General features: G+C 71.7%; 86 protein-coding genes, 2 tRNA genes, 5 pseudogenes and 1 riboswitch (1 of these 94 only partly in view). Of the genes and pseudogenes, 52 read left to right on the top strand and 41 right to left on the bottom strand.

The window, feature by feature from the left end:
• From ACWCWD_RS18285 to ACWCWD_RS18275, 3 genes are all read left to right on the top strand, one after another.
• A partial coding sequence (locus ACWCWD_RS18285; protein ID WP_450773823.1) for a phosphoenolpyruvate carboxylase occupies window positions 1–258 on the top strand: 258 nt, incomplete at its 5' end.
• Between the two features lie 116 nt (window positions 259–374).
• Window positions 375–1,175, top strand: coding sequence for a MerR family transcriptional regulator (locus tag ACWCWD_RS18280; protein WP_450773822.1), 801 nt, complete (start codon window positions 375–377; stop codon window positions 1,173–1,175).
• Window positions 1,172–1,873, top strand: coding sequence for a hypothetical protein (locus ACWCWD_RS18275; RefSeq protein WP_450773821.1), 702 nt, complete (start codon window positions 1,172–1,174; stop codon window positions 1,871–1,873). Before ACWCWD_RS18280 ends, ACWCWD_RS18275 begins: the two co-directional genes overlap by 4 nt.
• Before the next feature lie 79 nt (window positions 1,874–1,952).
• Here ACWCWD_RS18275 and ACWCWD_RS18270 read toward each other — a convergent pair whose 3' ends face one another.
• On the bottom strand, window positions 1,953–2,423 hold the full coding sequence (locus ACWCWD_RS18270) for a hypothetical protein (protein ID WP_450773820.1): 471 nt from the start codon (window positions 2,421–2,423) through the stop codon (window positions 1,953–1,955).
• Between the two features lie 129 nt (window positions 2,424–2,552).
• Entirely contained in the window at window positions 2,553–3,740 is a 1,188-nt protein-coding gene (locus ACWCWD_RS18265) for an MFS transporter (protein ID WP_450773836.1), read from the bottom strand.
• A 215-nt stretch (window positions 3,741–3,955) separates the two neighbouring features.
• On the opposite strand from ACWCWD_RS18265, the gene ACWCWD_RS18260 reads away from it, so the two are divergent.
• A complete protein-coding gene (locus ACWCWD_RS18260; RefSeq protein WP_450773819.1) occupies window positions 3,956–4,420 on the top strand; it encodes a winged helix-turn-helix transcriptional regulator in 465 nt (154 codons plus the stop codon).
• 61 nt (window positions 4,421–4,481) lie between these two features.
• Here the strand turns inward: ACWCWD_RS18260 and ACWCWD_RS18255 are convergent, their stop codons facing one another.
• The gene (locus ACWCWD_RS18255; RefSeq protein WP_450773818.1) at window positions 4,482–5,000 is read right to left on the bottom strand and encodes a hypothetical protein; all 519 of its coding nucleotides are present in this window, start codon (window positions 4,998–5,000) and stop codon (window positions 4,482–4,484) included.
• Window positions 5,001–5,176: 176 nt separating this feature from the next.
• Between ACWCWD_RS18255 and ACWCWD_RS18250 the strand changes: the two genes are divergently transcribed.
• The 3 genes and pseudogenes from ACWCWD_RS18250 to ACWCWD_RS18240 form a co-directional block, all read left to right on the top strand.
• On the top strand, window positions 5,177–5,656 hold the full coding sequence (locus ACWCWD_RS18250) for a hypothetical protein (protein WP_450773817.1): 480 nt from the start codon (window positions 5,177–5,179) through the stop codon (window positions 5,654–5,656).
• 184 nt (window positions 5,657–5,840) lie between these two features.
• Window positions 5,841–5,914, top strand: a tRNA-Ala gene (locus tag ACWCWD_RS18245).
• Between the two features lie 34 nt (window positions 5,915–5,948).
• Window positions 5,949–6,047: pseudogene (locus tag ACWCWD_RS18240) on the top strand (ADP-ribosylation/crystallin J1); the annotation flags it as partial.
• 100 nt (window positions 6,048–6,147) lie between these two features.
• Here the strand turns inward: ACWCWD_RS18240 and ACWCWD_RS18235 are convergent.
• From ACWCWD_RS18235 to ACWCWD_RS18220, 4 genes are all read right to left on the bottom strand, one after another.
• Entirely contained in the window at window positions 6,148–8,121 is a 1,974-nt protein-coding gene (locus ACWCWD_RS18235) for an amylo-alpha-1,6-glucosidase (RefSeq protein WP_450773816.1), read from the bottom strand.
• Complete coding sequence (locus ACWCWD_RS18230) at window positions 8,118–9,521, bottom strand: MGH1-like glycoside hydrolase domain-containing protein (protein ID WP_450773815.1); 1,404 nt, start codon at window positions 9,519–9,521, stop codon at window positions 8,118–8,120. Before ACWCWD_RS18230 ends, ACWCWD_RS18235 begins: the two co-directional genes overlap by 4 nt.
• Window positions 9,518–10,330 carry a sugar phosphate isomerase/epimerase family protein gene (locus ACWCWD_RS18225; protein WP_450773814.1) on the bottom strand — a complete coding sequence of 271 codons (813 nt, stop codon included), beginning with the start codon at window positions 10,328–10,330 and terminating at the stop codon, window positions 9,518–9,520. The genes ACWCWD_RS18230 and ACWCWD_RS18225 overlap by 4 nt, the downstream gene beginning before the upstream one ends.
• Window positions 10,331–10,511: 181 nt before the next feature.
• Window positions 10,512–11,558 (bottom strand): zinc-dependent alcohol dehydrogenase, encoded by a 1,047-nt coding sequence (locus ACWCWD_RS18220; RefSeq protein WP_450773813.1) that lies wholly within the window; start codon window positions 11,556–11,558, stop codon window positions 10,512–10,514.
• A 135-nt stretch (window positions 11,559–11,693) separates the two neighbouring features.
• Here ACWCWD_RS18220 and ACWCWD_RS18215 point away from each other — a divergent pair, with 135 nt between their 5' ends.
• The 6 genes from ACWCWD_RS18215 (at window position 11,694) to ACWCWD_RS18190 (ending at window position 17,921) form a co-directional block, all read left to right on the top strand.
• On the top strand, window positions 11,694–13,097 hold the full coding sequence (locus ACWCWD_RS18215) for an ABC transporter substrate-binding protein (RefSeq protein ID WP_450773812.1): 1,404 nt from the start codon (window positions 11,694–11,696) through the stop codon (window positions 13,095–13,097).
• 35 nt (window positions 13,098–13,132) lie between these two features.
• Window positions 13,133–14,113, top strand: a complete 981-nt coding sequence (locus tag ACWCWD_RS18210; RefSeq protein WP_327177461.1) for a carbohydrate ABC transporter permease — start codon at window positions 13,133–13,135, stop codon at window positions 14,111–14,113.
• 77 nt (window positions 14,114–14,190) lie between these two features.
• Window positions 14,191–15,057, top strand: coding sequence for a carbohydrate ABC transporter permease (locus tag ACWCWD_RS18205; RefSeq protein ID WP_327180115.1), 867 nt, complete (start codon window positions 14,191–14,193; stop codon window positions 15,055–15,057).
• A 116-nt stretch (window positions 15,058–15,173) separates the two neighbouring features.
• Window positions 15,174–16,400 carry an ROK family protein gene (locus tag ACWCWD_RS18200; protein WP_450773811.1) on the top strand — a complete coding sequence of 409 codons (1,227 nt, stop codon included), beginning with the start codon at window positions 15,174–15,176 and terminating at the stop codon, window positions 16,398–16,400.
• Window positions 16,401–16,441: 41 nt separating this feature from the next.
• Window positions 16,442–17,359: a Gfo/Idh/MocA family protein gene (locus ACWCWD_RS18195; protein ID WP_450773810.1), complete on the top strand. Its 918-nt coding sequence runs from the start codon at window positions 16,442–16,444 to the stop codon at window positions 17,357–17,359.
• 172 nt (window positions 17,360–17,531) lie between these two features.
• Window positions 17,532–17,921: a hypothetical protein gene (locus tag ACWCWD_RS18190; protein WP_450773809.1), complete on the top strand. Its 390-nt coding sequence runs from the start codon at window positions 17,532–17,534 to the stop codon at window positions 17,919–17,921.
• A gap of 52 nt (window positions 17,922–17,973) precedes the next feature.
• Here the strand turns inward: ACWCWD_RS18190 and pth are convergent, their stop codons facing one another.
• From pth to ACWCWD_RS18165, 5 genes are all read right to left on the bottom strand, one after another.
• On the bottom strand, window positions 17,974–18,567 hold the full coding sequence (gene pth, locus ACWCWD_RS18185) for an aminoacyl-tRNA hydrolase (RefSeq protein WP_450773808.1): 594 nt from the start codon (window positions 18,565–18,567) through the stop codon (window positions 17,974–17,976).
• A gap of 166 nt (window positions 18,568–18,733) precedes the next feature.
• Window positions 18,734–19,321, bottom strand: coding sequence for a 50S ribosomal protein L25/general stress protein Ctc (locus tag ACWCWD_RS18180; RefSeq protein WP_450773807.1), 588 nt, complete (start codon window positions 19,319–19,321; stop codon window positions 18,734–18,736).
• Between the two features lie 265 nt (window positions 19,322–19,586).
• On the bottom strand, window positions 19,587–20,567 hold the full coding sequence (locus ACWCWD_RS18175) for a ribose-phosphate diphosphokinase (RefSeq protein ID WP_327177466.1): 981 nt from the start codon (window positions 20,565–20,567) through the stop codon (window positions 19,587–19,589).
• A 120-nt stretch (window positions 20,568–20,687) separates the two neighbouring features.
• Window positions 20,688–22,133 carry a bifunctional UDP-N-acetylglucosamine diphosphorylase/glucosamine-1-phosphate N-acetyltransferase GlmU gene (glmU, locus tag ACWCWD_RS18170; protein ID WP_450773806.1) on the bottom strand — a complete coding sequence of 482 codons (1,446 nt, stop codon included), beginning with the start codon at window positions 22,131–22,133 and terminating at the stop codon, window positions 20,688–20,690.
• Window positions 22,134–22,242: 109 nt separating this feature from the next.
• Window positions 22,243–22,315, bottom strand: a tRNA-Gln gene (locus tag ACWCWD_RS18165).
• A gap of 301 nt (window positions 22,316–22,616) precedes the next feature.
• Here ACWCWD_RS18165 and ACWCWD_RS18160 point away from each other — a divergent pair.
• The 3 genes from ACWCWD_RS18160 to ACWCWD_RS18150 all read left to right on the top strand — a co-directional run bounded on the left by ACWCWD_RS18160 (window position 22,617) and on the right by ACWCWD_RS18150 (window position 25,449).
• On the top strand, window positions 22,617–24,110 hold the full coding sequence (locus ACWCWD_RS18160) for a sensor histidine kinase (RefSeq protein WP_450773805.1): 1,494 nt from the start codon (window positions 22,617–22,619) through the stop codon (window positions 24,108–24,110).
• A 38-nt stretch (window positions 24,111–24,148) separates the two neighbouring features.
• The gene (locus ACWCWD_RS18155; RefSeq protein ID WP_450773804.1) at window positions 24,149–24,304 is read left to right on the top strand and encodes a hypothetical protein; all 156 of its coding nucleotides are present in this window, start codon (window positions 24,149–24,151) and stop codon (window positions 24,302–24,304) included.
• A 74-nt stretch (window positions 24,305–24,378) separates the two neighbouring features.
• Window positions 24,379–25,449 carry an SGNH/GDSL hydrolase family protein gene (locus ACWCWD_RS18150; RefSeq protein WP_450773803.1) on the top strand — a complete coding sequence of 357 codons (1,071 nt, stop codon included), beginning with the start codon at window positions 24,379–24,381 and terminating at the stop codon, window positions 25,447–25,449.
• A 36-nt stretch (window positions 25,450–25,485) separates the two neighbouring features.
• On the opposite strand, the gene ACWCWD_RS18145 is transcribed toward ACWCWD_RS18150, so the two are convergent.
• Together ACWCWD_RS18145 and ACWCWD_RS18140 are read right to left on the bottom strand one after the other, a co-directional pair.
• On the bottom strand, window positions 25,486–26,007 hold the full coding sequence (locus tag ACWCWD_RS18145) for an SUKH-3 domain-containing protein (RefSeq protein ID WP_450773835.1): 522 nt from the start codon (window positions 26,005–26,007) through the stop codon (window positions 25,486–25,488).
• Between the two features lie 91 nt (window positions 26,008–26,098).
• Window positions 26,099–26,623 (bottom strand): YwqJ-related putative deaminase, encoded by a 525-nt coding sequence (locus ACWCWD_RS18140; protein ID WP_450773802.1) that lies wholly within the window; start codon window positions 26,621–26,623, stop codon window positions 26,099–26,101.
• 236 nt (window positions 26,624–26,859) lie between these two features.
• Here ACWCWD_RS18140 and ACWCWD_RS18135 point away from each other — a divergent pair, with 236 nt between their 5' ends.
• From ACWCWD_RS18135 to ACWCWD_RS18110, 6 genes are all read left to right on the top strand, one after another.
• The gene (locus ACWCWD_RS18135) at window positions 26,860–27,837 is read left to right on the top strand and encodes an SMI1/KNR4 family protein (RefSeq protein WP_450773801.1); all 978 of its coding nucleotides are present in this window, start codon (window positions 26,860–26,862) and stop codon (window positions 27,835–27,837) included.
• A gap of 5 nt (window positions 27,838–27,842) precedes the next feature.
• Window positions 27,843–30,158: an SUKH-4 family immunity protein gene (locus ACWCWD_RS18130; RefSeq protein ID WP_450773800.1), complete on the top strand. Its 2,316-nt coding sequence runs from the start codon at window positions 27,843–27,845 to the stop codon at window positions 30,156–30,158.
• 300 nt (window positions 30,159–30,458) lie between these two features.
• Window positions 30,459–31,358, top strand: coding sequence for a cellulose-binding protein (locus ACWCWD_RS18125; protein ID WP_450773799.1), 900 nt, complete (start codon window positions 30,459–30,461; stop codon window positions 31,356–31,358).
• A gap of 72 nt (window positions 31,359–31,430) precedes the next feature.
• Window positions 31,431–34,061, top strand: a complete 2,631-nt coding sequence (locus tag ACWCWD_RS18120) for a valine--tRNA ligase (RefSeq protein WP_450773798.1) — start codon at window positions 31,431–31,433, stop codon at window positions 34,059–34,061.
• Between the two features lie 282 nt (window positions 34,062–34,343).
• Window positions 34,344–35,093, top strand: a complete 750-nt coding sequence (locus ACWCWD_RS18115) for a hypothetical protein (protein WP_450773797.1) — start codon at window positions 34,344–34,346, stop codon at window positions 35,091–35,093.
• A 125-nt stretch (window positions 35,094–35,218) separates the two neighbouring features.
• Window positions 35,219–35,941, top strand: coding sequence for a hypothetical protein (locus ACWCWD_RS18110; protein WP_450773796.1), 723 nt, complete (start codon window positions 35,219–35,221; stop codon window positions 35,939–35,941).
• Window positions 35,942–36,014: 73 nt separating this feature from the next.
• Here ACWCWD_RS18110 and ACWCWD_RS18105 read toward each other — a convergent pair whose 3' ends face one another.
• Both ACWCWD_RS18105 and ACWCWD_RS18100 read right to left on the bottom strand, forming a co-directional pair.
• A complete protein-coding gene (locus tag ACWCWD_RS18105) occupies window positions 36,015–36,389 on the bottom strand; it encodes a peptidase inhibitor family I36 protein (RefSeq protein ID WP_450773795.1) in 375 nt (124 codons plus the stop codon).
• A gap of 210 nt (window positions 36,390–36,599) precedes the next feature.
• Complete coding sequence (locus ACWCWD_RS18100) at window positions 36,600–37,277, bottom strand: TetR family transcriptional regulator (RefSeq protein ID WP_450773794.1); 678 nt, start codon at window positions 37,275–37,277, stop codon at window positions 36,600–36,602.
• 75 nt (window positions 37,278–37,352) lie between these two features.
• On the opposite strand from ACWCWD_RS18100, the gene ACWCWD_RS18095 reads away from it, so the two are divergent.
• Both ACWCWD_RS18095 and ACWCWD_RS18090 read left to right on the top strand, forming a co-directional pair.
• On the top strand, window positions 37,353–38,042 hold the full coding sequence (locus ACWCWD_RS18095) for an NAD(P)-dependent oxidoreductase (protein WP_450773793.1): 690 nt from the start codon (window positions 37,353–37,355) through the stop codon (window positions 38,040–38,042).
• A 230-nt stretch (window positions 38,043–38,272) separates the two neighbouring features.
• Window positions 38,273–38,911, top strand: a complete 639-nt coding sequence (locus ACWCWD_RS18090; protein WP_450773792.1) for a hypothetical protein — start codon at window positions 38,273–38,275, stop codon at window positions 38,909–38,911.
• Between the two features lie 41 nt (window positions 38,912–38,952).
• Here the strand turns inward: ACWCWD_RS18090 and ACWCWD_RS18085 are convergent, their stop codons facing one another.
• On the bottom strand, window positions 38,953–40,281 hold the full coding sequence (locus ACWCWD_RS18085) for a translation initiation factor IF-2 (RefSeq protein ID WP_450773791.1): 1,329 nt from the start codon (window positions 40,279–40,281) through the stop codon (window positions 38,953–38,955).
• 386 nt (window positions 40,282–40,667) lie between these two features.
• Between ACWCWD_RS18085 and ACWCWD_RS18080 the strand changes: the two are divergent.
• Window positions 40,668–40,757 (top strand): annotated as a pseudogene (locus ACWCWD_RS18080) (IS5/IS1182 family transposase); the annotation flags it as partial.
• 46 nt (window positions 40,758–40,803) lie between these two features.
• On the opposite strand, the pseudogene ACWCWD_RS18075 reads toward ACWCWD_RS18080, so the two are convergent.
• Window positions 40,804–40,979: pseudogene (locus ACWCWD_RS18075) on the bottom strand (IS5/IS1182 family transposase); the annotation flags it as partial.
• Between ACWCWD_RS18075 and ACWCWD_RS18070 the strand changes: the two are divergent.
• Window positions 40,936–41,106, top strand: a pseudogene (locus tag ACWCWD_RS18070) (DUF5959 family protein); the annotation flags it as partial. The pseudogenes ACWCWD_RS18075 and ACWCWD_RS18070 sit on opposite strands and share 44 nt — an antisense overlap.
• A gap of 73 nt (window positions 41,107–41,179) precedes the next feature.
• Here ACWCWD_RS18070 and ACWCWD_RS18065 read toward each other — a convergent pair.
• A pseudogene (locus tag ACWCWD_RS18065) lies at window positions 41,180–41,485 on the bottom strand (transposase); the annotation flags it as partial.
• A gap of 385 nt (window positions 41,486–41,870) precedes the next feature.
• Between ACWCWD_RS18065 and ACWCWD_RS18060 the strand changes: the two are divergent.
• Window positions 41,871–42,287, top strand: coding sequence for a hypothetical protein (locus ACWCWD_RS18060; protein ID WP_450773790.1), 417 nt, complete (start codon window positions 41,871–41,873; stop codon window positions 42,285–42,287).
• A 562-nt stretch (window positions 42,288–42,849) separates the two neighbouring features.
• On the opposite strand, the gene ACWCWD_RS18055 is transcribed toward ACWCWD_RS18060, so the two are convergent.
• The 5 genes from ACWCWD_RS18055 to ACWCWD_RS18035 all read right to left on the bottom strand — a co-directional run bounded on the left by ACWCWD_RS18055 (window position 42,850) and on the right by ACWCWD_RS18035 (window position 47,856).
• Entirely contained in the window at window positions 42,850–43,161 is a 312-nt protein-coding gene (locus tag ACWCWD_RS18055) for a GNAT family N-acetyltransferase (protein WP_450773789.1), read from the bottom strand.
• Between the two features lie 98 nt (window positions 43,162–43,259).
• Window positions 43,260–44,036 carry a hypothetical protein gene (locus ACWCWD_RS18050; protein ID WP_450773788.1) on the bottom strand — a complete coding sequence of 259 codons (777 nt, stop codon included), beginning with the start codon at window positions 44,034–44,036 and terminating at the stop codon, window positions 43,260–43,262.
• 81 nt (window positions 44,037–44,117) lie between these two features.
• On the bottom strand, window positions 44,118–45,377 hold the full coding sequence (locus ACWCWD_RS18045; RefSeq protein ID WP_450773787.1) for an MFS transporter: 1,260 nt from the start codon (window positions 45,375–45,377) through the stop codon (window positions 44,118–44,120).
• A 102-nt stretch (window positions 45,378–45,479) separates the two neighbouring features.
• Window positions 45,480–46,259, bottom strand: coding sequence for a class I SAM-dependent methyltransferase (locus ACWCWD_RS18040; protein ID WP_450773786.1), 780 nt, complete (start codon window positions 46,257–46,259; stop codon window positions 45,480–45,482).
• Between the two features lie 199 nt (window positions 46,260–46,458).
• Window positions 46,459–47,856, bottom strand: coding sequence for a sporulation protein (locus ACWCWD_RS18035; protein ID WP_450773785.1), 1,398 nt, complete (start codon window positions 47,854–47,856; stop codon window positions 46,459–46,461).
• A gap of 277 nt (window positions 47,857–48,133) precedes the next feature.
• On the opposite strand from ACWCWD_RS18035, the gene ACWCWD_RS18030 reads away from it, so the two are divergent.
• From ACWCWD_RS18030 to ACWCWD_RS18020, 3 genes are all read left to right on the top strand, one after another.
• Window positions 48,134–49,453, top strand: coding sequence for a UDP-glucose dehydrogenase family protein (locus ACWCWD_RS18030; RefSeq protein ID WP_450773784.1), 1,320 nt, complete (start codon window positions 48,134–48,136; stop codon window positions 49,451–49,453).
• Window positions 49,454–49,555: 102 nt separating this feature from the next.
• The gene (locus ACWCWD_RS18025; RefSeq protein WP_450773783.1) at window positions 49,556–50,422 is read left to right on the top strand and encodes an AraC family transcriptional regulator; all 867 of its coding nucleotides are present in this window, start codon (window positions 49,556–49,558) and stop codon (window positions 50,420–50,422) included.
• Window positions 50,423–50,558: 136 nt separating this feature from the next.
• A complete protein-coding gene (locus ACWCWD_RS18020) occupies window positions 50,559–51,278 on the top strand; it encodes a VanZ family protein (RefSeq protein WP_450773782.1) in 720 nt (239 codons plus the stop codon).
• A gap of 15 nt (window positions 51,279–51,293) precedes the next feature.
• Here the strand turns inward: ACWCWD_RS18020 and ACWCWD_RS18015 are convergent, their stop codons facing one another.
• Window positions 51,294–52,583 carry an MFS transporter gene (locus tag ACWCWD_RS18015; protein WP_450773781.1) on the bottom strand — a complete coding sequence of 430 codons (1,290 nt, stop codon included), beginning with the start codon at window positions 52,581–52,583 and terminating at the stop codon, window positions 51,294–51,296.
• 174 nt (window positions 52,584–52,757) lie between these two features.
• On the opposite strand from ACWCWD_RS18015, the gene ACWCWD_RS18010 reads away from it, so the two are divergent.
• The 3 genes from ACWCWD_RS18010 (at window position 52,758) to ACWCWD_RS18000 (ending at window position 55,138) form a co-directional block, all read left to right on the top strand.
• Complete coding sequence (locus ACWCWD_RS18010) at window positions 52,758–53,468, top strand: response regulator transcription factor (protein ID WP_450773780.1); 711 nt, start codon at window positions 52,758–52,760, stop codon at window positions 53,466–53,468.
• A 106-nt stretch (window positions 53,469–53,574) separates the two neighbouring features.
• Window positions 53,575–54,624, top strand: coding sequence for a sensor histidine kinase (locus ACWCWD_RS18005; protein WP_450773779.1), 1,050 nt, complete (start codon window positions 53,575–53,577; stop codon window positions 54,622–54,624).
• Window positions 54,625–54,703: 79 nt separating this feature from the next.
• Window positions 54,704–55,138 carry a VOC family protein gene (locus ACWCWD_RS18000; RefSeq protein ID WP_450773778.1) on the top strand — a complete coding sequence of 145 codons (435 nt, stop codon included), beginning with the start codon at window positions 54,704–54,706 and terminating at the stop codon, window positions 55,136–55,138.
• A gap of 42 nt (window positions 55,139–55,180) precedes the next feature.
• Here the strand turns inward: ACWCWD_RS18000 and ACWCWD_RS17995 are convergent, their stop codons facing one another.
• The 3 genes from ACWCWD_RS17995 to ACWCWD_RS17985 form a co-directional block, all read right to left on the bottom strand.
• Window positions 55,181–56,791: a sodium/solute symporter gene (locus ACWCWD_RS17995; RefSeq protein ID WP_450773777.1), complete on the bottom strand. Its 1,611-nt coding sequence runs from the start codon at window positions 56,789–56,791 to the stop codon at window positions 55,181–55,183.
• Window positions 56,788–57,270 (bottom strand): DUF485 domain-containing protein, encoded by a 483-nt coding sequence (locus tag ACWCWD_RS17990; protein WP_450773776.1) that lies wholly within the window; start codon window positions 57,268–57,270, stop codon window positions 56,788–56,790. The genes ACWCWD_RS17995 and ACWCWD_RS17990 overlap by 4 nt, the downstream gene beginning before the upstream one ends.
• Before the next feature lie 206 nt (window positions 57,271–57,476).
• Window positions 57,477–58,985, bottom strand: coding sequence for an MFS transporter (locus tag ACWCWD_RS17985; protein ID WP_450773834.1), 1,509 nt, complete (start codon window positions 58,983–58,985; stop codon window positions 57,477–57,479).
• Between the two features lie 657 nt (window positions 58,986–59,642).
• Between ACWCWD_RS17985 and ACWCWD_RS17980 the strand changes: the two genes are divergently transcribed.
• Both ACWCWD_RS17980 and ACWCWD_RS17975 read left to right on the top strand, forming a co-directional pair.
• Entirely contained in the window at window positions 59,643–60,431 is a 789-nt protein-coding gene (locus tag ACWCWD_RS17980; RefSeq protein WP_450773775.1) for an ABC transporter ATP-binding protein, read from the top strand.
• Window positions 60,428–63,010: an ABC transporter permease gene (locus ACWCWD_RS17975; RefSeq protein ID WP_450773774.1), complete on the top strand. Its 2,583-nt coding sequence runs from the start codon at window positions 60,428–60,430 to the stop codon at window positions 63,008–63,010. The genes ACWCWD_RS17980 and ACWCWD_RS17975 overlap by 4 nt, the downstream gene beginning before the upstream one ends.
• 118 nt (window positions 63,011–63,128) lie before the next feature.
• On the opposite strand, the gene ACWCWD_RS17970 is transcribed toward ACWCWD_RS17975, so the two are convergent.
• Window positions 63,129–63,722: a DinB family protein gene (locus ACWCWD_RS17970; protein WP_450773773.1), complete on the bottom strand. Its 594-nt coding sequence runs from the start codon at window positions 63,720–63,722 to the stop codon at window positions 63,129–63,131.
• A gap of 348 nt (window positions 63,723–64,070) precedes the next feature.
• On the opposite strand from ACWCWD_RS17970, the gene mfd reads away from it, so the two are divergent.
• Entirely contained in the window at window positions 64,071–67,601 is a 3,531-nt protein-coding gene (mfd, locus tag ACWCWD_RS17965; RefSeq protein WP_450773772.1) for a transcription-repair coupling factor, read from the top strand.
• Window positions 67,602–67,783: 182 nt separating this feature from the next.
• Here mfd and ACWCWD_RS17960 read toward each other — a convergent pair whose 3' ends face one another.
• The 6 genes from ACWCWD_RS17960 to ACWCWD_RS17935 form a co-directional block, all read right to left on the bottom strand.
• Window positions 67,784–68,167, bottom strand: coding sequence for a hypothetical protein (locus ACWCWD_RS17960; RefSeq protein ID WP_450773771.1), 384 nt, complete (start codon window positions 68,165–68,167; stop codon window positions 67,784–67,786).
• 412 nt (window positions 68,168–68,579) lie between these two features.
• Window positions 68,580–68,768, bottom strand: a complete 189-nt coding sequence (locus tag ACWCWD_RS17955; RefSeq protein WP_334557661.1) for a hypothetical protein — start codon at window positions 68,766–68,768, stop codon at window positions 68,580–68,582.
• A gap of 480 nt (window positions 68,769–69,248) precedes the next feature.
• Complete coding sequence (locus ACWCWD_RS17950) at window positions 69,249–69,446, bottom strand: hypothetical protein (protein ID WP_450773770.1); 198 nt, start codon at window positions 69,444–69,446, stop codon at window positions 69,249–69,251.
• Between the two features lie 401 nt (window positions 69,447–69,847).
• Window positions 69,848–70,081 carry a hypothetical protein gene (locus ACWCWD_RS17945; RefSeq protein ID WP_450773769.1) on the bottom strand — a complete coding sequence of 78 codons (234 nt, stop codon included), beginning with the start codon at window positions 70,079–70,081 and terminating at the stop codon, window positions 69,848–69,850.
• Between the two features lie 516 nt (window positions 70,082–70,597).
• Window positions 70,598–70,900 carry a hypothetical protein gene (locus ACWCWD_RS17940; RefSeq protein ID WP_450773768.1) on the bottom strand — a complete coding sequence of 101 codons (303 nt, stop codon included), beginning with the start codon at window positions 70,898–70,900 and terminating at the stop codon, window positions 70,598–70,600.
• 232 nt (window positions 70,901–71,132) lie between these two features.
• On the bottom strand, window positions 71,133–71,336 hold the full coding sequence (locus ACWCWD_RS17935) for a hypothetical protein (protein ID WP_450773767.1): 204 nt from the start codon (window positions 71,334–71,336) through the stop codon (window positions 71,133–71,135).
• Between the two features lie 170 nt (window positions 71,337–71,506).
• On the opposite strand from ACWCWD_RS17935, the gene ACWCWD_RS17930 reads away from it, so the two are divergent.
• Window positions 71,507–72,253: a DUF6879 family protein gene (locus ACWCWD_RS17930; protein WP_450773766.1), complete on the top strand. Its 747-nt coding sequence runs from the start codon at window positions 71,507–71,509 to the stop codon at window positions 72,251–72,253.
• 12 nt (window positions 72,254–72,265) lie between these two features.
• Window positions 72,266–73,117 (top strand): helix-turn-helix domain-containing protein, encoded by an 852-nt coding sequence (locus ACWCWD_RS17925; protein WP_450773765.1) that lies wholly within the window; start codon window positions 72,266–72,268, stop codon window positions 73,115–73,117.
• Window positions 73,118–73,139: 22 nt separating this feature from the next.
• On the opposite strand, the gene ACWCWD_RS17920 is transcribed toward ACWCWD_RS17925, so the two are convergent.
• Window positions 73,140–73,337 carry a hypothetical protein gene (locus ACWCWD_RS17920; protein WP_450773764.1) on the bottom strand — a complete coding sequence of 66 codons (198 nt, stop codon included), beginning with the start codon at window positions 73,335–73,337 and terminating at the stop codon, window positions 73,140–73,142.
• Between the two features lie 1,198 nt (window positions 73,338–74,535).
• On the opposite strand from ACWCWD_RS17920, the gene ACWCWD_RS17915 reads away from it, so the two are divergent.
• The 3 genes from ACWCWD_RS17915 to ACWCWD_RS17905 all read left to right on the top strand — a co-directional run bounded on the left by ACWCWD_RS17915 (window position 74,536) and on the right by ACWCWD_RS17905 (window position 77,848).
• Window positions 74,536–75,618 carry a Rieske 2Fe-2S domain-containing protein gene (locus ACWCWD_RS17915; RefSeq protein WP_450773763.1) on the top strand — a complete coding sequence of 361 codons (1,083 nt, stop codon included), beginning with the start codon at window positions 74,536–74,538 and terminating at the stop codon, window positions 75,616–75,618.
• 254 nt (window positions 75,619–75,872) lie between these two features.
• Window positions 75,873–77,669 (top strand): amidase, encoded by a 1,797-nt coding sequence (locus ACWCWD_RS17910; RefSeq protein ID WP_450773762.1) that lies wholly within the window; start codon window positions 75,873–75,875, stop codon window positions 77,667–77,669.
• The gene (locus ACWCWD_RS17905; RefSeq protein WP_450773761.1) at window positions 77,669–77,848 is read left to right on the top strand and encodes a hypothetical protein; all 180 of its coding nucleotides are present in this window, start codon (window positions 77,669–77,671) and stop codon (window positions 77,846–77,848) included. Before ACWCWD_RS17910 ends, ACWCWD_RS17905 begins: the two co-directional genes overlap by 1 nt.
• Window positions 77,849–77,988: 140 nt before the next feature.
• On the opposite strand, the gene ACWCWD_RS17900 is transcribed toward ACWCWD_RS17905, so the two are convergent.
• Entirely contained in the window at window positions 77,989–79,074 is a 1,086-nt protein-coding gene (locus ACWCWD_RS17900; RefSeq protein ID WP_450773760.1) for a carbon-nitrogen hydrolase family protein, read from the bottom strand.
• Window positions 79,075–79,270: 196 nt separating this feature from the next.
• Window positions 79,271–79,903 (bottom strand): TetR/AcrR family transcriptional regulator, encoded by a 633-nt coding sequence (locus ACWCWD_RS17895; RefSeq protein ID WP_450773759.1) that lies wholly within the window; start codon window positions 79,901–79,903, stop codon window positions 79,271–79,273.
• 122 nt (window positions 79,904–80,025) lie between these two features.
• On the opposite strand from ACWCWD_RS17895, the gene ACWCWD_RS17890 reads away from it, so the two are divergent.
• From ACWCWD_RS17890 to ACWCWD_RS17880, 3 genes are all read left to right on the top strand, one after another.
• Complete coding sequence (locus tag ACWCWD_RS17890) at window positions 80,026–80,997, top strand: SCO6745 family protein (protein ID WP_450773758.1); 972 nt, start codon at window positions 80,026–80,028, stop codon at window positions 80,995–80,997.
• 271 nt (window positions 80,998–81,268) lie between these two features.
• Window positions 81,269–81,613, top strand: a complete 345-nt coding sequence (locus ACWCWD_RS17885; RefSeq protein WP_450773833.1) for a TraR/DksA family transcriptional regulator — start codon at window positions 81,269–81,271, stop codon at window positions 81,611–81,613.
• Window positions 81,614–81,785: 172 nt separating this feature from the next.
• Window positions 81,786–82,568: an HNH endonuclease family protein gene (locus ACWCWD_RS17880; RefSeq protein ID WP_450773757.1), complete on the top strand. Its 783-nt coding sequence runs from the start codon at window positions 81,786–81,788 to the stop codon at window positions 82,566–82,568.
• Between the two features lie 61 nt (window positions 82,569–82,629).
• Here the strand turns inward: ACWCWD_RS17880 and ACWCWD_RS17875 are convergent, their stop codons facing one another.
• From ACWCWD_RS17875 to ACWCWD_RS17865, 3 genes are all read right to left on the bottom strand, one after another.
• Window positions 82,630–83,388 carry an MBL fold metallo-hydrolase gene (locus tag ACWCWD_RS17875; RefSeq protein WP_450773832.1) on the bottom strand — a complete coding sequence of 253 codons (759 nt, stop codon included), beginning with the start codon at window positions 83,386–83,388 and terminating at the stop codon, window positions 82,630–82,632.
• Window positions 83,389–83,622: 234 nt separating this feature from the next.
• Window positions 83,623–83,868: a hypothetical protein gene (locus ACWCWD_RS17870; RefSeq protein WP_450773756.1), complete on the bottom strand. Its 246-nt coding sequence runs from the start codon at window positions 83,866–83,868 to the stop codon at window positions 83,623–83,625.
• An 867-nt stretch (window positions 83,869–84,735) separates the two neighbouring features.
• Window positions 84,736–85,494: a hypothetical protein gene (locus ACWCWD_RS17865; protein WP_450773755.1), complete on the bottom strand. Its 759-nt coding sequence runs from the start codon at window positions 85,492–85,494 to the stop codon at window positions 84,736–84,738.
• 383 nt (window positions 85,495–85,877) lie between these two features.
• Here ACWCWD_RS17865 and ACWCWD_RS17860 point away from each other — a divergent pair, with 383 nt between their 5' ends.
• From ACWCWD_RS17860 to ACWCWD_RS17825, 8 genes are all read left to right on the top strand, one after another.
• Complete coding sequence (locus ACWCWD_RS17860; RefSeq protein WP_450773754.1) at window positions 85,878–88,262, top strand: N-6 DNA methylase; 2,385 nt, start codon at window positions 85,878–85,880, stop codon at window positions 88,260–88,262.
• Window positions 88,263–88,305: 43 nt separating this feature from the next.
• A complete protein-coding gene (locus ACWCWD_RS17855) occupies window positions 88,306–89,067 on the top strand; it encodes a hypothetical protein (protein WP_450773753.1) in 762 nt (253 codons plus the stop codon).
• A complete protein-coding gene (locus ACWCWD_RS17850) occupies window positions 89,064–90,626 on the top strand; it encodes a protein kinase domain-containing protein (protein ID WP_450773752.1) in 1,563 nt (520 codons plus the stop codon). Before ACWCWD_RS17855 ends, ACWCWD_RS17850 begins: the two co-directional genes overlap by 4 nt.
• 172 nt (window positions 90,627–90,798) lie before the next feature.
• The gene (locus ACWCWD_RS17845) at window positions 90,799–91,500 is read left to right on the top strand and encodes a SurA N-terminal domain-containing protein (protein ID WP_450773751.1); all 702 of its coding nucleotides are present in this window, start codon (window positions 90,799–90,801) and stop codon (window positions 91,498–91,500) included.
• A 25-nt stretch (window positions 91,501–91,525) separates the two neighbouring features.
• A complete protein-coding gene (locus tag ACWCWD_RS17840; RefSeq protein ID WP_450773750.1) occupies window positions 91,526–92,509 on the top strand; it encodes a nucleoside triphosphate pyrophosphohydrolase in 984 nt (327 codons plus the stop codon).
• Window positions 92,502–93,848: a cytochrome P450 family protein gene (locus tag ACWCWD_RS17835; RefSeq protein ID WP_450773749.1), complete on the top strand. Its 1,347-nt coding sequence runs from the start codon at window positions 92,502–92,504 to the stop codon at window positions 93,846–93,848. The genes ACWCWD_RS17840 and ACWCWD_RS17835 overlap by 8 nt, the downstream gene beginning before the upstream one ends.
• A 106-nt stretch (window positions 93,849–93,954) precedes the next feature.
• Window positions 93,955–95,055: a transglycosylase family protein gene (locus tag ACWCWD_RS17830; protein ID WP_450773748.1), complete on the top strand. Its 1,101-nt coding sequence runs from the start codon at window positions 93,955–93,957 to the stop codon at window positions 95,053–95,055.
• Between the two features lie 289 nt (window positions 95,056–95,344).
• A riboswitch (cyclic di-AMP (ydaO/yuaA leader) is annotated at window positions 95,345–95,527 on the top strand.
• Window positions 95,528–95,530: 3 nt separating this feature from the next.
• Window positions 95,531–95,725, top strand: the beginning of a protein-coding gene (locus ACWCWD_RS17825; protein ID WP_450773747.1) for a transglycosylase family protein. The gene runs 546 nt beyond the window's last position; only the first 195 of its 741 coding nucleotides appear in the window; its start codon is at window positions 95,531–95,533; the stop codon falls past the right edge of the window.

Raw genomic sequence — 95,725 nt, 5'->3', positions numbered from 1 at the left:
GAGGCCGAGCACGCGCTCACCGTCCAGGAGGTCCTGCGGATCACCGGCAACACCGAGCTCCTCGGTACCAGCCCGGTCCTCCAGCAGACCTTCGCCATCCGCGACGCCTACCTGGACCCGATCTCCTACCTCCAGGTCGCCCTGCTCAAGCGCCAGCGCGACGCGGCGGCGGCCGGCGAGGAAGCCGACCCGCTCCTCGCCCGCGCCCTCCTCCTCACCGTCAACGGTGTGGCCGCGGGCCTCCGCAACACCGGCTGATCCAGCGGTACTCGGCACATCGGGCGCCCCTGTCCGGACTCTGGTCCGGGCGGGGGCGCCGTTGCGTCGGGGGAACGGCTTGACCTTGTCGCAGCGACAAGGTTTCTACTGGTGTCATGCGCATCGGAGAGCTCGCCGCGGTCGTCGGCATCACCACCCGGGCCGTACGGCACTACCACCGCATCGGTCTGCTGCCCGAGCCGCCACGGCAGCCCAACGGGTACCGGGAGTACGCGCTGCGCGACGCCGTCGAGCTGGCCCGCATCCGCCGGCTGACCGAACTCGGCCTGAGCCTGGACGAGGTGAAGGACGTGCTCGCCGACGACGCGGGCAAGGACCTCGTCGACATCCTCGCCGAGCTGGACGCCGACCTGGCCCGTCAGGAGGAGGCCATCCGGCAGCGCCGTGCCCGCCTGGGCCGGCTGCTCGAACAGGCCGAACGGAACGGGCGGTTGCCCGCCGAGGCCCCGGTCTCTCCCGAACTCGCCGCACTCTTCGACGACATGGCCCGTGCGGCGGCGCGGCTGCCCGGGCCGGAGCCCGCGATGGCCGCCCGGGAGCGGGAGTTGCTGGCCCTGCTGGAGACCACCCTGCCCGCCGGTGACCACGGCCGGCTCTACGCCATGGGGCGGAGCCTGAGCGCCGACGCGGAGGCCATGGGCCGGGTCTACGCGGTGTACGCCCGGTTGGAGGAGCTGGCCGGGGCGGCCGAGGACGATCCACGGGTGGAGCGGACCGCCCGCGCCATCGTGGAGATCATCCCGGACGAGGCGGCCCGAGCGGTGATGGCCTCGGCGGGCGCGGGGCGACCGGGGGAGACGGACGCGTTCACGAGCGCCCTCTTCGCCGCGTTCCCCCCGGCTCAGGCGGCGGCCGTCCGCCGCGCCATGGAGCTGCTCGTGCGGCGTGCCGGATGAGCGGCGACGGGCAGAACCGCCCCGAGGGACAGGCCCGGGGCCGGGCGTTCCCGGCCGCGGTCGCCGGGCGCGTCCCGGCGCCTGTACGGCTGTGCCGTCACGAGGCCACCCTCGCGGCCTGCCTCCTGCGCTGGGCGACCCGCCGCGGACCGCACGGCGTACGCGAGGGCGACCACGTGGCCCGGTACGCGTCGGCCCAGGCGGCGACCCTGTACGGGCTGCTCTTCGTCTGCGTCGTCGAGACCGTCGCATTCGCCTTCGTGATCCCCTGGCCCTTGGTGCACGCCGTCATGCTCGTCCTCGACCTCTGGGGCTGCTGGTTCCTCCTCGCCCTGCACGCCTCCTGCGTGGTGCGCCCGCACGTGATCGGGGCCGACGGCTCGCTGCGCCTGCGTTACGGTGCCCTGCTCGACATCCGCGTCCCGGCCGACCGCATCGCCTCCGTCCGGCTGGACCGGAGGTTCCCGGACGGCAGGCCGGGTTCGGTGGACGAGCACGGCACGGCCGACCTCGCCGTCGGGAGTCAGACGACGGTCACCGTGGAACTCACCGGGCCGCTGCGGTACACGCGCGTCCTCGGCGGGCCCGCCGAGGCCCGCGTCCTCCGCTTCTACGCGGAAGACCCGGTGTCAGCGGTCGCGGCGCTGAGAGCGGGCGGCAGGTCTTCCCCCGGATCCGTCACCTCTCCGGGGGTCTGAGGATCGCCCCGCCCGGTCCCCGGCGCACCTGCGACCGGCCGGTGGCCGCACCCCGGAGCGGTGGTCCGGTGGCCGCCCCTCAGAGCGCCAGGAACGTCGCCACCAGCAGTGCCGCCCCCGCGACTCCCGCCGCCCATGCCGTACGGGTCAGGCGCAGGCCGCCGCCCAGGACCAGGGAGGCCAGGATCAGTGAGCCGCCCAACGGGAGCCAGGCGTGCAGGAATCCGGGGACTCCGGTTCGTACGGCCTCGGCGCTGCCCGGCTTCAGGACCACCGGGAACTCGTCGCCGCGCTGTGCGGCGACCGAGCGCGTGACGATCACGCCCGAGCGCGGCGGGGACTGGGCGTCCGGGGTGTAGGTGCCGGTGCAGGTCTCCTCGCCGCAGCCGGTCACCGTCAGCGTGCCGTGCTCACGGCCCTTGGCCAGGATGATGTGGTGCGCGGTCTCCCACGAGGCCCACGCACCCGCGACGAGCAGCAGCAGGGTGACCAGGGCCATCGCGCCATTACGGCCGATCAGGGCCGCGTTCTGGGAGGGGGTCCGCTTCATGGGGGCAGATCTTTGGGCAGGACGATGCTCTCGGTCAACTTGCGGGCCAAAAGGGGCGGGGAAGCGGTCGGGAAGCGGTGGGAATGTCGGGAGTCGGGTGGTTGGGGCTCCGTACGAGGGGGCGACGCGTCAGCCCGCCGCCGCGCCCGCGGCCCGGTCCGGGACGCTGCCCCGCGTGCATGCCCAGATCGCGAACGCGAGGACGCTGACGGCGGCGCCCAGTGCGCACACCGCGCCCCAGCCGGCCGCCGCGAAGAGGGAGGTCGCGGCGATGGCGCCGGTGGCGCTGCCGACCGAGTAGAACACCATGTAGCCGCCGATCAGGCTGCTGCCCGCCTCCGGGTGCAGCGCGTGGATCAGGGTCTGGTTGGTGACGTGGACGGCCTGTACGGCGAGGTCGAGGAGGATCACGCCGACGAGCAGGGCCCAGAGGGAGCTGCGGGTGAAGGCCAGCGGCACCCACGAGACGGCGAGCAGGGCCAGGGCGATGCCGGTGGTCCGCCCGGAGAGCCCGCGGTCGTTCAGCCGGCCCGCCGCCGTCGCGGCCAGCGCGCCCGCGGCTCCGACCAGCCCCCAGGCCCCGATCGCGGTGTGGGAGAAGGAGTACGGGGGTTCGCTGAGCGGCAGCGCGAGGCTGCTCCACAGGGTGCTGAAGGCCGTGAAGATCAGCAGGCCCAGCAGGGCCCGGAGCCGCAGCAGCCGCTCCCGGGCGAAGAGTGTGACGGTGGAGCGCAGCAGCTGTCCGTAACGCAGGGACTTCTGCCGGTCGTTGGGGTGGTGGGGGAGTACGCGGTGGAGGACCAGCGCGAGCAGTGCGGTGAGTGCCGCCGAGGCGAGATAGACGGAGCGCCAGCCCGCGAGGTCGGCCATGAGGCCGGAGACGGTACGGGCGAGCAGGATGCCGAGGACGACGCCGCTCGTCACCGTACCGACGACGCGTCCGCGCCGGGCGGGCGGCGCGAGCGATGCCGCGTAGGCCACCAGCGTCTGCGTGACGACGGCGAGGAGTCCCACCCCGGCCATGCCCGCGAGGAGGACCGTCGCCGTGCCGGCGGTGGTGACCACCGTCAACGCCGCGACCATGAGGAGGAGTTGGGCCACGACGAGGCGGCGGCGGTCGGTGATGTCGCCCAGCGGTACGAGCAAGAACAGGCCCAGGCCGTACCCGGCTTGGGTGAGGGTGACGACGGCGCCGAGCAGCGCCGGGCTCATGGAGAGGTCGTGCCCCATGGTCACCAGGAGCGGCTGGGCGAAGTAGACGTTGGCGACCGCTGCTCCGCAGGCGACGGCGAACAGGGCGACGAGGCCCCGGGGCAGGGCGGGCGCGGCGCCTTCGCCGCTCCGGCCGGGAGCACTTCGAAGACGTGCCCCAGCGGCCTGCGGTGCCGGCGCCTGTGCCGGTGTCGGGGTCGCGGCCTTGCTGTCGTCGAGCACTCGACACCCCTCCGTACATCTGGTTTCAACTTGCTACCAGAAGTGACCGTAGCGGCCTTTGGTAGCATCATGCAACCGATTGGGGAGTGGAGGACGGCATGGTGACCAGAACGCGCTTCGACGACAGCGACTGTCCCGTCGCCCGGTCCGTGGACGCGATCGGCGACTGGTGGTCGCTCCTGATCGTGCGCGACGCCTTCGACGGGAGCCGCCGCTTCGGGGAGTTCCAGCGCGGCCTCGGGGTGGCGAAGAACATCCTCACCGCGCGCCTGCGCACCCTGGTCGCGGGCGGGATCCTGGAGACCGTCCCCGCCTCGGACGGCAGCGCCTACCGCGAGTACGTACTGACCCCGAAGGGCAAGGCGCTCTTCCCCGTCGTCGTGGCCCTGCGGCAGTGGGGCGAGCAGAACTTCTTCGGCCCCGGCGAACCCCACTCGCGGATGGTCGACCGCGAACAGGGGCAGCACCTCCGTGCGCTGGAGGTCCGGGCGGCGGACGGGCGGCCGCTGGGCCCGGACGACACGGTCGTGCGTAAGGTCGTCCGCGCGGTCACCGACGAGTGAGGGGCCGGCACCGGGGCGGCTCCGGTGCGGGGAGGACGTGCCCGGGGGAAGTGCGGGGGACTCAGGGGAAGTACAGGGACGCCTTCTCCAGCACGTGGCCGGTGAACATGCCGCCCCAGACGGTTCCGCCCCGGTACAGCGTGGTCAGGGTGGCGCCGGGAGTGGTTTCGACCGTCAGGGGGCGGCTGATCAGCGAGGTGTCGAGAATCCTGGCGTCCTGGGCCGCCCACCGGGCCGCCTCGGGCCGGACGCGGGTGCTCACCAGCGCGGGGAGCACCTGTGCCACGTTGCGGGCGCCGGGGATGCCGCCGCGCACGCTCTTCGCGTAGCGCATGGCCCAGTTGGTGAACTCGCCCAGGGTGGCCACGTCGATCTCGGGGACGACGGCCGCGAAGACGAACAGCTCGGCCTTCGTTCCGAACCAGCGGGCCTTGCGATCGGCACGGAAGCCGGTCACCGACCGGTGGCCCTTCCAGTCCGACGACGTCACCGTGCAACCGTCGGCCTTCAGTCGGTCGTGGAGCGCCGTGAGGTACGTGTCCGCCGCGTCGGCGGTCGGATCGATCGCGGGCTGATTCATGCGCGGATTCTCCAACGCCCTTGCTGCGTAAGGGAAGAGGGGGTGCGCGAGGCGGGTGCGGAGCAGCGGAGAACGTCGCCGTCGACAGCCCCGCCCCGCGCCGCCCGCCGCCCGTAACGAACGGTCGGACGCCGGCCGCGCACACACCCGTTGCGGGAGGAAAGCATGCTGGTCGCATGACCGAAACCGATCAGGAAGCCGGCGAGCCGCAGGTGTGCGTCGTCGCCAATGTCGCCGCCGAAACGCGCCACGGCCCCGGCGGCGAACAAGTCCAGTCGGGCCTGAAGCAGTTCGCGCCCGGCTCGCGGCTCTGGGTGCTTCCGCCCCGCTATTGGAACGAGGACGAGCGGGTGGAAGTCATCGGTGTGCACCGGGGGCGGGGTGTGCGGAACATCCAGGTGATTCTCTTCCGGCGGCATCTGGAGAACTTCCGGATCAAGCCCGTCCACAGTCCGGCGGTGCGGCGGGCGATGGACCTCGCACGCTGGAACTGGGGGCGCGTGTGGTGCTGCCCGGAGATGGCGCAACCCTGGATCGACCGCTGGAACGCACAGGCGGCCGGAGACACCTCCGGGGAGTTCCCGCCCTGGCCGGCCCGGACCACCGACGGCCGGGACGCGCGGCTGTGCCCGCATCGGACGGCTCCGGTGGGTTGAGCGCGCGTCTGCCAAAAGCCCGGGGTGCGGCGTACTCGCCCGCTCCCCGTTGTGTACGACGTGCTGACGGCGGGTGCGCGGCACCGGTCCCGACGCGCCGGACCGGCGCGGGGTAGGTGCCGCCCGGCCGCGAGAATTCGGCTGCTGGGCGACGCGTTCCCCGCATAGGATCACCCGGCGGGACGGGGCTCGTAGCGCAGCGGTTGTCGCGCCTTCACGGCATGTAGGAGGACGCCGGTTCGAATCCGGCCGGCCCTGTCCCGTACCCAGGAGTGAACGGGAGACGGACGACATGACCGGCCGGCAGGCGACCACGACGCTCTGGCGCCCCACCGGGCCCGAGGAGCTCGCCCTGGTGGAGGCGTCGGACTGGCGGGCCTGGCCGCCCCGCTGGTCCACACGTTCCACCCCGGGGCCGGTTGCCTGAGCGCACGCGAGGGGGCGGCCGTCTCCGGCCGCCCCCTCGCTCGTACCTTTCCCGCTCGTACCGGTTACTCCCCGGCCGTCTCCCGGAGCGCCGTGAGGATCGCCAGCGGGGTTGCCGCCGCCCACGCCTGCGGGGAGCAGGAGTGCGGGTACGGGACGGGGCGCGGGTGGTCGGTGCGGCCGTAGCCGGCCATCACCTCGGGCAGCCGGTCGCCGTGGTGGCCGGCCGCGTCCAGCAGGCCGCGTGCGACGTCACGGACCTCGTCGGCCAGACCCGCGCGGGCGAGGCCGAGGACGATGACCGCGTTGTCGTGCGGCCAGGCGGTGCCCCGGTGGTAGGAGAGCGGGTGGTAGCCCGGCTGTCCGGCCGCGAGGGTGCGGATCGCCCAGCCCGAGAAGAAGTCGGGCTCCAGCAGGCGCCGGCCGACCCGGCGGGCGTGCTCCTCGTCGAGGATGCCCGACCAGAGGAGGTGGCCCGCGTCGGAGGCGAGGGAGTCGACCTGCCGGCCCTTCCCGTCCAGCGCGAGCGCCGGGAAACCGGGGCCGGTCATCCAGAAGTCCCGCAGGAAACGCTCCCGCAAGTCCCGCGCGGCCGCGTCCAGTTCGTCGGCCCAGGCGTCGTCGTCCCATACCGTGCGGGCGAGCCGGGCGGTACGGACCAGGGCGTCGTACGCGTACCCCTGCGCCTCCGCGACCGCGATCGGGCCTTCGGCCTGGGTGCCGTCGAGGAAGCAGATCGCGCCCTCGGAGTCCTTCCAGTTCTGGTTGACGAGGCCGCCCGGGTCCGGGGTGTAGACGAGGTAGCCGCTCTCGGAGAGGCCGCCGTCCCGGAACATCCACGCCACCGCCGCCCGCGCCTGCGGTTCGAGGCGGGCGGCGAGCGCGGTGTCGCCGGTGGCGAGGGCGTGGGCGTCCAGCAGGGTCAGGAAGAGCGGGGTCGCGTCCACCGAACCGTAGTAACGGCCGTACGGGACCTGGCGGAACGCGGCCAGTTCGCCGTGCCGGATCTCGTGCACGATCCGTCCCGGCTGCTCGCCCCGGAACGCGTCGTACTCCGCGCCCTGGGTCGCCGCGAGCGCGGCGAGGGTGGCCGCCGCAAGCTCCGGGCGGTAGGGAAGCGCGAAGTGCGAGGTGAGCAGGGCGTCCCGGCCGAAGAGCGTGAGGAACCACGGCACCCCCGCCCCCGGGACCCGGAGCTCCTCGCCGTCCGGCCCGAGCGCCGGGACCCGCAGCGCCGCCAGGTCGCGGAGCCCGCGCGCGCAGGCCGCCGCGAGCCCGTCCGGAGCGCCGGCGGGCAGCGGGAGTGAAGCCTGCGGACGCGCGAGCCCGGTGAACTCGACTGCGTCCAGGGCCTGTTCGGATGCGGCAGCATCCGGGGTCGCCAACGGCACGGCCGCCGGGGCCCCGTGAGGCTGCGCCGCCACGGTCAGCAGCAGTTCGACGGCGCCCTGTGCGGGCACCTCCAGGTGCCACCTGAGCAGCCGTGCGGTCGACTCGCCCTCCAGGGGGGCGACTTCGGCCGGGGCGGGGTCGGCGGCCACCGTCGTCCGCGACAGCCAGTCATCGCCGCGTGCGTACGCGAAGACGACTCCGTCCGGGGTGGGGGTCGCGGTGCGCCGCCCGCCGGCCTTGTCGTACCGGCGGTTGTCCGAGCGCAGTTCGAACTGGTCGGCGAAGTCGGCGTCCACGGTGAGACCGAGGACGGCGGAGACCGGTGCGTCCCGGTTGCCGACCAGCCGGATGCGTTCGGTCAAACAGCCGTCGCCGAGCGCCTGTTCGCGGAACACCGTGTAGGCGGGCGGCTCGTCGCGGGTGCCGGGCGGGGTCAGTACGCACTCCGCGCCCGCCTCCCCGGCGACTGGTACGAGCACACCGGGAGCCGTGCCGTCCACGGTCAGCGTCCAGCGGCTCAGGTGACGGGCGTCCCGGCGGAAGAGGCCGTCCGGGGAGGTGCCCCGGCGGCCGGTGATCCCGCCGTCCGCGCCGAGCACGGCGAACGTACCGGCGCGGACCAGGGTGAGGTCGGAGCTCGTGCTCACGCGTCCGCCCCCACCGTCGTGTCCAGCCGCTGCCCGAGGACCCCGGCGTCCGCACCCGGATCCGCCGCCAGCAGGTCCAGGGTGAGTGCGGCGGTCCAGCCGAAGTCGCGGGTGCCGCGGGCGTGCGCGGTGAAGGGGTCCACGTACTCCGCGAAGCCGCTTTCCCCGGCCGCCGCCAGCATCGCCGCGCGCAGCCGGTCGGCCGCACGCGTCCGTCCGTACTGCCGCAGCCCGCGCTCCACCAGCCAGCTGGTGTTGAACCAGGCGGGTCCGCGCCAGTAGCGGGACGGGTCGAAGGCGGTGCCGGTGAAGTCGTACGAGGGGACCATCGGGACCTCGCCGAGCCGGAAGGCGGAGCTCTCGGCCGTCCCGACCAGCGCGTCGACGATCTCCGGCGGGAGGCCGGGGACGATCAGCGGGATCAGTCCGGCGACGCTCTTCTCGGGGATGAGCTCGTCGCTCACCAGGTCGCGGCTCAGGAACATGCCGGCCTGCGGCGACCAGAGCCGCTCGACCAGGGCCTCGGTGAGGCGGGCCGCGCGCTGTTCGTGCGGGGCCGGGTCGGCGCCCGTCTCGGCGGCGATGCGGGCGAGTGCGTGCTCCGAGACGATCAGCAGCGCGTTGACGCAAGGGTCCTCGACGGCGAACGCGTGCTCGGCGCCCGCGTCGGCGTAACCGCTGTCGCGGTAGTCGGTGGCCAGGCGCACGTACCGCCCGTAGTCCAGGTCGGTGGGCCGCTCGGAGGGCTGGCCGTGGTCGAGGTCGGCGCGCCGGTACGAGCCCCGGGCGGCCGGTTCCACGCGTCCCAGCGGGGCGTCCCAGCAGGGGCTGTTGTCCATGCCCGGCTCCCACGGGTGGACCATCGCGGCGAGACCGCCGCCGCCCAGGTCCCGGGGGCCCGTGAGGTAGTCGTGCCAGGCGGCGAGGCGCCCGTACACCCGGGGCAGGAAGCCGCGCCGACGGGAGTCCGCCGGGTCGGCGAGGTGCACCAGCCAGGCGGCCAGCGCGTGCACCGGGGGCTGCACGATCCCGGAGGTCTCCGTACCCGCGGGGGCACCGGCCGCCGCTCCCGCGCTCGACGAGCGCCAGAAGTCGGGGCTCGGGAAGTACGCGTCGTGCGGGACCGCCGGGTTGAACACGATGTGCGGGACCCGGCCGTCCGCCCACTGCGCGTGCAGCAGGGTTTCCAGCTCGCGCTGGGCCCGGCGTACCGAGAGGTGGCGCAGACCGATCGCGATGAACGCGGAGTCCCAGCTCCACTGGTGCGGGTAGAGGCCCCGGGACGGCACCGTCGAGGCGCCCATCCAGTTGGTGAGGAGGACGCGGGCCGCGCCGCGCCCGAGGGCCTCGGCGGGGTCGTCGGCGGCGGTCGCCGGGGGACCGACGAGAAGGGAGGTCACGCGCCCGACCTCCGCAGGAACGCCGGGATGGAGCGGACGGCCTCGACCGGGTCGCCGGTCAGGCGGCACTCGGCGGCGAGGTAGCCGTCGAAGCCGATGGTGTGCAGCGCGCCGATCCAGGCCGGCCAGTCCAGGTGGCCGGCGCCCGGCTGGAACCGGTTGGAGTCGCTGACCTGGGCGTGGCCGATGTACGGGGCCGCGGCGAGGATGGCGGCCGACGGGTCGGCCTCCTCGATGTTCATGTGGTAGCTGTCGATGCCGATCTTCACCGAGTCCAGGCCCACCGTGCTCAGCAGGTCCACGGCCTGGTCCAGGCGGTTGACCATGTGGTCCTCGTACCGGTTGAGCGGCTCCAGGAAGAGGGTGACGCCCTCCTTGCGGGCGTGCTCGCCGAGCTCGGTCAGACCCGACAGGAGCACCTCGCGGTCCTCCTCCTCGGAGCGCGGCGGCTCGAACGGGGGCAGCCGGCGCGAGAACATCCCGTACGAAGCCGGGGTCTGCACACCCAGCGCGCCGATCTCGGCCGCGACGCTGAGCTGCGACTTCATCTGCTCCAGGGCGTCCTTGCGCAGACCTTCGTCGAAGGCGGCGAAGAAGTGCAGCATCTCGACGCAGACCGTCGGCATGACGACGCCGTCGGCCAGCGCCTGCTTCAGCTCGGGCAGCCGGTCGCGGAAGTGGAAGTCGCCCCGCGAGCGCAGCTCGACGGCGTCGAACCCGGCGTCCTGGGCGAACGCCCATTTCTCCTGGAGCGTGTCACCGGGGAGCAGCTGCTCCTGGCAGGCGGTCTTCAGCGCGGTCTTCAGCATGGAGGGGCCTTTCGGCGCTGCCGGGCAGCGCGCGGAGGAGTGGCGAGGCGGTGGTGCGGGGGCCGGTACGGGGACGGGCTCGGGGCGTGAGTCGGAACACGGCCCGGCCGTCCCGCGTACCGGCCGTGGGCCGGGGACGGGCTGAGTCGTCCCGCGTGCCGGGCGTGGGCCGGGGAGCGGCTCAGAACTCCAGGACGACCTGGAGGGCGTCGGCCGGACGCTCGTCCAGCAGGACGTAGGCGTCGGCGGCGTCGGCCACCGGGACGACATGGCTGACCAGGGACTTCACGTCGACCAGGCCTTCGGCGACCAGCGAGAGGAAGGTCTGCTGGAGCCGCTCGACGGTCCACCGGCCGGCCAGCTGCGGGGGCACCCCGCCGATCTGCGAGCAGATGAGCTGGACGCGGTTGTGGTGGAACTCGTCGCCGAGCCGCAGCCCGGCGCCGTCGCCCTGGTAGAAGCCGGAGGCCACCACGCGACCGCCCACGGTCACCGAGCGCAGGGCCTCGTGGAGCGCCGGGTAGACGCCGCTGATCTCGATGGCGACGTCGGCGCCCTGGCCGCCGGTGGCCTCGCGGACGCGCTCGGCGACGCTGTCGGTGCGGGCGTTCAGGGTGCGGCGCGCACCGTAGGAGCGGGCGGTGTCGAGGCGGCCGTCGAGGGCGTCGACGGCGGTGACGCGGGCGCCGTTGAGCTGGGCGAGGCGGGTGGTGAGCAGGCCGATGACGCCCTGCCCGAAGACGGCGACCTCTTCGCCGAGGTGGATGTCGGCGGCGAGCACCGCGTTGTACGCGATGGCGCCGACCCGGGCGAAGGCGCCCGCCAGCGGCTCCAGTCCGGCCGGGAGGGTGTGGCCGACCATGCGCTCGGCGGGCACGATGCCCTCGCTGCGGTGGCCCCAGATGCCCCAGACGAGGTCGCCCACGGCCGGCATGCCGGGGACGTCGACGAGTTCGGGCGACACCTCCGTCACCTCGCCGACCTCGGAGTACCCCCAGCCGGCGACCGGGTACTCGATGCCCGCGGCGCCGTCGCGGAAGAGCCGCGCCTCGGCGTCCCAGGTCCGCGTCAGGTACGGGTTGGTGCCCCGGTAGGCGGTGAGCTCGGTGCCCGCGGAGATGCCGGAGTAGCGCGTACGGACCCGGAGGTGGCCCGCCGGCAGGGCGGCGCTCTCGTGCTCGGCGACTTCTACCTGGCGGGGGCCGGTGAACTGGACGACGCGTTCCACGGGGGTCTCCGAGGGTGCTGGGAAGGGAACTGCTGCTGACTTAGGTCGAAGATATCTCAGAGTTATGTCTTGTCAACAAGCAAAAGTGATGCTGAGATGCGTCATGAAAGTGCGTAAGTGGCGTGAGGACACAGCATGGTGATGAAGACCCGACGGTCGAAGGCGACCCTGTTCGGACTCGCCGCGACCCTGGGCGCCGGCCTGCTCGCGGGCTGCTCCGGCAGCACCGGTGCCGAGAAGCCGGACAACCGGATCACGGTGTGGTCGCAGGAGAACCTGGCGCCGCGCATGGCGGCGACCAAGAAGGTGGTCGGCCGCTTCGAGAAGGAGACCGGGATCAAGGTCGACCTGGTCGGCGTGGACGAGGCCCAGCTCCCGCAGCTGATCATGTCCGCGGCCGCCGCCGGCGACCTCCCCGACGTCATCGGCGCCGTCCCCATGGGCCAGGTCTGGCAGATGTACGGCAGCGGCCTGCTCAACACGGAGGTCGCCGGGAAGGTCGTCCACGACCTGGACGCCGGGACCTTCAACGCCAACGCCCTCTCCCTCACGAAGGACGCCGGTACCACCCTCGCCGTCCCCTCCGACGCCTGGCTCCAGCTCCTCGTCTACCGCAAGGACCTCTTCGCCGAGGCCGGGCTCGATGCACCGGACACCTACGCGAGCGCCATCAAGGCGGCCAAGACACTCGACAAGGGCTCCACCGACGGCATCTCGCTGGCCACCGACCCCTCGGACGCCTTCACCCAGCAGAGCTTCGAGGACCTCGCCCTCGCCAACGGCTGCCAGCTGGTCGACGACGACGGCACCCCCGCCCTCGACTCCCCCGCCTGCCGCAACGCTTTCGCCGCCTACGACGAACTGGGCGGAAAGCACGGCGCCCCCGGCACCCAGACCGTGGACTCCACCCGTGCCACCTACTTCTCCGGCAAGTCCTCCATGATGGTCTGGTCCTCGTTCCTCCTGGACGAGCTGGCCGGCCTGCGCTCCGACGCGCTGCCCAGCTGCGCCGCGTGCAAGGACGACCCCGGGTTCCTCGCCCGCAACACCGGCATCGTCACCTCTCTCCGGGGCCCCGACGGCAAGGAACCCGCCCAGTTCGGCGAGATCACCTCCTGGGCCGTCACCAAGACCGCCGAGACCGGCGCCTCCGCCAAGTTCATCGAGTACATGATGGGCAAGGGGTACGAGGACTGGTTCGGCATGGCCCCCGAGGGCAAGATCCCGGTCCGCACCGGCACCGCCACCGACCCCGGCGCCTTCCAGAAGGCCTGGCGCGCCAGCGTCATGGGGGTCGACAAGCGCGAGTCCATGCAGAAGGCCTACCCCTCCGAACTCCTCGACCGCCTCGTCTCCGGAGTCGGCGACATGAAGCGGTGGGGTCTCGCCCAGGGCCAGGGCGCCCTCGTCGGCGCCACCAACGGCGAACTGCCCGTCGCCAAGGCCATCGGAGCGATGACCAGCGGCCAGACCTCACCCGACGAGGCGGCCGAGGAAGCCAACGACGAAGTGGCAGCCCTCCAGAAGTCCCTCCAGTAGCCGCACGGCCGCTCTCCCCCCGAGGTAACCGACCCATGAGTACGAAAACCAGCGGTGCGACGGTGCGCCGCGGCAGCCCACGGACCACCAGCAGCCGGGAGAACCGCGCGGGCCTCGCCTTCGTGACCCCGACCTTCCTGGTCGTCCTGGTCGTGGTGATCCTGCCGATCCTGTGGACCGTGCTGCTCGCCTTCCAGAACGCCAAGCTCGTCGACATCCAGGAGAACGGCCTCTTCGGCCACTGGACCCTGGACAACTTCCAGCAGGTCTTCGGGTCGCCCGGCTTCTGGAGCAGCCTCGGCACCACGCTGCTCTACACGGTCGGCGCCACCGCCGGCTCCATCGTGCTCGGACTGGTCGCCGCACTCGCCCTGCGCAAGCCGTTCCGGGGCCGCGGCATCCTGCGCGCCTCGATGCTGCTGCCGTACGTCGCACCGGTCGTCGCCGTCTCCTTCGTCTGGGAGGTGGCCCTCAGCCCCCAGTACGGCATCGTCAACGAGTGGGGAAGCAAGCTCCTCGGATGGGACGACCCCATCGCCTTCCTCTCCACCCGCTCCTACGAAGTCAGCCTGCTCGGAGCCCACTTCGACATCCCGCTGGCGCTGCTCACGGTCATCGCCTTCGAGTCCTGGCGCTACTTCCCGTTCGCCTTCCTCTTCATGCTCGCCCGTCTCCAGGCGGTCCCGGACAGCCTGGAGGAGGCCGCCACCGTCGACGGCGCCACCATCTCGCAGCGCTTCCGCCACATCCTGCTGCCGCAGATGATGCCCGTCATCGCCCTGCTGTCCGTCCTGCGCTTCATCATGACGTTCAACAAGTTCGACGACATCTACCTGCTCACCGGCGGCGGTTCGGGCACGGACGTCGTCGCGGTCCGCGTGTACGACTTCCTCACCTCCCGCTTCGACGTCGGCGCGGCCTCCGCCCAGGCGCTGATCCTCGCCCTCGTCCTCATGGTCCTGCTGGGCCTCTACTTCATGTTCTTCGGCAAGAAGGTCCAGGAGGAGTCGGCATGAGCCACGCCCCGTCCGTGACACGGCCGCAGCCCACCCGGCCCACCCCCACCGCCGGCCCCGCCCCGCGCCGGAAGCGCATGAGCCGCGCCCAGTTCGAGGACCGGTTCTTCGGGATCGCCCGCTGGGTCGTGATCGCCTTCCTCGCCGTGATCACGATCGCGCCGTTCTACTACATGCTGCTGCTGTCGGTGAAGCCCATCGACTCGCTGCTCGTGGACCCCGGAAACCTCTGGGTCTCCTCGAAGGACTTCACCCTCGACACCTACCGCAGTGTCCTGAGGTCCACCGAGGACGGCGGCCAGGGCTTCCTCGGGATGCTCGGCAACTCCGCCCTGGTGGCCCTCGCCACCGTCGCACTGACCCTGGCCGCCGCCGTCCCCGGCGCGTACGCCGTCAGCCGCCTCAAGTTCTTCGGCAGCCGGCACGTCAGCGCCCTGTTCCTGGCCGTCTACCTCTTCCCGGCCACCCTGCTCGCCGTCCCGCTCTTCGTGATGTTCGCGAAGATGGGGCTCTCCGGCAGCCTCGTCGGACTCGCCATCGTCTACATCGCGCAGACGGTCCCGGTCTCGATCTACATGATGAAGAACTACTTCGTCACCATTCCGTTCTCCGTCGAGGAAGCCGCCGCCATCGACGGCGCCTCCCGGCTCCAGACCGTGCGCAAGGTGATCCTTCCGCTCGCGCTGCCCACCCTGATGGCGACCGGGCTCTACGTCTTCATGATCGCCTGGAACGAGTTCCTCTTCGCGCTCCTCTTCCTCGCCGCGGACCCGGACAAGTGGACGGTCTCCCTCGGCCTCCAGCAGCTCGCCAACGGCATCGAGGTCTCCAAGACGGTCCTGATGGCCGGTTCGGTCATCCTCACCATCCCCGTGGTAATCCTGTTCTTCGCCTCCGAGCGGCTCCTCACCGAGGGACTGACCAGCGGCGCGGACAAGGGCTGACAACCTGACACCCAGTGGATCCGGCTGACGCCGGGTCACTGGTGGCCGCGCCCGGGGGAGGCGCGGCCGTACGGCCGGCCCGCGGGGGCACGAGAGACGGGACGAGGACGGCGACGATGGCAGGAAACCAGGCGAGCGCGGGACACCTGCTGCGGCTCATCCGCAGCGGCGAGGCCACCACGCGCGGGGAGCTCCAACAGGCCACCGGCCTCTCCCGCTCCACCGTCGGACACCGCCTCGACCAGCTCTTCAAAGCCGGCTGGCTGCGCGGCGCGACCGGCACCTCCACCGGCGGACGCCCCTCCGCGCGGCTGGAGTTCGACCCCACGCACGCCGTGGTGCTCGTCGCCGACCTGGAGACCCGGCACGGCCGTGCCGCCGTCGTCGACCTGTCCGGGAAGGTCCTCGCCGAACGGACCGGGAGCCTGGTCATCGCGGACGGCCCCGACGCCGTGCTCGACCGGCTCGCCCGCTGGTTCGGCCCGCTCCTGGAGGAGGCGGAGACCGCCCCGGACCGGGTCTGCGGCGTCGGCCTGTCCGTGCCGGGACCCGTCGACTGGGAGAGCGCCCAGGTCGTCCAGCCGCCGATCATGCCCGGCTGGGACCGCTTCCCGGTCCGCGAGCGGATGCGCGCCGCGCTCGCCGCGCACCTCGGCCCGACCGCCTTCGGCCCGACCGCCCTGAGCCCGGACGCGGACGCGGACCAGCTCCCCGTCTACGTCGACAACGACGCCAACCTCATGGCCCTGGCCGAACAGCGCGAGAACTACGCCGACTGCGGCGCGTTCGTCCTGGTGAAGGCGTCCACCGGCATCGGCGCCGGCATGGTCGTCGGCGGCGAGATGTACCGGGGCATCGACGGCGGCGCCGGCGACATCGGCCACATCCGCCTGCACGACAGGCCCGACGCGCTCTGCATGTGCGGCTCCTACGGCTGCCTCGCCGCCGTGGCCAGCGGCAGGGCCATCGCCGAACAGCTCACGGCGGCCGGCGTCCCCACCGCCTCGGGATCCGACGTGCGCCGCCACCTCGCCGCCGGACAGCCGGACGCCCTCCGGCTCGCCCGCGCCGCCGGACAGCGCGTCGGCGAAGTGCTCGTCACCGTGGTCACCCTCCTCAACCCGGGCGTCCTCATGCTCGGCGGCGACCTGGCCAGCACCCCGTTCCTCACCGGGGTGCGCGAACTCCTCTACCAGCGGGCGATGCCCCGCACCACCGCCCACCTCCAGGTGGTCACCACCTCGCTCGGCGACCGCGCCGCCCTCGCCGGGGCCGCCGTCATGGTCGTCGAGCGCCTCTACGACCCCGACCGGGCCGACGCCCGCCTCGCCGCGCTCGCCTGAGCCCGTACGCCTCTCGTCCCGCATCACCGATGGAGACCGCCATGTCCCAGCCCCCCGCCACCAACACCCCGCCCGGCGCCTGGCCGTACCCCCCGGTCCGCGTCGGCCTGGTCGGCGCGGGGCCGTGGGCCCGCACCATGCACGCCCGGATGCTGGCGGCCGGACCCGAGACCACCCTCACCGGCGTCTGGGCCCGCCGCCCGGAGGCCGCCTCCGAGGTCGCCGACGCCTACGGCACCCGCGCCGCCGGATCCTTCGAGGAACTGCTCGACGGCTGCGACGCGGTCGCCTTCGCCGTACCGCCGGCCGTGCAGGCCGAGCTCGCCCCCCGCGCCGCGAAGGCCGGCAAGGCCCTGCTGCTGGAGAAGCCGCTCGGCGCCGACCTCGCCGCCGCCCGCACGGTCGCCGACGCGGTCGCCGAGCACGGCGTGGTCTCGCAGCTCGTCCTCACCAAGCGCTACCACCCGACGACCCGCGCCTTCCTCGCCGAAGCGGCCGGACGCGAGGTCTCCGGAGCCCGCTCCTGCTACCTCCACGGAGCCTTCCTCGGCGGCGAGTTCGCCACCTCCTGGCGGCTGGAACACGGCGCGCTGCTCGACCTCGGCCCGCACCTGCTCGACCTGCTCGACAGCGCCGTCGCCCCGATCGTCTCCGTACGCGGGACGGGCGACCCCCGCCGCTGGATCGAGCTGACCTGCGAGCACGAGAACGGCGCGGTCAGCCAGGCGTCCCTCTCCGGGAGCGTCCGGCTGGACCGTGCCCGTACCCGAATCGAACTCTTCGGCACCGGTGAGGAGTTGGTCTACGACACCGCCGGAATCGACCACGAGGAGTGCTGGCCGGTGCTCCGCCGCGAGTTCGCCGGTGCCGTGCGCACCGGAGTCGGTACCGGCATCGACGCCGCGCGTGGGCTGCGCATCCAGCAACTCCTCGACCAGGCACGGCCGGACGCCGCCTGACGGCCGCGCGAAGGCGGCTCTCCCGCGCGTCGGGCGGCCGGAGCGGCGGAGAGGACGGAGGAGGGGTTGCCGGAGGCGGGCAGTGACGGGCCTGGTTTTCCTGCCGAGGGATGCCGTACCCCCCGGGTGATCGACTTCCTATAGTCGTGACGACTCGGGGGGAATCACGATCATGCTGTCTCATCTGTCCAACGGTGCGTGGTGGACCGTCGCGGCGGTCGTCACCGCCGTCTACCTGGCGGCGATGAACCGGATCATGCCGACGCGCCGGGCACGGCTGCGCATGTTCCTCGCCCCGGTGGCCGGCTGGATCTTCCTGCTGCCCAATGCCGCGATCAAGGGATATCCCGTTTCGTTCACCCTGTACGTCTACAGCGCGGTGCTGGTGACGTTCATCGCCATGCTGGTCCCGGTGGCGAAGCGGGTCGGGGCCGACATCGCGGAGCAGGAGCAGAAGCCCTGGCGCAAGGTGCCACTCAACACCTTCTCCCTCTACTGGTTCGCGGGGTCGATATCGGTGTGCCTGGCAGCGACGGTCTGCCTCTGGCCTTATCCCGCGTAGCAGCCGCTCCCGCGCATCGGACCATGACCGGCCACCACCGCCCCCCGTCCGCTCAGGAGTTGTACGTCCCCTGGGCCCGCTCCAGCCCGTCCGCGAGCAGTGACTCCACCGCGTCCGCCGCCCGGTCCACCAGGTAGGCGAGCTCCTTGCGCTCGGTGGAGGAGAAGTCCTTCAGCACGAAGTCCGCGACCTGCATCCGGCCCGGCGGGCGTCCGATGCCGAAGCGCACCCGGTGGTACTCCGGGCCCATCGACTTGGTCATCGACTTCAGCCCGTTGTGCCCGTTGTCGCCGCCGCCCAGCTTGAGCCGCAGCGCGCCGTAGTCGATGTCCAGCTCGTCGTGGATCGCGACGACGTGGTCGGTCGGCACCTTGTAGAAGTCGCGCAGCGCCGTCACCGGGCCGCCCGACAGGTTCATGTACGACTGCGGCTTCGCCAGGATCACGCGCCGGTTCGCCGGACCGGGCGGGCCGATGCGCCCCTCCAGCACCTGCGCCTGCGCCTTCTGCGCCCGCTTGAACTTCCCGCCGATCCGCTCCGCCAGCAGGTCGGCGACCATGAAGCCCACGTTGTGCCGGTTCGCGGTGTACTCGGGGCCGGGGTTGCCGAGGCCCACGATGAGCCAGGGGTCGGTGACGTCGGACATCTGCGCGCTGTCTCCTCGGATGCGGCCCCGGCCGCGGAGGGGGCCGGAGGGCGGGCGTGGACGGGGCGTACGGGCCGCGGGTGCCCCGTACAGGCCGACGGGGCGGCGGCCCCCGGTAAGGGAGTCCGCCGCCCCGTCAGTCAAGCAGGTCGAACGAGGTCGAGGCTCAGGCCTCGGTGCCCTCGGCCTCGGTCTCGGCGGCCGGCTCCTCGGCCTGCGCGGCGACGACCTGGAGCACGATGGCGTCCTCGTCACCGGCGAGCACGGAGCCCTTCGGCAGCGCGATGTCCTTGGCGAGGATCGAGTCACCAGCGGTCAGGCCGGCGACGGAGACCGTCACGGCCTCGGGGATGTGGGTGGCCTCGGCCTCGACGGTCAGGGTGTTCTGGACGAACTCCAGCAGGAAGGAGCCCGGGGCCAGGTCGCCCTCGGTCTCGACGGCGATCTCGACGTTGACCTTCTCGCCGCGCTTGACGGTCAGCAGGTCGACGTGCTCGATGTTGCCCTTGAGGGCGTTGCGCTGCACGGCCTTCGGGATGACCAGGGCGTCCTTGCCGTCGATCTCGAGACCGATGAGGACGTTCGGGGTGCGCAGCGCGAGCAGCAGCTCGTGGCCCGGCAGGTTGATGTGGACCGGCTCGGCGCCGTGGCCGTAGACGACCGCGGGAACCAGGTTGGCGCGGCGCGCGCGACGGGCGGCGCCCTTGCCGAACTCGGTACGGGCTTCGGTGGCGAGCGTGATCTTGTCGGCCATGGCTGCACTCCTCGTGGGGTGACGGAACGGAACGGGTCACCCGGCCACGACTTGATGGCCTGCTACGAAGAGCGCGTCGATAACGGACCGCCGTATATGAGTACGGCCTCCCTCGCCGAGCAACTCCGTGAGTCTACCCGGCGGGGAGGCCGTCCCCCAAGTGGATCATTTCCGCCCGCACCAGCGCCCCGCTGACCTGCGGGTTACTCGTGCAACGTGGCGGAACGGTGTGCGGCGGTCGGACCGCTCGCACGGGTGGCGACGGTCAGTGCTCGTCGCTCTCGAAGAGGCTGGTGACCGAACCGTCCTCGAAGACCTCGCGCACCGCGCGCGCGATCGTCGGGGCGATGGAGAGCACCGTGATCTTGTCGAGCTCCAGCTCGCCCGGGGTCGGCAGGGTGTCCGTGAAGACGAACTCGCTGACCTTGGAGTTCTTCAGCCGGTCCGCGGCGGGGCCGGAGAGGACACCGTGGGTGGCCGTCACTATGACGTCCTCGGCGCCGTGCGCGAACAGGGCGTCGGCGGCGGCGCAGATCGTGCCACCGGTGTCGATCATGTCGTCGACCAGGACACAGACCCGGCCCTCGACGTTGCCGACGACCTCGTGGACGCTGACCTGGTTCGGAACGTCCTTGTCGCGGCGCTTGTGCACGATCGCCAGCGGGGCGTCCAGACGGTCGCACCAGCGGTCGGCGACCCGTACGCGGCCGGCGTCCGGGGAGACGATCGTCAGCTTCGAGCGGTCGACCTTGGCACCGACGTAGTCGGCGAGGATCGGCAGCGCGAAGAGGTGGTCGACCGGGCCGTCGAAGAAGCCCTGGATCTGGTCGGTGTGCAGGTCGACGGTGAGGATGCGGTCGGCACCCGCCGTCTTCATCAGGTCCGCGACCAGACGCGCCGAGATCGGCTCGCGACCGCGGTGCTTCTTGTCCTGGCGGGCGTAGCCGTAGAACGGCACGATCACCGTCACCGAACGTGCCGAGGCGCGCTTCAGCGCGTCCAGCATGATCAGCTGCTCCATGATCCACTTGTTGATCGGAGCCGTGTGGCTCTGGATCAGGAAGCAGTCGGCACCGCGCGCGGACTCCTGGAAGCGGACGTAGATCTCACCGTTGGCGAAATCGAAGGCCTTCGTCGGCACGAGACCGACACCCAACTGGTGTGCGACCTCCTCGGCCAGCTCGGGGTGGGCGCGGCCGGAGAAGAACATCAGTTTCTTCTCGCCGGTCGTCTTGATCCCGGTCACAGCACAGTCTCCTCAGACGTGTTTCTGACCGTTGCACGCATGTGTCCCGTTGTGCAACGTGCCAGCCGAAATGGGTGAGCATCTATCACGGTACGCCGACTCCGGCGCACGTGTTTCCGGTCAGCTTTCGCTGTCGGAATCCTGCGTGGCGGCCAAGGCGGCCTGAGCGGCGGCGCTTCCGGGCCGCTTGCGCGCGACCCAACCCTCGATATTCCGCTGCTGGCCCCGGGCTACGGCCAACGAGCCTGCCGGTACATCCTTGGTGATGACCGAGCCCGCGGCGGTGTAAACCCCGTCCCCGACCGTGACCGGTGCCACAAACATATTGTCCGAGCCGGTGCGGCAGTGCGAGCCGATCGTGGTGTGGTGCTTGTTCACCCCGTCGTAGTTCACGAACACGCTGGCCGCGCCGATGTTGCTGTGGTCACCGATGGTCGCGTCGCCCACGTACGACAGGTGGGGGACCTTGGTCCCCTCGCCGATCGTGGCGTTCTTCATCTCGACGTACGTACCGGCCTTCGCCTTCGCGCCGAGCTTCGTGCCCGGCCGCAGGTAGGCGTACGGGCCCACGGTGGCGCCGGGGCCGACCTCGGCGCCGTCGGAGACCGTGTTGTCGACCCGGGCGCCCTCGTGGACCACCGTGTCCTTCAGCCGGGAGTTCGGGCCGACCTCGGCGTCCTCCGCGACGTGGGTGGCGCCGAGCAGCTGCGTACCGGGGTGCACCACGGCGTCCTGCCCGAAGGTGACCGTGACGTCGACCAGCGTCGACGCCGGGTCCACGATCGTCACGCCGTCCAGCATGGCCTGCTCCAGCAGCCGCTGGTTCAGCAGGCGGCGGGCCTCGGCGAGCTGCACCCGGTTGTTGATGCCGAGGATCTCCCGGTGGTCCCTGGCGACCGCGGCGCCGACCCGGTGGCCCGCCTCGCGCACGAGGGACAGCACGTCGGTGAGGTACTCCTCGCCCTGGCTGTTGTCCGAGCGCAGCTTGGAGAGCGCGTCCGCGAGGAGCCGGCCGTCGAAGGCGAAGACGCCGGAGTTGATCTCCCGGATCGCGTGCTGGGCCGGGCTGGCGTCCTTGTGCTCGACGATCGCGGTGACCGCACCGCTGACCGGGTCCCGCACGATCCGGCCGTACCCGGTGGAGTCCGGCACCTCGGCGGTGAGCACGGTGACGGCGTTGCCGTCCGCGGCGTGGGTGGCGGCGAGCGTGCCGAGGGTCTCACCGGAGAGCAGCGGGGTGTCGCCGCAGACGACGATCACGGTGCCCTCGACGCCGCCGAGCTCCTGGAGCCCGATGCGGGTGGCGTGGCCGGTGCCGTTCTGCTCGGCCTGGAAGGCGGTGCGCACGCCCGGGGCGGTCGCTTCGAGGTGCGCGACGACCTGCTCACCGGCGTGCCCGACGACCACGACGAGCTGCTCGGGGCCGAGTTCGCGGGCGGCGGCGACGACGTGCCCGACGAGCGAGCGCCCGGCGACCTCGTGGAGGACCTTGGGCGTCTTCGACTTCATGCGGGTGCCTCCACCCGCTGCGAGGACGACGACTGCTGCGGGGCTGCTGGCGCTCACGGATGTGCCCTTCGGCTTTCGGGTGCGGTCACCCGCAGGATACCGGGGGTGCACGTGCCGGAAACGGGCGCGGGCCCCGACCGGTGAGGTCGGGGCCCGCGTCGAAGAGCTCCCCCATCAGGATTTGAACCTGAACAGACGGTACCAAAAACCGCAGTGCTGCCTGATTACACCATGGGGGACTATTTCCGGCTAAACGGACATTGTGTCAGCTCGCCGGATCAGCACCCAACACTATGCCGTACCAAGCCCCTTCCGCGCGACGATGGAGCCCGGCTTTCTTGATCGTTCACGTGGCCGAATCCGTCCGGCGGATGGTGTCCGTCACGTGCGCCCGGCCGCCCGGAACGCACCCTCGGGGCAGTGCCCGTACGACGAAGCCCCTGTTCCCGGGTCTGTCGGCCGCCCCGGGCCCGCTCGAACACGTGTCGTGCTCCCGCGGTCACCCGAAAATGGGATGCGGCCGCCCGTAGGGTGGATGGCATGACCGCAACGGGGGCAGACCGGGAGGCGGCGGGAATGACCACCCGCGGCTACTGGTGGTGGGAACGGCGGCGTGGTGTCGCCCTGGACGTGGGACTGGCGCTGGTCTCGGCGCTGGAGTGCGGGCTGGAGGGGATCCAGTTCGCCCAGGAGGCCCGGCTGCCGGTGCCGGTCGGCGTGCTCTTCGGGCTGCTGGCCGGGTCGGTCCTGGTGCTGCGGCGCCGGTGGCCGATCGCCGTGGTGCTGGTGTCGATCGCGACCACACCCGCCGAGGTCGGCTTCCTGATGGGCCTCGTCGGCCTCTACTCGCTCGCCGCCTCCGACGTACCGCGCAGGATCACCGTCGTCCTCACCGGGATGTCGCTGGTCGGCAGCTTCATCGTCACGTACCTGCGGCTGAGCCGGAACCTCGTCGACCAGGCGTCCTCCGCCGCCGTGCCGGGGGACTGGTACGCCCCCGTCGTCTCCCTCTTCATGGCGCTGGGGCTGACCGCGCCCCCGCTCCTCTTCGGCCTCTACATCGGCGCGCGCCGACGGCTGATGGAGAGCCTGCGTGAACGGGCCGACTCGCTGGAGCGGGAGCTGTCGCTGCTCGCGGACCGGGCCGAGGAGCGTGCGGAGTGGGCGCGTACGGAGGAGCGGACCCGGATCGCCCGGGAGATGCACGACGTGGTGGCGCACCGGGTGTCCCTGATGGTGGTGCACGCGGCGGCACTCCAGGCCATCGCGCCGAAGGACCCGGCGAAGGCGGTCCGCAACGCCGCGCTCGTCGGGGACATGGGGCGCCAGGCGCTGACCGAGCTGCGCGAGATGCTGGGCGTGCTGCGCAGCGGGGACACGCTGGTCGCGCCGCGTACGGGTTCCGGTGCGGGACCGGGCCCGGGTGACGGGCGGCAGCCGCTGGCCTCCGTGGGCCGGGCCGCCGCCGCCGCGGCCGCCGCCGCGTCGGCACCGGAGGACGGGCCGCGTCTCGGCGAGCTGGAGGCACTGGTCGCCCAGTCGCGGCAGGCGGGCATGACCGTGGAGCTGTCGGTGGACGGCGACCCGCGCCCGTACGCCCCGCAGGTCGAGCAGACCGCGTACCGGGTGGTGCAGGAGGCGCTGACCAATGTGCACAAGCACGCGGCCGGTGCGAAGACCTGGGTACGGCTCGCGCACCGCGAGGCGGAGGTCGCGATGCAGGTGGAGAACGGCCCGTCCGACGCCGCCGCCGCCGATGCCCATCTGCCGAGCGGCGGCAACGGGCTCGTCGGGATGCGGGAGCGGGTGACCGGGCTCGGCGGCGTCTTCGTCTCGGGGCCGACCGACGCGGGCGGCTTCCGGGTGTCGGCGGTGCTTCCGGACGCGCCGGCCGTGGGCGCGGACGGACCGGAGGCGCCGGCCTCCGGGGTGGTGGTGGCGCCGGAGGTGGAGGCGGTGTCGATGGAGGTGGCGCTGCCGGGGCAGGGGCTCGGTGTCCGGGGTGCGGGGGAGAGCGCGGAGAGCGCCTCGTAGCGCTGCCCGCCTGCCCTCGGAGCCCCGTCCCGGCCGTCTTGGTCGTCGGCTCGGCCCACACCTGCGAACACCCGCGCGTCCAGGCGCTGTACGAGTCCTGGGGCTTCCGGAAGGGCGGCCGGCAGCGGCTGTTCGCGGACGTGCCGGTGTTCGCGGTGCTGCCGGCCGGGCTGCCGTTGGGCCGAATAGCGTGATGGCCGTGCGTAGTTGATCCATCGCGCACCGTAGTATCCGTAGTTCGCGTCCATGCTCTCCGGAAGGAACTCACGTGCGCAAGGCCACTGCTGCCGCGCTCGTCGCGCTCGGGCTGTGGGCGACGGCCGCCGCCCCGGCCTCCCCGCCCACCGCCGCCCGGGCGCCTGTTGCCGTACCCGCCGCCCCCGCTCCGGTGGAGACCGTGTTCATCGGCGACTCCTCCACCGGCAACTTCGGCATCGCCCCCACGCGCGGCCCCGCCGGGTGCGTACGGTCCGCCGAGAACTACCCGGTCAAGGCCGTCGAGCGGCTCGCCTCGGACGGGGTCCGGCTCGACGTACGGGCGGACGTGTCCTGCGGTGGCGCCAGGATCCGCGACGTGTGGGAGGCGCAGAGCTTCCCGCCGGCCGGCGTCGAGCGGCTCGCCCCGCAGGAGGCGGCGCTCGGGCCGGGCACCGGGCTGGTGGTCGGCAGCCTCGGCGGCAACACCGCCGGGGTCGCGAGCATCCTCAAGCAGTGCTCGCAACGGCTCCGGGGCTCCGAGGGGTTGCTGATGGCCGCCGACCCGGTCGACGCGGCCTCGCCGGCCTCGGAGTGCGCCGCGTACTTCCAGGGGGAGGGCGCGCAGTGGCTCGCGGGGCGCATGGCCGCCGTCCGTCAGGACCTGGGCCGGATGTTCGGCCGGGTGAAGGCCCAGTCGCCGAACGCCCGTGTGGTGCTGGTCGGTTACCCCCGGCTCGTACCCGCCGACACCGGCCGGTGCCTCGCGGAGGTTCCGGGCGGCTCGGAGAAGCCGTTCGCGGACATCGGGCAGGACGCCCTGACGTTCCTGGACACCGGTGTGCAGCGGCCCCTCGGTGCCCTCATGAGGGAGGCGGCCGAGGCGGCGGGGGCGACCTATGTCGACCTCTACGCCCGGACCGGCACCACCACCGGCTGCGACGGGGCCCGGCGCGGTATCGGTGCCCTGCTGGAGAGCTCCGAGGTGAGCTACGGGGGGCGCGAACTCCCCTGGTACGTCCACCCGAACCGCACCGGCCGCGACATCCAGGCGGGTGCGGTCGCCGAGGCGGTCGAGGGGCTGCTCGGGGCGCAGGTGGCTCCTGGGTGGAGAGGAGGTGAGCGACGCCCCTCGGCACCCTGAAGGGCCGCGGCGTACACCGTGCCCCCGCCCGCCCCCTCAGCCCGACGTCAGCCGGGTCGGCTGGATGCCCGTGAGGAGGGTGGTGAGGGCCCGGTCGATGTCCGAGCCGAGGAACCAGTCGCCGGTGTGGTCGACGCTGTAGACGCGCCCCTCGGTGTCCATGGCGAGGACCGCCTGTCCGTCGCTCTCCTGGCCCAGGGGGCTGATCTCGGTCTCCAGGGCCCGGCCGAGGTCGCCCAGGGTGCGGGCGAGGTGGAGGCCGCCGAGCGGGTCGATCGTCACGGAGGCGGGGGCGATCTGCCGGCCGGGTCCGGGGACGGGGATGTGCAGGTTGCCGAACTCCGCCCAGGCTTCGACCACCGCCGGGAACACCGCGTGCTGGTGTCCCGCCGGTGAGGTGTGGGCGCGCAGGGCGTCGGCCCACTCCTCGGCCTGCCGGATGATCCAGCGGCCGGGCTCCCACCCCGCCGCGCGCAGGGCCTTCTCGACGACGGGGGTGAAGCGGGTGCTGTGGTCCCGGATCGGGTCGTGACGGCTCAGGTCGTGCTGTCCCGGAATGCGTCGGCCCGGGTCGTGCCGGCCCGGGTTCTGCCGGCTCGGATTCTGCTGGCCCGGGTTCTGCTGGCTCAGGTTCTGCACGGGAACGCCGTCAGCCCTTCTCGGCCGTGGTGGCCGCGCCGTTGGCGGTGAGGTCGACGGGGCGTACGCCGAAGTGGGCGAGCATCACCGAGCAGGAGCGGCAGGGCGCCGCGTAGCTTCCGTGCCGGGGGTCGCCGTCCTCGCGGATGTGGCGGGCGGTGAGGCGGCCGTGCTTGAGTGCTCGTCGGGCTTCGCCGCTGGTGAGGGGTTTGCGCTGGGCGCGCTTGGAGCGGGTTCCCTCGGCTGCGGTGAGCTGCCGGGAGAGGAGTATCGCCTCGGGGCAGCGGCCCGTGAAGCGTTCGCGCTGGCTGGTGGGGAGGGTGTCCAGGAAGTCCTGGACGAGGTGGTGCAGGACGGGTGGCTGGTCCCCCTTGCCCGCGGTGCAGGTGAGCGTCTCCCCGCGTACGGACAGCGCGGCGGCCACGGCCGGCAGAATGCCGTCGCGGCGGTGGAGCAGCCGGGGGGTGCGGTTGGAGTCGGTGGTGCTCCAGCTGAGGCGCGGGTCCCCGGAAGTGACTGTATGTACGTCGTGCATGGTGTCGATTTCCTCCCGTGCAATCCCCCGAGTTGCGGGGGACAGCCTGCCAAATGTGTCGGACGGTGGGGAAGCTGGGGCGGTATTGGGGACAGCGTGTCGCCCAAAGCCGCCCAACCGTCGCTCTTCCGTCACCTCTGTGTGACGGTCGGTGACGGCCGGGAAAGGGGCGGTCCGGCCTGTTGCGCCACCGCATAGGCTGTGCGGAACACCGGACGCAGCAGGGGGCAACCGCCATGACGACAGGTCGGCTCGGGCAGCAAGCCGCGCCACCGAACGCCGCCTACGCCGGGCAGGTCGTGCACTTCCCGGACCCGGTCCGGGCGTCGCGCCACCCGAGGGGGGTGCGGATCGACGCGAACGGTCATCCGGACTTCTCCCCGTACGCGCGCGCGGCGGCGGAGATCGCCGACCCGCCGGAGGGTTTCGGCATCGACGAACTCCGGCTCACGGACTACGTGTCGGCGAACGCGGCGCTGGCGGCGGCCGGTCACGAGCTGTGGGACACGATCCCGTCGGTCGCGACCCCGCACGGCTGGACCTGGCACCACGTGTCGGGCAGCCGCCGGATGGAGCTCGTACCGGTCGACGTGAAGCCGCTGCTGCGCCACCACGCCGGTCTGTCGACGACCCCGGTGGACCACGAGCGGCGCGGCACACGGCCGTTGCAGGGCACCCGGCCCGCGCACTTCCGGCTGCCGAAGGGTGCCGTCGCGGTGTCCGAGCAGCAGATCCAGGGCGCCGAGGAGGACTTGGGGTACCGGCTGCCGGGCGCGTACCGCTCGTTCCTGAAGGCGGCGGGCGGCTCCGCCCCGGTCGGTACCGCGCTCGACCCCGAACTGGGGCTCCTGGTGGACCAGCCGTTCTTCACGGTGCGCGAGGAGGCGGCGGTCAACGACCTCGTCTACGTCAACAAGTGCCTGCGGGACCACTTCACCAAGGACTTCCTGGGGGTCGCGTTCGTCCAGGGCGGTCTGCTGGCGGTGAAGGTGAGGGGGAGCGGCACCGGTTCGGTCTGGTTCTGCGCGTACGACGACGCGCGCGACCGGAACGACCTGTCGGTGCAGGAGCGGTCCGAGCGGCTGCTGCTGCCGTGCGGTGCGGACTTCGACGCGTTCCTCCAGCGCCTGGCGGGCAGCCCGCAGGAGCTGGAGACGGTGGCGAACCTGATGGTGGACGGCGGCTTCGCGCGTGCCGTCCCGGTGGAGGGCTGAGCGCGATGGTGACGTTCGCACAGGCGCAGGAGCGGGCCGACGAGTGGGTCAACGGTGACGTGCCCGCCTACCAGCACCGGGAGGTACGGGTCCGCGAGTTCGATCTGGGCTTCGTGGTGTGGGCGGAGGACCGCCCGGAGGGCCCCGTCTCGGACGGTGGCCGGCAGCGGCTGGTCATCGCCCGCGACAGCGGCGAGGCCACCCTGTGGCCGGGGCTGCCGGTGGGCGAGGTGATACGGCGTTACGAGGAGGAGTACGGCTCCACGCAGGACGCGGTGCCCGCCCCCCAGCCGCCCGCGCGCATCGACCTGAACCAGACGTCCTTCCTGCTGACGCCGCCGGAGTGGCTCCAGGAAGCGGCCGACAAGCTGGGCATTCCGGACGGCAGGCGTGAGCAGTCGCCGTCCGACGCTGCCGGTGCCGGTGCCGGTGCCGGTGCCGGTGCCGGTGCCGGTGGTGCCGGTGGTGCCGGTGGTACGGGTGCCGTGAGCGACGCCGTACCGTCCGTGCCCTCCGCCCGGCCCGTGCCGCAGGAGCCCGAGGACCACGAGCCGACCGCCTCCGACGGGGTGCCCGCGACGGGTTCCCCGGCCGCCGCGCCCGTGCCGGACGGCGCCACGCCGTGGGCCGGTACGGACACCAACCGCGGCTCCGACGACGCGGCGGTCCCGCTGCCCGCCACCGTGTTCGCCCCGCCGCTCTCGGGCGCCGACGACGAGGGTGCGCCCGCGCCGAGCGTTCCGGCCGACGCGCCGACCACGCTGATGTCGGGCGGGAAGCCGCCGCTCAAGCGGGGGCCGGGCGTCCCGCCCGACGCCGAGGACATCGCCGACGCGGCGACCAGCAAGGCCGTGGTCCCGCCGCGCGCCCCGCGCCCCAGTACGGTGCCCCCGCCGCCGAGCGCCCCGGGTATCCCGGGCGTACGTCCCGTGGCGCCTCCGCCGGTCTCGGGCCCGGGTGCGCCCGGCGTGCCCGCCGCCGGTTACGTACCGACGCAGCTGGCTCCCGCGGTCGGCGGCCCGGGCCTGCCGCAGCCGCCCGCGCCTCCGGGTCCGCCCGCGCCTCCGGGTCCGCCCGCGCCTCCTGGCCCGCGCGTGACGCCCGGCCCGCCCGCGCCTCCCGGTCCGCCTGCTCCTCCCGGGCCGCCGACTCCTCCCGGTCCGCGCGGTGACGTGCACCATGCCGAGACGGTGTTCGCCGCGCCGCCGGTCGGTGCTCCGGTGGGTCCGCCGGTCGGCGTCCCGGTGGGGCCTCCCGGCCCGCCGCCGCCCGTGGCCGGTGTGCCGGGGCCCTCCGCCGTCCCCCCGCCGCCGCCCGCGTACGGCTATCCGCAGCAGCCCGCCCAGCCGCCGACCGTGGGTCCCGGCTACCAGGCGGTGCTCCGCTACCGCGCGCCCGACGGCAGTGAGCAGCAGCTCATCCGGCGTTCGGCGCCGGGCACTCCGCACCCGGAGTGGCAGATGCTCTACGAGCTGCGGGGCATGAACGTGCCGCCGCAGCAGGTCATCGAGCTCCACACCGAGCTGGAGTCCTGCGAGCTGCCCGGCGGCTACTGCGCGCGGATGATCCGCGAGATGTGGCCGCAGGTACGGATCACCAGCGTCGCCCCGTACGGCACCGACCACGCGAGCCGTCAACAGGGCATGCGGCACCTCCTCACCCACCAGGGTGAGCTGCACCAGGTGGCGGACGGTCCCGCGCGGCCCGCCCCGGTGCGGGCGCCGCTGCCGCAGGTGCAGCCCGCGCCGCCGGTCGGCCCGGAAGGGGTGGCCGAGGAGCTGCTCCAGGCGTTCGGTCCGCAGGGCGTGCTCCGCTTCGACGAGCGGGCCGTGTCCCGGCAGGGTGTGCCGGAGGCGGTGGGCCGGACCCTGGTCTGGGCGGGGCTGCCCGCCGATTTCGGGCCGTTCTTCTGGGCGCAGCCCGGCCAGCCGGTCGTACCGACCCTCGCCGAGCTGGCCGCGCAGCGCCAGGTGCGGCCCGCGCCGGACGCGGGGGCGTACCTCGTGATGGGTACGGACTTCGGCCGGGCGATCTGCGTCCAGTACGGCACGGCGAACATCGTCGCCGTGCCCGTGGAGGCCGGTCCGGGCGGGCAGTCGGTGCTGCCGCAGTTCGTGAACACGGGGCTGCCGGAGTTCGTGCGGTGCATGGCCCTGCTCGGGCGGATGTGGCGGCTGCGGTACGGGCTGAACCCGGAGCAGGCCGGCCGCTGGACCGTCGACTTCCAGGCGGCCCTGGCGGCGCTCGACCCGGCGGCGCTCGCGTCGCCGGAGAGCTGGTGGTCGGTGCTGCTGGAACAGATGTGGGACGGCCTGATCTGATCGCTCGATCCGGCCCGTCGGCCTCTGGGCCCGGCCCGTCGGCCCGATCCGGTGCATTGCGGCCCGGGGACGCCCGCCCCTTCGAACCCTCCGTTCGAAGGGGCGGGCGTTTTCGCGTGTCCGGCCCGGTTCGGCCGGGTATCCCTTGGGGTGTTTGCGGTGGGCGCTCGCGGACGCCGCCGGGCTGTGACGCCGGTCGCTTCCGTCCGGAAAGAGGGTGATCGATTCCGACTTCCGGCCCAATTGCCGCATCCTTGACCTCAGGATCGATGGCGGCGTGCGGAAGAGAGGGCTTCAGGGATGAGTGCTGCACCGGTGTCCGGACATGGCTTCGTGGGGGGACGAGGACGTGGCTACCGCCCGGAGCAGGTGGATCGTTTCCTCGCCGCGCGTACGGCGGAACGGGACGCGGCCCTGGACGAGCTCTCCCGGCTGACCGCCCTCGCGGAGGAGCTGGCGGCCGAGTCGGCCCGGCTGGCCGAACAGGTCGCGGGCCTCGCCCCGCAGACGTACCAGGAGCTGAGCGAGCGCGCCCGGACCATCCTCGCCCTCACCGAGGAGGAGACGGCCGAGTCGGGCGCCGCCGCCCACGAGGCAGCACAGGCGGTACGGGACGCGGCCGAGGCCGCCGGACGCGAGGCCCGGGACGCCGCCCGCGCGTACGCGGAGAAGGTACGGACCCAGGCCGGGGAGGACGCCGAACACGTCCTCGCCGAGGCCCGCCGGGCGGCGGCGGACGTCCTCGCGCAGGCGGGCGAGGACGCGGCGCGGATCCGGGCGGAGGGCGAGGAGCTGATGGCCCAGACCCGTGCGCGTACGGCCAGCGTCCTCACCCACCAGGAGCAGGAGCACGCCGAACGCCACAAGGTCGCCGAGGCTGAACTCCTCGCGCACGAAACGCGACTGACGGAACGTCAGGACGAGTTGATGGGGCGCGCGGACGCCGTCCTCGCGGCGGCGAGGCGCGGGCTCACGGAAGCCGAGGAGGCCGCGCGGCACGGCCAGGAGGACGCCGAGGCCCGCGCCGCCGAACTCCTCTCCCAGGCCCGGGTGCGCGAGGAGCGGGTGGTCCGCGAGACCGAACGCGTCATCCGTGAACACGAGGTGGGCCGCGAGGAGTTGCAGGCCCACATGACGCACGTACGCAATTCGCTCGCGGCGCTCACCGGGCGGGTGACGGCTCCGCCGCCGGAGGGGTGAGCGGCGGGCGGCCTCGGCGGGCGGCCTCGGCGGGCCGGGCGTCCCAAGGGGCCGGGCCCTAGGATGGTCGTCGTGACCGACGAGACTCAGCGCCCCACCGGGCCGAACAGCACCCCTGACCTGCCGACCCAGTACACGCCGGCCGAGGTAGAGGGGCCGCTGTACGAGCGCTGGGTAGAACGCGGGTACTTCGAGGTGGACGCGAAGAGCGAGAAGCCGCCGTACACGATCGTCATCCCGCCGCCGAACGTCACCGGCGTCCTCCACCTGGGCCACGCCTTCGAGCACACGCTGATCGACGCCCTCACCCGCCGCAAGCGGATGCAGGGGTACGAGTCGCTGTGGCAGCCCGGCATGGACCACGCCGGCATCGCCACCCAGAACGTCGTCGAGCGCGAGCTCGCCAAGGAGGGCAAGTCCCGCCACGACCTGGGGCGCGAAGCCTTCGTCGAGCGCGTCTGGGAGTGGAAGGCCGAGTCCGGCGGCCGGATCGCCGGGCAGATGCGACGCCTCGGTGCGGGCGTGGCGTGGAGCCGGGACCGCTTCACCATGGACGAGGGCCTGTCCCGGTCCGTCCAGACCGTCTTCAAGAGGATGTTCGACGACGGCCTGATCTACCGCGCCGAGCGCATCATCAACTGGTGCCCGCGCTGTCTGACGGCCATCTCCGACATCGAGGTCGACTACCAGGACGACGACGGTGAGCTCGTCTCCATGAAGTACGGCGAGGGCGACGACACCATCGTCGTCGCCACGACCCGTGCCGAGACGATGCTCGGCGACACCGCCGTCGCCGTCCACCCCGACGACGAGCGCTACGCCCACCTGATCGGCAAGCGGATCAAGCTGCCGCTGACGGACCGCACGATCCCGGTGGTCGCCGACACGCACGTCGACCCGGAGTTCGGCACCGGCGCGGTCAAGGTGACCCCGGCGCACGACCCGAACGACTTCGCCATCGGCCGGCGCCACGACCTGGAGTCGATCGAGGTCCTGGACGAGCGCGGCATCATCACGGTGCACGGTCCGTTCGAGGGACTCGACCGTTTCGAGGCCCGTTCGGCCATCGTCGCCGCGCTGCGGGCCGAGGGCCGGATCGTCGCGGAGAAGCGCCCGTACGTCCACTCCGTCGGCCACTGCTCGCGCTGCAAGACGACGCTGGAGCCCCGGCTGTCCCTGCAGTGGTGGGTGAAGGTCGAGACGCTCGCGAAGGCCGCCGGTGACGCGGTCCGCGACGGCCGGGTGGACATCCACCCCGCCGACCTCTCGCAGCGGTACTTCGACTGGGTCGACAACCTCAACGACTGGTGCATCTCACGGCAGTTGTGGTGGGGCCACCGGATTCCCGTCTGGCACGGCCCGGACGGCGAGACCGTCTGCGTCGGCCCCGACGAGCAGCCGCCGACGGGTGAGGGCTGGACGCAGGACACCGACGTCCTCGACACGTGGTTCTCGTCCGGCCTGTGGCCGTTCTCGACGATGGGCTGGCCGGAGCGGACGCCCGACCTGGAGAAGTTCTACCCGAACTCCGTCCTGGTCACCGGCTACGACCTGATGTTCTTCTGGGTCGCCCGGATGATGATGTTCGGCCTGTACGCGATGGACGGCGAAGTCCCCTTCCGTACCATCGCGTTCCACGGCATGGTCCGTGACGAGTTCGGCAAGAAGATGTCGAAGTCCTTCGGGAACGCGGTCGATCCGCTGGACTGGATGGACAAGTACGGCTCCGACGCGCTGCGTTTCACGCTGGCGCGGGGCGCCAACCCCGGTACGGACGTGCCGATCGGCGAGGACTGGGTCCAGGCGTCCCGCAACTTCGCCAACAAGATCTGGAACGCGACCCGGTTCGCGTTGATGAACGGCGCGACGGTCGAGGGCGAACTCCCCCCGGCGGAGCAGCTGTCGGCCACCGACCGCTGGATCCTGTCCCGCCTGAACACGGTCGTGGCCGAGGCGGACGCGTACTACGAGGACTACCAGTTCGCGAAACTCGCCGACTCCCTCTACCACTTCGCGTGGGACGAGGTCTTCGACTGGTACGTCGAGCTCTCCAAGACGACGTTCTTCGCGGGCGGCGAAGCGGCCAAGGTCTCGGCGCGCGTCCTGGGCGAGGTCCTCGACGTGACGCTCCGGCTGCTGCACCCCGTCGTCCCGTTCGTGACGGACACCCTGTGGACGACGCTCACCGGGCGCGAGTCCGTCGTGATCGCCGACTGGCCGGTGGACAGCGGATTCCGCGACGCGGGCGCCGAGGCGGAGATCGAGAGTCTCCAGCGGGTCATCACCGAGGTCCGCCGCTTCCGCTCCGACCAGGGCCTCCAGCCCGGCCAGAAGGTCCCGGCCCGCCTGGACCTGTCGGGTACGCGGCTCGCCGCCCACGAGGCCGCCATCCGCCAACTCCTGCGCCTCCAGCCGGAAGGCGACGGCTTCAGCGCCACCGCGACGCTCCCGGTCGCCGGTGCCACGGTCGCGCTCGACCTGTCCGGCGCGATCGACGTCGCGGCCGAGCACAAGCGGCTGACGAAGGACCTCGGGGCGGCCGAGAAGGAGAAGGCCCAGGCGGAGGGCAAGCTCGGCAACGAGGCGTTCCTCGCGAAGGCCCCGGACAACGTGGTCGAGAAGATCCGTGCGCGCCTGGCGAAGGCCGAGGACGACATCGTCCGGCTGCGGAACCAGATCGACGGCCTGCCGCCGGTTCGGTAACCGGAGACGTCACCGCGGTCGGCGGTCGGTAGTCGGTAGTCGAGGGAGCCCCGGACGTGCGTCGTCCGGGGCTCCCTCGTATGTGCCGGGCGGGCAGGTGACTTTGCCGACTCCGCTTCGCGAACTCGCCCCCTTCTGTTGCCGTTCGACCGTTTCCGCAGGCCGGGACCGGCGGTGATGACACAGAACCGATCACCGGGCCCCGACGTCCGTTGTCAGTGCAGCTGCTTCGCTGCTCAGCCTGTGGGGCGCGGGCCGTTGCCCGTGGAGAAGGGGAACCCAATGCCGCACGACGACGGAGAGAGCCCGGCGCGGACATACGACGCGCCCACCTACGCGGTGCTGGCGGCCGAGGCCCGGCGCCAGGCCGCACTGCCCAGGCCGAAGGCGCGGAGCCGTGGTGAGAGCGACGTCCGCAGCGTGCCGTGGTGGCGGGTGGAGACCCTGCGGAGCATGTCAGGTCTGTCGATCCTGGTGAGCGGGGCGGTCCGCGTCGTACTCAGCCTGTACATCGTCGTGTCCATCGGCTTCGCCTCGGTCGATCTCGACAGCTGGTACGGCATCGTGGGCTGGTTCGCCCTGGCGCTCTACGCGGCGTACTGCCTCTTCGGAAGGCCCGGCACCAAGGCCCGAGAGCTGGCCCGCGCGGCTTGCGCACCCGACCCCGTACACATGCGGTACGCCCTGGTGTACGACCCGCCCTGGGGCGGGGCCGCCCTGCTGGCGCTCTTCCCGGCCGGCGAGGACGACGAGGCGCGGCCCGTAGGGGTCGTGCAACTCGCACCCCTGCTCCGGGGCCGGTTCGCGAAGTCGGGTGGACTCCCCGCAGACCCGCCGGTGGCGCCCGTGGGCACCCTTGAACTCCGTGGCCGTACGGACGATTCGCCGTGCGGAGTCCCCTGGATCGAGGACCGGGCGTACTGGCCGAAGCGTTCCTGGGACGCCGAATTCCTGGAGGGCCCGGAGGGGCCGGCTCTGCTGGCCCGGCTGCTGGACGCCGACGCGGAGCACGGGGAAGCCGTGAATTCGTGAGCGCCGGGTCGGCACCAAGTGCAGCTGGGCTGGGCGCAGTTCGACGGCCGACCCCAGGCCAGTCAGGCACGGCCTAGCATGATCGGTTTCAGGCAGGGGGGCTTGTGAGAACGAGAACGAGAACGATGCCGACCGTGGCGAAGGCCGCATCGGTGTGCCTGTTCGTGGGCGTCACCGTGGCCGGTTGCACGGACGACGGCACGACCGGGGGCGGGGGCGGCAGTGCCGACGGCAGCACGGCGAAGGGGGCGTCCGCCGGGCGGATGCTCGACGACGCGAACGCCACGATGCGCGGTCTGGCATCGGTGACCATCAAGACGGTCACCAGGGAGAGCGGAGGTGACGTCACGTCCAGCCAACTGTCGACGGATCTCAAGGCCACGTGCGCGTTCACGACGACCTCTCCCACGGGAGCCAGGCTGGAGCAGATCCGGACCGACGGGACGGACTACGTACGCCCGAACCGGGCCTACCTTGAGGAGTCGGGCCACGACGTGGCGGGCACGAGGCAGCCGGACCTGTGGGCGAAGACGCCGGTGAGTGCGGCGCAGCCGGGAGACGGACTCGCGGGATGCACACAGGAGTTCGCCTCGTTCGGTGCGGTCACCAAGGGTGAGGCGACCGAGATCGACGGCACTCCGGCGAGGGCGTTGAAGTCGGCCGACGGGACGGACGAGGGCGGTTCCTTCACCTTCTACGTGGCCACCGAGGGCAAGCCGTACCTCCTCAAGGTCGTCTACGAAGGCAACGGGGTCGCCACCACCACCTCGTTCAGCGCCTTCGACAAGCCGCTCGACGTTCACGTCCCGGACGCCACCGAGGTGGTGGACACGGCCGCGCTCGGCTGAGACGGGGGCCTCGGCGGCGGCCGGATCTTCGGCGCCGGGCCCCTGGGAGGGCCCGGCGCAGCGGCCGGCCTGTTCAGCCTCCGCAGCCACTGACCGAGATGGAGGAGACCGCGTTGTCGTAGAGGAAGAGAAGTTCCTGCTTCCCGCCCGCGGGGATGCTGAAGTTGTAGCCGTAGTAGTCGGCGTCGGTGTAGATGCAGACCTGGCCGCCGCTGAGGTTCCACACCGAGCTGATCCGGTCGTTCCACGCCCAGTCGATATAGGGGATGTCCGCCGGAGAGATCTGCAGCATCTCGCCGGTGTTGTCGTGGCCGTCGTAGAAGCAGATCTTGCCCCCCATGCAGGCGGGGTCCTTGACCGGGTCGGCCGACGCGGTTCCCGGGACCGTCAGTACGGCGGTGGAGGCGATGGCCGCCGCGACCACCGCGGTCTTCAGTGTCAGCTTCATGAGCATCCTTGTCCGTCGTTGCTGCCCGGGGGAGGCGCGGTCATGGTTACCGCGTCCCGCTGTCGGGTGTCGAGGGCATCGGGTCGTAAGACGATCCCCGGGCGCCTGCGGTTCGCCGGGACGACGTTGGCGATCATCTCCGCGAGAGGTGTCGTGAACGGATGCTCCTGCGGGGTGAGTTGGAGCGTGCGCCCGGGGTGGCGGCCGACATCAACGGGTGCGGGAGCGCCCGGACTCGACGCCGCCGGGGCGTGGCGTCCCGGACCGCAGCCCCCGTGGTCCCCGTGGCGCCAGAGCCGCCCGGAGCGTCGGGACGAGGAGGTGGCGGGCCTCGGACGGGGTGAGGGCGGCGGGGGTGGGGAGCGGGTTGAGGTAGCGGGTGTAGATGAGCCCGCCGAGGACCGTCACCGTGGCCGTGGCGCGGGCGGTGGCGTCCCGGCCGCCGAGAAATTCAGCAAGCCGTGCCAGCAGCTCGATCTCCAGGTACTCGCCGATCGCGTCGGCGGCCAGGCTGCCCTGCGCGGCGAGGGTGCGGAAGCCGGGGTCCTCCCAGAGCCCCGTCACCGCGTCGATCAGCCGCTCGGGGAGCGTGGCCGGGTCGCCGCCGAGGACCTCGTCAACGGTCAGCGCGGTGGCGCACTGGACGCGCATCACGTCCGCGAACAGGCCCTTCTTCGAGCCGAAGTGGTACGCGATGAGGGCCGTGTCGACCCCGGCGGCCGCCGCCACCGCGCGGAGGGTGGTACGGCGGTAGCCGTGTTCGAGGAAGAGGTTCCGGGCGGCCGTGACGATCGACTCGCGGGTGGGCGGATTGCCCCGGGGCCGTCCCCGGCGGCGGGCCGTCGGACGGACCGGTACGAGGGTGGCGGCGGGAGCGGCGTTATTCATCAACGTTGAGCCTGTGATGGGCGATCGACAGAGTCAAGGGTGTTCCGCCCACCACGCGAAGGGATACCCGCCACCATGCGCATCACCGTCTTCGGCGCCAACGGACCGACCGGCCGCCACCTCACCGGCCAGGCCCTCGCCGCCGGCCACCAGGTCGTCGCCGTGACCCGCCGCCCCGGCTCCCTCACCCCACGGCCCGGCCTCACCGTGGCGGTCGCCGACGCCACCGATCCCGCGACCGTCGCTCCCGCGATCGAGGGCGCGGACGCCGTACTCTCCGCGCTGGGCACGCGGTTCAGCAAGGGACCCATCACGACCTACTCGGCGAGCGCGACCGCCATCACCGGCGCCATGGCCCACCACGGCGTCCAACGGCTGCTGGTCGTCAGCTCCAGCATCGCCGATCCCCAATGGCGTCCGAGCGGCGCGTACTTCTTCAACCACGTGCTCGATCCGCTGGTGAACCGGCGGCTCGGCCGCACGCTCCACGAGGACATGCGCCGGATGGAGGCGGTGATCCGGCGTACGGACCTGGAGTGGACCTTCGTACGCCCCTCGGGCCTCTTCGAGCACTCCGCCGTCACCGCGTACCGCACCGCCGAGACCAGCGCGGACGGCGTCTTCACCGCGCGCACGGACCTCGCGGCGAGCATGCTGAGGGAGGCGGAGGAGCGGCGGTACGTCCGTACGGCCATGGGCGTCATCACCACGGCGGTGAAGCCGAACATCGCGAAGCTCATCTGGAACGAGGCGGTGAAGAAGTAGGAGGGGGAGCGGCGCAACCGGTCCCCGGCGGCCTCCGGGAGATGCGAATCTGAGTCCCGAACTCTGATTCAGAGTCCAAAAAGGCATGAGCAAAGTTGAGTTGACGTACTCAGGCTCCCCATGCGGTGCGTTGGTTACCTGTTGTCCGGCGGGAACACGGGCCGGGCGCCCTGGCTCCCCGGTAACCCGCTGTCGATTGAAAGTACTTCGACCCACCGGAGGGGGACTCCTTGCGCAACACCGCGCGGATGGTGGCCGGATATGGCGACGGGATGCGGACGGTGGGGCGGCTTCCGGGCTGCGTACTGCTGGCTGTCGTGCTCGCAGCTTGTACGTCGGACGACACGAATCGGGCGCAGGGGGAGCGCAGGCCGACCTTGGACATGGAACAGGCCGGTCAGCGGGCGGAGGACATACTCGACGGGACGTTGGCAGCCGTACGGCCCTCGGTGGCTTGGTCCCACGGCAGCCCCGTTGAGGCTGCCTGCAGCGCGGGTCTCAACGAACCGACAGGCACGACGACCGTCACACGCAGCAGGAACATCCTCACCGTGGTCTCCGACGAACGTCGCGGGAACCTGCTGGGAGCGGTGCAACGGTACTGGAAGGAAAAGGGGTTCACGATTCAGAGCGTGAACTCCGACGCCTCCATGCCGTCCATCCGCGCGAAAGCACCCGACGGTTTCGCCGTCGCCCTGGAGGTGGGAAGCATCGGCAATGTCTCCGTCAGTGCGGGATTGAGTTGCGCGGCAAATTCGGCCGTTACCTATCCAGCGGGCACGCCGGGCGTTCCGGGAGGGCCGAAGGCCGAGGAGGTACGGCCCGGAGAGCGATCCGCCTTCTGGTCCTCCTCGGAGCCGCTCTCCTGAAGCCCCGTGCGGGGTGGGCAGCGCATCGGTGCGGGGCCCGTTCAGGCGAGTGCGGGGGCTCCTGCCCAGGGCTGCTTGCGGGCCGAGAACTTGGGGCGCTTGGTGGGCGCGGCGGCCCTCGCCTCCCTGCTCTCGCGGAGAGCGTTACGCATCGACGCGATCGAACCGGTGGCGGCGTCGGCGGTGTGGTCCGGCGCCGGAGTGTCGTCTTCGGCGCACTCCCGGCACGAGCCCGGCTCGGGCGCCCGGAACGCGCGCTCGCACCCGCCGTCGCAGGTCTGCCAGGGCGGAAGTTGCGGCGCCGCACTCGGGGGTGGCGCCCCGATCGACGTACTGGGCAGCCCTGTTGTGACGGCTGCGGCTGTGCGTGACGACCCCGGGAGGGGCATGGGCTCGTCGCGGAGCCGGTAGCCGATGACGCGGGCCGGACGTGTGACGAAGACTGCCGGGAGCCCGATCGTCAGGGTCTGGGTGATCGTCTCGGTATCGATCCCGTGGGCCAGCCAGGCGGCAACGGCGGGGGCCATCTCCTCGACTTCGCGGCGGGTGAAGATCAGCCGGGGGTCGACGATACGCAGCGAGGCGAGGATCACGACGGCCATCGGGTCGACGTCGGCGATACCGAGGGGTGCGGAGTCCTCCACGTCGGCGTCCGCCTCGTCCAACTGGGGCGTCATGGACCGGACATCGGCGGCTGCGGCAGGCTCACCCGCGTCGCCGTCGCCGTCGGCGGCACCGCTGCGGTCGGCATCGGCATCGGCATCGGTATCGGTGGCAGCCCGCTGTTCGTCCGCCGCGTCCGGAGGCGTGACCGGGGCAGCCGCCGGGGCCGGTGCGGTCGGTACGTCGGCGGGCTGGCGCGGGGAGGGCAGCAGCACCGGGGCGGGTGATGCCGGGGCGGGCACCGGGGCAGGGATGCCGGGCGTCTGCCGACCCGTAGCGTCCAGGTCCGGCTGGTCCAGCTTTGGCAGCTCCGAGCCCGTCCGCTTCGGCGCCTCCCGCTCCGGAAGGTGCAGGCCGGGGACCGTACGGAAGTAGGTCCGGGTACGGATGACGCCCCCGGCCCAACGCTCCTTCCGGCGCACCAGGTAGCCCGCGTACTCCAGCTCCCGCAGCGCCCGGGAGAGGGTGATCCGGCCCTCGTCGAAGTGGGCGCAGAGGGCGTCGACGGTCACGGGGGCGCCGTCCGGCAGCGACAGGATGTAGGCGCCGACGCCGACTGCGGCCGCGCTGCCCCGGCGTTGGGCCAACGAGTTGTGCAGGATCGTGAAGTCGGAGGTCAGCCGGGTGCGGACATGGGTGACCCCGGAGGTCGGGTGTGCGGGCCCGGATTGGGCGCGCGGGGGCGCGATAAAGTCGCTTACAGCCATGGGGGAAGGTCCTGCTTCCTGAGTGGTCAGACCCCCGGTGGGAATTGCCGTCCCGTCCGGGGGTCGCTCTGTGTATGAAGTCGTTGCGCTGAAAGTAACCGCCCGAACTGCCCCGGAGCAACCAAGTCACCCGCACGGGTGATGACAGGGAGGGGAGGGAGGGGGGTCAGTTCTTTCACCCAGTTCTTTCAGGAGTCCGCCGCCCCACCGGGGTACGGCACACCGGCATCCGGTGGAGCGACCGACGGCAGTCCGATGGCCGGTGGGGCTGGGGGAGTTGGGCGGGCCGGGCCCGGTGCGGCGTCGGTGCGGGCGGCGTACGGGGCGATGCGCGGGCAACGCGGGGCGACCGTACGGGCGGCGGTGCACGGCGGGCTCAGTGCCACCACCGCCGCAACGAACGAAAACCCGAGCACTTCCTCGCCTTCGTCGGCATAGCCGCAACCCTCATCTGCCACCGACGACTCACCGAATGAGACAACATTGTAAGCGGATCGCTGCTGCGGTGACCGAGAGGCGGTCGCCCTCACCGGCGAGGTGGATCTGGCAGGGCCAGACCACCCCCTGGACCGTCCGAGTCCCTCGTCAGGACGATGGTGCCGGGGCGTCGCCCTGGGATCAACGCTGCTCCCTGGCAGTAGTGTCCGGCTGCGGGTGCTGGGGCGTGAGTGTCCGGGGGCGACGCCGTATAACGACCACCTCGATGCCGAGTTCACTGTCACCAGCAGCTTCGCCAACGGGCTTATTGAGCTGTATCTGTCGCCCGAGAACCTGGACGACTGGTCCACGTCTCTGAACGAACTTGCTGCCTACCGCGACATCAAGTGGAAGGCATCCAGCGGCTGCGAGTTCCAGATCGAGTTGGACCGGAGTTTCTCCGTACCCGTACCCATCGTCAGAAATCCAGGACGTTCGCGCCGCGCAGCTTCGCCAGGAGTTCCTGGTGCAGCCGGGGCCAGACGCCGGCCTCGGTCCACTCGGCCAGGCGGCGCCAGCAGGTCATACCCGAGCCGAAGCCGAGCTCCTGCGGCAGGTGCTCCCAGGCGATCCCGGTATGCAGCACGAACAGGATGCCCTGAAACAACAACCGGTCCGGATGCCGCTTCCGTCCGGGATGGCGAGCACGACCCTCGACTTTCGGCAGCAGCGGCTCCATCACCGCCCACGGTTCGTCCTCGACATGCCACGGCTTCGGCCGAGCCACCCCACACCCCCGGATCAGCAGTTCCGGACCGATCTATCCACCTTGAAGATCATTTTGTTTGGAGTTCCTATCGCCACCCTCGCACACACTCGGGCCAGTTCAACTGAAGAGGTTGAGCCGGCGATGGCAGAACGATCGCCCTCGTAAAAGGAGGGCTTGTCATAACCACCGGTACGGCTACCACTTTCAGGCGAACGCGGGCCTGTGAAAATGAAGCCCGCAGAAAAGGGACTCGCGGCCGAAACCCCATACGCCCCAAGGCGAGCCGCGGCTATGGCGTTTATCCGACCGGTGAATTTGTTTTCCTCTGCTCACCAAGCGTGCTAGATCTCTCGCGAGTCCGCGCCGATGCGAGGGCTTTCCGAACAAGCGAAAGAGAAAGACTGTGCGTAAGAAGCTCGTAGTAGCTGCGGTTGCTGTCGTCATGCTTGGAGCGGCTGGCGCGGCGAGCGCCATCACGTCGAGCGAAACCCCGGCGCAGCGGCTCCTGCCCGACGACAAGTCGATTTCGGTCCCGCATATCGTTGAGGGCCCTTCCGTGTCGATCCCGGTGGGCGACGGAACCCACCCCGGGACGGCCGCGGCCTTGGCCGCCTGCCCCGACGGTGAAGTCCTCACCGGGGGCGGGGCAAACGTCACGGCGGGCAACTCGCATGCCGAGCGGTACGAGCTCCACTCGTCCCTTCCGATCAGCGGGGAACGGTGGTGGGCCTTCGCCACCAACACGGATACCGTCAACACGGGATCGATTCGGGCGTATGCCATCTGCGCAAAGGTCATCAAGGTTCACGTTCTCCCGTGACGTGACCTCACCAAATGCGCTGACGTGGCGGCGGGCCCGGCGACGACCCCGGGCCCTCTCCGCAGCCGGCGCAGCCTCGTGAGTCCGCCCGGCCGAGCGGAACAGCGTGTTGCAGTGACCGCGATCTCGCCGTCACGTCTGCCCCCACGAGTCTCGGTTCATCGGACGAGGGTGGAGGTCGGGGGTGGCGGTGAAGGCTTCGATCTTTCCGCGCGGATCGGGCGCCGCGCCCATGGTTCGCTGCCCGGCGGCGTGTAGCGCGGGGTGCAACGCGGGATGGACGCGTTGCACGCCGCTCGTGGTGCCGAAGTTTCGCCTCCTGGCCGCCGCCGTCACCCGCAGCCTCCATGTCACCAGTACCGAGGCCGGCCGGATCCTCGTCCCGGCCGCGCGTACGGTCGGCGGCGGAGCCGGTGGCAAGGGCCCGGTCGCCGGCACCGGCGGGCGCCGGACCGAGGCTCTCGACGAGGCACTCACCGTTGCCGCCCAGGATGCCGCCAGCGCCCTCGGCCAGTCACCATCAGACTGCCGGTGCGGCCACAAGCCGCACCGGCAGCCCGTGTCACAGCATGTTTCCGTGCGGCTCCAGCTCCTTCAGGAGCACCGCGCTCTCGTAGTCCGTCACGTCCCACCGCCAGGTTCCGACCGGCGCGTACCCGCGTCTGCGGTACCAGGCGATCAAGTCGACCGCCTCGGCCGACGTGTCGATCACCACCCGTGAAGACCCGAGCGCGGCAATTCGTTCCTCCGCCAGGGACAGCAGCCGCTGTCCGAGGCCCGATCCCTGATACGAGGGATCCACCGCCAGCTGCCAGAACGATCCTGACCCTGCTGGAGCCGGATACCCCTCCGGGACTTCGTACGGAGACGCCACCGCAACGGCATGTTCTACGAGTCGTGCATGCCGTCCGAGGAGTGACCGCGCCGCCGGAGCCAGGCGGCGACATACGGACGACCGTGCGGGGGGCGGGCTCAGTGCCCCAGGGTTTCCGCGAACTCGATGGCCCGGCCCAACTGGTGTGTGGTCAGCCGCCGTACCTCCCACACCAGTCCGCTCACTCCGCCGGGCGCGGAACAGGTCGATGGGGGATGGGCGGGCGTGAGGCCGGTCAGCGCTGCCAGGTCGGCGGCGGGGACATCGAGAACGGCACAGAAATCCGTGAGGAGTTCAGCCGTCAGCGGGACGGTCCCGCGCCCGATCCCTCCGTAGGTGGCGGGCGACCAGTAGCGTCCCGTCGCCACGAGGAACGTCTTGGCCGTAGCGGTCCACCCGAGGTTGCGGTTCCGCAGTAGCCGCATGAGCAGCGCCCCGGGTCCGTGCGGATAGCGCTCGACCGCAGGTGGCCAGGGGTCGAGTGGCGGCAGTACGCGACCCTCCTGCGGCATCGATGCCACGAACGTCCTTAGGAGGTGGGGCTGTTCAGGTGGCAGGGTGATCCCGATCCGGACGAGCCGGTGCACGTCCGATCCTGCTCGCGGGTCGACCGGCGCGAGGTCGTCGGGGACTTCGGCTCCCGCGATCACGAAGAGATCCGCTGTGTGCAACCCCAACGCGGGGGCGAGTCTCCGCAGTACGGACGGGCCCGGCCCGTCGCCCCTCAGCGCACCGGACAGAACACTGTCGCTGCCGCTCTCGTCCTCGTCCTCGCCCTCGGCAAGTCCCGCCGACCGGCTCAACGCGGCGACGTCCAGCCGCCTGTGTTCCATCAGTCGCCCCAACAGGGCTCCGGATAGAGCGTGTTCCGTCATCCGGGAAGCCTACGGCCCGCCCTGACGTCGGCCTGAGCACGCCGACGCGTATGCGAGTGAGGCATGGCGCCTACCGTCCCGTCATCCCGCCGCCTCGGTGGCAACACCTTGCTCCGGCCGGGTCCGGACGCCCCAGCGGGCGAGCGGGGGTCCGGCAGCGCCCAGCGCCGCGAAGAACAACGCCAGCAGCAGCCAGCCCGTCGTGCCGAGGCCGAGCACCACCGTGGTGAGGATCGCGGGGGCGAGCGCCTGACCGGCGCTGAAGCCGAGACCGAAGAGACCCTGGTACTGGCCCTGGGCGTGGTCGGGGGCGAGACCGAAGCCCAGGGCGAAGGCCGCCGAGGACTCCCAGACCTCGCCCAGGCTGTGGACGAAGATCGCGACCAGGACCAGTCCCGCCGCCACCCAGACCGGCACGAACGCGGCCAGCGCCATCATCGGGCAACTGACGAGGAAGAGCAGCCCTGCCGTGCGGAACGCCCTGCCGCCGTCGTGCGGGGTTTCGATACGCGAGCCGATCCGGGTCTGCATCAGCACGCAGAAGGCGGCGTTGACGGCGAAGAGCGCCGCCACCGTCCAACTGGGCGCCTCGGTGTGTCCGGAGATCCAGATCGGCAGGAGCAGGGAGACCACCGGGTACTGCAAGCCCATGGCGCCGTAGAGGACGGTGAACGTCAGGTACGGGCGGTCCGCGAAAGCGAGCCAGCGACGCTGCTGCGGCGGTGCCGCGAGTACCGGATAGTGGGGCAGGAAGATCAACAGCGCCCCGCACAGGGCGAAGCTCGCCGCGTTGCCGATGATCAGCGTGATGTAGGCGCCACGGGTGTCGGCGGCCAGCGCCAGGCCCGCCCCGACCGTTCCGAGAATGACGCCCAGGTTGACGAAGGTACGCAGTTTCGCCCGGAACAGGGCCGGCCGCTCACCTCCGACCCGGGCCACCAGAGCGCCCCAGGCCGCCCCGCCCACCGCTGCGGCGATCTGGTCGACCGTCGCGATGACCGTGAGCGCGGCCCAGTTCTCGACGAGGACGAGGGCCGCCATCGATATGGCCTGGGCCGCGAGGGCCACCATCATGATCGTGCGCGCCCCGCGCCGGTCGGCGAGATGCCCGCCGGGTATCCCCGCGCACAGGCCGACCACACCGGCGATGGTGAGCGCGGCGCCGACCTGCGCTGCGGGCAGGCCCACGACCCGGGTGAAGTAGAGCGCCGACGCCGCGTTGAACAGACCGTTGCCGACCCGGTTGGTGAAACTGGCGGCGATCAGCACGCGCTCCGGCCTGCTGTTCCCGGCCATGCGGCCTATGGCGCCCATGCGTTGTGCCCGATCGCTTCTGATCATGGGCAGCAGGCTAGGCCGTTTGTCAAAAGTGCCGTGACCGACAACGTTCACCTGGCCGCCGTGGCGGTCGCTGCGAGCCGGACCGGATGCGCGCCTGGTCTCCTACGGAGACGAAGTACGCCGAGCGGTGAGTACAGGCTGGTAGTACCCGCTGGAGGCCGGGGTGTGCCAGGTCAGGCTGGTGAAGCCGGCTTCAGTGACGAACTCCGTCAGCTGCCGGCGGGTCAGTGCCCAGTAGGTGGCGCGGCGGACTCGAACATTCCAGGTGTCCTGTGCTGGGGTGAGTTGGAAGTGCTCAAGGTCGTAGCGTTCGCCGTCCTCGTGCCAGTGCCAGAGCTGGAAGTTGATCACCAGGCCGTCGGGGGTCTCGGAGACCTGGGGTGGTGTCGCTGTGGGTTTGGCCAGGCGGGTGTCGTCGTAGTCCCGGAGCGTGATCACCAGCAGTCCGTCGTCTCGGAGCACGCGGCGCATGCCGATGAGTGCCGGCTGGAGGTCCCGCGCGGACAGCAGGTGCGGGAGCGAGTTGTCGGCGCACAGGACGACGTCGAAAATTGAGGATGTGAAGGGCAGTTGACGCATGTCTGCGGCGGTTGCCGGAAGGCTGACGCCACGGGCTGCCGCTTCGGCCGCGGCTCGTGCGGCTGCGAGGGGGCTCAGGTCGCTGCCGATGACTTCGTGCCGGCCGAGGGCCAGTCCGATCGCTTGGGTTCCGATCCCGCACGAGCAGTCCAGGATTCTGTGTGGTCCCGGCCCCAGACGCGAGTGCACGAGCTCGTCCAGCACCTGGGCCTGATGCGCCATGCTCGCATCCCAGTCCCGGAAGATCAGGTGGTAGTCGCGGGCCAGTTCGTCGTAGAAGTCCCTGGTTGAGGATTCGGACATGCGCGCCACCATAGTGCGTGACTGTCAGGCGGGCGTGCCATTTTGGGCTGCGGTGGCCGGACCCCGACCGCCCCAGCGGATGCCCTTCTCGCTGCGGACACGTGCGCGTTCGCGGCGTTGGGCACCGCCCCGGCAGGTCTGCCCGGTCGCGCGGATCCGGCCGTACGGCGAAGGGTGGGGACTGCCCCCCCGGCATCGGTCAGGCGGCGATCCCCAGCTCCGTACGGGCGCGGTGGGCGAACGCCCGGACGGCGGGTTCCCTGCGCCACGGGGTCAGGGCCGTGTTGAACTCGCGTACGTAGTCCAGGGCCCGGGCGGAACGGACGCGGGCGAGGACGTCGACGGACCGGTTGCCGAGGGCGAGGCCCTGGTCGAGGTCGCGGGCCTGGAGGTGGGCGGTGCCCACGATGGCCAGGCGCATGCCGACGGAGCGGGTGAAGGCGCCGGACGGCATGGCGGCGGCCCGCTGGTTCCAGGCGAGGGCGGCCCTCGGGTTCCGCAGGTCGCGGAAGATCTCGGCGGCGTCGGCCGAGAGCCGCGCGTGGTGGTAGAAGTCGATCCAGGCAGGTTCGTCGCCGCTGTCCGCCTTCGCCCGTTCGAGGAGTCGCTCGGAGGAGGCCAGGGCGCGCGAGGCGGCCCGGGGGTCGTGCTCGCGGGCGTGGGCGCGCGCCTCGATCAGTCGGGTGAACGCCAGTACGCGCGGGGCCGCTTGGCCCTTGGCCCGTTCGTACGCGCCCTGCGCCATGTCGACGGCCTCGCCCGCGAACCCGCGCAGCAGCGACTGCATCGCCATCGTGGTCAGCACGTAGCAGCCCAGCTGTACGTCTCCGCCCGCCCGGGCCAGCCGGAGCGCCTGGATGAAATGCCTTTGGGCGACGCCATGTTCACCGACGTCGAAGGCGGTCCAGCCGGCCAGCCGGGAGAGTTCGGCGGTGACGGAGAAGAGTTCGCGGCCCACGTCGTCGGTGAACGCGCCCCGCAGTATCGGAGCCGCACGTTCGCGGAGGCAGGTGGTGACGGAGTCGGACTTCCAACTCCCGCCGCCGTACCTGGAGTCCCAGCGCCGGGCGTCCTCGGCGGCCTCGCGCAGCTCTTCCAGGTCCGCCCTGCCGACCTGGCGACCACCCCGGTGCCCGGCGGTGTCGTCGGCGGGGGTGACCAGCCAGCGGGTGACCGGGGTGGTGAACGCGGACACGGCGAAGCCGGAGACGCCCGTGGTGAGGAAGTCGCGGCGGTTCACGGAGCTCCAGAACGAAGTGGCGGCGCGTACCGCGTCATCGGGATCCCTCGGGAAGTCCAGCCCCACGCCCGCGTCCGGTGTCCGCGCGTCGCCCATGCCGATCTCGGCGAGGCCGACGGGCCGCCCCAGCCGTTCGCCGAGCGCCCGGGCGAGGAGCTCGGGAACCGGCCACTTCGGCGTCATCCCGCGCCGGCACCAGTTCGCCACCGAGGTGTGCGAGTACTCCGTCACCGTCCCCGCCTGCTGGGCGAGCTGGTTGATCCGGCGCGCCAGCGACTTGTGGCTCGCCCCGCACTCCTCGACGAGCCGGGCCAGCTCCGCGTTGGGCGGGCGGCTCCGGCGGACCCTCGATGCCACTGCGTCCTCCTGATCGACAGTCGGTCTGCCTCCGGAGCGTGGTGCACACGAGGGCGGTACGGACCCGGGCGCCGCGTGCCGCACGCGACCGCCACGCTGCGCTGCGCCGTGATGAGCCGCGACGGCCGTGCCGGGGTGCCCGGGCCACCGAGGGTAGGGCCTCCGGGCCCGCGCCCGGCGGTGCGCGCGACCCGTGAGCCCCCGTGCGAGCCCTCCTCACCCCGCACGGCAGCCGCTGTGATGGAGGCCCCGGCCCCACCGAAAGGACACCCTGCCCATGAAGATGACCGTCGTCGGATGCGGCTACCTCGGCGCCACCCACGCCGCGTGCATGGCCGAACTCGGCCACGAGGTGCTGGGACTGGACTCCGACCCGGACAAGATCGCGCTCCTGGCCTCCGGCAGGCCCCCCTTCTTCGAGCGCGACCTCGACGGGCTCCTCGCCGAACACACCGCGAGCGGACGGCTGAGGTTTACGACCTCCGTCGAGGAGGCCGCCGCCTTCGCCGGCCTGCACTTCGTCGGGGTCGGTACCCCGCGGCAACCGGGCGGCGACAGCTACGACCTCTCCCAGCTCTTCGGCGCGGTCCTCTCCCTCGCCCCGCACCTCACCGCCCCGGCGGTGATCGCCGTCAAGTCGACCGTCCCGGTCGGTACGGCCCCGCAGGTCGCCGAACTCGTCCGGGCCGCCGCACCGGCGGGCGGCCTCGTCGAGATCGCCTGGAACCCCGAGTTCCTCCGGGAGTCCCGCGCGGTCGAGGACACCCTCCGCCCCGACCGGCTCGTCCTCGGCTTCGAGGCCCCCGGCACCCGGGCGGAGACCGTCCTGCGGCAGGCGTACGACCGGATCATCGCGGCGGGGACGCCGACGATCGTCACCGACTGGGCCACCGCCGAACTCGCCAAGGGGGCCGCCAACTCGTTCCTCGCCGCCAAGATCTCCTTCATCAACGCGATGGCGGAGGTCTGCGAGAAATCCGGCGCGAACGTCTCCGAACTCGCCGACATCCTCGGCCACGACGTCCGCATCGGGCGGCACGGCATGCGGCCCGGCATCGGGTTCGGCGGCGGCTGCCTGCCCAAGGACCTCGGCGGCTTCATCGCCCGCGCGGAGGCGCTCGGGGCCGAGGAGGCGGTCGGCATGCTCCGTGAAGCCGGGGCGGTCAACGCCCGCCGACGCCGACGCGTCGTGGACCTGGCCCGCGAGGAACTCGGTACCGACCTGCGGGGCAAGCGGATCACCGTCTGGGGCGCCGCCTTCAAGCCCGGGACCGACGACATCCGCGACTCGCCCGCCCTGGCCGTCGCCGGGGCCCTCCACGCCCTCGGCGCGCTGGTCACCGTCACCGACCCGAAGGCCCTCGACAACGCCCGGAAACTCCACCCCGAACTCGACTGCGCCGAGGACCCGGCCGCCGCCGTCGACGGCGCCGACCTCCTCCTCCACCTCACCGAGTGGCCCGCCTTCGCCCGACTCGACCCCGGCCCGCTGGCCGTACGCGCCAGGACGCCGAAGCTCGTCGACGCCCGCGGCACCCTCGACACCGACCGGTGGCGCGCGGCCGGCTGGAGCGTGCGGGCCCTCGGCTGCGCCTGACCCGTACACCCCCCGGACCCGACCCGATCGGGCACAGGATGTCGGGTCCGGTGTGATGGGCTCCGCCTAGCGTCGTGAGCGTCAAAAGGAAGGGCACCCGACATGCTGGAGCGGCTGAACCAGGCCATGGAGCACATCGAGCTCCGTCTCGACCAGGCGATCGACGTGGCGGAGCTGGCCCGTATCGCGGCCACCTCGGAGTACCACCTGCGCCGGATGTTCTCCGCCCTGGCCGGGATGCCGCTCTCGGAGTACGTCCGGCGCCGCCGGCTCACCCTCGCGGGCGCCGAGGTGCTCGCGGGGCGGGAGACGCTGCTGGAGATCGCGGTGCGGTACGGGTACGGCTCGGGCGAGGCGTTCGCGCGGGCGTTCCGGGCCATGCACGGCATCGGCCCGGGCGAGGCCCGGCGTACCGGCGCGGCACTCAGCTCCCAGTCCCGGATGTCCTTCCGCCTCACCGTCGAAGGAAGCAGCAGCATGCGCTACCGCGTCGTGGCCAAACCGGCCTTCACCGTCGTCGGGTTCAAGGCCCGGGTACCCCTGGTCCACTTGGGCCCGAACCAGGCGATCATCGACTTCGTGCGCGGGATCGACCCGCAGGCGCTGGAGCGCCTGGGGAAGCTCTCGGACCAGGAGCCGCACGGGATCGTCGCGGTCTGCGACGACCTCGACCCCAGCCGCGCCGAGGGGACCGAACTCGACTACTACCAGGGCGTGATCACCTCGGCGGCAGCCCCGGAGGGCGCGACCGCCCTCGCCGTCCCGCCCGGCACCTGGGCGGTCTTCACCGCCTCCGGACCCGTACCGCAGGCCATCCAGGAGCTCTGGCGGGACGTGTACACCGAGTGGTTCCCGTCGAACCCGTACCGCAGCCGCCCCGGCCCCGAGATCCTCCGCACCCGGATGTCGCCGGACCACACCGAGGCCGAGGCCGAACTCTGGCTTCCGGTGGAGGGCGAGCGGGGCTGAGCGGAGGGGGCGACCGACCGGAGGGGGCGACCGACCGGAGGGGGCGTCCCGGTGTATCGCGGGATATCACGGGATATCGCGAACGTATTGAAAACCGCATACGCCCCCGCAACAGCCGGTCGTCTTCCCTGGGAGCATGACCCACCCCGCATCCCTGTCGGCCCCGTCCACCGAACCGTCCGCCGGACCGCCCGCAGCCCCGCCCCGGAGCCCCCGTCCCGGCACCGGCGGAATCGTGCTCCTCGGAGCGGTGGTCCTCGTCCTCGCCGGTGGTGCTTTCGCACTGCGGAGGATGCTGCTGATGCCCGCGTCGAGGTGCATGGCCGGGAAGTGGCACGGCTGCTTCGACACCTTCAACGGCGTGGTGCTGATGACCCTCGTCCTGCTGCCGGTCGCCGTGCTGGTCGCGTGGGCCCTGGCGTGGCGCCGGAAAGCGGCCGGGGGCGCGGGGGCGTGGCGGAGGTCGCTGGCCGAGGTGGGCATGGTCCACGGGACGGTGCCGTTCCTGTGGCTGACGATGATGCCGGGCGCCGGGGCCGGAGAGGTCCCGGGCCGGACGAGCCTGGTGCCGCTGCGGGACCTCGCCACCATGGGCGTGCTCGGGATCACCGGAAACCTGCTGGTCTTCGCGTCGCTGGGGTTCTTCGCCCCGGTGCGGTTCGCGGCGGTGGCGTCCGTACCGCGCGTACTGGCGCTCGGGGCGGGCTGCTCGGTACTGGTCGAGACCGCGCAGTACGTGCTGCGGCTGGACCGGGTGTCCTCCGTGGACGACGTACTGGTCAACACCGTCGGAGCCGTACTCGCCGGGCTGGCGTCGCGCCGCTGGTGGCGTAACGGTGGTCGCGGCGGCTCCTGACCGGGCCGCCGCCGCTCAGCGGGCCGGCAGCCCCGTACGGTCGTTGCGGAGCGGCGCGGAGGCCAGACCCGCGAGGCCCGCGCCGATCAGCAGGACGGCGCCGGTGACGAGTACGGCCCCGGCGCCCGCGAAGTCCACCCCGGCGCCGAACACGTTGTTCATGAGGAGCAGGGCCAGGCTCTGTACGAGTACGAGAACCGCCTGCACGCGGGAGAGATGGCTCTCCGGAGCCGACGCCAGGACCAGCGGCCCGATGTGGGCGGAGAACAGGCCGTTACCGGCCCCGATGACCAGGCCGGCCACCACCGCCACCGGTGCGCCGGGCGCGAGGGCCAGCGCCAGCACCCCCGTACCGGCCAGCACGAGCGCGCCCGCCGACACCAGCCCGGGCCGTCCCAGCGGACCGCGTCCCACCACCGCCAGGGTGATCGCCACCATGCCCACGCCCTGCGCGCCGATCACCAGCCCGGCACCTCCCGCGCCCCACTCCCGCTCCCGCGCGAGCAGGGGAAGCAGCAGCGACAGCACGGGCAGCAGGAACCCGGCCGCGAACCCGGTGAGGCAGAGCGCCGGGCGCAGGACGGGATGGGCGAAGGCGACCCGTACGCCGTCCATGGCCTCCTTGAGGATGTGGACGGAGGGCCCCGGGGCGCTCACCGGCCCCCGGTGACGCGGGCGGACGGCCAGCAGGACGACCAGGGTGAGGGCGAACGTACCGGCGTCGACCAGAGCCGCACCGGCCAGCCCGGCCAGCCCGACGAGCGCGCCGCCCAGCGGCCCGCCGCCCATGGCGACCACTTGGCCGCCGACCTGGCGCAGCGACAACGCCCTCGGCAACTGCTCCTCGTCCACCAGCCGGCGCGGCATGGACCCCGAGGCCGGCAGGTAGAAGGCGTCGACGACACCGATCGCGACGCCGGTCGCCATCAGCAGCCACGGCGGAGTGCCCAGACGGAAGGCGAGGGCCGCCAGCACGAGGGTGAAGACCAGCATGGCCGCGTCGCCCGTGATCAGCACCCGGCGCGCGCTGACCCGGTCGCCGACCGCGCCCCCGACCAGGAGGAACAGGACACGGGGGAGGGTGATCGCACTCAGGGCGAGGCCCGCGACCCCGCCACCGTGCGCCCCGGCGGCCCAGCCGAGCGCGAAGTAGAGGACCGAGTTGCCCACGAGCGAAGTCAGGATGCCGACGAGCCACCACAGGTAGGCGCGGGGGAGCGGCGGGCGGTGCCGCGCACCCGTCTCGCCGTCCCGGGTGGGCGCCGCGTCACCGACGGGCGCGGAGGACTCGACCTCGGCCGGCATCCGGGCCCCCGATCATCCGTTGGACGGCGATGCTGATCACGCGAGCGACCCTCCCACACGGCACTGACAGCCGGTCGGGACAACCGGCCCTACCAGCGGTTCCGCCAACCGGTCCGGCCTGCGCCGCCGACGGGCGCCGACGGCCTCCGAGGGGCGGCTCGTAGGCTTCGGGGCATGCGTGTGCTGATCGTGGAGGACGAGCCCTACCTCGCCGAAGCCGTCCGTGACGGCCTCCGGCTGGAGGCGATCGCGGCCGACATCGCCGGTGACGGCGACTCCGCCCTGGAGCTGCTGAGCGTCAACTCCTACGACCTCGCCGTCCTGGACCGCGACATCCCCGGCCCGTCCGGCGACGAGGTCGCCCGGCGCATCGTCGCCTCCGGCAGCGGCATCCCGATCCTCATGCTCACCGCGGCCGACCGGATCGACGACAAGGCCTCCGGGTTCGGGCTCGGCGCCGACGACTACCTCACCAAACCGTTCGAGCTGCGGGAACTCGTCCTGCGGCTGCGGGCGCTCGACCGGCGGCGCGCGTACGCCCGGCCGCCGGTCAGCGAGATCGCGGGGCTCCGGCTCGACCCCTTCCGCCGGGAGGTCTTCCGCGACGGGCGCCATGTGGCCCTGACCCGGAAGCAGTTCGCCGTGCTCGAAGTCCTCGTCGCCGCCGGGGGCGGTGTCGTCAGCGCCGAGGAGCTGCTGCGGCGGGCCTGGGACGAGAACGCCAACCCCTTCACCAACGCCGTCCGCATCACCGTCTCCGCGCTGCGCAAGCGCCTCGGCGAACCCTGGCTCATCGCCACCGTGCCCGGCGTCGGCTACCGCATCGACACCCACGCGCAGCCCCCCGGCCCCGGCACTCCCGCTTCCGGCGGGCCCCGTGCGTAGGCGACCGGGGCTCAGGGGCAGGGACAGGGCCCGGCAACGACCGGGGCTCAGCGCCCGGCGACGCCCCGGGGTTGGCGCACGGCGGCGCCCGGGGGTCAGCGCCCGGATGAAACTCACCCTCAGCTACGCCGGATTCATCCTCCTCGCGGGCGCCCTCCTGCTGGCCGTGGTGTGGGTGTACGTGCTGCGCTACCTCCCCGACAACAACCGGGGCCTGCTGGGGATCAACCCCAACCGCTCGGTCGTTCTGCACGTCTTCGTCCCCGCCGCCGCCTGGGCCCTCGCCTTCCTCCTCGTCTTCGGCCTGGTGGGGGGATGGTTCCTGGCCGGGCGGATGCTCGCACCCCTCACCCGGATCACGGCCGCCGCCCGGACCGTCGCGCGGGGGTCGCTCTCCCACCGGATCGCGATGGAGGGGAGGCAGGACGAGTTCCGCGAACTCGCCGACGCCTTCGACACCATGCTCGAACGGCTGGAGTCCCACGTCGCCGAGGAGCAGCGGTTCGCCGCGAACGCCTCGCACGAACTGCGTACTCCGCTGGCCATCTCGAAGGCGCTGCTCGACGTCGCGCGCACCGATCCGACGGGGGACCGGCGTGAACTCGTCGAGCGCCTCCACACCGTCAACACCCGGGCGATCGACCTCACCGAGGCCCTCCTGCTGCTCAGCCGGGGCGACCGCGGGGACTTCGCCCGCGAGCCCGTCGACCTCTCCCTCCTCGCCGAGGAGGCCGCCGAGACGCTGCTGCCCCTCGCCGAACAGCGCGGGACCACGCTCGACGTCACCGGCGGGCCCGCCCGGGTCTCCGGCTCCGCGACGCTGCTGCTGCGGGTGGTGACCAACCTCGTCCAGAACGCCGTCGTCCACAACCTCCCCTCCGGCGGCACCGTCACCGTCCACACCGGGACGCGGGACGGTACGAGCGTGCTGCGGGTGGAGAACACGGGCGACCCGCTCCCCCCGGAGCTGGTCGGGACCCTCACCGAACCCTTCCGGCGCGGGACGGAGCGCGTACGCACCGACGAGCACGCGGGCGTCGGCCTCGGGCTCGCCCTCGTGGCGAGCGTGGTCCGCGCCCACGACGGAACCCTCGACCTCGCCCCGCGCGCGTCCGGCGGCCTCGTCGTCACGGTCCGGCTGCCCGGGGCGACGTAGGAGGTGCCGGGAGGGCCCGGGGCGCCGCCGAATGTGTCGGGAGTGTCCGCGCCGAGCCGGTCCCGCTAGCGTGAGGCCCATGGAACAGCGCATCAGTCTCGTCACCTTGGGCGTCACCGATCTCGCGCGTGCGCGGACCTTCTACGAGGCCCTGGGCTGGGAGGGGCAGACGGTTCAGGACACGGTCTTCTACCAGGCGGGCGGCCTCGCGGTCGTGCTGTGGTCCCGTGCGAAACTCGCGGCCGACTGCGGCCTCGAAGACCGCGGTCCGGGCGGCTTCGGCGGGATCGCCCTCGCCCAGAACGTCCGGTCGCCCGAGGAGGTCGACGCGCTCCTGGCCACGGCGGAGCGCGCCGGTGCCACCGTCACCCGCCCCGCCGCGACGACGTTCTACGGCGGCTACGCGGGCGTCTTCACCGACCCCGAGGGCCACGCCTGGGAAGTCGCGCACAACCCGGGGTTCACCCTCGCCGAGGACGGCTCGCTCGTCCTCCCCGACTTCGACAACGTCTGACGGGGGCCCCGGACCCCGGCACGGCAACCCCCGGCGCGCGGCTCACCGCCGCGTCGCCGGGGGCGCACCGGCCAGGATCCACGGCTCGACCTGCTCGTAGCGGCGGCGCTCCTCGGCCGCGGGGCGGCGGCTGAGGACCGTACCCAGCCAGCCCGCGAGGAAGCCGATCGGGATGGAGACCAGACCGGTCGTCGTGTACGGGAACCAGTTCGCGTCCACGTCCGGGAAGACCGCCCCCGGGGTCCCGGAGATCAGGTTGGTGCCCGACATCAGGACCACCACCCCGGTGGTGCCCACGATCAGGGTGCAGAGCAGCCCGGTACGGGTGAACCGCCGCCAGAACAGGCTGTAGAGGAGCGCCGGAGCCAGCGCCGAGGCGCCGACGCAGAACGAGAAGATCGCCAGCGCCTGCACGTTCCAGTGGCGGGCGACGACCGCGAGCACCGTCGCGAGGATGCCGACACCGATCGCCGCACCCTGGGCGGTCATGATCTCGGTACGGGGCGCGGGAGCCGGCCGGCCCTTGCCGGGCAGGCCGTGCGCGAAGAGGTCGTGGGCGAGGGAGTTGGCGCAGGCCAGGGTCATCCCGGCGACCGAGGCGAGCAGGGTCAGGAAGATCGCCGTGGTCATCGTCGTCGCGATCAGCGCCCCGGTACGGCCACCGCCCGCGGCGACGCTGCTCACCTGGAGGATCGCGCTGCTGCCCTGGCTGCCGCCCGCCGAGATCGCGCCGTGGCCGACGAGGGCGGCGGCACCGAACCCGATCACGGTCAGGAACACGCAGACGAGGACCACCGCCGACACCGCCCAGGAGAGCGAACGCCGCACCGCCCGCGCGCTGTTGACGCTCGCCATCCGCATGATGATGTGCGGCAGGCAGGCGGCGCCGAGCACCACGGTCAGCTCCGAGCTGATCATGTCGAGGTCGTCGCCCCCGAACTGGAGCCCCGCCCGCAGATACGCGTCCCCGGCCCCGCTGCGCCGCTGGGCGGCGGCGAGCAGGGCGCCGGTGTCCCAGTGGAAACGGTCCAGGATCAGTACGGAGATGAGCAGCCCCGCCCCGAGGAGCGTCACGGTCTTCATGATCTGGATCAGGGCGGTGGAGCGCATCCCGCCGATCGCCGCGTAGCTGATCATCACGGTGCCGACGGCGGCGATCGCCCCGGTGCGGAACCCGGAACTGTCGAACCCGAGGATGAACGCCAGGAGGTTGCCGCTGCCCGCCAGTTGGACCGCCATGAACGGTACGAGGGCGACGAGCGTGACCGTACAGGCGGTGATGCGCACGGCGCGGCCGGGGGAGCGGCGGGCGAGTACGTCGCCCAGGGTGAACCGGCCCGCGTTGCGCAGGGGTTCGGCCAGCAGGAACATCAGCAGCACGAGCGAGAGGATCGTGCTCAGCACCAGGACCAGCCCGTCGTGCCCGGTGAGCGCGATGATGCCGGTGGTGCTGAGGACGGTCGCGGCGGAGAGGTAATCCCCGGCGATGGCAAGGCCGTTGCGGAGCGGGGCGAGATTTCCGTACCCGGTGTAGAACTCCTCCAGGTTGTCCCGGCCGGGACCGGCCAGCACGCAGAGCAACAGCACGATCGTGGCGACCGCGATGAACACCACGAGAGACATCGCCTGCGCGGAGTCGTCGAAGCCGTTCATCGGCCCGCTCCCCAACTGCTCGGCCGGACAGGGGAGTCGGTGCGCCGCGCCCGCTGGCGCAGCTCGGCGGCGAGCGGGTCGACGGTGCGGCGGGCGGTGCGCTCGTACAGCACCAGGGAGAGCAGCGCGATGGGCAGTTGGACCAGCGCGAGCAGCAGCCCGAGGTTGAGCCCGCCGAAGCCGGCGCCCCGGCCCATCAGCCCGGGGGCGTACGCGGAGAGCAGCAGGAACACCGTGAAGTAGCCCAGCGCGGCGACCGTGGAGACCCGGCGCAGCACCCGGTACGAGGTGCGCAGCCGCCGCAGGTCGCGGTGGCGCCCCGGCGCCTGCGAGCGGGATCCGGCCGTCACGGGGATGCGTGGCACCGGGGGCGCCGGCGGCGGGGAGCTCTGCCACGGGAGCAGGTAGTCCCGCTGGAACGGCGGCGGTGGCGGAGGGAGCTCCTGGGGCTCGCGGGGCTCGTGGTGCGCGTGAGACATGGGTGATGCTGCTCCTTGCACGAGCCGGTACGAGGGGGACTGCAAGGCACGCGGAACGGCACCGGGCCGGTGGCCCAGTGGTCGCATCGTGGCGACGTTGGTCGCGGGGAGACAGCGGTTGGCAAAAATTGGCCGAACTGCACCTGCAAGAAGGCCAGTTGGCGACCTTGCGCGGGGCCGCCGGCCGGTGCCGGCGAACAGCCGGGTCAGCGCCCGCCCGCTGCCCCCGCTGCCCCCGCCGTCCCCGCCGCGCCCGTCGTCCCCGCCGGCTCCTCGGCGACCGGGAAGCGCTTCGGGGCCACCACGAGGAGGACGAGCAGCGCCAGGGCCGCGGCCGCCGCCGCGCCCAGGTACACATGGTCGACCGCCGCGTCCACCGCACGGCGCAGGGTGTCGGCGGCGCGGGCGGTCAGCGCGCCCGGGTCCTCCAGCGCGTGCGATACGGAGTCCAGGTCCCCGGGGAGCCCCGCCGCGGAGGCGCCGTCGAGCCGGGACGCCAGGGTCGCGTTGGCGACCGCGCCGAAGAGGGCGGCGCCCAGCGACTGGCCGAGCTGGCGGCAGAAGAGGACCGAGGCCGTCGTCGTACCGCGCTCGGACCAGCCCACCGTCGACTGGACGCCCACGATCAGCGGGAGCTGGAAGAGCCCGAGCGAGGCGCCGAGCACCAGCATGATCAGTACCGGCTGCCACACCGCCCCCGGATAGGGGAGCGCCGGGAACGCGAGCAGCGCCAGCAGCGCGCCGCCCATGCCGATCATCGCGGTGAAGCGGAAACCGATGCGGCCGTACACCCGGTTCGAGAGGGCCGCCGTCGCGGGCCAGCTCAGCGTCATCACCGAGAGCACGAACCCGGCGGGTATCGCCCCGAGCCCGAGCACGGACTGCGCGTACGTCGGGAGGAACACGGTCGGTGCCACCATCAGCAGCCCCATCGCGCCCAGCGCCAGATTGACCGCCGCGATCGGGCGCCGCCGCCACACCCACCCCGGCACGATCGGGTCGGCGGCCCGCCGCTCCACCGCGACCGTCAGCGCGACGAGCGCCACGCTCGCCCCGAACAGGGTCAGCGAGGGGGCCGAGAGCCAGTCCCAGGCGACCCCGCCCTGGACGAGGGCGGTCAGCAGCAGCGCGGTGGAGGCGAAGATGCCGAACGCGCCCGCCCAGTCGATCCGGGGCGCCACGGCGGGACGCGGGCGGGACGGCTCGTGGAAGTGGCGCACCACCAGCCAGAGCGCCAGGGCGCCGACCGGCAGGTTCACCAGGAAGATCCAGCGCCAGTCCGCGTAGGTGGCCAGCAGCCCGCCGATCGCGGGCCCCGCCACGGACGAGGTCGCCCAGACCGTGGATATCTTCGCCTGGATCTTCGGGCGCTCCTTGAGCGGGAAGAGGTCGGCCGCGATGGTCTGCACGGTGCCCTGGAGCGCCCCGCCGCCCAGCCCCTGGACGACCCGGAAGGCGATCAGCGCCGTCATGTTCCACGCCGAGGCGCAGAGCAGCGACCCCACCGCGAACAGCACGATTCCGGCCACCAGGACCGGCTTGCGGCCGAAGGTGTCGGAGAGCTTCCCGTACACCGGCAGGGTGACGGTCACCGCCAGCAGATAGCCGGAGAACAGCCACGAGAACACCGCGAACCCGCCGAGGTCGCCGACGATCTGCGGCACAGCGGTCGAGACGATCGTGCCGTCGACGGCGGCCAGCGCCATCGCCACCATCAACGCCGCGACGACGGCCCTGGGTACGGCGGGAGCCGGCGGTGCGGCGGACTCCGGGGCGGTGCCGGGGCCGCTGCCCGCGTCCGTACCGCCGTCCGCGCTGCTGGTGGCGCCCACAGACATTCCTTCCCCCTGCACGTATCTGCCGGGGACTACTGTCTCATTCTGTTCGGTACGGGGGCAGGGCGCGCAGACCGGCGCTCGCGGGCCCGGCGAATATGGAGCGCAGGACATGGCGCTCGAACCACTGGTACGCGGAAGCGGTAGGACTCATGACCGGAACGGTGGAACGCGGCACTGACACCGGTACCCGCGCCTGCACCCTCACCCGTACTCGGCCCCGTACCCGGCCCCGCACCCGGCCCTGATCCGTAGCCCAACTCCCCTGTTGAGAGACCCTGGTGGACCCCCTGGTGGGGTTGACCCCACCAGGGGGTGGGGTCAGCCCCACCGCCTCCAGGACGAGGCCCGAACCGCCCGACCCCTAGGGGGACCTCCCCCCAGCGCCCAAGGGGACGGTCCTCCCCCTGGACGACGTGATCGGTCCACGTCATTCCCTAACGTATTCATCAGGTCGCGGAGTGCGGCCGGCGGCGGTGGACGGGGGGTTCACCGCGTTCGCGGGGCGCGTACGCCCATCCTCGGAGGAGAAGAATCGTGACGACGGCTGTGACCAATCCCAGGCACGGGGGAGCCGGAGAACGGACCGCCGTGGCAGCACGGGCGCGCCAGGTGGTGAAGGCGTACGGCACGGGCGAGACCCGGGTCGTCGCCCTCGATCACGTCGATGTCGACATCGCACGCGGCGAGTTCACCGCCATCATGGGCCCGTCGGGCTCCGGCAAGTCGACGCTGATGCACTGCCTGGCCGGGCTCGACACGGTGACCTCCGGCGAGATCTTCCTCCACGAGACGATGATCACCGGCCTCAAGGACAAGAAGCTCACCCAACTCCGGCGCGACCGCATCGGGTTCATCTTCCAGGCGTTCAACCTGCTGCCGACGCTGAACGCGCTGGAGAACATCACGCTGCCGATGGACATCGCGGGCCGCAAGCCCGACGCCGACTGGCTCCGGCAGGTCGTGGAGACCGTGGGCCTCGGCGACCGGCTGAAGCACCGGCCGACCCAGCTCTCCGGCGGCCAGCAGCAGCGCGTCGCGGTCGCCCGCGCCCTCGCCGCCCGCCCTGAGATCATCTTCGGCGACGAGCCGACCGGAAACCTCGACTCGCGGGCCGGCGCCGAGGTGCTGTCCTTCCTCCGCACCTCCGTGGACCAGCTCGGCCAGACCATCGTCATGGTCACCCACGACCCGGTCGCCGCCTCCTACGCGGACCGGGTGCTCTACCTCGCGGACGGCAAGATCGTCGACGAGATGCGCAACCCCACGGCCGACCAGGTCCTCGACCGCATGAAGAACTTCGACACCCGCGGGCGGACGTCATGACCGTGTGGAAGACCTCGCTGCGCAACTTCCTCGCGCACAAGGGGCGGATGGCCCTCTCGGCCGTCGCCGTCCTCCTGTCGGTGGCATTCATCTGCGGCACCCTCGTCTTCACCGACACCATGAACACCACGTTCGACAAGCTCTTCACCGTCTCCGCGCCGGACGTGTCGGTCGGCCTCAAGTCGGCCGAAGAGTCCGACGCCGTACCGGACTCCGGCAAGCCGGAGACGATGCCGGCCTCCCTCCTCGCGCAGGTCGAGAAGGCCGAGGGCGTCAAGGACGCCGAAGGCCAGGTCTCCACCCTCCAGGTGACGATCGTCGACAGCCACGACAAGAACCTCAGCCCGGAGACCGGCGCCCCGACCATCGCGGGCAACTGGACGCGCAACGAGCTGCGTTCGATGAAGATCAGCTCGGGACACGCACCGCGCGGACCCACCGAGATGATGATCGACTCCGGTACCGCCGACAAGCACGGCCTGAAGCTCGGCGACGAGCTGCGCACCATCACCTCGGCCGGAGACCTCCGGGCGAAGATCGTCGGCATCGCGGAGTTCACCGTCACCAACCCCGGTGCGGCGGTCGCCTACTTCGACACCGAGACCGCCCAGCGGAGGCTGCTCGGCCGCCCCGACGCGTACAGCACGATCAGCGTCACCGCCGCATCCGGCGTCAGCGACGACGAGCTGAAGGCCAACGTCGCCGCGGCGCTCGGCGACACCTCCCGCTACACCCTGAAGACGCAGGCCGAATCGGCCGAGGACGGCAAGGACTCCATGGGGTCCTTCCTCGACGTGATGAAGTACGCGATGCTCGGCTTCGCCGGAATCGCCTTCCTCGTCGGCATCTTCCTCATCGTCAACACCTTCTCCATGCTGGTCGCCCAGCGCACCCGCGAACTCGGCCTGATGCGCGCCATCGGCTCCAGCCGCCGCCAGGTCAACCGGTCGGTGCTGGTCGAAGCCCTGCTCCTCGGCATCGTCGGCTCGGTCCTCGGCGTCGTCGCCGGCGTCGGACTCGCCGTCGGGCTCATGCAGCTGATGGGCGCCATCGGCATGGAGCTCTCCACCGACGACCTCACGATCGCCTGGACCACCCCGGTCGTCGGCCTCACGCTCGGCATCGTCGTCACCGTGCTCGCCGCGTACGTACCCGCCCGGCGCGCCGGGAAGGTGTCGCCGATGGCCGCGCTGCGGGACGCCGGAACCCCCGCCGACGGCCAGGCCGGACGCGTCCGCGCCATCATCGGTACCGTCCTCACCGCCGCGGGCGCCGCCGCCCTCTGGGGCACGGCACAGGCCGACGGGTCGAGCGAAGGATCGCTCCTGCTCTGCGCCGGCGTGGTCCTCAGCCTCCTCGGGTTCATCGTGATCGGCCCGCTGCTCGCCGGAGTCGTCGTACGGGTGCTCGGCGCGGCCCTGCTCCGGTTCTTCGGCCCGGTCGGCCGCATGGCCGAACGCAACGCCCTGCGCAACCCGCGCCGCACCGGAGCGACCGGCGCGGCCCTGATGATCGGCCTCGCCCTGGTCGCCTGCCTCTCGGTCGTCGGCGCCTCGATGGTCGCCTCCGTCTCCGACGAGCTGGACAGGACGGTCGGTGCCGACTTCATCGTGCAGAGCGCCGACGGCCAGCCGATCGTGCCGCAGGCCGCCAAGGCCATCGAGGGCGTCCCCGGCCTGGCGCACGTCACCCACTACGCCGCCCTCAACGCCACCCTGACCTCCCCCGACGGCGGCAAGGACGACAAGGGCCTGGTCGCCGTCGACCCCAGCTACCAGCAGGACCTGCACCGCGAGGTCCTCTCCGGCGACCTCGCCGACGCCTACGCCGAGGACTCCGTCTCGGTCGGCCAGGATTACGCCACGAAGCACGGCGTCAAGGTCGGCGACACCCTCGACGTGGCGTTCAAGGCGGGCGGCACGGCGAAACTGAAGGTCGCCGCCATCACCTCCGACGACACCAACATCGACGGCGGAGCGAAGTACATCAGCCGTGCCACCGCCGCCAAGCACATCGCCGCCGACCAACTCCCCGACAGCCTGCTGATGTTCGCCCAGGCGAAGGACGGCCAGGAGGAGGCGGCCTACGCGGCGCTGAAGAAGGCCCTCGCGCCGTACCCGGTCTACCAGCCCCGCAACCAGGCCGACTACAAGAAGGAACTCCAGGACCAGGTCGGCCAGTTGCTCAACATCGTCTACGGCCTGCTCGCCCTCGCCATCGTCGTGGCGGTGCTCGGCGTGGTGAACACCCTCGCCCTCTCCGTCGTCGAACGGACCCGCGAGATCGGCCTGTTGAGGGCGATCGGCCTCTCCCGCCGGCAACTGCGCCGGATGATCCGCCTGGAGTCGGTGGTCATCGCCCTCTTCGGAGCCCTGCTCGGCCTCGGCCTCGGCATGGGCTGGGGTGCCTCCGCCCAGCAACTCCTCGCGCTGGAAGGGCTGAACGCGCTGGAGATCCCCTGGGTGACGATCATCTCCGTCTTCGTCGCCTCCGCGTTCGTCGGCCTGTTCGCCGCCCTCGTACCGGCCTTCCGGGCGGGCCGGATGAACGTCCTGGCGGCCATCGCCACGGACGGCTGAGCACGGCACCGAATGACACCGGGGCCCCGGGACGTTCCTCCGAACGTCCCGGGGCCCCGGTGTGTCGCGGTGCGGGCCGGGCGGCGTCGGGGTGTGTCGCGGTGCGGGCGGGCGGCTTCTACGCGCCCCGTTCCGCTTCCCTCGCCGCCCGCTCCACCCGGTCCCGGTTCCCCTCCCACCACGCCCGGTCGCCGGGCGCCATGTTGCCGCCCTTCTGCCGCTGTCCGACGGCTCCGTCGACGAGCTCCCGTACGACATCGGCGTGGCCGGCGTGCCGGTGGGTCTCGGCGATCACGTGCACGAGGGCCCGGTGCAGCGTCAGCTCGGCGCCCGGCCCGCCGGGTATGCGGCCGACCGTGTCGAGCGGCAGGGACCGGACCGTCTCGTCCGAGTGGGCCCACACCCGGCGGTACCCCTCGACGATCTCCTCGCGGGACTCCTCGGCGGTCGCCCAGAGGTCCGCGTTGGGCTCGGCCTCGCCGGCGATCCACAGCCGGGGCGCCGCACCGGCGAAGGGGCGGCCGAAGGTCTCGCCGAGGTACAGCACCTCGGCGCCGGTCACGTGCTTGACGAGCCCCAGCAGATTGGTGCCGGTCGGGGTCAGGGGACGCCGGATGTCGTACTCCGAGAGCCCCTCCAGCTTCCACAGGAACGTGTCGCGGGCGTCCTGCACGTACTGCTGGAGATCAAGGGTGAAGTCAGGTGCGCTCATCGCGCCAGTCTGCGCACCCCGCCGGACGGACGCACGGCATTTCTCCCGCACCCGGCGACCCGCCGCCGTACGGGGCGCCCGGGACCCGCTGCGCCCCTCCCCGGGACCCGCCACCCCGAGGGGCGCCACCCCGCCCGTCCCGGCGCCCGCACCGGCCCCGCGAGCCCTCCCGGACCCCTCCGCCACTCCGTCCCGCACGCGACCACCTCCCGCGAGTCGTAGGGTGGAGACCCCGGCCCGTTCCACGTGTCGGGCCCTTCGCGTTGCGTCCCCTCACGGCGCGGCGCGCAGCTCCTGGCAGCAGCCGGCTGCCGGGAAGCCCGAAGCCACCCCGGACGGAAGCCCTCCATGAGCCTGCACGGTCTGCTGGATCTCGTCGCACGCGATCCCGCGCTCTCCGAAGCGGTGAAGGCCGCCACCGACGGTCACCGGATGCACGTCGACCTGGTGGGACCGCCCGCCGCCCGACCCTTCGCCGTGGCCTCGCTGGCCCGGGGGGCGGGGCGTACGGTCCTCGCGGTCACCGCCACCGGCCGGGAGGCCGAGGACCTGGCCGCCGCGCTGCGCACCCTGCTGCCCGCGGACTCCGTCGCCGAGTTCCCGTCCTGGGAGACCCTGCCGCACGAGCGGCTCTCGCCGCGCTCGGACACCGTGGGGCGGCGCCTGGCCGTGCTGCGGCGCCTCGCGCACCCGCGCACCGACGACCCGGAGACGGGGCCGGTGAGCGTGGTCGTGGCGCCCGTACGTTCCGTACTCCAGCCGCAGGTCAAGGGGCTCGGCGACCTGGAGCCCGTAGCGCTGCGGAGCGGGCAGAGCGCCGATCTGGGCGACGTCGTGGAGGCGCTCGCGGCAGCCGCGTACTCCCGGGTCGAACTGGTCGAGAAGCGCGGCGAGTTCGCGGTGCGCGGCGGCATCCTGGACGTGTTCCCGCCGACCGAGGAACACCCGCTGCGGGTGGAGTTCTGGGGCGACGACGTCGAGGAGATCCGGTACTTCAAGGTCGCCGACCAGCGCTCCCTGGAGGTCGCCGAACACGGGCTGTGGGCCGCCCCCTGCCGCGAGCTGCTCCTCACCGACGAGGTCCGCGAGCGCGCCGCCGTACTCGCCGAGGCCCACCCGGAGCTGGGCGAGCTGCTGGGCAAGATCGCCGAGGGCATCGCCGTGGAGGGCATGGAGTCCCTGGCGCCGGTCCTCGTGGACGACATGGAGCTGCTGCTCGACGTCCTGCCGAAGGGCGCGATGACGCTGGTCTGCGACCCCGAGCGGGTCCGTACCCGCGCCGCCGACCTCGTCGCCACCAGCCAGGAGTTCCTCCAGGCGTCCTGGGCGGCCACGGCGGGCGGTGGCGACGCCCCGATCGACGTGGGCGCCGCGTCCCTCTGGTCCATCGCGGACGTACGCGACCGGGCCCGCGACCTCGGCATGATGTGGTGGTCCACCTCCCCGTTCGCCGCCGACGACGAGCTGGACGACGACACCCTCAAGCTCGGGATGCGCGCCCCGGAGGCGTACCGCGGCGACACCGCCCGCGCGCTCGCCGACACCAAGGGCTGGATCGCCGACGGCTGGCGCACGGTCTACGTCACCGAGGGCCAGGGGCTCGCCTCGCGCACCGTCGAGGTGCTCGGCGGCGAGGGCATCCCCGCCCGGCTCGACCCCGACCTGACGGAGATCTCGCCGTCCCTCGTCCACGTCTCCTGCGGCGCCATCGACCACGGGTTCATCGACGCCGCGCTGAAGCTCGCGGTGCTCACCGAGACCGACCTCACCGGCCAGCGCACCGCCACCAAGGAACTCGGCCGGATGCCGGCCCGCCGCCGCAAGACCATCGACCCGCTCACGCTGGAGGCGGGCGACTACATCGTCCACGAGCAGCACGGCGTCGGCCGGTACATCGAGATGGTGCAGCGCACCGTGCAGGGCGCCACCCGCGAGTACCTGCTCGTCGAGTACGCCGCCGCCAAGCGCGGCCAGCCCGGCGACCGGCTCTACATCCCGACCGACCAGCTGGAACAGGTCACCAAGTACGTCGGTGGCGAGGCCCCGACCCTGCACCGGCTCGGCGGCGCCGACTGGACGAAGACCAAGCAGCGCGCCAAGAAGGCCGTCAAGGAGATCGCCGGCGACCTCATCAAGCTCTACAGCGCCCGCATGGCCGCCCCCGGCCACGCCTTCGGCCCCGACACCCCGTGGCAGCGCGAACTGGAGGACGCCTTCCCGTACGCGGAGACGCCCGACCAGCTCTCCACCATCGCCGAGGTCAAGGAGGACATGGAGAAGACGGTCCCGATGGACCGCCTGATCTGCGGCGACGTCGGCTACGGCAAGACGGAGATCGCGGTGCGCGCCGCCTTCAAGGCCGTACAGGACGGCAAGCAGGTCGCCGTGCTCGTCCCCACGACTCTTCTCGTCCAGCAGCACTACGGCACATTCACCGAGCGGTACTCGCAATTCCCGGTCAACGTGCGGGCGTTGAGTCGCTTCCAGTCCGAGGCGGACTCCAAGGCCACCCTCGCCGGGCTGAAGGACGGTGCCGTCGACCTCGTCATCGGCACCCACCGGCTGTTCTCCTCCGAGACCAAGTTCAAGGACCTCGGCCTGGTCATCGTCGACGAGGAACAGCGCTTCGGCGTCGAGCACAAGGAGCAGCTGAAGAAGCTCCGCGCCAACGTCGACGTCCTCACCATGTCCGCCACCCCCATCCCCCGTACCCTCGAAATGGCCGTGACCGGCATCCGCGAGATGTCCACCATCACGACCCCGCCCGAGGAGCGGCACCCCGTACTGACCTTCGTCGGCCCGTACGAGGAGAAGCAGATCGGCGCCGCCGTACGCCGTGAACTCCTGCGCGAGGGCCAGGTGTTCTACATCCACAACCGGGTCGAGTCCATCGACCGCGCCGCCGCCCGGCTGCGCGAGATCGTCCCCGAGGCCCGGATCGCCACGGCACACGGCCAGATGTCCGAACAGGCCCTGGAACAGGTCGTGGTGGACTTCTGGGAGAAGAAGTTCGACGTCCTCGTCTCCACGACCATCGTCGAATCCGGCATCGACATCTCCAACGCCAACACCCTCATCGTCGAACGCGGCGACAACTTCGGCCTCTCCCAACTCCACCAGCTGCGCGGCCGGGTGGGCCGGGGCCGCGACCGCGGATACGCCTACTTCCTCTACCCGCCGGAGAAGCCGCTCACCGAGACCGCCCACGAGCGCCTCGCCACCATCGCCCAGCACACCGAGATGGGTGCCGGCATGTACGTCGCCATGAAGGACCTGGAGATCCGCGGCGCGGGCAACCTCCTCGGCGGCGAACAGTCCGGCCACATCGCGGGCGTCGGCTTCGACCTCTACGTCCGCATGGTCGGCGAGGCCGTCGCCGACTACCGGGCCCAGATGGAGGGCACCGAGGAGGAGGAAGCGCCGCTGGAGGTCAAGATCGAGCTCCCGGTCGACGCCCACGTCCCCCACGACTACGCCCCCGGCGAGCGGCTGCGCCTCCAGGCGTACCGCGCCATCGCCTCCGCCAACTCGGAGGAGGACGTGCGCGCGGTCCGCGAGGAACTCACCGACCGCTACGGCAAGCTCCCCGAGCCCGTCGAGAACCTCCTCCTCGTCGCCGGCCTGCGCATGCTGGCCCGCGCCTGCGGGGTCGGCGAGATCGTCCTCCAGGGCTCCAACATCCGGTTCGCGCCGGTGGAACTCCGCGAGTCGCAGGAACTGCGGCTCAAGCGGCTCCACCCGAAGACCGTCATCAAGGCCGCCACCCACCAGATCCTGGTCCCGCGCCCGACCGCGGGCCGCATCGGCGGGAAGCCGGTCGTGGGACGTGAACTGCTGGCGTGGACGGGGGAGTTCCTGACGACGATCCTGGGGTCGTAGGAGAGGGGCGCCGGGGCCCATTTCTGGGGGTACCGCTCTGGCTCCGATCCGGTTCCGGGTGGCCGTCGCCGCCTGAGCCCACGGACGGCCACGGGAGCGCACAGAGACGCCCCGCCGGTACTCGCCGCCCGGCGGGGCGTCTCTGTGTCCAGGGAGAGCCACGAAGACCCCACGACGAGGCCCTATGCGGCTGCGGGCGGCTCCGGGGTGCGCCCGGGTGGCCCTTGGGTCAGCTCTGGGGGCGTTCCTTCCGCTGCGACGACCGCCCACGGCTCGACCAACCGTGCGTCGATCTCGCCAGACCACTCGTACAGCGCGCCCTGTCCGTCGCGGAACCAACGGATGCCCTGGGTGTCGGTGAAGAAGACCGGGATCGGCTGGGGAACGTAGAAATCGGAGCTGCGCTGGTCGCTTGTGTCCGGCAACGCCTTGGCGCTCGACCCTCCAGGCAACATGAACCCGAACGCCAGGTTCGTGCGAGGCGAACCCTCCTCGTTCGGTGCGTAGACCACCACATCGGCGATGGGGCCATCGCTGCCGTTTTGCACGTTGTACTGGATTGTCACAGCCGCATCAGGCTGACGCGCTGTGGGCCACCCCGAGGCATTGCGGGGGTGGTGGTCTGAGTTGCTGGCCACGGCCCAGGCAGTCACAAGAGACGCTTGCTTGCGACGACCTATCTCATCGCGGGCCTGGTCTTCAGCACGTCTTTGTGCGGCGGCCTTGCGGTCTCGCCACACCACGACGCCACCGACCGCAAACGCGCCAACTGTCCCTAGCGCGCTGAAAACTGAGGCGCTGGTGTTCAACCATTCGGATGCACTCACGTTGGCAAGTTACTTGGTAAGCAGGCCCGACGGAGGGATAAACGGACTGAGGCCCCCGGAGATCGCCGGGGGCCTCGCGCGTCCCCGCTGGGCCCAGGAGGCCGGGGCGGGGTCTCGTGCGCTCCGTGGTGCCACCGGAGGCCGGGACGAGCTATGCGGAGGGCTGGGAGTGAACTCCCTCCGGCTGTTCCTCCTCGGTTTGCTCCTGCTTCAGGTCACGCCAGGCAATCCGAGCACGACGTGCCGAAGCGAAAACGTCCGGCAACTGGTCGAGGAACCCTCGGATGGCGAAGAGCAGGATCGACAGCACACCGAAGATGGCGAGGATGCCGAGCGTCACGGCCGCGTCCAACAGTCTCAGTACCTTTCAGGCAGGTGACCGAGCCGGGTCTCTTGCGCAGGGCATTCGTCAGCTCGGCCACGGTGAAGTGGCTCGAACCGAGAAGCCCCACGCTCGACGCAACGCTGGGTGTCTCAGTGGCCGAGGCGGGTGCGCTCGGCAATACGGTGGTCCTTCATAGAGCTGTAGCGAGTCGAAGCTCCTCAAGCGACCTTGCGAGCCGACATCGATTGAATGTGACCAGCGGGTATCCGACCCGCCTGCCTCATCCCGGTCTCGCGCCTCCTGGAACGCCCTGCACCATCTGGATGCAGATCACAAGAAGCGAAGCAAAGGGCTTCGACTGCGTGCGAGAGCTTGCAACCTCCCACACGCAGAACTGATAGTAAGTCAAGCTCGGGGGAGAACGCACCTCGATCCTGCAATAAGCGAGCCCAGTCTCAGTCGAGTTGACTGGACAGGGCTCAGCTTCCATACGGCCTACGCGGCGAGGGGCGGCTCCTCGTCGTCCGCCGGGGGCGGCAGCTCGGGCCTCTTGAAGCGCTGCCACGAATCGCGGGCTCGGCCGGCCGACTCGATTACGTCCGGGACCTGGTCGAGCAGCCCTTTGATTGCAAAGAGCAGCACTGAGACCACGCCAGCGATGGCGAGAATGATGATGATGGCGGTGGCGTCCACCGATCCTGACCTTCCCTGTCATGGGTCGGATCGGGTGCGCAGGCAGCCTCGATCCGAACCCTACGGTTCGGACCGAGACACCTGCGCTGACACACGGGCGCGCAAATGTTCTCGGACAGGCTGACCAGGTCTGCCTGGTGGAGCAACCGGAGCAGCGTGACTGTCTTCTCGCTGCGGCTTGGCGCGTGTCGGACCCGTGATGAGATCCCGCAAGCCTACGAGTGCGTCTCGTCTGGAGTCAGCATCGCGCTGACCTTCCCCCGCGAAGTGGGGCCATCGCGGCCCCTCAACGCTTTCAGTTTAGCGCAACACGTAGAACTGGTGTAAAAGCAACTCGGCCCCAGGTCAATGAGGTTGGCCCGTGGCTTGGTCGCCAGATGCTGCCGTAGGTTGGGACGGACCTACGCGGAGGGCTGGGACTGCGATCCCTGCCGCTCGGCAGCCTCCTGCCGCACTGTTCTGCGGCGTGCGGCTTCCCGCTCCCGGGCTTCCCGGCGGGCGCGCTTCAGTTCCTGCCACGCTTCCCACGCTCGCCGAAGCGATGCGAAGAACTCGGGCAGCTGATCAAGGAATCCCTTGAGGGCGTACAGCAAGATCGACAGAATGCCGAAGATTGCAAGGATGGCGAGCGTCACGGCCCCGTCCAACGTCTCGGTACCTCTCAGTTACGGGTGACCGAGGCGGGGCTCATGCGCAGGGCATTCGTCAGCTCGGCCACAGCAAGGTGGCTGAACTGAGAAGCCCTGCTTCCGACGCATCGCCGGGTGTCTCAGACGGTCAGGCTCTCGCCCAACCGGTGAATCAGTTCTGCGCAACACTGGGACAGGGTTCAGTAGCCATTGGGGTTCTGTGATCCGGCGTCGGATGGCCCTCTCTGCCGTGCAGTTGGCAGCACTAGACCTGTCGGATCACTGGTTCTCAAAACGCCCTGCATCTCGGATGCGGGGCGCAGAGGCAGCTACATGATCTTTTTCCGCTACCCAGGTAGATGGTCGCAGCTCCGCCCACCTGGGTCCCATTGCGCTTACGAGGATAGCGCCCCGTGCCTTAACTGTCGCCCTGCGCAGCGAGGTTGCTCTTTGGCCTGCTGAAACGCGACTACCCCGCACCGGCGTGAACCGGTGCGGGGCTGCAGACTCGCACGGAACGGCCTACGCGGAGGGGGCGGCCCCGACGAGGTCTTCCCAGCCGAGGTCGGCGGCCACCCGCGCCGCGTCCCTGTCGACCACCGTGGTGCCGGACGTCCGGCGGATCTGGCGCCCTCCGTCTCTGGCCTGGAGCAGGAGAGATTTCAGCTTGGAGTCATGCCCGGGAGCGAAGGTGCGTTTGGTCGTGGCCGTGCAGTCGGTCGTCGTCTGCTGCCACACCTTGTCGCCCTGGGTGTTCTCGTGAACGAGGACCAGGAGCGAGTAGCTGGAGCACTCGCAGGGCTTGGCGGTCTCAGATGTCGTCATGCGCTTGCCTCAACAGGTCGAATCCGGGAAAGCGGTACATCCCACTCGATACCCCCACCCTGGGGGCGCATGAACGCCTGACGGCTGACCAGCCGCCCACCCTCCTTGAGGCGTTCCTCGATTACGCCGACCAGGTGGCCCGTGCGCTCCGAGATCGTGTCTATCACGAGCGTCTCGCGAGGCCATGGCAGCTCCCCGTGGTGGAGGGTCGTGGCTGGCTTTTGGTGCTGGGTCACTCGCGCCCCCCTCGCTGAAGTGCTTCGGCGAGGCGGGCGGCCACGACGGAGCGCACGCGCCCCAGCTCAACGAGCCGCAGCGCGGGTGATGCGGGGTCCACCCCAAGCGACGGAAGCACGATCCCGACTTGGGCCAGCGCTGCCCGAAGGGACTCCATCGCCACGAAAGGGTCGACGTCCTGCTGTTCCTTGGTTGCCATGAACGTGAGGCTAGAAGCGGGGAGTTGCCCGGCGGTATGCTGTTTTCCCGAATTTGCTCGACTGGTCACGAAGATTGCTGCTGTTTTCTCCTGCACCTTGCCTGACCCCGTAGAACCGGGCTGCGGCTCCGGCCATGCTGTTGATCAACACCCCTGGAAGGGAGAGCGCCATGGCTCGTCAGTTGCGCTTCACCGGGACAGACAGCAAGGTCGACGGTTGCCCCGCCCTGCATACGGACGAGGGTACCGGCGAGATCATCGTTCAAGGCACGCCCGTGACCGACCCCGGAGACCTGGCACAGCTCCAGCACTTCGGGCCGGACGATGCGGCAGTGGTCGTGCCGCGCGAACTGTTGGTTAACTGGGGACCGAAGGAGATGGAGCGGGTGCCGGAACTGGTCGACCGGGACACCTTCCGGCGTCTCTTCGTGACCTTCAAGCACACGGCTTGGCGTCTGGAGACGCGGCGCGGCTACGCTTCCGATCGTGAGGACCCCGACTTCCAAGAGTTCTTGGCCACCGGCTCCTCGCCTCGCGACCCCAACGAGCCTTGGTTCGTCAACATCAAGGCGCAGACGGACACGGGCAAGACGGTCGGTCGTGTCCGCCTCGCCGACCGCCCGATGACCACCGAACAGCGGTTCCTACTCGACTACGCCCGGCACAACGCGGCGGCCGGCGAGGAGATGCGCTACCTGTGGCGCGAGGATGCGGCCGACCTGCCCGCCGAAGACTTCTGGATCTTCGACTCGCGTATCGTCGCCCTGCTGCACTTTGACGACGCGGACAACATGCTCGACATCGAGCTGATCACGGAACCGGCCGAGGTCGTTCGATACGCCATCGTCCGCGACGCGGCCATGCACCACGCTGTCCCGTACGACCAGTTCGCGGCGCAGGTAGCCGCGACCGAGTAGCGTGCGTGACCGGTGAGCACCGACTACCAACAGGCAAGGGCAGCGCTGGGCGCGCGACTGCGCGAACTGCGGTTCTCGTGCCCTGGTGGTCGGCTCACCGGTCAGCAACTCGCCCAGCGGCTCGGCTGGCAGGGCTCCAAGGTCAGCAAGCTGGAGAACGGCAAGCAGACTGCCACCCCCGAGGACTTGAGGGCGTGGGCCGACGCGACCGAGCAGCCGGGCGTGTACGCGGAGCTTGCCGCCCGGCTGGCAGGGTTCGAGTCCCACATCAGGTCATGGCGTCGAGCGCTGGCGAACGGGTTCAAGCCGCTGCACGAGGGGCTGAGTGCGGAAATCGACCGCACCTCACAGATGTGGATCTGGGAAGAGTCGGTGATCCCAGGTCTGTTGCAGACCCCCGAGTACGCCCGCCACGTCATCCAGCGCTATTCGGAGCTGCTGGGCGGAGCCAGCGACATTGAGGCCGCCGTACGCTCCCGGGCGCAGCGGCAAGAGTGGTTGTACCGCCCTGGTCGCAAGCTGCACGTGCTGATGTGGGAGGCCGCGTTGCGGTCGCTGATCTGCCCGCCTTCGGTGCTGGCCGCTCAGCTCGACCGCCTCACAGGCATGATCGGCATGGACACGGTGGAGCTGGGCGTCATCCCGTTCATGGCGTCCGTCAAGATCGTGCCCGCCAACGGCTTCTGGGTCCTTGATGGCCGTCTGGTGGTCGCGGAGGACTGGCACGCCGAGATGTGGTTGGACGACGCCGACAACGTCGCCTTGTACTCGAAGGTCTGGCGCACCCTCCGTGAGTCGGCCGTCTACGGGGCCGATGCCCACAACGTCATCAACTCGTCCAGGCGCGCGCTGAACCTGCGTTGATGACGCTGTGGGCGCGTCTAAGTCAGAGCACACCGAGAGAACTCGTCACGAGTAGGCACAAGGTGAGCGCGCCTGCGAAGGCACCCCCGCCGAAGAGGACGGCCGGGGCTTTGGGCTCGGTGGAGTTGTGCTTGAGCAAGCCAGCCACGATGGCGACGATGACGGAGATCAGGGCACAGATAACGACGATCAGCACCTTGACGCCAAGGGAGAGATTCAACGGTCCGAGTACCTTTCTGGCAGTCGGACCGTGGCATGTCGAACCCCAGCCGACCACCACGCTCAATACGTGTTGGTCTTGCTGAGGCCCGCCGACGACGGGGCTCATCTCCTGCTGGTGCCCGGCCAGGGCTCCCCTGCTGTCTCCCGTCAAGGCTCCCGCAGTCTGCGCTAAGGCTGGGGCTATACCCCTGCCACGCCCCGGGGCCGTCGGTACCGGTGGCCGCCCTGCGATGTTGGCTGACAGCCAACTCTACCGAACGTGCGGTGTGTTGTCCGGTTCGTCGGGGCCGAGGGCTCCCGTGGTATCTCCCGTGGCCTCGTGCTGGCGGGTGCGGCCGCACGCCCCGGGCGGGGATCTCGTGCCCCCGGAGACCCCACGGAAGCCCTCCGCTGGGTATACCCGCGAGGCCAGCGGCTGCACCGGACGGCTGGCGTCATGTTGAGACCCCAGGGTCCCGGCCGGCCGTCACCACTCGTGTTGAAAGCCATCACCGCTCGTGACAGCCGCGGGAGGGTTGAGAGCTTGCCTAAAACGCAAGGCCCGGGGGTACTTGTATGCCCGGGAAATGGCGTGGTCCTCACGGAACCGACGCCCACAACGTCATCAACGCAGCCAGGCGCACGCTGAACCCCCGTTGATGACGTTGTGAGCGCGTCTCAGTCAGAGCACACCGAGAGAACTCGTCACGAGTGGGCACAAGGTGAGCGCGCCTGCGAAGGCAGCCCCGCCGAAGCATTCCTTGAAATGGGAAAGCGGGGGTGGCCCGGTGGCATGCCGCCCTACGGTTACGAGACTGCGTGCCAGGGCCAGAAGGGCAAATCGCACCTCGTGTGGGGCGGGGTGATGGCCGCCCTGCCGACAGATGACCCCGGCTGCCGGCCGGTTCCTGAACATCACCTCGTGCCGCCGTTCCGGGTGGAAGGCCGGGTCGACCCGCGTGTCCTGACCGGCGCCGATGTCCAGGAAGAAGAGGTGGCCCCGGAAACGGGCGTCCCGGTGCCCACGCGACCCGGCGCTCCGCCCCGGTGGCGGTATGCGGCCCTGACGCCCCTTCGGCCGCAAACCGTCCGTTACCCGGTGTCACTATCTGCATGTATGTACCACGTTCGGGTGGCCGTCGGGGTGCCGCGGGGGTTCCGGGGTGAGGTGGGCAGCCTTCAGGCGACCGCTGATCCTCGGCCCGAGAGGGTAATTCGTGGGACTGCCTCGTCCGTACACGCGCGCCATCACTGAGGGACCGACCCCTGCCGACCTCGCGGGCACGCCCGCTCTGCCCTACCCCAGCGGCTGGTCCGCGCTCGCCTTCTCCTCCGAACTGAAGCCCGGCACCGTGCTGACCCGGCCCCTCGCCGGGGAGGACGTGGTGCTGTACCGGCTCCGCTCGGGAGCGTTACGGGCCATCCGGCCGTACTGCCCCCACCTCGGCGCACACCTCGGACTGGCCCATGTCGACGGGGACGAACTCGTCTGCCCCTTCCACCAGTTCGCCTTCGGGCCCGACGGCGCCTGCGTGCGTACGGGATACGACACCCCGCCCCCGAGGTCGCCGCTGACGCGGCTGCCCGTGCACGAGGTCAACGGGGCCGTCTTCGTCTGGCGGCACCACGACGGCCGGGAACCCGACTGGTTCGTCCCGCCGTGGCACGAGATCGGCCACCGCCCGGCCCGGGAGGCCGCGTGGGAGCTCGGCGGGAACGTCCAGGAGGTCATCGAGAACTCCGTGGACCTCGGCCACTTCGCCACCCTGCACGGCTGGCAGCGGGCGGAGATGGGCGGCCCGGTGGTGTACGAGGACGCCGGGTTCCACGTCTCCATGCGCGCCCACGAGTCGGCGCCGCTCCTCGGTGACTTCGTCGTCGAGATCGAGGTGGACGGGTACGGCCTCGGCTGCCTCCACGCCGACGTGTACACGCCCCGGCTCGGGCTGCGGATGTGCACGATGGTGCTGCCGACCGCCGTCGGGCCGCACCGGATGCAGTTCCGGCAGCGCAACCGCATCGCCTTCACCGAGCCGTCCCGGCTGCCCGCCCCGCTCGCCCGGACCGTGAGCCGTACCGCCGCCCGGCTGCTGGACCGGGCGGTCTTCCGGTCGAGCTGCGAGTTCACCGCCGCGGACTTCCCGATCTGGAACCACAAGCAGTACCTTCAGCCCCCGAAGCTGGCGCACGGAGACGGCCCGATCGGCCCGTTCCGGCGGTGGGCCCGCCGGTTCTACCCGCCGGTGGACGTGAACGTGGACGCGGACGTATCCGGGGCGGGGGAGGCGGTACGGCGGTGACCGCGTGGGCCCGGCGCGGCGGGGAGACGGCGCGCCCCGGCGGGGCCTGACGGCTCGGCGACCCGGGGCCTGGGGGCCCTGAGGCCCTGTGCCCTGGGGCCCTGGGGATCTGTGCCCCGGGGCTCTGAGGTCCGAAACGACCGCGACATGACACCTTCATGCGAATGATCGATTCAGGTGTTTCCCTACCGAACATCCGCGTTGATCACGGGACGCCGGACGTGTTCCGGCGCCCCTCCCGTGAAGGACCCCCCTTGAGCGAATCCGGCACCTCCAGCACATCCAGCGCTTCCGGCGCGTCCCGCAGGCGCTTTCTGACCGCCGCCGCCGTCACCGGCTTCGGGGCCTCTCTCCCCGCGCTGCTGCCCGGCTCGGCCGCCGCCGCGACCCGCACCACCGACCAGCTCGGCGATGCCACCCGCGACTATCTGGAAACCCAGCGCAAGGCCGGTCTGGCGGCGGTGAAGCGGGGCACCGCCCTCCCCTTCCTCACCGGCACCCAGCTGGCCGCGATGCTGCTCGCCCGGGACGTCACCAGCACCCAGGTGACCCGGGCGTTCCTCGCCCGGATCGACGCCCTCAACGGCGACGGCATGTTCTCGGTGCCCTCCCGCAACCCGGACATCCCCGTCTTCGGCGACAACGGCAAGCTCAACGCCTATGTGCGCACCACCTCCGAGCTGGCCCTCACCATCGCCAAGGCCGCCGACAAGGCGCTGGACGCAGCGGCCAAGGGCGGCGATCCCGTGCCGTTCGGCTGCGGTGTACCGGTGGCGCTGAAGGACATCTACGCGGTCAAGGACACCGAACTGACCATCGGCTGCCCGCTCGCCGCCGGGAACATCGCCACCGGCGACTCGGTGGTCGCCGAGCGACTGCGCGCAGCCCACATGCCGATCCTGGGGCTGACCCACACCGGCCCGTGGACCAACGACGACACCTGCCCGCAGACCGCCAACCCGTGGAACCGCGACCTCTGCGTCGGCGGCTCCTCCGGCGGCTCGGCCGCCGCGATCGCGTCCCGGCTCGCGGTCGTCGCGACCGGCTCGGACACCGGCAACTCCCTGCGCAACCCCGCGCAGAACGTGGGAGTCGGCTCCATCAAGCCCAGTTACGGCCTGGTGCCCAAGCACGGTGTCACCGTGTCCAGCACCAGCCTGGACACCTGCGGCCCGATGGGCCGGTCGATGGCGGACGTGTCGATGCTGCTCGGCGTGATCGCCGGCCCAGACTCCCGCGATCCGCGCTCCGAACAGGCACCCGGCTTCCCCAACGGATTCCCGCTGGCGCCCCGCCCCGGCCGCAAGCCGTTCGCCGGTCTGCGGATCGGTTCGACCGTGGAGACCGAGACCTCGCCGGCCCGCGACAGGTGGACGGCGGGGATACTCGCCCGGCTGCGTGCCGCCGTCGCGCAGTTCGAGGAGCTGGGCGCCGAGATCGTCCCGATCACCCCGCCCGCCTCCAACCTGGGCAACACCGCCTACTGGGCGGCCGCGGCCGTCGACCCGGTGACCGGCGCGAAGGTCTCGGCGAGCAGCGCGTACGCCAACGCCGAGAACGCCTGGACGCTTCGAGGGACCTACGCCGTGACGGCGGAGGAGGACGCGGCGATCGAAGGCGCCGTGCGCACCCGGTTCCGCACCTCGCTCAGCACCATGGAGACCCAGAAGCAGCAGCTCCAGCAGCGGGCCGCCGCACTGACGGCCGCGGACCTCTTCGGCGCCCACCGGGTGCGCCGGGAGTACTCCGAGATGTGGGCGAAGGTCTTCGAGGAGAACGACATCGTCGCCTGTCTCTGGCCGCAGAAGGTGCAGACCCCGCCGGTCCGGGCCAACGACAGCACCGGCGGCTTCTCCGGCGTCGAGTCCAGCCGCCCGAACACCACGGGCTGGCCCTGCCTGAACCTCCCGGTGGGCCGTGACACGGACACCGGTATCCCGGTCGGCATCGACATGGCCGCCCCGTACGGCGGCGACGCGATCATCCTGCAACTGGCGATCGACTACCAGGAGCACCACCCCTACCACCTCGACATACCGACGGACCTGTGATGACGATGACGACGACCGACCCCACCAACGCCCGGCTGCGCGACCTCGACATCCCGGTGATCATGCCGCGCTTCGACCTCGCCGAACTCCCCTCCTTCGAGACCGCCGTGTCCACCGGCGACATCCCGGCCGCCACCTGCGCTCCGGCGAAGAAGAAGAAGCACGACGGTTCCCGCTGAACCGCCGCCCGCTGAACCGCCGCCCGCCGAACCGCCGCCCGGTGCGGCTCCGCCCGTCGTCGGGTCCGCACCGGGCAGGCGGCGACTCCCCTGAGGCGTTCCGCCGAGGGAGGCCCGAGTCGCCCACCTTCACGAGCTTCCTAGAACGAACTCCGGTCCTCGCTCCGGGAGTCCCGTACGAGGTGCGGTTCGTAGACACCGGCGCGTGCCGTACGCCGCCACGGGCGCGCCAGGTTCGCCGCGAACCCGGCGCTCGCCGAGCCGGTGTTCAACTCGACCACCGTGACCGAGGAGCGGCCGTCCGCCTCGCACCGGCCGATCCACTCGCCCCCGGGCGCGACCACACCGGAGGGTGCGGTCGCGCCCGGCCGTGCGTGTACGGCGAAACTCACCCAGTAGCCGTTGATGGCGGCGTGCGCCTGCGCCTCCACGGCGAAGACCGCCGACGAAGGCGTTCCGCCACCCGTCGTGGAGAAGAGCACGCAGTCGACGTCCAACTGTTCGTACTCACCGAACAGTTCGGGGAAGTGGACCTCCATGCCGAGCAGGCAGCCGAACCGGAGGCCGTCGACCTCGAAGGTGACGGGGGCCGAGCCCGGCGCGTACATGGAGGAGACCTTGGTGCGCGACAGCATGCGCTCGTCGTACCGGGTCACCAGCTCGCCCCGGTCGGAGATCACGTACAGGCTGTTGTGCGGCCGGTGCGGGCCGGAGAGCCGGTGCACCGACCCCAGCACGACCCACATCCCGAGCCCTCCCGCCAGCCGCGCCGTCGCGGCCAGCTCCTCGCGCAGCACCTCCCAGGCGACGCGGCTCCAATCCGCCTCAGGGCCGGTCGTCCCCGGGTTGGTCGTCCCTGGGTCGGTCGTCTCCGGGCCGGTCGTCTCCGGCCCGGCGGCGGGGAGGGATTCCGTACGTGATTCCGAGACGAACTCCCTGGTGGGGGAGCAGGTGGCGCCCTCCGGGAAGTGCACGATCCGGGCCCCGGCCCGGTGCGCCTCGCGCATGAGGCGGCGTACTTCGCGGGCGTTCTCGTGCAACTGCCGTTCGCTGCTCGGGTTCGCGTGTACGACGGACTGTGCGACGGCCAGTCGCACGCGTGTGGTTTCCGGCATGACCTTTCCCGACGATGTCGTGCGGAAGTGCCGGAGGGCAGTGGTGTAGGACTCGCCCGTCTTGGCGGCGCGGGCGCGTACCCGGCGCTTGAAGTTCCGGTTCGCTGTCATCCGGCCTTCCACGCCTCGGACGGAATCCCCCAGCGACCTCGTACGAGACATGTCGACCACGACAGCGGCCTGAGGCAAGAAGCCCCTTTGCCTCCGTGCAGAGGCCGAGCTGGGGTCGGCCGGGGGAGGTTCGGCGCAGGCCACGCCGGGACCGATGATGCCGGGGCCGTGGCCCTCGGTCAACGGCGCTTTCTCGTCAACTCCCCTCCGGGGAAGCCGGTACGCGGCCCTCCGGCCCCCCGAAGATCCCGTTCGCGACGGACCGGAACGCCTCCTCCGCATCGCGGCCGGCCAGGAAATCCGTCAGGTTCCGGCTCAGCAGCAGTGAGGCGAAGCCGTGGGCCAGGGACCAGGCGGCCACCCCCTTGCGGCGGGCCTCCTCGGCGACCTCGGGGTGGTCGGGCGCCAGCCCCGCCACGCCCTCGCGGAGGGTGCGGGTGGCGCGGTCACGTGCGGCGGTCAGGGCGGGGTCGTCGGCGCGGTAGAGGTCGGGCTGGAACATCACCTGGAAGTGCGCGGGGTGGTCGGTGGCGAACCGTACGTACCGGGCGCCCTTCTCCACGAGGTCGGTGACCTCGGAGAGGGAGTCCGCGAACAGGGTGTACGCCTCCGTCGCCACAGCCGTCAGCAGGCCGGCCCGGTCCGTGAAGTGGTGGGCGGGGGCCGCGTGCGAGACCCCGGCGCGGCGGGCCAGGTCGCGCAGGCTGAGGGCGGCCGGGCCCTCCGTGGTGATCACCTCCACGGCCGCCGCCAGGATCGTGCGCCGGAGATCGCCGTGGTGGTACGGGGGCTGGTGCGGGGGTCGGCGCCGGGCCTGTTCGCTGCTCATACCCGTACCGTACGCCGCATCTAGTCATTGACAAGTTCGGAGGGCGGGTGCAGGCTGGATATCTAGACAGTGACTAGATGGCTCGGTGTGCAGCTTCACGACCTCGTACGAAGGCGGAGATCATGACTGAGGGAACGGTCCAGGAAAAGGTCGCGGAGCTGGGGCGCGTCCGGCAGATGTGGCACCTGCTGGAGCCCCTGCACGCCGTGCTGTACTTCGCGCCGGAGGCCTTCGAGGAGGCCGCCGCACTGGGGTACGGCATCGAGGAACGCTGGCCGAGCTACTTCGCCTGGCGGTCCGCGCCGGCCGGGGCGGCCGGGGCGGCCGGAGGCGGCGTACCGACGGAGGAGTACGTCACCGGGGCCTTCTACAGCTTCAGCCCCGCGATGGTGCGTGCGTACGTTCCCGGCATCTGGGCCACCGCCGACCCGGAGGCGGTGCTCGCCGCGCGGAGCCGCGCCGTGGACCGTACGTACCGGGCACTGCTCGGGGCCTGGATCGAGGGCCCCGAGGCGGCCGAAGCGGCGGCACTGGCCCGCAGCGCGGCCGAAGCAGCGGCCGCTGTGGGACCGGCTGCCTCTGCGGAACCGGCCGCCCCTGCGGAACCGGTCGCCCCGGGCGTTCCGCTTGCGCTCGGCGCGGCCAACTCCGCGCTGCCCTGGCCGGAGGCCCCGCACCTCGTGCTCTGGCAGGCGGCCACGATCCTGCGCGAGCACCGGGGCGACGGCCACCTCACCGCGCTCCGGGAGGCCGGTCTCGACCCCGTCGAAGCGCTGGTCTCCTTCGCGGCCGTGGGCGCCGCCCCCGTTGCGGTGTTCGCGAGCCGGGGCTGGAGCGAGCAGGAGTGGACGGCCGCCCAAGAGCGGCTGGAGGCCCGGGGGCTGGTGACGGAGGACGGTACGGCGACGGAGGCCGGCCGGGCGCTGCGTACGGAGGTGGAGCGGCGTACCGACGAACGGGCCGCCGAACCGTGGCGCGCGCTCGGAGAGCCGGGCCGGGCCCGACTCGCGGAGCTGCTGGGCACCCCGTGGCTGGAAGCCGTCGGCTCGGGGCTGCTGCCCGCCGAGACCACCCTCGGCATCGGGAAGGTGTGAGGCCCGCCGGATCGCGCGGAGAAGTCGCGCTGAGAGGTCGCGTCGCGCAGAGAAGTCACGGAGACGAGTTGGCGGGGGCGAGCGTCGGCGGTCGGTGCCGCGTTGGCGGTCGGTGCGGGGGCCCGGGGCAAGCGGGGGCTGGAATGTGCACCCGGGCCCCCGCGTTCCGTTACATATGAGCAGTATATCCACCCGTGTCCCCCTCCCCGAGCCCGGCCCAGCACGGTCCCACGACGGGCCTTCGGAGCGGTCGGGGCCGGAGGCCGTACGGATGCGGATCGCCGCCGAGCGGGCCTCCACGAGTGAGCAGATCGAGGCGCTCCGGCGTGACTTCGACGGGATCGTCGAGGCCAACGCCCTGGTCGCCGTCGACGACGAGCACGACCCGGAGGGCTCCAGCACCGCGTTCGAGCGGGCCCACGTCGCCGCCCTCCTCGCCCGCGCTGACGAACACCTGACCGAGCTGGACCGTGCGCTGGAACGGCTGGACCGCGACGACTACGGCCGGTGCCGAGGCTGCGGGGAACCGATTCCGGCCGCCCGCCTGGAGGTGCGCCCGGAGGCGACCCTCTGCATCGGATGCGCGGAGGCGCGGGAAGGCAGCCGTCGGCGCTGAGGATTCGCCGCAGCCCGACTGAGAGACCGTCACCCCACGCGTGGTTCGGGCCGTCACCCCACGCGTGATCCGGACCGTCATCCGGAGACCCGCACGCCATGAATGGCAGCCGACGGGGAAGACGTCCGTAGGATTCCCGGGTTCGGCTCTCTCCCCGTCAGGACGGCTGCCAGTGATATCTCTCCGTACGTACCGCGTGGCCCTGCCCGCCCTGAGCGCCTTCGCCGTACTGGCCCTGGCCGGCTGCGACCCCGACGACCTCGCCGTCCCGGACGAGACCCCGGGCGCAGGGGCGAACGACGGCGGGCGGTCCACCGAGGGCTTCGGCGCGAGCCCTCTGGACAACCCCGACGGTACGAAGCCCGGCCTCGCCCCGCTGACCACCGACGCGGACCGGGCCGAGGCACGGAAGATCATCGAGAAGGTGCTCACCAAGGGGCGCGGCCCCAAGACCGGTTACGACCGCGACGAGTTCGGCTCGGCGTGGAAGGACACCGTGAACGGCATAGCGCTGTCCCGCAACGGCTGCGACACCCGCAACGACCTGCTCAAGCGGGACGGGCAGCAGGTGCGGTTCCGCAGCGGATCCGACTGCGTGGTTGCCTCGCTGACGCTCAAGGACCCCTATACCGGTTCAACGATCGCGTGGACCAAGACGAAGGCCACGAAGATCCAGATCGACCATGTGATGCCCCTTTCCTACGACTGGCAGATGGGCGCCTCACGCTGGAGCGACGCCAAACGCCAGCAGATCGCCAACGACCCCCTCAACCTCATCCCCGTCGACGGCCCCACCAACGGCTCCAAGAGCGACTCTGGCCCCGCCGCCTGGCTGCCCCCGTACAAGCCGATCCGCTGCTCGTACGCGCTCCGCTTCGCCCAGGTCTCGCTGAAGTACGACCTGCCCGTGACCACGGCCGACAAGGCGATGATGCTCAAGCAGTGCGCGGCCTGATCCGTCGTTCGTCGGCCGCTGCGTGAACGCCGACCCGCCGACCTGGCTCAGTGATGCCTCATCATGTCCGCCTCGTCTGCGCGCCTCCCGCTCCGGCTGTCCGGTCGTCCGGCTGTCCGCCGTTCCAGGAATCCGCCGCAGCGCGCAGAGCTGCCGAAGCGGAGCTCACGATCGCCTCGCCATGTCCGAAGCAGGCGACTTCGGCGTCCAGCCGACTCAACTTCCGGAAGGATTCCAGCGCTCGGGCCCGGTCCATGTTGAACACGCCGACCATGGTCCTGCCTTCGACGTTCGCCACGGCGTCGCCCAGGAAGAGCACCCCGTAGGCAGGGAGATGGAACGCCGTACTGCCCGGGGTGTGACCCGGCGCAGCCACTGCGCGAGCCCCTCCACCGAAGGGGAGCACGTCGTGATCGCCGATCTCGTGGTCCACCGAAACCGGTGGCGCCGGTGGCAGCTTCGGAATGGTCTCGAACAGGGCGCGCTCCCACTCCGGGGCATCCGAGAAGACCGGCGGCGGAGCTGGTGACTCCCCACGCACCACCCGGGCGTCCAGGTGGTGCGCGTACACCTCGACCCCACCCCATGCGGCGATCTCGGCAGCACCACCGGCGTGATCTTCATGGAAGTGGGTGAGCACAACGCGCCGCAGATCTCCGGGCTTTGAGCCGATGCTCAAGATGGCGTCGGCTATCGCACCACCAGCCCCCGCCGCCCCCGAGTCGATCAACGTCAGCCCATCCGCGTCACGCCACAGATAGGCCTGTCCGACCTTGAAGCGGAGCAGATGCAGTTCCGGTAACAGCTCGACGATCTCCATGTACAGAACGTAGCCACCGCCGAAGCCGCGCAACCGTCGATTCGCCTTCAGCAGATCGCCGCGACCGGCGGCTGCCCAGGCACAGAGAATCGGAAAATAGCTTCGATTGCGGGCGGGCCGCATGCGTACGCTCCCAGCCGTCGACGACCGCATGCGAGGGAAGCCCGCAGCGTCCTTGGCCCGGCGAGGGAGTCCGCACCACCCGGCGGCCCGTTCGGGCCGCCGGGCGGTGTTTCAGTCGAGCACGGGGGCGTGCTCGTGCTTCCGGAGGTCTCGCACCGCCAGGACCGCGCCCCGGCTCTCGGCAAGCAGCGCCGTGAGCCCGAGCGGGACAGCGAGCCACCGCCACGCACTGTGGAAGGAGATGAGCACCCAGATCACCCAGGCGACCTGGAGCGCGCAGAGCGCCAGGTTGCCCAACAGGCGCAGCACCGGATGCGGTCTCCTGGAGAACACAGCCCCGAACCACGTCTTTTCCATGGCCCCACCCCTCACATTCGGCCCGGGTCAGCCCGGATGACGGCAGGCGTACCACAGCCCACCCCTCGTCAGGGTCCTCATTGGGGAAGCAGTCGGCGTCCGCCGCGCCCAGGAAAGAGTCTCTCGCCTGGCATTGACCAGGTCAGAGGGCGCCCGGCCGGTGCGACCGGAGGTGCGACCTCCGGGCACCCGACCAGCCCGACGACACGGCCCTCGCTGCGAGGCAGGCTCATCAGCCAGTACCGGTGGCGTGGGCAGGAGCACTCCGCATCCGTACGGATCTGACCCGTCTCCTGAGGGCCATCCCCGCACGCGCGGGGAGCACTGAGGTAGGTCCGCGGAGTGCGCACCGGGCCGGGGACCATCCCCGCACGCGCGGGGAGCACCGGCAGGGCCTGCTGCAGAACCTGTCGATCCTGGGACCATCCCCGCACGCGCGGGGAGCACTCTTCCTGACCTGCGGCTTTATCCGAGGGAAGCGCGGTTCTGGGCCAACTTCACCGACTCGGGCCATACGGACATTACCCCCATCCGTGCCCACGCCCCGTTTCAGGCAACCCAGTTCATCACGTCCCGCCCCACCGCGTCAGCCCACCTCGGCATGAACGCCCATACGCCGGACAGCGCCGAGCCCCCCGACTCGACGCTGCCCGGCGCCCCCCTGGCGCCCCCGGCGCGCAGTCCTCCGATATCCCGGCGCGCCACCCCAGGCGCCCCCCGACGCCCCACCCCTTGCGTCCCCGCGCCACCCACCCCCGGCGCCCCGGCACCCCCCTCCCGCGCCCGGGCCGTCCTGGGCGGGCACGCCCTCGGCAGCCAGCCCGCTAGCAGCCCCCCGGGTAGCCCCAAGTAGCCCCCCCAGCAACCTCAGCCCACGTCCACCATGTCCTTCGCGGCCGGCTTCTCCGCCACGACGGGCTTGTCGAAGTCGGAGAAGGTCATGGTCATCGGCTCGTCGCCGCCCGTGGAGCTGACCTGGAGGAGCTGTGGGTCGTTGCCGGTGGAGACCAGGATCGAGTAGGTCTCCTTGCCGTCCTTCTCGCTCAGGCGGAAGGCGGGAGCGCCCGCGTGGGTGGTCGGGCCCACCTTCTTCGCCTCCGTGTCGCCGTCCTCGAACTCCTTGAGGAGCGACTCCAGTTCGCAGAACTCGACCATGTCCTTGGTGTCCGGGTCCGAGGCCTTCTCGGCCATCCAGTGGTCGGCGACCATGTCCACCGCGGCCTGTATGTCGGCCTCGGACTCGCCCTCGGACTGTGCGCGCAGCATCGTCTCGTCGAGCTTCAGGTAGACGGTCTCGCCGATCTTGATGATCGACATCGAGCCCTGGTCGCCCATGTCCATGGAGCCGGTGCACGTGCCGCTGCCGATGCTGGTGGAGAACTGGGCCTTCATGGGGCCGTCGGCCGTCTTCATGTCGAGCGCGAGGTGCAAGGAGGTCGCCTTGCGGATGTTCTTGAGTGCCGCGTTGGCGACGTCGGGGCCCGACTTGTCCGCGAAGGGCTCGGCCGCCTTCGTCGCGTGCGATGACGACGAGGCCGTGCCGCCCTCCTCGGCGCCGCAGGCGGCCAGGGTGAGGACGGAGAGGGTGCAGACGGCGGCAGCGGCGGTACGCGCGACTCGGCGCATGGCTGTACTCCAGGAGAAGGAAGAAGAGGGGAGGCGGAACAGAGCGAAACGTCGCCCGGCACCGAACGGCACCGTCCGGCACCGCCCAGCACCGCCCAGCACCGCCCAGCACCGCACGGGCAGGCCGACAGCGCCCGAGCAGGCCGGACAGCGCCCGGACGGCGCCCGAACGGCAACGGAGGAACGGGACTTGGGCACCGGCGGCATTCACCGGTGCGGGCACAGCTCCATCACAGCAGAGACTGTGAACCGAGTCAACAACAGAATCCGTGAACACCAATCACGCTGCTGTGAATCGATCGGTGCGGCATGCGTCGGTATGCTCGCCTGCACAGCGCGGACGGTGGCGCGAACGGTGACGATTCGGACCAGGGAGAGAGCAAGTGCCGGAGAACGCCTCTGAGGTGACCGCCGCCGGGATCGCCCGTCTGGCCGGAGTCGGACGGGCCGCCGTCAGCAACTGGCGTCGGCGTCACGCGGATTTCCCCAAGCCGGTCGGCGGTACGGAGACCAGTCCGTCCTTCGCGCTCGCCGAGGTGGAGGAGTGGCTCCGAGGGCAGGGGAAGCTGGTCGAGGTGCCGCTCCGGGAGCGCGTGTGGCAGCAGCTCTCCGGGCATCCGGCCGGTACGGTCACGGCCCTGATCCACGTCGGCTGCGCCCTGTTGCTCGTATGCGACCGGCCCACCGCCTGGCTGGAGTTGGCGGCGGTCTCGGACGAGCGTGTCGCCCGTCTGCTGCCCGAGGCCCTGGCGCCCGTACTCGACGCCCGGTTCGGGCCCGAGGTCCCGGACGGACGTGAGGGGGGCGGATCGATGCGCGGTGCGACCCCCGCGCCGACCTCCGTACCGACCCCCGTACCGACCCCCGTACCGACCTCCGTACCGACCCCCGCGCCGACCTCCGTACCGACCCCCGGCCGGGCCGTCCAGGTGCCCGCGCCGGAGGTGCTGCTGCCGTCCGTACCGCTGCTGCGCGGTGCCGCCGCACTGGCGGCGGAGTCCGGGACGGGGCAGGCCTTCGAGTTCCTGTTCGGCCGCCAACTGGACGCCAATCCGCGGCAGTACACCCTCACCCCGCCCGGTCTGGCCGCACTCATGGCCGACCTCGCCGCCCCGGCCGAAGGCTCCGGCCGCCCGTCCCGGAAGGCGCCCGCTCCCGCCGTACTGGACCCCGCGTCCGGGACCGGGGCGCTGCTGCGCGCGGTGGCCCGGCCCGCCGCCCTGTACGCGCAGGAGGCCGACCCCGACCTCGCGGCGCTCACCGCTCTCCGCCTCGCCCTGGGGGCGGGCGGCGGTACGGACCCCGAGGGGCCGGAGCTCGCGGTGCGTACCGGCGACACCCTGCGCGCGGACGCCTTCCCGAAACTGGCGGCCGACGTGGTGCTCTGCCACCCGCCGTTCAACGAGCGCAACTGGGGCCACGACGAACTGGCCTACGACCCCCGGTGGGAGTACGGGTATCCGGCCCGCGCGGAGTCCGAACTCGCGTGGGTCCAGCACGCGTTGGCCCGTCTCCGACCCGGCGGGACCGCCGTGCTGCTGATGCCCCCGGCTGCCGCCTCCCGCCGCTCCGGCCGCCGTATCCGCGCCGACCTGCTGCGCCGGGGCGCGCTGCGGGCCGTCGTCGCGCTGCCCGCCGGGGCCGCCCCGCCGTACGGCATCCCGCTGCACCTGTGGGTCCTGCGCAAGCCGGACCACGGCGTGCAGCCCTCGCCCGAACTCCTCCTCGTGGACACCGCCGAGTCCCTCGACCCGGCGGCAGGGCCGGCCGGGGCGGCCGGTGGCATCGGCGGTCCGGCCGGGGGGCCCACGGGAAGTGGCCGCGAGCGGATGGACTGGCCGCTCGTCCGGCGTACGGTGCTCGACGCCTGGCGCGCCTTCGCCGCCACCGGACCCGGGCCCGAGGCCGTCCCCGGCGGCGTCTCCGCGCCGGGGCCGAGCCGGGCCGTGCCCGTCATCGATCTCCTCGACGACGAGGTCGACCTCACCCCCGCCCGCCACCTGCCCCGGCCCGCCACCGGCGGTGGGGCCGCCGAACTGGCCGACGTACGTGACCGGTTGACGGACGGGCTGCGGCTCACGCTCCGGCTGACCCCGCCGCCCGCCGACCTGACCGAGCCGGCGTCCCGGCCGTTCACCACCCTCGGCGAGCTCGCCCGCGCGGGCGCCCTCCGGCTCAGCTCCGGCGGCTCCGGCGGCCTCGGCGGCAACCCCGGCAGCGCCCCCGGCCCCGTCCTCACCGAGCACGACGTGCTCGGCAACACCCCGCCCAGCGGCCCCCCGGCCCCCGCGACCACCCCCGCGACCGCCACCGGAACCACCGGAACCGGGTCGGCCGGAACCACCGGGACCACCGGCTCCGCCGAGGAGGCCGTCGTCCTGCGCACCGGTGACGTTGTGGTCCCCGTGCTCGGCGGTGGCTCGGTCGTCCGGGTCGTGGACGAGGCGACCGCCGGGGCCGTGCTCGGCCGCAACCTCCAGCTGCTGCGCCCCGATCCGGCCGTCCTCGACCCCTGGTTCCTCGCCGGCTTCCTGCGCGGTACCGCCAACAACCGCCGCGCCAGCAGCCATGCGTCGACCGCCTCGCGGCTCGACGCCCGGCGCATCCGGCTGCCCCGGCTCCCGCTGGACGAACAGCGGCGGTACGGTGAGCAGTTCCGCGCCCTCGCCGCCTTCGAGGACGCACTGCGCACGGCGGGCCGACTCGGCGGACTGCTGGTCCAGGGCATGTACGACGGGCTCACGGACGGGACGGTCGCCCCGGAGTGAGCTGAGCCACATCGTTGTGCACAACCGGGGAACGGCTGTCCGCGTGGATGTATACGCTCGCACCACACATCCGCCCATCGCTTCCCGGGAGCGGCACATGCACGGCTACGGCTATCCGCCGGAGCTTCCCACGGCGCGCCCTTCCTCGGTGACGCTGACGGTCCTGCGCGTGGTCTTCGTGGCGCTGACCGTGCTGAGCTGTGGCTTCCTGGCCTGGACGGCGATGCTGCGGCTGGCCGTCGTGACCCGCCGTGCGCGCGACTGGACGCTGTTCGTCCTGTCCCTCGCGCTCACCGCCGGGCTCGTCGCCTACACGGCGGCCATCCCCGAGGACCAGGAGGACCTGACGGACGCCCAGGCGTTGTCCTTCCTCGGCTGGGTGCTGGCCCTCGTCGTCGGAGTCACCTGGTACTACCTCCACCAGGACATCCGCCACTTCGGGCCGGGCGGCCCGCGCGGGCCCCGCGTCGTCGCGGCCCCCGGCTACCCGCAGATCGGTCCCGTCGCCGGGTACGGCTACCCGAACGTCGCCGGCATCCACCAGGCCCCGCCCTACGGCGCCCCGCCCGTCCCGCACCACCCGCAGGGCATCCCCACCGCGCCCTACCAGCCCTCCCTGCCGCAGCAGCAACTCCCCGTACAACCGCAGCCGCAGCCCCAGCCCCAGCCTCAACTCCAGCCGCAGCCCCAGCCCCAGCCCACCCCGCCCCCCAAGCGCCCCGGCCCGCCCCAGCGGCTCGACCAGGTCCGTGCCGAGCTGGACGAGCTGAGCGACTACCTCCGCAAGGAGGGCGAGGGCCGGTGAGCGGTCGCGTCGTCGCCGGGCGGTACGCACTCGCGGCGATCCTCGGCCAGGGCGGCATGGGCCAGGTCTGGACGGCGTACGACCAGCGGCTCGACCGCCGGGTCGCGGTGAAGCTGCTGCGCCCCGACCGGATGGGCGTGCCCGGAGGCCCGGAGGAGGCCGACGAGCTGCGCCGCAGGTTCGCCCGGGAGTGCCGGGTGACCGCGCAGGTCGACCACCCCGGACTGGTCACCGTCCACGACGCCGGGGGCGACGGCGACGACCTCTTCCTCGTCATGCAGTACGTCGAGGGCTCCGACCTCGCCGACCACCTCGCCGAGCACGACCCCTACCCGTGGCCCTGGGCCGTCGCGGTCGCCGCCCAGCTCTGCGCGGTGCTCAGCGCCGTGCACGCGGTGCCGATCGTCCACCGCGACCTCAAGCCCCGCAACGTCATGGTCCGGCCCGACGGCACCGTCACCGTGCTCGACCTCGGCGTCGCCTCCGTGCTCGACACCGACACCACCCGGCTCACCCACACCGGCTCACCCATCGGCTCCCCGGCCTACATGGCGCCCGAGCAGGCGATGGGCGGCGCGGTCGGGCCGTACACCGACCTGTACGCACTCGGCGTGCTGCTGCACGAGCTGCTCAGCGGGGACGTGCCGTTCTCCGGGTCCACCGCGCTCGGCGTGCTCCACCGCCACCTCTACGAACCGCCGCTGCCGGTCCGTCACCTCCGCGCCGACGTGCCCGAGCAGCTGGAGGCCCTCGTCCTGCGGCTGCTCGCCAAGGACCCGCAGGCCCGCCCCGGTTCCGCGCAGGAGGTGTACGAGGCCCTCGCCCCGCTGCTCCCCGCGCGCGGGACACCCGGCGGACCGCTCGACCCGACCCGCCCGTTCCTCCGCCCGCACGCCCCCTGGCCCGACCGGGCGACCGCCCCGGCCCCCGCCCCGGTCACCGGCTTCGGCCCGCCGCCCGTACCCGCCGAACGCCCGGCATCCGGCCGGGCCGACGTGGCGCGCGCCGTCGACGACGTCAAGCGGCTCCTCGGCGAGGGCCGGATCACGCAGGCCGTCGACATCCTCGGTTCCATCCTGCCGACCGCCGCCGTCGAGCACGGCGAGCACTCGCCCGTCGTCCGTATCCTCCGCAAGCAGTACGCGGCGACGCTGATGGACGACGGCCAGTACCGCCGCGCCCTGCCCGAACTCCGCCGTCTCGCCGACGACCGCACCGCCGAGGCCGGACCCGGCGACCCGCAGACCCTCCAGTACCGCTACGACGCCGCCACCTGCCTGGAACAGCTGGGCGAGACGGCCGCCGCGCTCAACGAGTACCGCGCGGTCCTCCCCTACTACGAGAACGTCTACGGCCCCGTCGCGGGCGACCCCGGCCGGGCCTTCGACATCCGCCACCGCATCGGGCTGCTGCTGCTCGCGGTCGGCGACCACACCGCGGGACGCGCCCAGCTGCAGGCCCTGCTGTACGACACCGAGCGCACCTACGGCCCGCACCACCCGCTCCCCGCCGAGCTGCGCCGGCAGCTGACCCACCAGCGGGACGTACGCGGCGGCTGACCGCCCGGACCACACGCCCGAGCCGGCCACCCGTACACCGCCCGACGGCACCACATCCCCAACTCCTCCCGAATCGTTGGTCGAACCAGTGGCCCCCATGGCCACCACTGCCTAACATCGATCACCGCAAGGCTTTGTGCACTGATGCACAAACTCTCATCGGGAGGCTCCTTTGCACCGCCGTCGTCGCACCGCGCTCACCCTCTCCGCCGCGCTCCTCCTCTCCGCACCCGTCCTCACCGCCTGCGGTGGCGAGGCCCACCCCGGCGCCGCCGCGATCGTCGGAGGACAGCGGATCGAGGTCTCCACCCTCCAGGCCGACGTCGCCGAGGTCCGCGCCGCCCAGGAGAGTTCGCCGCAGTCCGCCCAGCTGGTGAAGGGGTCCGGCCAGCTCCCGCGCGCCGCGCTGCACCGGCTGATCTTCAGCCAGGTCCTCGACCGGGCGGCCGAGGACGCCGGGGTGACCGTCAGCCGCAAGGAGCTCCAGCAGGTGCACCAGGCGGCCGTCGCCCAGTACGGCGGCGAGGACGAGCTGGCCGCGACCCTCCTCCAGGAGCGCTGGATCTCCCCGGAGCAGATCGACGGCGACCTGCGCCAGGAGGTCCAGCTGCCGAAGCTGGCGGCGTCGCTCGGCGCGGACCTGCAGACCCAGGAGGGCACCCAGAAGGTGACGGCAGCCCTCACCAAGGCATCGAAGTCGCTGCACATCGACGTCAACCCGCGCTACGGAGCCTGGGACGACCAGCAGATCCGCCTCGGCACCTACCAGCCGGCCTGGCTCGCCAAGGCCACCGGAACCGACGCCGCCGCATCCGGCGGGGACGGTGCCGGAGCGGACGGCTCCGGGCAGCAGGAGACCGTCCCGGCGGGCTGACACACCGCCGGGGTAGGTTCGAAGGGTGAACGCTGAAGCACCCGGCCGGGTCGTCCTCCTCACCGCCAGCCACCGAGTCGCTCCCGGACTGCTGTCCTGGCCCGCCTGGCAGACGCTGCGCACCGCCGACCGCGTGCTGTGCGGCGCCCCCGACCACGTGCAGCTGCCGTATCTGCGCGAGGCGGGCGTCACCGTCGAGAACACCGAGCTGACCGCCGAGGAACTGGTCGACGCCTGCGTCGGCGACCGGACCGTGGTGGTGTTGGTCGGCGGCGAGGGCGACCAGCGGCTCACCGACGGACTCGCCCGCCTCGGCGGCTCCGGCCGGGTGCAGATGCCGGACCTGGAGCTGCTCCCCGGTTCGTACGACCTGCCGGGCGCCCGGCTCCTCGACCTCGTCCAGGTCATGGACCTGATCCGGCGGGAATGCCCGTGGACCTCGCGGATGACCCACCGGGGCCTCGCGAAGTACGCCATCGAGGAGACGTACGAGCTCGTCGAGGCGATCGAGGACGGCGACCGCGACGAACTCCGCGAGGAGCTCGGGGACGTCCTGCTCCAGGTCGTCTTCCACGCGCGGATCGCCGAGGAGGACGAGGACGCCCCCTTCTCCGTCGACGACGTGGCGGGCGGGCTGGTGGAGAAGCTGATCCGCCGCCACCCGCACATCTTCGGCGACGCGACCGCCGAGACCCCCGACGACGTCCACGCGCACTGGCTGCGCACCAAAGCGGTCGAGAAGCGACGCGACTCGGTCACCGAGGGCATCCCGCTCGGTCAGCCCGCGCTGGCCCTCGCGGCGAAGCTCGGCAGCCGGGTCCGCGGGTCGGACCTGGACGTCGCCCCGCCCGCCGGCGACACCCTCGGCTACGAGCTGCTCGCCCTCGCCGTCCGCGCCGAGGCCGAGGGCGTCGACCCCGAAGCCGCCCTGCGCGCGGCGGCCCGCGCCTACCGCGACGCGATCCTCGCGGCGGAGGGCATCGGCGCCCCGGACACCGTCGATGAGTGACCGGCCGGCGAACGACGACAGCACCGCGGACCGCGAACCCGGTCCCGCCCCCGCCGGATGCCCCGCGCACCGCGCCCCCGCCGCCCCCGAACTCTTCACCTGGGAGTTCGCCACCGACCCGTACCCGGCGTACGCCTGGCTCCGGGAGCACAGCCCGGTGCACCGCACCACGCTGCCCAGCGGGGTCGAAGCCTGGCTGGTCACCCGGTACGCGGACGCGCGGCAGGCGCTCGCCGACAACCGGCTCTCCAAGAACCCGGTCCACCACGCCGGGTCGGCGCACGCCAAGGGGAAGACCGGGATCCCCGGGGAGCGCAAGGCCGAGCTGATGACCCATCTGCTCAACATCGACCCGCCCGACCACACCCGGCTGCGCCGGCTCGTGTCGAAGGCGTTCACCCCGCGCCGGGTCGCGGAGTTCGCGCCCCGCGTGCAGGAGCTGACGGACCGGCTCATCGACCGGTTCGTGGCCGCGGGCACCGCCGACCTCATCCACGACTTCGCGTTCCCGCTCCCCATCTACGCCATCTGCGACCTGCTCGGGGTCCCCGAGGAGGACCAGGACGACTTCCGGGACTGGGCGGGGATGATGATCCGCCACGGCGGCGGTCCGCGCGGCGGGGTGGCGCGTTCGGTGAAGCGGATGCGCGCCTACCTCGCCGAACTCATCCACCGCAAGCGGGAGAACCCGGGCGACGACCTGATCTCCGAGCTCATCCGGACCAGCGACCACGGCGAGCACCTCACGGAGAACGAGGCCGCCGCGATGGCTTTCATCCTGCTCTTCGCGGGGTTCGAAACCACCGTCAACCTCATCGGCAACGGCACCTACTCCCTCCTCCGTCACCCCGGGGAACGCGCCCGGCTGGAAGCGTCCCTGGCGGCGGGGGAGGAGGAGCTGCTCGCCACCGGCATCGAGGAGCTGCTCCGCTTCGACGGCCCGGTGGAGCTGGCCACCTGGCGGTACGCCACCGAACCGCTGACCATCGGCGACGAGGAGATCGCGGCAGGCGACCCGGTGCTCGTGGTGCTCGCGGCGGCCGACCGCGACCCCGCGCGCTTCGAGGACCCCGACACGCTCGACCTCGCGCGGCGTGACAATCAGCACCTCGGCTACGGCCACGGCATCCACTACTGCGTGGGTGCGCCGCTCGCCCGACTGGAGGGCCGGACCGCCCTCGCGACCCTGCTGAGGCGCCTTCCTGACCTGCGTCTTGCGGGAGAAACAGCCGATTTGCGGTGGCGTGGCGGGCTCATCATGCGTGGACTGCGCACTCTTCCGGTGGAGTTCACGCCGGGACCGGCGCCCGACAGAAGTGACGCTCCGTCAACACTGTGATGTTCACGTGATCTGCGAGGGATCGACTTGTGACACACGTTCGAGTCCCGCTAGGTTCACGGTTCGACGCATCAGTTCACCCGTCAGTCACACGGAAGGCACTCCCATGGGCTCCGCGAACGGCAGACACCGCCGCCCTCGCCAGGCACCCGCCATCGTCGTCGCAGCCGGCGTGACAGGCTCCGCCCTGGCGATTCCGCTCCTCGCCGCGGGCAGCGCCGGCGCCGCGGACGCGACCACCTGGGACAAGGTCGCCGAATGCGAGAGCGGCGGCACCTGGAGCGCCGACTTCGGCAACGGCTACTACGGCGGACTGCAGTTCTCCCAGGAGACCTGGGCGGCCTACGGCGGTACGGACTACGCGCAGCGCGCGGACCTCGCCAGCCGCACCCAGCAGATAGCCGTGGCCGAGAAGGTGCTCGACGCCAAGGGCCCGCAGGCGTGGCCCGGGTGCGCGGTCATCTCCGGTCTCGCGCCCGCGGGCTCGCTCATCGGCGTCGACCCGGGCTCCGTCTCCGCCGCGGACGCGGGCGCCTCGGCCGGCACGATCCCGGACGCGGACGGCGCACCCGTCTCCACCGGCACCACGGGGTCGACGGACACCTCGGGCTCGACCGGTACCTCCGGCGCGACGGACTCGACCGGCTCGACCGGCTCGACCGGGAGCAGCGCCACGCCGAGCCCCGACGCCTCCGTCACCCCCTCGCCCTCCGGCTCGGCCACCCCGGGCAGCACCACGCCCGGCAAGAGCGGGGCGAAGGGCGGCGCGACAGCCGGTACGACGGACGGCGCGACGGACGCGGCGACCGGTGACACCGCGACGGGCGGCAAGCACCGCGGCACGCCCGACCCGGACGAGGCCGCCGCCGACGCCTCGCGCGAGACCGGCCGGCACGCCTCGCGCGGCGACAGCGACGCGCGCGACGACGCGGCGCTCGCGACGGACGGGACGTACACGGTCCAGTCCGGCGACAACCTCTGGGCGATCGCCGACGCGCAGCACCTGACGGACGGCTGGACCGAGCTCTACCAGGCCAACGAGGACGTGATCGGCTCGAACCCCGACCTGATCCTGCCCGGCCAGGAGCTCGACCTGTCCACGCAGACGGCCACCGGAACCACGTCGACCGCTTCCACGGCGACCGGGACCGCTTCCGACACGCCGGAGACCGTTCCCGACACGGCGGAGACCGCTCCCGCCAACTGATCAAACTCGGGAAAAACGCCCGAAAAGAGGGGCAGTTAGGGGGCCTATGTCCACTTTTGCGAAAGTGAGACATGGGTCTCTTCGCTGTTTCGGCGTGTCGTGGTCACAGGGGTTCGCAGATGTCCGCTTTGACCTGCGGAAACGGTTATTCAGGCATGGCCAGTAAGGTCTGATTGTCTGATATGTCCATCATTGAATGTGGGGGTTCCCTCTGTTTACGGTCAGAGCCGCTCGCACCGCGGGCCCCGTCGACCGTCACGCCGAATCCTGCCGTCGGTCGAAGGGAACAGACGCGAAAGCGCCGTAGGCAGGAGCGGGGGACCCAGGTAAGCCGCCGGAATCGGACGGCCCGTCGGAAACGACGGGCGGGCCGGGACCAGCTAGGGGTGAAGCCACACGCAAGGACGTGTGGCCGGGCAACTCATTGGCCCGAACCCGACAGCTCACCTCGTAGGCGTCGGTGAGGAGATCTTCCATGCTGCTGTCCAGCAAGGGTAAGCACCGCCGCTCGTCCAAGGCCGTCCGTGTGGCCACGCTCGCCGGCGTCGCCGGTGCCGCCATCGCCCTCCCGCTGATGGGCGCCACCAACGCCTCCGCCGCCTCCGTCTCCACCTGGGACGCCGTCGCCCAGTGCGAGTCCGGTGGCAACTGGTCCATCAACACCGGCAAC

It is taken from the genome of Streptomyces sp. NPDC001493 (assembly GCF_053597235.1).
Note: the sequence above shows the minus strand (reverse complement) of the source record. Positions and strands in the feature narration are given on the sequence as shown.

What these genes read in the sequence shown, in the direction of transcription:
- ACWCWD_RS18085 (WP_450773791.1), bottom strand. Translation starts at nt 40,281, where the DNA reads ATGGCTGTAAGCGACTTTATCGCGCCCCCGCGCGCCCAATCCGGGCCC.
- ACWCWD_RS18030 (WP_450773784.1), top strand. Translation starts at nt 48,134, where the DNA reads ATGAAGATGACCGTCGTCGGATGCGGCTACCTCGGCGCCACCCACGCC.
- ACWCWD_RS18040 (WP_450773786.1), bottom strand. Translation starts at nt 46,259, where the DNA reads ATGTCCGAATCCTCAACCAGGGACTTCTACGACGAACTGGCCCGCGAC.
- ACWCWD_RS18105 (WP_450773795.1), bottom strand. Translation starts at nt 36,389, where the DNA reads ATGAAGCTGACACTGAAGACCGCGGTGGTCGCGGCGGCCATCGCCTCC.
- ACWCWD_RS17900 (WP_450773760.1), bottom strand. Translation starts at nt 79,074, where the DNA reads ATGACAGCGAACCGGAACTTCAAGCGCCGGGTACGCGCCCGCGCCGCC.
- ACWCWD_RS17940 (WP_450773768.1), bottom strand. Translation starts at nt 70,900, where the DNA reads ATGACGACATCTGAGACCGCCAAGCCCTGCGAGTGCTCCAGCTACTCG.
- ACWCWD_RS18260 (WP_450773819.1), top strand. Translation starts at nt 3,956, where the DNA reads ATGGTGACCAGAACGCGCTTCGACGACAGCGACTGTCCCGTCGCCCGG.
- ACWCWD_RS18000 (WP_450773778.1), top strand. Translation starts at nt 54,704, where the DNA reads ATGGAACAGCGCATCAGTCTCGTCACCTTGGGCGTCACCGATCTCGCG.
- ACWCWD_RS18190 (WP_450773809.1), top strand. Translation starts at nt 17,532, where the DNA reads ATGCTGTCTCATCTGTCCAACGGTGCGTGGTGGACCGTCGCGGCGGTC.
- ACWCWD_RS18115 (WP_450773797.1), top strand. Translation starts at nt 34,344, where the DNA reads ATGCCGCACGACGACGGAGAGAGCCCGGCGCGGACATACGACGCGCCC.
- ACWCWD_RS17970 (WP_450773773.1), bottom strand. Translation starts at nt 63,722, where the DNA reads ATGAGCGCACCTGACTTCACCCTTGATCTCCAGCAGTACGTGCAGGAC.
- ACWCWD_RS18195 (WP_450773810.1), top strand. Translation starts at nt 16,442, where the DNA reads ATGTCCCAGCCCCCCGCCACCAACACCCCGCCCGGCGCCTGGCCGTAC.
- ACWCWD_RS17930 (WP_450773766.1), top strand. Translation starts at nt 71,507, where the DNA reads ATGGCTCGTCAGTTGCGCTTCACCGGGACAGACAGCAAGGTCGACGGT.
- ACWCWD_RS18255 (WP_450773818.1), bottom strand. Translation starts at nt 5,000, where the DNA reads ATGAATCAGCCCGCGATCGATCCGACCGCCGACGCGGCGGACACGTAC.
- ACWCWD_RS17830 (WP_450773748.1), top strand. Translation starts at nt 93,955, where the DNA reads ATGGGCTCCGCGAACGGCAGACACCGCCGCCCTCGCCAGGCACCCGCC.
- ACWCWD_RS18050 (WP_450773788.1), bottom strand. Translation starts at nt 44,036, where the DNA reads ATGACGGAACACGCTCTATCCGGAGCCCTGTTGGGGCGACTGATGGAA.
- ACWCWD_RS18100 (WP_450773794.1), bottom strand. Translation starts at nt 37,277, where the DNA reads ATGAATAACGCCGCTCCCGCCGCCACCCTCGTACCGGTCCGTCCGACG.
- ACWCWD_RS18270 (WP_450773820.1), bottom strand. Translation starts at nt 2,423, where the DNA reads ATGAAGCGGACCCCCTCCCAGAACGCGGCCCTGATCGGCCGTAATGGC.
- ACWCWD_RS18015 (WP_450773781.1), bottom strand. Translation starts at nt 52,583, where the DNA reads ATGCCGGCCGAGGTCGAGTCCTCCGCGCCCGTCGGTGACGCGGCGCCC.
- ACWCWD_RS18095 (WP_450773793.1), top strand. Translation starts at nt 37,353, where the DNA reads ATGCGCATCACCGTCTTCGGCGCCAACGGACCGACCGGCCGCCACCTC.
- ACWCWD_RS18210 (WP_327177461.1), top strand. Translation starts at nt 13,133, where the DNA reads ATGAGTACGAAAACCAGCGGTGCGACGGTGCGCCGCGGCAGCCCACGG.
- ACWCWD_RS18160 (WP_450773805.1), top strand. Translation starts at nt 22,617, where the DNA reads ATGACCGCAACGGGGGCAGACCGGGAGGCGGCGGGAATGACCACCCGC.
- ACWCWD_RS17875 (WP_450773832.1), bottom strand. Translation starts at nt 83,388, where the DNA reads ATGGAGATCGTCGAGCTGTTACCGGAACTGCATCTGCTCCGCTTCAAG.
- ACWCWD_RS17865 (WP_450773755.1), bottom strand. Translation starts at nt 85,494, where the DNA reads ATGCGCCGAGTCGCGCGTACCGCCGCTGCCGCCGTCTGCACCCTCTCC.
- mfd (WP_450773772.1), top strand. Translation starts at nt 64,071, where the DNA reads ATGAGCCTGCACGGTCTGCTGGATCTCGTCGCACGCGATCCCGCGCTC.
- ACWCWD_RS17890 (WP_450773758.1), top strand. Translation starts at nt 80,026, where the DNA reads ATGACTGAGGGAACGGTCCAGGAAAAGGTCGCGGAGCTGGGGCGCGTC.
- ACWCWD_RS18280 (WP_450773822.1), top strand. Translation starts at nt 375, where the DNA reads ATGCGCATCGGAGAGCTCGCCGCGGTCGTCGGCATCACCACCCGGGCC.
- ACWCWD_RS17905 (WP_450773761.1), top strand. Translation starts at nt 77,669, where the DNA reads ATGACGATGACGACGACCGACCCCACCAACGCCCGGCTGCGCGACCTC.
- ACWCWD_RS17990 (WP_450773776.1), bottom strand. Translation starts at nt 57,270, where the DNA reads ATGTCTCACGCGCACCACGAGCCCCGCGAGCCCCAGGAGCTCCCTCCG.
- pth (WP_450773808.1), bottom strand. Translation starts at nt 18,567, where the DNA reads ATGTCCGACGTCACCGACCCCTGGCTCATCGTGGGCCTCGGCAACCCC.
- ACWCWD_RS18005 (WP_450773779.1), top strand. Translation starts at nt 53,575, where the DNA reads ATGAAACTCACCCTCAGCTACGCCGGATTCATCCTCCTCGCGGGCGCC.
- ACWCWD_RS18045 (WP_450773787.1), bottom strand. Translation starts at nt 45,377, where the DNA reads ATGATCAGAAGCGATCGGGCACAACGCATGGGCGCCATAGGCCGCATG.
- ACWCWD_RS18125 (WP_450773799.1), top strand. Translation starts at nt 30,459, where the DNA reads ATGAGTGCTGCACCGGTGTCCGGACATGGCTTCGTGGGGGGACGAGGA.
- ACWCWD_RS18130 (WP_450773800.1), top strand. Translation starts at nt 27,843, where the DNA reads ATGGTGACGTTCGCACAGGCGCAGGAGCGGGCCGACGAGTGGGTCAAC.
- ACWCWD_RS18205 (WP_327180115.1), top strand. Translation starts at nt 14,191, where the DNA reads ATGAGCCGCGCCCAGTTCGAGGACCGGTTCTTCGGGATCGCCCGCTGG.
- ACWCWD_RS18250 (WP_450773817.1), top strand. Translation starts at nt 5,177, where the DNA reads ATGACCGAAACCGATCAGGAAGCCGGCGAGCCGCAGGTGTGCGTCGTC.
- ACWCWD_RS17985 (WP_450773834.1), bottom strand. Translation starts at nt 58,985, where the DNA reads ATGGTGGCGATGGCGCTGGCCGCCGTCGACGGCACGATCGTCTCGACC.
- ACWCWD_RS18225 (WP_450773814.1), bottom strand. Translation starts at nt 10,330, where the DNA reads ATGCTGAAGACCGCGCTGAAGACCGCCTGCCAGGAGCAGCTGCTCCCC.
- ACWCWD_RS18010 (WP_450773780.1), top strand. Translation starts at nt 52,758, where the DNA reads ATGCGTGTGCTGATCGTGGAGGACGAGCCCTACCTCGCCGAAGCCGTC.
- ACWCWD_RS18275 (WP_450773821.1), top strand. Translation starts at nt 1,172, where the DNA reads ATGAGCGGCGACGGGCAGAACCGCCCCGAGGGACAGGCCCGGGGCCGG.
- ACWCWD_RS17935 (WP_450773767.1), bottom strand. Translation starts at nt 71,336, where the DNA reads ATGGCAACCAAGGAACAGCAGGACGTCGACCCTTTCGTGGCGATGGAG.
- ACWCWD_RS18215 (WP_450773812.1), top strand. Translation starts at nt 11,694, where the DNA reads ATGGTGATGAAGACCCGACGGTCGAAGGCGACCCTGTTCGGACTCGCC.
- ACWCWD_RS17895 (WP_450773759.1), bottom strand. Translation starts at nt 79,903, where the DNA reads ATGAGCAGCGAACAGGCCCGGCGCCGACCCCCGCACCAGCCCCCGTAC.
- ACWCWD_RS18140 (WP_450773802.1), bottom strand. Translation starts at nt 26,623, where the DNA reads ATGCACGACGTACATACAGTCACTTCCGGGGACCCGCGCCTCAGCTGG.
- ACWCWD_RS17885 (WP_450773833.1), top strand. Translation starts at nt 81,269, where the DNA reads ATGCGGATCGCCGCCGAGCGGGCCTCCACGAGTGAGCAGATCGAGGCG.
- ACWCWD_RS18180 (WP_450773807.1), bottom strand. Translation starts at nt 19,321, where the DNA reads ATGGCCGACAAGATCACGCTCGCCACCGAAGCCCGTACCGAGTTCGGC.
- ACWCWD_RS17835 (WP_450773749.1), top strand. Translation starts at nt 92,502, where the DNA reads ATGAGTGACCGGCCGGCGAACGACGACAGCACCGCGGACCGCGAACCC.
- ACWCWD_RS18020 (WP_450773782.1), top strand. Translation starts at nt 50,559, where the DNA reads ATGACCCACCCCGCATCCCTGTCGGCCCCGTCCACCGAACCGTCCGCC.
- ACWCWD_RS18200 (WP_450773811.1), top strand. Translation starts at nt 15,174, where the DNA reads ATGGCAGGAAACCAGGCGAGCGCGGGACACCTGCTGCGGCTCATCCGC.
- ACWCWD_RS18110 (WP_450773796.1), top strand. Translation starts at nt 35,219, where the DNA reads ATGCCGACCGTGGCGAAGGCCGCATCGGTGTGCCTGTTCGTGGGCGTC.
- ACWCWD_RS18135 (WP_450773801.1), top strand. Translation starts at nt 26,860, where the DNA reads ATGACGACAGGTCGGCTCGGGCAGCAAGCCGCGCCACCGAACGCCGCC.
- ACWCWD_RS17870 (WP_450773756.1), bottom strand. Translation starts at nt 83,868, where the DNA reads ATGGAAAAGACGTGGTTCGGGGCTGTGTTCTCCAGGAGACCGCATCCG.
- ACWCWD_RS17995 (WP_450773777.1), bottom strand. Translation starts at nt 56,791, where the DNA reads ATGAACGGCTTCGACGACTCCGCGCAGGCGATGTCTCTCGTGGTGTTC.
- ACWCWD_RS18025 (WP_450773783.1), top strand. Translation starts at nt 49,556, where the DNA reads ATGCTGGAGCGGCTGAACCAGGCCATGGAGCACATCGAGCTCCGTCTC.
- ACWCWD_RS17975 (WP_450773774.1), top strand. Translation starts at nt 60,428, where the DNA reads ATGACCGTGTGGAAGACCTCGCTGCGCAACTTCCTCGCGCACAAGGGG.